The organism is Variovorax sp. F042 (assembly GCF_057814215.1).
In genome coordinates, this window is record NZ_JBVASX010000009.1 from 55,221 (window position 1) to 163,279 (window position 108,059).

General features: G+C 67.1%; 115 protein-coding genes (2 of these 115 cut by a window edge). 64 read left to right on the top strand and 51 right to left on the bottom strand.

The window, feature by feature from the left end; all coding sequences use genetic code 11:
- The 3 genes from ACZYSP_RS24260 to ACZYSP_RS24270 all read right to left on the bottom strand — a co-directional run.
- Positions 1-604, bottom strand: partial view of an efflux RND transporter permease subunit gene (locus ACZYSP_RS24260; protein ID WP_489017054.1) — the start only. The gene continues 2,672 nt to the left of window position 1, outside the view; only the first 604 of its 3,276 coding nucleotides appear in the window; its start codon is at positions 602-604; its stop codon lies off the left edge, out of view.
- A gap of 592 nt (positions 605-1,196) precedes the next feature.
- Positions 1,197-4,316, bottom strand: a complete 3,120-nt coding sequence (locus ACZYSP_RS24265; protein ID WP_093078705.1) for an efflux RND transporter permease subunit — start codon at positions 4,314-4,316, stop codon at positions 1,197-1,199.
- 37 nt (positions 4,317-4,353) lie between these two features.
- The gene (locus ACZYSP_RS24270; protein ID WP_489017057.1) at positions 4,354-5,940 is read right to left on the bottom strand and encodes an efflux RND transporter periplasmic adaptor subunit; all 1,587 of its coding nucleotides are present in this window, start codon (positions 5,938-5,940) and stop codon (positions 4,354-4,356) included.
- 268 nt (positions 5,941-6,208) lie between these two features.
- On the opposite strand from ACZYSP_RS24270, the gene ACZYSP_RS24275 reads away from it, so the two are divergent.
- From ACZYSP_RS24275 to ACZYSP_RS24295, 5 genes are read left to right on the top strand one after another with little or no spacing between them, the layout of a single operon-like run.
- The gene (locus ACZYSP_RS24275; protein ID WP_097199537.1) at positions 6,209-6,730 is read left to right on the top strand and encodes a DUF6622 family protein; all 522 of its coding nucleotides are present in this window, start codon (positions 6,209-6,211) and stop codon (positions 6,728-6,730) included.
- A 39-nt stretch (positions 6,731-6,769) separates the two neighbouring features.
- A complete protein-coding gene (locus ACZYSP_RS24280) occupies positions 6,770-7,732 on the top strand; it encodes a sterol desaturase family protein (RefSeq protein ID WP_093177771.1) in 963 nt (320 codons plus the stop codon).
- A complete protein-coding gene (locus ACZYSP_RS24285; RefSeq protein WP_093059195.1) occupies positions 7,729-8,025 on the top strand; it encodes a 2TM domain-containing protein in 297 nt (98 codons plus the stop codon). The genes ACZYSP_RS24280 and ACZYSP_RS24285 overlap by 4 nt, the downstream gene beginning before the upstream one ends.
- 53 nt (positions 8,026-8,078) lie before the next feature.
- The gene (locus tag ACZYSP_RS24290; protein WP_489017060.1) at positions 8,079-9,092 is read left to right on the top strand and encodes a sensor histidine kinase; all 1,014 of its coding nucleotides are present in this window, start codon (positions 8,079-8,081) and stop codon (positions 9,090-9,092) included.
- Positions 9,093-9,116: 24 nt separating this feature from the next.
- Positions 9,117-9,944 (top strand): LytR/AlgR family response regulator transcription factor, encoded by an 828-nt coding sequence (locus tag ACZYSP_RS24295; RefSeq protein ID WP_489017062.1) that lies wholly within the window; start codon positions 9,117-9,119, stop codon positions 9,942-9,944.
- A gap of 82 nt (positions 9,945-10,026) precedes the next feature.
- Here ACZYSP_RS24295 and ACZYSP_RS24300 read toward each other — a convergent pair whose 3' ends face one another.
- Positions 10,027-10,368: a hypothetical protein gene (locus tag ACZYSP_RS24300; RefSeq protein WP_489017063.1), complete on the bottom strand. Its 342-nt coding sequence runs from the start codon at positions 10,366-10,368 to the stop codon at positions 10,027-10,029.
- Between the two features lie 148 nt (positions 10,369-10,516).
- Here ACZYSP_RS24300 and ACZYSP_RS24305 point away from each other — a divergent pair, with 148 nt between their 5' ends.
- Complete coding sequence (locus tag ACZYSP_RS24305; protein ID WP_097199542.1) at positions 10,517-12,331, top strand: glutamine--tRNA ligase/YqeY domain fusion protein; 1,815 nt, start codon at positions 10,517-10,519, stop codon at positions 12,329-12,331.
- 19 nt (positions 12,332-12,350) lie between these two features.
- Here the strand turns inward: ACZYSP_RS24305 and ACZYSP_RS24310 are convergent, their stop codons facing one another.
- The gene (locus ACZYSP_RS24310) at positions 12,351-12,653 is read right to left on the bottom strand and encodes a hypothetical protein (protein WP_489017066.1); all 303 of its coding nucleotides are present in this window, start codon (positions 12,651-12,653) and stop codon (positions 12,351-12,353) included.
- Between the two features lie 85 nt (positions 12,654-12,738).
- On the opposite strand from ACZYSP_RS24310, the gene ACZYSP_RS24315 reads away from it, so the two are divergent.
- Both ACZYSP_RS24315 and ACZYSP_RS24320 read left to right on the top strand, forming a co-directional pair.
- On the top strand, positions 12,739-13,290 hold the full coding sequence (locus ACZYSP_RS24315; RefSeq protein WP_093059185.1) for a pseudouridine synthase: 552 nt from the start codon (positions 12,739-12,741) through the stop codon (positions 13,288-13,290).
- Positions 13,291-13,352: 62 nt separating this feature from the next.
- Positions 13,353-14,252, top strand: coding sequence for a M23 family metallopeptidase (locus ACZYSP_RS24320; RefSeq protein ID WP_093059183.1), 900 nt, complete (start codon positions 13,353-13,355; stop codon positions 14,250-14,252).
- 24 nt (positions 14,253-14,276) lie between these two features.
- Here ACZYSP_RS24320 and ACZYSP_RS24325 read toward each other — a convergent pair whose 3' ends face one another.
- From ACZYSP_RS24325 to ACZYSP_RS24335, 3 genes are all read right to left on the bottom strand, one after another.
- Positions 14,277-15,212: a M14 family metallopeptidase gene (locus ACZYSP_RS24325; RefSeq protein WP_489017069.1), complete on the bottom strand. Its 936-nt coding sequence runs from the start codon at positions 15,210-15,212 to the stop codon at positions 14,277-14,279.
- A gap of 110 nt (positions 15,213-15,322) precedes the next feature.
- Positions 15,323-16,525: an ammonium transporter gene (locus ACZYSP_RS24330; RefSeq protein WP_093059179.1), complete on the bottom strand. Its 1,203-nt coding sequence runs from the start codon at positions 16,523-16,525 to the stop codon at positions 15,323-15,325.
- Positions 16,526-16,676: 151 nt separating this feature from the next.
- Complete coding sequence (locus tag ACZYSP_RS24335; protein WP_489017071.1) at positions 16,677-17,570, bottom strand: LytTR family DNA-binding domain-containing protein; 894 nt, start codon at positions 17,568-17,570, stop codon at positions 16,677-16,679.
- A gap of 163 nt (positions 17,571-17,733) precedes the next feature.
- On the opposite strand from ACZYSP_RS24335, the gene ACZYSP_RS24340 reads away from it, so the two are divergent.
- Positions 17,734-18,954, top strand: coding sequence for an acyltransferase family protein (locus ACZYSP_RS24340; protein WP_489017073.1), 1,221 nt, complete (start codon positions 17,734-17,736; stop codon positions 18,952-18,954).
- Here the strand turns inward: ACZYSP_RS24340 and ACZYSP_RS24345 are convergent.
- Both ACZYSP_RS24345 and ACZYSP_RS24350 read right to left on the bottom strand, forming a co-directional pair.
- Positions 18,884-19,318, bottom strand: a complete 435-nt coding sequence (locus ACZYSP_RS24345) for a PaaI family thioesterase (protein WP_489017075.1) — start codon at positions 19,316-19,318, stop codon at positions 18,884-18,886. The two genes, ACZYSP_RS24340 and ACZYSP_RS24345, sit on opposite strands and share 71 nt — an antisense overlap.
- A gap of 147 nt (positions 19,319-19,465) precedes the next feature.
- A complete protein-coding gene (locus ACZYSP_RS24350; protein WP_489017077.1) occupies positions 19,466-20,560 on the bottom strand; it encodes a suppressor of fused domain protein in 1,095 nt (364 codons plus the stop codon).
- Between the two features lie 114 nt (positions 20,561-20,674).
- Between ACZYSP_RS24350 and ACZYSP_RS24355 the strand changes: the two genes are divergently transcribed.
- On the top strand, positions 20,675-21,493 hold the full coding sequence (locus ACZYSP_RS24355) for a hypothetical protein (RefSeq protein WP_426392189.1): 819 nt from the start codon (positions 20,675-20,677) through the stop codon (positions 21,491-21,493).
- A gap of 24 nt (positions 21,494-21,517) precedes the next feature.
- Here the strand turns inward: ACZYSP_RS24355 and ylqF are convergent, their stop codons facing one another.
- Entirely contained in the window at positions 21,518-22,480 is a 963-nt protein-coding gene (gene ylqF / locus ACZYSP_RS24360; RefSeq protein ID WP_093059163.1) for a ribosome biogenesis GTPase YlqF, read from the bottom strand.
- 214 nt (positions 22,481-22,694) lie between these two features.
- On the opposite strand from ylqF, the gene ACZYSP_RS24365 reads away from it, so the two are divergent.
- The 3 genes from ACZYSP_RS24365 to ACZYSP_RS24375 all read left to right on the top strand — a co-directional run bounded on the left by ACZYSP_RS24365 (position 22,695) and on the right by ACZYSP_RS24375 (position 24,360).
- On the top strand, positions 22,695-23,306 hold the full coding sequence (locus ACZYSP_RS24365; RefSeq protein WP_489017080.1) for a cell envelope protein SmpA: 612 nt from the start codon (positions 22,695-22,697) through the stop codon (positions 23,304-23,306).
- 147 nt (positions 23,307-23,453) lie between these two features.
- On the top strand, positions 23,454-23,882 hold the full coding sequence (locus tag ACZYSP_RS24370; RefSeq protein ID WP_093059159.1) for a CBS domain-containing protein: 429 nt from the start codon (positions 23,454-23,456) through the stop codon (positions 23,880-23,882).
- Between the two features lie 118 nt (positions 23,883-24,000).
- Positions 24,001-24,360, top strand: a complete 360-nt coding sequence (locus ACZYSP_RS24375; protein WP_093059157.1) for an HPF/RaiA family ribosome-associated protein — start codon at positions 24,001-24,003, stop codon at positions 24,358-24,360.
- Here the strand turns inward: ACZYSP_RS24375 and ACZYSP_RS24380 are convergent.
- From ACZYSP_RS24380 to ACZYSP_RS24400, 5 genes are all read right to left on the bottom strand, one after another.
- Positions 24,347-24,826, bottom strand: coding sequence for a MerR family transcriptional regulator (locus ACZYSP_RS24380; protein ID WP_489017083.1), 480 nt, complete (start codon positions 24,824-24,826; stop codon positions 24,347-24,349). The genes ACZYSP_RS24375 and ACZYSP_RS24380 overlap by 14 nt on opposite strands.
- Positions 24,816-25,244, bottom strand: coding sequence for a nuclear transport factor 2 family protein (locus tag ACZYSP_RS24385; RefSeq protein ID WP_426392181.1), 429 nt, complete (start codon positions 25,242-25,244; stop codon positions 24,816-24,818). The genes ACZYSP_RS24380 and ACZYSP_RS24385 overlap by 11 nt, the downstream gene beginning before the upstream one ends.
- 104 nt (positions 25,245-25,348) lie before the next feature.
- Positions 25,349-26,281, bottom strand: a complete 933-nt coding sequence (locus ACZYSP_RS24390; protein WP_093059151.1) for an SDR family NAD(P)-dependent oxidoreductase — start codon at positions 26,279-26,281, stop codon at positions 25,349-25,351.
- A gap of 123 nt (positions 26,282-26,404) precedes the next feature.
- The gene (locus ACZYSP_RS24395) at positions 26,405-26,788 is read right to left on the bottom strand and encodes a response regulator (RefSeq protein WP_093059150.1); all 384 of its coding nucleotides are present in this window, start codon (positions 26,786-26,788) and stop codon (positions 26,405-26,407) included.
- 130 nt (positions 26,789-26,918) lie between these two features.
- Complete coding sequence (locus ACZYSP_RS24400; protein WP_489017087.1) at positions 26,919-27,599, bottom strand: glutathione S-transferase family protein; 681 nt, start codon at positions 27,597-27,599, stop codon at positions 26,919-26,921.
- Positions 27,600-27,770: 171 nt separating this feature from the next.
- Between ACZYSP_RS24400 and ACZYSP_RS24405 the strand changes: the two genes are divergently transcribed.
- Together ACZYSP_RS24405 and ACZYSP_RS24410 are read left to right on the top strand one after the other, a co-directional pair.
- Positions 27,771-28,592 carry an SDR family oxidoreductase gene (locus ACZYSP_RS24405; RefSeq protein ID WP_489017089.1) on the top strand — a complete coding sequence of 274 codons (822 nt, stop codon included), beginning with the start codon at positions 27,771-27,773 and terminating at the stop codon, positions 28,590-28,592.
- Positions 28,593-28,626: 34 nt separating this feature from the next.
- Complete coding sequence (locus ACZYSP_RS24410; RefSeq protein ID WP_093078735.1) at positions 28,627-30,210, top strand: class I adenylate-forming enzyme family protein; 1,584 nt, start codon at positions 28,627-28,629, stop codon at positions 30,208-30,210.
- Between the two features lie 28 nt (positions 30,211-30,238).
- Here the strand turns inward: ACZYSP_RS24410 and gshA are convergent, their stop codons facing one another.
- The 7 genes from gshA to ACZYSP_RS24445 all read right to left on the bottom strand — a co-directional run bounded on the left by gshA (position 30,239) and on the right by ACZYSP_RS24445 (position 37,383).
- On the bottom strand, positions 30,239-31,795 hold the full coding sequence (gene gshA / locus ACZYSP_RS24415) for a glutamate--cysteine ligase (RefSeq protein ID WP_093078736.1): 1,557 nt from the start codon (positions 31,793-31,795) through the stop codon (positions 30,239-30,241).
- A 165-nt stretch (positions 31,796-31,960) separates the two neighbouring features.
- Positions 31,961-32,278 carry a putative quinol monooxygenase gene (locus ACZYSP_RS24420; RefSeq protein WP_093059133.1) on the bottom strand — a complete coding sequence of 106 codons (318 nt, stop codon included), beginning with the start codon at positions 32,276-32,278 and terminating at the stop codon, positions 31,961-31,963.
- Between the two features lie 23 nt (positions 32,279-32,301).
- On the bottom strand, positions 32,302-32,964 hold the full coding sequence (locus tag ACZYSP_RS24425) for an alpha/beta hydrolase (RefSeq protein ID WP_093177804.1): 663 nt from the start codon (positions 32,962-32,964) through the stop codon (positions 32,302-32,304).
- A gap of 151 nt (positions 32,965-33,115) precedes the next feature.
- Positions 33,116-34,111 (bottom strand): Bug family tripartite tricarboxylate transporter substrate binding protein, encoded by a 996-nt coding sequence (locus ACZYSP_RS24430; protein WP_489017093.1) that lies wholly within the window; start codon positions 34,109-34,111, stop codon positions 33,116-33,118.
- A gap of 82 nt (positions 34,112-34,193) precedes the next feature.
- A complete protein-coding gene (locus ACZYSP_RS24435) occupies positions 34,194-35,378 on the bottom strand; it encodes an FAD-dependent oxidoreductase (protein ID WP_489017095.1) in 1,185 nt (394 codons plus the stop codon).
- A 7-nt stretch (positions 35,379-35,385) separates the two neighbouring features.
- The gene (locus ACZYSP_RS24440; RefSeq protein ID WP_307617234.1) at positions 35,386-36,321 is read right to left on the bottom strand and encodes a tryptophan 2,3-dioxygenase; all 936 of its coding nucleotides are present in this window, start codon (positions 36,319-36,321) and stop codon (positions 35,386-35,388) included.
- Between the two features lie 81 nt (positions 36,322-36,402).
- Positions 36,403-37,383, bottom strand: a complete 981-nt coding sequence (locus tag ACZYSP_RS24445) for an AraC family transcriptional regulator (protein WP_489017098.1) — start codon at positions 37,381-37,383, stop codon at positions 36,403-36,405.
- Between the two features lie 128 nt (positions 37,384-37,511).
- Between ACZYSP_RS24445 and ACZYSP_RS24450 the strand changes: the two genes are divergently transcribed.
- Complete coding sequence (locus ACZYSP_RS24450; RefSeq protein ID WP_093059204.1) at positions 37,512-37,985, top strand: Fur family transcriptional regulator; 474 nt, start codon at positions 37,512-37,514, stop codon at positions 37,983-37,985.
- A 7-nt stretch (positions 37,986-37,992) separates the two neighbouring features.
- Here ACZYSP_RS24450 and zigA read toward each other — a convergent pair whose 3' ends face one another.
- The gene (gene zigA / locus ACZYSP_RS24455) at positions 37,993-39,186 is read right to left on the bottom strand and encodes a zinc metallochaperone GTPase ZigA (RefSeq protein ID WP_097199569.1); all 1,194 of its coding nucleotides are present in this window, start codon (positions 39,184-39,186) and stop codon (positions 37,993-37,995) included.
- A gap of 112 nt (positions 39,187-39,298) precedes the next feature.
- Between zigA and ACZYSP_RS24460 the strand changes: the two genes are divergently transcribed.
- Positions 39,299-39,886: a GNAT family N-acetyltransferase gene (locus ACZYSP_RS24460; RefSeq protein WP_489017101.1), complete on the top strand. Its 588-nt coding sequence runs from the start codon at positions 39,299-39,301 to the stop codon at positions 39,884-39,886.
- Positions 39,887-39,888: 2 nt separating this feature from the next.
- Here ACZYSP_RS24460 and ACZYSP_RS24465 read toward each other — a convergent pair whose 3' ends face one another.
- Together ACZYSP_RS24465 and ACZYSP_RS24470 are read right to left on the bottom strand one after the other, a co-directional pair.
- Complete coding sequence (locus ACZYSP_RS24465) at positions 39,889-40,785, bottom strand: SDR family NAD(P)-dependent oxidoreductase (protein WP_489017103.1); 897 nt, start codon at positions 40,783-40,785, stop codon at positions 39,889-39,891.
- A gap of 54 nt (positions 40,786-40,839) precedes the next feature.
- Positions 40,840-41,715, bottom strand: coding sequence for a helix-turn-helix domain-containing protein (locus ACZYSP_RS24470; RefSeq protein WP_489017105.1), 876 nt, complete (start codon positions 41,713-41,715; stop codon positions 40,840-40,842).
- A gap of 83 nt (positions 41,716-41,798) precedes the next feature.
- On the opposite strand from ACZYSP_RS24470, the gene ACZYSP_RS24475 reads away from it, so the two are divergent.
- The gene (locus ACZYSP_RS24475) at positions 41,799-42,455 is read left to right on the top strand and encodes a glutathione S-transferase (protein ID WP_489017107.1); all 657 of its coding nucleotides are present in this window, start codon (positions 41,799-41,801) and stop codon (positions 42,453-42,455) included.
- On the opposite strand, the gene ACZYSP_RS24480 is transcribed toward ACZYSP_RS24475, so the two are convergent.
- Entirely contained in the window at positions 42,456-43,358 is a 903-nt protein-coding gene (locus tag ACZYSP_RS24480; RefSeq protein ID WP_093059122.1) for a LysR family transcriptional regulator, read from the bottom strand.
- Positions 43,359-43,492: 134 nt separating this feature from the next.
- Between ACZYSP_RS24480 and ACZYSP_RS24485 the strand changes: the two genes are divergently transcribed.
- Both ACZYSP_RS24485 and ACZYSP_RS24490 read left to right on the top strand, forming a co-directional pair.
- Positions 43,493-44,827, top strand: a complete 1,335-nt coding sequence (locus ACZYSP_RS24485; protein ID WP_097199573.1) for an MFS transporter — start codon at positions 43,493-43,495, stop codon at positions 44,825-44,827.
- Between the two features lie 40 nt (positions 44,828-44,867).
- Positions 44,868-45,974 carry a M14 family metallopeptidase gene (locus ACZYSP_RS24490; RefSeq protein WP_489017110.1) on the top strand — a complete coding sequence of 369 codons (1,107 nt, stop codon included), beginning with the start codon at positions 44,868-44,870 and terminating at the stop codon, positions 45,972-45,974.
- A gap of 4 nt (positions 45,975-45,978) precedes the next feature.
- Here the strand turns inward: ACZYSP_RS24490 and ACZYSP_RS24495 are convergent, their stop codons facing one another.
- The 3 genes from ACZYSP_RS24495 to ACZYSP_RS24505 all read right to left on the bottom strand — a co-directional run bounded on the left by ACZYSP_RS24495 (position 45,979) and on the right by ACZYSP_RS24505 (position 47,568).
- Positions 45,979-46,776 carry an enoyl-CoA hydratase/isomerase family protein gene (locus ACZYSP_RS24495; protein WP_093078754.1) on the bottom strand — a complete coding sequence of 266 codons (798 nt, stop codon included), beginning with the start codon at positions 46,774-46,776 and terminating at the stop codon, positions 45,979-45,981.
- A gap of 33 nt (positions 46,777-46,809) precedes the next feature.
- On the bottom strand, positions 46,810-47,232 hold the full coding sequence (locus ACZYSP_RS24500; protein WP_489017112.1) for a hypothetical protein: 423 nt from the start codon (positions 47,230-47,232) through the stop codon (positions 46,810-46,812).
- A gap of 63 nt (positions 47,233-47,295) precedes the next feature.
- Entirely contained in the window at positions 47,296-47,568 is a 273-nt protein-coding gene (locus tag ACZYSP_RS24505) for a DUF2164 domain-containing protein (RefSeq protein ID WP_093177823.1), read from the bottom strand.
- A 104-nt stretch (positions 47,569-47,672) separates the two neighbouring features.
- Here ACZYSP_RS24505 and ACZYSP_RS24510 point away from each other — a divergent pair, with 104 nt between their 5' ends.
- The 3 genes from ACZYSP_RS24510 (at position 47,673) to ACZYSP_RS24520 (ending at position 50,674) form a co-directional block, all read left to right on the top strand.
- A complete protein-coding gene (locus ACZYSP_RS24510; RefSeq protein WP_489017115.1) occupies positions 47,673-48,869 on the top strand; it encodes a YncE family protein in 1,197 nt (398 codons plus the stop codon).
- Positions 48,870-48,958: 89 nt separating this feature from the next.
- Positions 48,959-50,434, top strand: coding sequence for a PPC domain-containing protein (locus tag ACZYSP_RS24515; protein ID WP_093059115.1), 1,476 nt, complete (start codon positions 48,959-48,961; stop codon positions 50,432-50,434).
- Between the two features lie 27 nt (positions 50,435-50,461).
- The gene (locus ACZYSP_RS24520; RefSeq protein WP_093059114.1) at positions 50,462-50,674 is read left to right on the top strand and encodes a hypothetical protein; all 213 of its coding nucleotides are present in this window, start codon (positions 50,462-50,464) and stop codon (positions 50,672-50,674) included.
- 35 nt (positions 50,675-50,709) lie between these two features.
- Here the strand turns inward: ACZYSP_RS24520 and ACZYSP_RS24525 are convergent, their stop codons facing one another.
- The 3 genes from ACZYSP_RS24525 to ACZYSP_RS24535 form a co-directional block, all read right to left on the bottom strand.
- The gene (locus tag ACZYSP_RS24525) at positions 50,710-51,618 is read right to left on the bottom strand and encodes a DUF808 domain-containing protein (protein WP_093078757.1); all 909 of its coding nucleotides are present in this window, start codon (positions 51,616-51,618) and stop codon (positions 50,710-50,712) included.
- Positions 51,619-51,693: 75 nt separating this feature from the next.
- Positions 51,694-52,377 carry a PepSY-associated TM helix domain-containing protein gene (locus ACZYSP_RS24530; protein ID WP_093078759.1) on the bottom strand — a complete coding sequence of 228 codons (684 nt, stop codon included), beginning with the start codon at positions 52,375-52,377 and terminating at the stop codon, positions 51,694-51,696.
- A 1-nt stretch (position 52,378) separates the two neighbouring features.
- Positions 52,379-52,897: a GNAT family N-acetyltransferase gene (locus ACZYSP_RS24535; RefSeq protein ID WP_093059111.1), complete on the bottom strand. Its 519-nt coding sequence runs from the start codon at positions 52,895-52,897 to the stop codon at positions 52,379-52,381.
- Between the two features lie 87 nt (positions 52,898-52,984).
- Here ACZYSP_RS24535 and ACZYSP_RS24540 point away from each other — a divergent pair, with 87 nt between their 5' ends.
- From ACZYSP_RS24540 to ACZYSP_RS24550, 3 genes are read left to right on the top strand one after another with little or no spacing between them, the layout of a single operon-like run.
- A complete protein-coding gene (locus tag ACZYSP_RS24540) occupies positions 52,985-53,134 on the top strand; it encodes a hypothetical protein (protein WP_013542593.1) in 150 nt (49 codons plus the stop codon).
- On the top strand, positions 53,131-53,442 hold the full coding sequence (locus ACZYSP_RS24545) for a VF530 family protein (RefSeq protein ID WP_093059110.1): 312 nt from the start codon (positions 53,131-53,133) through the stop codon (positions 53,440-53,442). Before ACZYSP_RS24540 ends, ACZYSP_RS24545 begins: the two co-directional genes overlap by 4 nt.
- Positions 53,439-53,726, top strand: a complete 288-nt coding sequence (locus tag ACZYSP_RS24550; protein ID WP_093059109.1) for a 2Fe-2S iron-sulfur cluster-binding protein — start codon at positions 53,439-53,441, stop codon at positions 53,724-53,726. The genes ACZYSP_RS24545 and ACZYSP_RS24550 overlap by 4 nt, the downstream gene beginning before the upstream one ends.
- Here ACZYSP_RS24550 and ACZYSP_RS24555 read toward each other — a convergent pair.
- Complete coding sequence (locus ACZYSP_RS24555; protein WP_257014892.1) at positions 53,723-55,003, bottom strand: MFS transporter; 1,281 nt, start codon at positions 55,001-55,003, stop codon at positions 53,723-53,725. The two genes, ACZYSP_RS24550 and ACZYSP_RS24555, sit on opposite strands and share 4 nt — an antisense overlap.
- A gap of 95 nt (positions 55,004-55,098) precedes the next feature.
- Between ACZYSP_RS24555 and ACZYSP_RS24560 the strand changes: the two genes are divergently transcribed.
- A complete protein-coding gene (locus ACZYSP_RS24560) occupies positions 55,099-55,761 on the top strand; it encodes an RluA family pseudouridine synthase (protein ID WP_489017121.1) in 663 nt (220 codons plus the stop codon).
- Between the two features lie 8 nt (positions 55,762-55,769).
- Here ACZYSP_RS24560 and ACZYSP_RS24565 read toward each other — a convergent pair whose 3' ends face one another.
- The 5 genes from ACZYSP_RS24565 to egtB all read right to left on the bottom strand — a co-directional run bounded on the left by ACZYSP_RS24565 (position 55,770) and on the right by egtB (position 60,303).
- Complete coding sequence (locus ACZYSP_RS24565; RefSeq protein WP_007833935.1) at positions 55,770-56,210, bottom strand: universal stress protein; 441 nt, start codon at positions 56,208-56,210, stop codon at positions 55,770-55,772.
- A gap of 128 nt (positions 56,211-56,338) precedes the next feature.
- Positions 56,339-57,094: a 2OG-Fe dioxygenase family protein gene (locus ACZYSP_RS24570; protein WP_489017124.1), complete on the bottom strand. Its 756-nt coding sequence runs from the start codon at positions 57,092-57,094 to the stop codon at positions 56,339-56,341.
- Complete coding sequence (locus ACZYSP_RS24575; protein WP_093059105.1) at positions 57,091-57,375, bottom strand: DUF427 domain-containing protein; 285 nt, start codon at positions 57,373-57,375, stop codon at positions 57,091-57,093. The genes ACZYSP_RS24570 and ACZYSP_RS24575 overlap by 4 nt, the downstream gene beginning before the upstream one ends.
- Positions 57,376-58,042: 667 nt before the next feature.
- Positions 58,043-59,047, bottom strand: a complete 1,005-nt coding sequence (egtD, locus tag ACZYSP_RS24580) for an L-histidine N(alpha)-methyltransferase (RefSeq protein WP_489017127.1) — start codon at positions 59,045-59,047, stop codon at positions 58,043-58,045.
- 2 nt (positions 59,048-59,049) lie between these two features.
- Positions 59,050-60,303, bottom strand: a complete 1,254-nt coding sequence (egtB, locus tag ACZYSP_RS24585; RefSeq protein WP_489017129.1) for an ergothioneine biosynthesis protein EgtB — start codon at positions 60,301-60,303, stop codon at positions 59,050-59,052.
- 157 nt (positions 60,304-60,460) lie between these two features.
- Between egtB and ACZYSP_RS24590 the strand changes: the two genes are divergently transcribed.
- Together ACZYSP_RS24590 and ACZYSP_RS24595 are read left to right on the top strand one after the other, a co-directional pair.
- A complete protein-coding gene (locus ACZYSP_RS24590) occupies positions 60,461-61,807 on the top strand; it encodes an NAD(P)/FAD-dependent oxidoreductase (RefSeq protein ID WP_093058314.1) in 1,347 nt (448 codons plus the stop codon).
- 18 nt (positions 61,808-61,825) lie between these two features.
- A complete protein-coding gene (locus ACZYSP_RS24595; RefSeq protein ID WP_093177838.1) occupies positions 61,826-62,074 on the top strand; it encodes a hypothetical protein in 249 nt (82 codons plus the stop codon).
- A gap of 24 nt (positions 62,075-62,098) precedes the next feature.
- On the opposite strand, the gene ACZYSP_RS24600 is transcribed toward ACZYSP_RS24595, so the two are convergent.
- Positions 62,099-64,009, bottom strand: coding sequence for a PhoX family protein (locus tag ACZYSP_RS24600; RefSeq protein WP_489017132.1), 1,911 nt, complete (start codon positions 64,007-64,009; stop codon positions 62,099-62,101).
- Positions 64,010-64,092: 83 nt separating this feature from the next.
- Positions 64,093-64,617: a thermonuclease family protein gene (locus ACZYSP_RS24605; protein ID WP_093078768.1), complete on the bottom strand. Its 525-nt coding sequence runs from the start codon at positions 64,615-64,617 to the stop codon at positions 64,093-64,095.
- 119 nt (positions 64,618-64,736) lie between these two features.
- Here ACZYSP_RS24605 and ACZYSP_RS24610 point away from each other — a divergent pair, with 119 nt between their 5' ends.
- Complete coding sequence (locus ACZYSP_RS24610; RefSeq protein ID WP_093058310.1) at positions 64,737-65,219, top strand: tetratricopeptide repeat protein; 483 nt, start codon at positions 64,737-64,739, stop codon at positions 65,217-65,219.
- 7 nt (positions 65,220-65,226) lie between these two features.
- On the opposite strand, the gene ACZYSP_RS24615 is transcribed toward ACZYSP_RS24610, so the two are convergent.
- A complete protein-coding gene (locus ACZYSP_RS24615; RefSeq protein ID WP_489017135.1) occupies positions 65,227-66,924 on the bottom strand; it encodes a long-chain fatty acid--CoA ligase in 1,698 nt (565 codons plus the stop codon).
- Positions 66,925-67,140: 216 nt separating this feature from the next.
- Here ACZYSP_RS24615 and ACZYSP_RS24620 point away from each other — a divergent pair, with 216 nt between their 5' ends.
- Together ACZYSP_RS24620 and ACZYSP_RS24625 are read left to right on the top strand one after the other, a co-directional pair.
- Positions 67,141-67,581, top strand: coding sequence for an OsmC family protein (locus tag ACZYSP_RS24620; RefSeq protein WP_093078771.1), 441 nt, complete (start codon positions 67,141-67,143; stop codon positions 67,579-67,581).
- 43 nt (positions 67,582-67,624) lie between these two features.
- Positions 67,625-68,590, top strand: coding sequence for a Bug family tripartite tricarboxylate transporter substrate binding protein (locus ACZYSP_RS24625; protein ID WP_489017137.1), 966 nt, complete (start codon positions 67,625-67,627; stop codon positions 68,588-68,590).
- Positions 68,591-68,609: 19 nt separating this feature from the next.
- On the opposite strand, the gene ACZYSP_RS24630 is transcribed toward ACZYSP_RS24625, so the two are convergent.
- Positions 68,610-69,335 carry a Crp/Fnr family transcriptional regulator gene (locus ACZYSP_RS24630; RefSeq protein ID WP_489017139.1) on the bottom strand — a complete coding sequence of 242 codons (726 nt, stop codon included), beginning with the start codon at positions 69,333-69,335 and terminating at the stop codon, positions 68,610-68,612.
- 142 nt (positions 69,336-69,477) lie between these two features.
- On the opposite strand from ACZYSP_RS24630, the gene ACZYSP_RS24635 reads away from it, so the two are divergent.
- The 22 genes from ACZYSP_RS24635 to ACZYSP_RS24740 all read left to right on the top strand — a co-directional run bounded on the left by ACZYSP_RS24635 (position 69,478) and on the right by ACZYSP_RS24740 (position 87,192).
- A complete protein-coding gene (locus ACZYSP_RS24635; RefSeq protein ID WP_093058326.1) occupies positions 69,478-69,996 on the top strand; it encodes an ester cyclase in 519 nt (172 codons plus the stop codon).
- Entirely contained in the window at positions 69,993-70,766 is a 774-nt protein-coding gene (locus tag ACZYSP_RS24640) for an SDR family NAD(P)-dependent oxidoreductase (RefSeq protein WP_489017142.1), read from the top strand. Before ACZYSP_RS24635 ends, ACZYSP_RS24640 begins: the two co-directional genes overlap by 4 nt.
- A gap of 34 nt (positions 70,767-70,800) precedes the next feature.
- Positions 70,801-71,874, top strand: coding sequence for an MBL fold metallo-hydrolase (locus ACZYSP_RS24645; RefSeq protein ID WP_489017144.1), 1,074 nt, complete (start codon positions 70,801-70,803; stop codon positions 71,872-71,874).
- A 42-nt stretch (positions 71,875-71,916) separates the two neighbouring features.
- Positions 71,917-73,254 carry an MFS transporter gene (locus tag ACZYSP_RS24650; RefSeq protein WP_489017146.1) on the top strand — a complete coding sequence of 446 codons (1,338 nt, stop codon included), beginning with the start codon at positions 71,917-71,919 and terminating at the stop codon, positions 73,252-73,254.
- A gap of 88 nt (positions 73,255-73,342) precedes the next feature.
- Positions 73,343-74,125, top strand: coding sequence for a GntR family transcriptional regulator (locus ACZYSP_RS24655; protein ID WP_093177852.1), 783 nt, complete (start codon positions 73,343-73,345; stop codon positions 74,123-74,125).
- Positions 74,122-74,922 carry a transporter substrate-binding domain-containing protein gene (locus tag ACZYSP_RS24660; RefSeq protein WP_093078781.1) on the top strand — a complete coding sequence of 267 codons (801 nt, stop codon included), beginning with the start codon at positions 74,122-74,124 and terminating at the stop codon, positions 74,920-74,922. Before ACZYSP_RS24655 ends, ACZYSP_RS24660 begins: the two co-directional genes overlap by 4 nt.
- Positions 74,923-74,937: 15 nt before the next feature.
- Positions 74,938-75,600, top strand: coding sequence for an amino acid ABC transporter permease (locus tag ACZYSP_RS24665; RefSeq protein ID WP_093058300.1), 663 nt, complete (start codon positions 74,938-74,940; stop codon positions 75,598-75,600).
- Between the two features lie 24 nt (positions 75,601-75,624).
- Positions 75,625-76,278, top strand: coding sequence for an amino acid ABC transporter permease (locus ACZYSP_RS24670; RefSeq protein WP_093058299.1), 654 nt, complete (start codon positions 75,625-75,627; stop codon positions 76,276-76,278).
- On the top strand, positions 76,262-77,041 hold the full coding sequence (locus ACZYSP_RS24675) for an amino acid ABC transporter ATP-binding protein (RefSeq protein WP_093058298.1): 780 nt from the start codon (positions 76,262-76,264) through the stop codon (positions 77,039-77,041). Before ACZYSP_RS24670 ends, ACZYSP_RS24675 begins: the two co-directional genes overlap by 17 nt.
- Before the next feature lie 54 nt (positions 77,042-77,095).
- Entirely contained in the window at positions 77,096-77,584 is a 489-nt protein-coding gene (locus ACZYSP_RS24680) for a GNAT family N-acetyltransferase (protein ID WP_489017150.1), read from the top strand.
- Positions 77,585-77,602: 18 nt separating this feature from the next.
- Positions 77,603-78,496, top strand: coding sequence for a LysR family transcriptional regulator (locus tag ACZYSP_RS24685; protein ID WP_489017152.1), 894 nt, complete (start codon positions 77,603-77,605; stop codon positions 78,494-78,496).
- 96 nt (positions 78,497-78,592) lie between these two features.
- Complete coding sequence (locus tag ACZYSP_RS24690; RefSeq protein WP_489017154.1) at positions 78,593-79,573, top strand: Bug family tripartite tricarboxylate transporter substrate binding protein; 981 nt, start codon at positions 78,593-78,595, stop codon at positions 79,571-79,573.
- A 2-nt stretch (positions 79,574-79,575) separates the two neighbouring features.
- Positions 79,576-80,544 carry a M14 family metallopeptidase gene (locus ACZYSP_RS24695; protein WP_371127407.1) on the top strand — a complete coding sequence of 323 codons (969 nt, stop codon included), beginning with the start codon at positions 79,576-79,578 and terminating at the stop codon, positions 80,542-80,544.
- Positions 80,545-80,603: 59 nt separating this feature from the next.
- Positions 80,604-81,185 carry a DUF1439 domain-containing protein gene (locus tag ACZYSP_RS24700; protein ID WP_093078789.1) on the top strand — a complete coding sequence of 194 codons (582 nt, stop codon included), beginning with the start codon at positions 80,604-80,606 and terminating at the stop codon, positions 81,183-81,185.
- Positions 81,182-82,183, top strand: a complete 1,002-nt coding sequence (locus ACZYSP_RS24705; protein ID WP_093058292.1) for a glycerophosphodiester phosphodiesterase — start codon at positions 81,182-81,184, stop codon at positions 82,181-82,183. The genes ACZYSP_RS24700 and ACZYSP_RS24705 overlap by 4 nt, the downstream gene beginning before the upstream one ends.
- The gene (locus tag ACZYSP_RS24710) at positions 82,180-82,458 is read left to right on the top strand and encodes a hypothetical protein (RefSeq protein ID WP_093058291.1); all 279 of its coding nucleotides are present in this window, start codon (positions 82,180-82,182) and stop codon (positions 82,456-82,458) included. The genes ACZYSP_RS24705 and ACZYSP_RS24710 overlap by 4 nt, the downstream gene beginning before the upstream one ends.
- A gap of 36 nt (positions 82,459-82,494) precedes the next feature.
- Complete coding sequence (locus tag ACZYSP_RS24715; protein WP_489017157.1) at positions 82,495-82,914, top strand: hypothetical protein; 420 nt, start codon at positions 82,495-82,497, stop codon at positions 82,912-82,914.
- 77 nt (positions 82,915-82,991) lie between these two features.
- Entirely contained in the window at positions 82,992-84,467 is a 1,476-nt protein-coding gene (locus tag ACZYSP_RS24720; protein ID WP_440533862.1) for a TolC family protein, read from the top strand.
- Between the two features lies 1 nt (position 84,468).
- Positions 84,469-85,860 (top strand): multicopper oxidase family protein, encoded by a 1,392-nt coding sequence (locus ACZYSP_RS24725; protein ID WP_489017159.1) that lies wholly within the window; start codon positions 84,469-84,471, stop codon positions 85,858-85,860.
- A gap of 33 nt (positions 85,861-85,893) precedes the next feature.
- On the top strand, positions 85,894-86,412 hold the full coding sequence (locus ACZYSP_RS24730; RefSeq protein ID WP_007829565.1) for a cupredoxin domain-containing protein: 519 nt from the start codon (positions 85,894-85,896) through the stop codon (positions 86,410-86,412).
- Positions 86,413-86,422: 10 nt separating this feature from the next.
- Positions 86,423-86,869, top strand: coding sequence for a DUF411 domain-containing protein (locus ACZYSP_RS24735; protein WP_489017161.1), 447 nt, complete (start codon positions 86,423-86,425; stop codon positions 86,867-86,869).
- A 32-nt stretch (positions 86,870-86,901) separates the two neighbouring features.
- Complete coding sequence (locus ACZYSP_RS24740) at positions 86,902-87,192, top strand: copper-binding protein (RefSeq protein ID WP_093058286.1); 291 nt, start codon at positions 86,902-86,904, stop codon at positions 87,190-87,192.
- On the opposite strand, the gene ACZYSP_RS24745 is transcribed toward ACZYSP_RS24740, so the two are convergent.
- The gene (locus tag ACZYSP_RS24745) at positions 87,161-88,150 is read right to left on the bottom strand and encodes an isocitrate lyase/PEP mutase family protein (RefSeq protein WP_489017163.1); all 990 of its coding nucleotides are present in this window, start codon (positions 88,148-88,150) and stop codon (positions 87,161-87,163) included. The genes ACZYSP_RS24740 and ACZYSP_RS24745 overlap by 32 nt on opposite strands.
- Before the next feature lie 12 nt (positions 88,151-88,162).
- Between ACZYSP_RS24745 and ACZYSP_RS24750 the strand changes: the two genes are divergently transcribed.
- Entirely contained in the window at positions 88,163-89,059 is an 897-nt protein-coding gene (locus ACZYSP_RS24750; protein WP_489017165.1) for a LysR family transcriptional regulator, read from the top strand.
- Here the strand turns inward: ACZYSP_RS24750 and ACZYSP_RS24755 are convergent.
- Complete coding sequence (locus ACZYSP_RS24755; RefSeq protein ID WP_489017167.1) at positions 89,056-90,357, bottom strand: NAD(P)/FAD-dependent oxidoreductase; 1,302 nt, start codon at positions 90,355-90,357, stop codon at positions 89,056-89,058. The genes ACZYSP_RS24750 and ACZYSP_RS24755 overlap by 4 nt on opposite strands.
- A 40-nt stretch (positions 90,358-90,397) precedes the next feature.
- On the opposite strand from ACZYSP_RS24755, the gene ACZYSP_RS24760 reads away from it, so the two are divergent.
- From ACZYSP_RS24760 to ACZYSP_RS24780, 5 genes are read left to right on the top strand one after another with little or no spacing between them, the layout of a single operon-like run.
- Entirely contained in the window at positions 90,398-91,426 is a 1,029-nt protein-coding gene (locus tag ACZYSP_RS24760) for a P1 family peptidase (protein WP_489017169.1), read from the top strand.
- 16 nt (positions 91,427-91,442) lie between these two features.
- A complete protein-coding gene (locus tag ACZYSP_RS24765; protein ID WP_489017170.1) occupies positions 91,443-92,849 on the top strand; it encodes a TAXI family TRAP transporter solute-binding subunit in 1,407 nt (468 codons plus the stop codon).
- Entirely contained in the window at positions 92,839-94,626 is a 1,788-nt protein-coding gene (gene pabB / locus ACZYSP_RS24770) for an aminodeoxychorismate synthase component I (RefSeq protein ID WP_489017172.1), read from the top strand. The genes ACZYSP_RS24765 and pabB overlap by 11 nt, the downstream gene beginning before the upstream one ends.
- Positions 94,627-94,677: 51 nt before the next feature.
- A complete protein-coding gene (locus ACZYSP_RS24775; protein ID WP_093058282.1) occupies positions 94,678-95,175 on the top strand; it encodes a MerR family transcriptional regulator in 498 nt (165 codons plus the stop codon).
- Positions 95,093-95,554 (top strand): carboxymuconolactone decarboxylase family protein, encoded by a 462-nt coding sequence (locus ACZYSP_RS24780; RefSeq protein ID WP_489017174.1) that lies wholly within the window; start codon positions 95,093-95,095, stop codon positions 95,552-95,554. Before ACZYSP_RS24775 ends, ACZYSP_RS24780 begins: the two co-directional genes overlap by 83 nt.
- Positions 95,555-95,557: 3 nt before the next feature.
- Here the strand turns inward: ACZYSP_RS24780 and ettA are convergent, their stop codons facing one another.
- On the bottom strand, positions 95,558-97,219 hold the full coding sequence (gene ettA, locus ACZYSP_RS24785) for an energy-dependent translational throttle protein EttA (RefSeq protein WP_093058280.1): 1,662 nt from the start codon (positions 97,217-97,219) through the stop codon (positions 95,558-95,560).
- Positions 97,220-97,507: 288 nt separating this feature from the next.
- Here ettA and ACZYSP_RS24790 point away from each other — a divergent pair, with 288 nt between their 5' ends.
- Complete coding sequence (locus ACZYSP_RS24790) at positions 97,508-99,313, top strand: DEAD/DEAH box helicase (RefSeq protein ID WP_489017176.1); 1,806 nt, start codon at positions 97,508-97,510, stop codon at positions 99,311-99,313.
- A gap of 89 nt (positions 99,314-99,402) precedes the next feature.
- Positions 99,403-100,443, top strand: coding sequence for an endonuclease/exonuclease/phosphatase family protein (locus ACZYSP_RS24795; RefSeq protein ID WP_093058278.1), 1,041 nt, complete (start codon positions 99,403-99,405; stop codon positions 100,441-100,443).
- A gap of 10 nt (positions 100,444-100,453) precedes the next feature.
- On the opposite strand, the gene ACZYSP_RS24800 is transcribed toward ACZYSP_RS24795, so the two are convergent.
- The 5 genes from ACZYSP_RS24800 to ACZYSP_RS24820 form a co-directional block, all read right to left on the bottom strand.
- Positions 100,454-101,524 (bottom strand): ABC transporter ATP-binding protein, encoded by a 1,071-nt coding sequence (locus ACZYSP_RS24800; protein WP_093058277.1) that lies wholly within the window; start codon positions 101,522-101,524, stop codon positions 100,454-100,456.
- A gap of 19 nt (positions 101,525-101,543) precedes the next feature.
- Positions 101,544-102,395, bottom strand: coding sequence for a carbohydrate ABC transporter permease (locus ACZYSP_RS24805; protein WP_093058276.1), 852 nt, complete (start codon positions 102,393-102,395; stop codon positions 101,544-101,546).
- Entirely contained in the window at positions 102,392-103,273 is an 882-nt protein-coding gene (locus ACZYSP_RS24810; RefSeq protein WP_093058275.1) for a carbohydrate ABC transporter permease, read from the bottom strand. Before ACZYSP_RS24810 ends, ACZYSP_RS24805 begins: the two co-directional genes overlap by 4 nt.
- Positions 103,274-103,316: 43 nt before the next feature.
- Positions 103,317-104,699: an ABC transporter substrate-binding protein gene (locus ACZYSP_RS24815; RefSeq protein WP_093078812.1), complete on the bottom strand. Its 1,383-nt coding sequence runs from the start codon at positions 104,697-104,699 to the stop codon at positions 103,317-103,319.
- A 111-nt stretch (positions 104,700-104,810) separates the two neighbouring features.
- On the bottom strand, positions 104,811-105,554 hold the full coding sequence (locus tag ACZYSP_RS24820; RefSeq protein ID WP_093058273.1) for a FadR/GntR family transcriptional regulator: 744 nt from the start codon (positions 105,552-105,554) through the stop codon (positions 104,811-104,813).
- A 149-nt stretch (positions 105,555-105,703) separates the two neighbouring features.
- Between ACZYSP_RS24820 and ACZYSP_RS24825 the strand changes: the two genes are divergently transcribed.
- Positions 105,704-107,440: an IlvD/Edd family dehydratase gene (locus ACZYSP_RS24825; protein ID WP_093058272.1), complete on the top strand. Its 1,737-nt coding sequence runs from the start codon at positions 105,704-105,706 to the stop codon at positions 107,438-107,440.
- 1 nt (position 107,441) lies between these two features.
- Positions 107,442-108,059, top strand: the 5' portion of a protein-coding gene (locus tag ACZYSP_RS24830; RefSeq protein WP_489017181.1) for a 2-dehydro-3-deoxygalactonokinase. 291 nt of this gene lie beyond the right edge of the window; 618 of the gene's 909 nt are visible here — the first part of the coding sequence; the start codon lies at positions 107,442-107,444; its stop codon lies beyond the right edge, outside the window.

The window sequence follows — 108,059 nt, forward strand, 5'->3', positions numbered from 1 at the left end:
CGGTGCTGATGCCGTAGCGGCTGAGCGCGAACGGCAGCAGTTCGATGCGCACGGCCGGGAGCGAGCCACCGCCGATTTCGACGTCGCCCACGCCATCTACCTGGGACAGGCGCTGGCTGACGATGTTCGAGACTGCGTCGTAGATCTGGCCCGGGGTCTTGGTCTTGGACGTGAGGGCCAGGATAATGACCGGCGAGGCGGCGGGGTTGGCCTTGCGGTAGGTCGGGTTGCTTCTCAGTGTGGCGGGCAGATCGACGCGGCTGGCGTTGATGGCGGCCTGCACTTCTCTGGCGGCGCCGTCGATGTTGCGGCTCAGGTCGAATTGCAGGGTGACTCGGGCGGAGCCTACCGAGCTGGTGGACGTCATTTCGTTGACGCCTGCGATGGTGCCCAGGTGGCGCTCCAGCGGGGTTGCTACGCTGGTTGCCATCGTTTCAGGGCTCGCGCCCGGGATCGATGCGCGTACTGAGATTACTGGGTAGTCGACCTGGGGGAGTGGCGAAACTGGCAGCACAAAGAATGCTGCAATGCCTGCCAGTGCTACACCGATGGTTAGCAGGACTGTGCCTATAGGGCGGCGGACGAAAGGCAATGAGAGATTCATCGCGGCTCTCCTTGCGGAGGGCGGAGGCCGGGTCTCGCCCCGGCGGGCGAGCTACTTTCTTTTGCTTCGCCAAAAGAAAGTAAGCAAAGAAAAGGCGACCCTGCTGTCTGCGTCCCTACGCTTCGCTTCGGGCAACCTGCGGTGCTCGACTCCGGAGGGGGTCCGCAGAACTCGCTGCACTTCGTTCCGCTCAGACAGCTGCGGCCCTGATCCCTCCTGCGTCTGCGCTCCTCGGCGCAGCCAGAAGGGATTTCGAACAGGCCATCGCTGCGCTCGGCCTCTGAGCTTCCAACAGCCAATACCAGGCCGAGCGAAGCAAAGGCCCGTGCGCTTTCCCCTCCCCTCTGGCTGCGCCGAGGAGCGCAGCGTTTCGCGGATAAGGGCTCGCCCTTGTCTGAGCGAAGCGAGTTTGGGCGAGACCCCGCGAAACGCGAGCACCGTAGGTTGCCCCTTCGCAAAGCGAAGGGGTCGCAGACAGTGGGGTCGCCTTTCTTTTGCCTACTTTTCTTTGGCGAAGCAAAGAAAAGTAGGTCGCCCGCCGGGGCGAGTCCCGGCCCCGGAACGCAATCAAGACAGCAGGAAGCAAACCGGCTCAAACCGCTTCCTCCTCAACCGCAGCCCGCCGGGAGCTCCCCCCACCCAACCGATCAAACGCAAGGTAGATAACAGGCGTAGTGAACAGGGTAAGCAGTTGGCTGACGATCAACCCCCCAAAAATCGCCAACCCCAACGGACGCCGCAATTCAGCACCTTCGCCGAAGCTCAGCATCAGGGGAACGGCCGCAAACAAGGCAGCCAGCGTAGTCATCAAGATAGGCCGAAACCGCAACAAAGCAGCCTGATGAATAGCCTCCCGAGGAGACTTCCCCTGAGTCCGCTCAGCATCGATAGCAAAGTCGATCATCATGATCGCGTTCTTCTTCACGATGCCGATCAGCAGAATGATCCCGATGATCCCGATCACCCCAAGGTCATTGCCGGTGATCATCAAGGCAAGCAAGGCCCCGACCCCGGCCGAAGGCAGCGTAGACAAGATAGTCAGCGGATGCACGTAGCTCTCGTACAGCACCCCCAGCACGATGTACACGCAAACCACCGCCGCCAGAATCAGCCACAACTGGTTAGACAGCGACTTCTCGTACGCCCCTGAAGCCCCCAGGAAGGTCATCGTCACGCTGCTGGGCAGCCCGATCTCCTTCGCAGCCGCCCTGATCGCATCGACCGAAGACCCAAGCGAAACCCCGGGCGCCGTATCGAAGTTCAGCGTGCTCGCCGGGTACTGCGCCACATGCGTGATCTGCAGCGGCGCCTGCTGCTCGGTGATGTCCGCAATCGCGGACAGCGGCGTCGCGGTGCCGGAGCCGGCGATCAGGCTCAGCTGCCCCAGCGTCTGCGGCGTATTCACCATGCCGGGACGCGCTTCGAGAATCACCCGGTACTGGTTTGTCTCGGTGAAGATCGTCGACACGATGCGCTGGCCGAAGGCGCTGTAGAGCGCGTCGTCCACCGTGCTCGCCGTGATCGACAGCCGCGCCGCGGTGTCGCGGTTCACGTTGACGAATGCAGCCAGACCTTGCGCGCCGGCATCGCTGCTCACGTTGCGCACCTTGTCCGATGTCTGCAGCTTCGCCACGAGCTTCTTCATCCACTCGGTGATCGCGGCGCTGTCCACGCCCTCCAGCGACACGCGGTACTCGGTCGGGCCGGTCTCGGCGTCGATGGTCAGGTCTTGCGTGGGCTGCAGGTACAGCGTGACGCCGGCCACCTGCCGCACGCGCTCGCGCAGCCTGTCCATCACGTCCTGCTGGTTGCCGCGGCTCTTCGTCAGGTTGATGAGCATGCTGCCGGTGTGCAGCATGGTGTTGTTGGCCGCGTCCACGCCGACGAAGGAGCTGAGGTTCTCGACCTCGGGGTCATCGAGAATGGCCTGCGCCGCCTGCAGTTGCAGCTGCGACATGCGGTCGAAGGACACGTCCTGCGCGGCCTGCACGCGGGCCTGCAGCTGGCCGGTGTCCTGCGTGGGGAACAGGCCCTTCGGGATCGTGAGATACAGCACCACCGTCAGCACCATGGTCAGCAGCGCGACCAGCAGCGTGAGCGGCTGGTGCTCGATCACCCAGTGCAGCGAGCGGTCGTAACGCTCCATCACGCCGCTGAAGAAACGCTGCGCGCGCGCGCCGAAGCCATGGCCGGCCGGGTCTTTCTTTTCTTCGTGCTTGAGCCAGCGCGCCGACATCATCGGCACCAGCGTGAGCGACACCACGGCCGAGATCAGGATGGTGATGGCCAGCGTCACCGCGAACTCACGGAACAGGCGGCCCACCACGTCACCCATGAAGAGCAGCGGAATCAGCACCGCGATGAGCGACACGGTCAGCGAGATGATGGTGAAGCCGATCTGCGTCGCGCCCTTGAACGCGGCCTGCAGCGGTTTTTCGCCCTCTTCGATGTAGCGCGCGATGTTTTCGATCATCACGATCGCGTCGTCCACCACGAAGCCGGTGGCAATGGTCAGCGCCATCAGGCTCAGGTTGTTCAGGCTGTAGCCCAGCAGGTACATCAGCCCGAAGGTGCCGATGAGCGAGATGGGCACCGCAATGCTTGCGATGACGGTGGCGCGCAGGCTCCCCAGGAAGGCGAAGATCACCAGCACCACCAGCACCACGGCCAGCACCAGTTCCATCTCGACGTGCTGGACCGACGCGCGGATGCCGGCCGTGCGATCGCTGAGCACCTCGATCTTCAGCCCTGCGGGCAAGCCGGTCTGCAGCTCGGGCAGCTGCTTCTTGATGGCATCGACGGTGGCGATCACGTTGGCGCCCGGCTGGCGCTGCACGTTCATGATGATCGCGGGCGACAGCTTGTTGGTGCCGTCGGCCTTGTTGCCGGCCCAGGCGCTCAGCTGGTTGTTCTCGGCGCTGTTGACCACCTGCGCCACGTCGACCATGCGGATCGGCGCGCCGTTCTTGTACGTGACGATGAGGTTCTTGTAGTCGTCGACCGTGAGCAGCTGGTCGTTCGAGTTGATGGTGTAGGCGCGCTTGGGACCGTCGAAGCTGCCCTTGGCGCCGTTGGAGTTGGCTGCCGAGATGGCCGTGCGCAGCGTGTCGAGCCCGATGCCGTTGGCTGCCAGCGCCTGCGTGTTGGCCTGGATGCGCACCGCCGGGCGCTGCCCGCCGCTGAGCGAGACCAGCCCCACGCCCGAGACCTGGCTGATCTTCTGCGCGAGCCGGGTGTTGACGAGGTTCTGCACCTCGGTGAGCGGCAGAGTGTCGGACGTGATCGAAAGCGTGAGCACCGGCGCGTCGGCCGGGTTGACCTTGGCGTACACGGGCGGCGCCGGCAGGTCGGCCGGCAGCAGCGAGCCGCCGGCGTTGATGGCGGCCTGCACTTCCTGCTCGGCCACGTCGAGCGTCTGGCCCAGCGAGAACTGCAGCGTGATGATCGACACGCCCGCGGCGCTGGTCGAGCTCATGCGGTCGAGCCCCGACATCTGGCCGAACTGGCGTTCCAGCGGCGCGGTGACGGTGTTGCTCATGACCTCGGGGCTGCCCCCGGGGTAGAGCGTCTGCACCTGGATGGTCGGGTAGTCGACCTGCGGCAATGCCGACAGCGGCAGGAAGCGGAACGCCACCAGGCCGGCCAGCACGATGGCGACCATCAGCAGCGAAGTCGCCACCGGCCGCAGGATGAACGGACGTGACGGGTTCACCGGACGGCCTCCGCGCTACGGCTGCAGCTGCGACCGCTCATGGGCGACGCCCGCCCTGGCCACCTTCGCCACCGCCTTCGGACATGCGCTGCCAGCGCTCCAGTGCCGCCGGGTCGCCACGGTCCAGTGCTTCAAGAAAGCGCTTGCGGCGCTCCAGTTGCTGCGGGTCGTCCTTGGCGGCGTCGAGCATGCGCTGGCGCTGCTCGGCGGTCGGGAGCTTGGCGGGTGTTGCGGGTTCCGCTGCGGGAGCGGCAGCAGCCGGGCCCGATGCACCTGACGCACCTGATGCGCCGCCCTTCGGTGCCGCCGCGCCGCCTTGACGGTGTTGTCCACGGCGCGAACCGCTCGCGGGCGCCGACGCCGCACCGGCCGGGCGTTCGACCTGGGTCTGTACGCGCGCGCCGTCCTTCAGCCGGTCGCCGCCTTCGGTCACGACCTGCTCGCCGGCCTTCAGGCCCGACATGATCGCCACGTTGTCCACACTCGATTCGCCGCGTGTCACCGGGCGCTGCGACACCGTGTTGTCTTCGTTCAGCACATACACGTAGTCGCCATTGGGGCCGTGGCGCAGCGCCGTGACCGGCACCACCACCGCGCTGGCCACGGTGCGCAGCAGCAGCCGCAGGTTGACGAACTGGTTCGGGAACAGCGCGCTGTCGGCATTGGCGAAGCGGGCCTTGGCCTTGACGGTGCCGGTGGCGGTGTCGACCAGGTTGTCGAGCGTGGAGAAGGCGCCGTTCGCAAGTTGGCGCGTGCGCGTGCGGTCGAAGGCGGTGGCGTCGAGCTTGGCGCCCTGGGCGAGGCGCTCCTGCACTTCGGGCACGCGGTCTTGCGGAATGGCGAATTCGACGTCGATGGGCGCGATCTGCGTGATGGTCGCAATGCCGTTGGTGGTGCCGGTGGAGATGTAGTTGCCCCCGTCCACCGGCCGCAGGCCGATGCGCCCGCTCACCGGCGCGGTGATGCGGCTCCAGGCCAGGTTGAGCTTGGCCGTGTTCTCGTTGGCGCGGTCGATGGCCACTGTGCCTTCGAGCTGCTTGACCAGCGCAGCCTGCGTGTCGACGTCCTGCCGGGCGATGGAGTCCTGCCCCAGCAGGGTCTGGTAGCGCTGCAGCGTGACGCGCGCCGCCGCCAGCTGCGCCTCGTCGCGCTGCCGCGCCCCGCTGGCCTGCCCCAGCGCGTTCTGGAACGGCTGCGGGTCGATGGTGGCGAGCACGTCGCCCTTCTTGACCATCTGCCCTTCCTGGAAGAGCACGGCCGTGAGCACGCCCGACACCTGCGGCTGCACGATCACGTTGGCCAGCGGCGTGACGGTGCCCAGCGCCTCGAGCTGCACCGGGATGTCGGCCTGCCTGGCCGTGGCAACGCCGACCGTGCTGGAGGCCCCGCCGCCGCCGCGCCCACCCGGGCCGCCCGGCCCACCACCCTGCCGGCCAGCGCCAGGAGCGCCACCGGGGCCGGCCGCGGGCGTCTTCGACCGCTGGATCAGATACCAGGCGCCCGCGCCCAGCGCCACGAGCAGCAGCAGGGTCAGCAGCCCGCCCACCCACCGGCGTCTGCGCACCGTCGGATGTGTTGGCGAGACGGTGGAAGGCAGAGGCTCGGGTGGTTTTTCTTGTTCCATGGGCGGTGCGTGCGAAAGATGCAGGGGGTGCGGACCGGGGTAGTACAGCGCGGAATGGTAGTCCCGCTCTTTGCTGCGCCGTAAAGCGACGGTAAAGCTGTCCGCACGGCATCCGCAATTCACGCCGCCCGGCTGCAATTCGCGCCGCATGCATGCATTCCGTCGCAAGCCGGTGGCTGGGGCGGGCGGGGGCCGGCACAGTCCACTCCATCGATTCCCTTCCGCCCTTCTTCTTCAAGATTTCTTCCACTTCCAACGGAGCGCCACCATGCTGATGCAAATCATCCTTCACACGCCCAAGTGGGTGTTTGCCGTGTTCTTCCTGCTGCTGTGGCTCGGTGCCAAGCAGCTGCTCACCAACGAAGTGAGCCTGAGCCGCGTCACGCTGATGCCGGTGGCCATGGGCGCGCTGTCGATCTACGGCGTGGTCTCCGTCTTCGGCGATTCCTTCGGCGCCCTGCTCGGCTGGGCCGCTGCCGCGGTAGTGATGCTGGCGCTGGTGCTGCAACGCCCGCTGCCCGACACCACCCGCTACGACGCAACAGAGCGCCGCTTCCACGTGGCCGGCAGCCCCGTGCCGCTGATGCTCATGATGGGCATCTTCCTGACCAAGTACGTGGTGGGCGTGGCCCTGGCCATGCACCCCGAGGTGCGCCAGCAAGCCGCCTTCGGCCTCGTGATCCCGGTGCTGTACGGCGCCTTCAGCGGTGTCTTCGCGGCCCGTGCGGTGCGCCTGTGGAAGCTGGCCATCCGCACTGACGCTATGTCGGCCACGGCCCGCGCGGCCTAAGATTCCCTCGGCCACGACTTTCACCCAGGACCCGCCACCATGAACGCGCTCTTGCTGATCCTCAAGATCTCCGTCACGGTGGTGCTCGTCGCCTCCATTGCCGAGGCGCTCGTGCTGTCCTGGCGCAACGGCTGGCGCAGCTACGACTGGAAGGCGGCCGGCGTCTCGGTGGTCGACTTTCTTGTGCGCGAGTACCCGTTGCGCTGGCTGCTGCCGCTGGCCTTCTGGACCGGCGCGATGAACTGGTTCTATGACCACCGCCTCTTCACCCTGCCGATGGACCACTGGAGCGGCTGGGCCGCCTGCTTCATCGGCCAGGAGTTCTGCTATTACTGGTACCACCGCGCGGCGCACCGGGTGCGCTGGTTCTGGTGCACCCACTCCATCCACCATTCGCCGAACCAGCTGAACCTGTCGGCCGCCTACCGCTTCGGCTGGACCGGCCGCCTCACCGGCACGCTGGCCTTCTTCATGCTGGCGCCGCTGCTGGGCATGCCGCCGCGGGTAATCCTGCTGATGCTCACGCTGAACCTGCTGTACCAGTTCTGGATTCACGCAACCTGGATCCCGCGCCTCGGGCCGCTCGAATGGGTGCTGAACACGCCCTCGGCCCACCGCGTGCACCACGCCTCGAACCTGGAATACCTGGACGGCAACTACGGCGGCGTGCTCATCGTGTTCGACCGCCTGTTCGGCACCTACATTCCGGAGCGCGCCGACCTTCCCTGCCGCTACGGGCTGGTGAACCCGATTACTTCGCACAACCTCTTCGAGATCGAGTTCAGCCAGTGGCGCGCGCTGTTGCGCGACCTGGCCTCGGCCCGCTCGGTGCGCGCCTTCGTCGGCTACCTCGTGAAGCCGCCGGGCTGGAAGCCCGACGGGCCCGGCGACACCACCGAGGAGCTGCGGCAGCGCGCGGCCTTGCAGGCGGCACCGCCGCCACAGTCGCCGCAGCCCGCCTCTTCCGATTTCATTCCTGTCCAATACAAGGAGCTGTCATGACTTCTCTTGCATCGAACTCTTCCCGCTCCGACGTCGAGCGCCTCGCACGCCGCCGCGCCGGCGCCAAGATGGGCTGGTACATCCACGCCTTCGTCTACGTGGTGGTCAACCTGGGCCTCGTCACGATCTCGGCCGCAAACGGCCGCACCTGGGCGATGTACCCGCTCATGGGCTGGGGGCTGGGCCTGCTGATCCACGGCGCCGTCGTCTGGTTCGTGGCGCCCGGCGGCGGCTTCTACGACAGGCTGGTGGAGCGCGAACGCCGCGCGCTGGACGCCGGGGACCGCGGGTGAGCCTGGACCAGGCTGCCACCAACCAAAGGTTCAGGGCTGAAAACCTGAAGTCCATGCTGCGGCATGGCCTGATCACCGCTGTCTTCTGCTGCCTCATTGCCACCGTGATGACCATCACCGGCGGCGGCAACTGGGCCGGCCACCTGGTCTATTCGCTGTCGATCGGCACCGTGAGCTGGCTGTTCATCGACGGCGGCCGGCTCCTGATCAGCGGGCACCGCGAAAACCTCTGGCCCGGATGGCCGGGGGGCTTTCTCCTGATCGCAGCGGGCGCGGCCGTCGGCTTCTTTGTCGGCAACCTCATCGGCGACGCCTTGTTCGGCGCACCCGCATTCGACTTTCTCGAATTCAAGGGCCACAAGCTGGCCACCGGCGTCACGATCACCATCATCGCGACGGTCGGCATGTGCTTCTTCTTCTACAGCCTCGGCAAGAGCAAGCACATGCAGAGCCAGATCGACCTGGCGCAGCGCAACGCCACCGAGGCCCGGCTCAAGCTGCTCGAAACGCAGCTGGAACCGCACATGCTCTTCAACACGCTGGCCAACCTGCGCGTGCTGATCACCGTCGACCCGCCGCGCGCCGTGGCCATGCTCGACCGGCTCAACAGCTACCTGCGCATGACGCTGAGCGGCTCGCGCGCGTTGTCGCATCCGCTGTCGGCCGAGTTCGAGCGGCTGGGCGACTACCTGGAACTGATGTCGGTGCGCATGGGCGAACGCCTGCACTACACGCTCGACCTGCCAGAAGACCTGCGCGATGCGCCCGTACCGCCGCTGCTGTTGCAGCCGCTGGTGGAAAACAGCATCCGCCACGGGCTGGAGCCGAAGGTGGAAGGCGGCGAGATCGTCGTACGCGCCCGCAGGGAAGCGGGCCAGCTGGTGATCGAGGTGAGCGACACCGGCGTGGGCCTTGATGCAGCGCCTCCTTCGGAAGGCAGCAGTTTCGGGCTGGAGCAGGTGCGCGACCGGCTGGCCACCATGTACGGCGACCGGGGGCACATGAAGCTGGCGCCCTCGCCCAGCGGCGGCACCAGCGCCACGCTGAGCTTCCCTACGCCTGCCTGAACACGACACAACAACCGCGACAAGATGAACCCCACCGCCCTCATCGCCGAAGACGAGCCCCTGCTCGCGCAGGCCCTCAAGGCCGAACTGGCCGCTGTCTGGCCCGAACTGCAGATCGTCGCCACCGCCGGCGACGGTCGCAGCGCCGTGCGCGAGGCGCTGCGCCTGCTGCCGCAGGTGCTGTTCTTCGACATCCGCATGCCCGGTCTCGACGGCCTCGGCGCCGCCGCCGAACTGGCCGATTGCTGGCCCACCGACGAGGCGCCAATGCCGCAGCTGGTGTTCGTGACGGCTTATGACGAATACGCCACCCGCGCCTTCGATGCGCAGGCCATCGACTACGTGCTCAAGCCCCTGCAGCCCGAGCGCCTGCGCAAGACCGTGAGCCGGCTGCAGCAGGCGCTGTCCGCGCGACAACCGGAGCCCACGCCCGCCCTGGCTGACGCGGCGCTAGAACAGACGCTCGCCCAATGGCGCCAGGTGCTGACGGCCGCCGGTGCCGGAACTGCGGCCGCCCCCGCCCCGCTGCGCATGATCGCCGCCAGCGACGCCGGCGGTAGCACCGTGCGCATGGTGCCCATCGACGAGGTGCTGTACTTCGAGGCCGCTGACAAATACCTGCGCGTGCTGACCGCCACGCACGAATACCTGATCCGCACGCCGCTCAAGCAGTTGCTGCCCCAGCTCGATGCCGACACCTTCTTGCAGGTGCACCGGGCGGTGGTGGTGCGCAGCGCAGCCATCGAATCGGTGCATCGCGACGAGGCCGGCAAGCTTCATCTGATGCTGCGCGGGCGGGCGGAGAAGATTCCGGTCAGCCGCCTGTACGCCCATCTCTTTCGCGCCATGTGAAATCGGCCAAGGCGCACCCAAAGAAAAAGCCGGCCCCTTCGGGGGCCGGCTTTTTTCATTCAGTCACGAATGCCGTGGCGTTTTAGCGCCAGTGGCCATGGCCGCGGTAGTAGCCACGACCGTAGTAGCGCGGGCCGTAATACGCCGGCGGAGCGTAGTAGACCGGGGCTGGACGGTAGTACACCGGCGGCGGCGCGTAGTAGGCGGGTGCTGGCGGGGCGTAATAGACAGGGGCCGGCGGCGCGTAGACCGGGGCCGGGTAGTAGGCCGGACCGCCCACGCCCACAGCCACGCCGGGAACGCCGACACCGATGGACCAGCTGACGTCGCTGCGGGCGCTGGCCGAAGTGGCGGCAAACAATGCACCGGCTGCCACGACGCCTGTGGCGGCCCATTTGAAGAAGGTTGAACGTGTGAGGCTCATGATTCGGACTCCTTGTTACGGTGGGCTGCGTTCGGGTGTGAACCGCCCATGTGTGTATTGAACGCGGCAATTGCAAAGGGGGTGCACCGGGCAATGTGAAGAACGTTGCCAAAGGTAACTCATAGGGGGTGACCCCTAAAATGCAACGATGACCTCCCCGACCGACAAAAACGGCGCCAAAACGACCGCTGCTCCGAGCAATTTCCTGCGCCACGTGATCGAGAACGACCTCGCACAGGGTGCCTATTCTGGCCGCAAATGGGGCGGTTCGCCCGGCAACGCCGCCCATCATGCCCAGGGCATGGTCGATCCGGCCAAGGTGCGCATGCGCTTTCCGCCCGAGCCCAACGGCTACCTGCACATCGGCCACGCCAAGAGCATCTGGCTCAATTTCGAGCTGGCCAAGGAATACGGCGGCGTGAGCCACCTGCGCTTCGACGACACCAACCCCGAGAAGGAAGACCAGGAATACGTCGACTCCATCCGCGACGCGGTGAAGTGGCTCGGCTACGAAACCTACCTGGCCGACCGTCCCAGCGCCCCCGGCACGCTGCAGCCGCACGAATACTTCGCAAGCGACTACTTCGACTTCATGTACGAGGCCGCCGAATACCTCATCGGCGCCGGCCTCGCCTACGTCGACGAGCAAACCGCCGACGAAGTGCGCGCGAACCGCGGCGACTTCAACACGCCCGGCACCGACAGCCCCTTCCGCACCCGCACGCCCGAAGAAAACCTGGCGCGCTTCCGCGCCATGCGCGACGGCCAGGTGGCCGACGGCGCCGCCATCCTGCGCGCCAGGATCGACATGGCCAGCACCAACATCAACATGCGCGACCCCGCGCTGTACCGCGTGCGCCGGGCCACCCACCACAACACCGGCGACAAGTGGTGCATCTACCCGATGTACACCTACGCGCACCCCATCGAAGATGCGCTGGAGCAGATCACCCACTCCATCTGCACCCTGGAATTCGAAGACCAGCGCCCCTTCTACGACTGGCTGCTCGACCGCCTCGCCGAAGGCGGCCTCGTCGCCAGCCCGCATCCGCGCCAGTACGAATTCGCGCGCCTCAACGTGACCCACGTGCTCACCAGCAAGCGCAAGCTGCGCCAGCTGGTCGAAGAAAAATACGTCGACGGCTGGGACGACCCGCGCATGCCCACCATTGCCGGCCTGCGCCGCCGCGGCTACACGCCCGAGGCGCTGCGCCTGTTCTGCGAGCGCAGCGGCACCACCAAGTCGGGCGGCTGGATCGACTACGCCAGCCTCGAAGCCGCGCTGCGCGACACCCTCGACCCCGTCGCCCCGCGCGCCATGGCCGTGCTCGACCCGGTCAAGCTCGTCATCACCAACTGGGGCGAGCTGATGGGCGGCGACGACGTGCTCGACGACTGCTCGGCGCCCGTGCACCCGCACCATCCCGAAATGGGCAAGCGCGACTTCAAGCTCGGCCGAGAGGTGTGGATCGAACGCACCGACTACGAAGAAGTGCAGCCCAAGGGCTTCTTCCGCCTGTTCCCCGGCAACAAGGTGCGGCTGAAGTACGGCCACGTCATCGAATGCACCGGCGGCACCAAGGATGCGAGCGGCAAGCTCGTCGAAGTGCAGGCCACGCTGGTGCCCGACACCAAGAGCGGCACGCCGGGCGCGGACGCGATCAAGGTGAAGGGCAACATCACCTGGGTGGCGGCTGCGGATGCAGTGCAGGCCGAAGTGCGGCTGTACGAGCGGCTGTTCGCGGCAGCGAACCCGGGCAGCGGCGAGCTGCTGGACGAGCTGAACAAGCAGAGCCTTGAAGTCTGCTCGGCATTCGTCGAGCCTTCGCTGGCCAAGGCCGAACCGGGCGTCGGGATCCAGTTCGAGCGGCACGGGTACTTCGTGCGCGATTCGAAGGGCGGCACGGACGGCAAGCTGGTGTTCAACCGCGCGGCCGGCATGCGGGACAGCTGGGGCAAGTAACCCGGTCGTTCCTGGCTATTTATTCGGGCCGCTTGTAGACCACGCCGATCACCGCGCTGTTCTCATCGGTGGTGCACACGGCGGAGCGGCCCTGCGGCCCGACCTTCAGGTTGATCGTGTAGACGCCGTCGCGCGGCGTCGTCCCCTTGTCCGCGACGATGCTGCCCGGCGGCACCCTGAGTTCGCGCGCAGCCGCAGCCACACAGTTCTTGACGCTCGCCTCGGGCGCGCCGCCCACGCGGATGCCTGGGCTGTTGCACGCCGCCAGCAGAAGGCCTGCAATCGCGGCGCAGGCAAGATGGATGAAGCTTCGCATCGTCATTCCAGGTTCTCCTGTGTGATGAACCGATTGGAGCCGCCAGGGCCATCGAATGTTGCAGGACAGACCCGGGCTATCCTGTCGGCCAATGAATTTTCCGAGCCCTTCTTCCCGCCTGATCCGCTTCAACAAGCCTTACGGCGTACTCAGCCAGTTCACGCCCGAGGGCCGCTGGCGTGGCCTGAAAGACTTCATCGACATCCCTGACGTCTACGTCGCCGGCCGGCTCGATGCCGACAGCGAGGGCCTGCTGCTGCTCACCGACGACGGCAAGCTCCAGGCACGCATCGCCGATCCGCGCTTCAAGATGGAGAAGATCTACTGGGTGCAGGTGGAGGGCGTGCCGACCGAAGCGGCACTCACCTCCTTGCGCAGCGGCGTGCAGCTCAACGACGGCCTCACACGCCCCGCGAGGGCACGCCTGCTCGACCCACCACCCGAAGTGTGGGAGCGACAGCCACCCATTCGCGAGCGCAAGAGCATTCCCACCGCGTGGCTGGAGCTGGCGATCAGCGAAGGCCGCAACCGCCAGGTGCGGCGCATGACGGCGGCCGTGGGGCTGCCAACGCTGCGCCTGATCCGCGCCGCCATCGGGCCTCATACGCTCGACGGACTGGCGCCGGGCACCTGGCGCGAATAGACAACCGGCGCGGCGACGCACGAACAGCCGTACAACCTTCATTCATTCTTCAAGCCTCTTCCATGCACATCCCCGATCTCGCTCCCGTCGTCCTGAACCGCCGCAGCACCCTGCTCGGCGTCATCGGCTTGCTTGCATTGCCCGCAACGCACGCCAACGCCGCAACTCCGGCCAAGACGAAGAAACAACCGGCGCAGCCCGGCGTGTGGCCACACGCGTCCCAGGTGCCGGGCGGCGTGGCCCGCTTGTCGCTCGGCCCATCGGCGAAGCGGCCTCAGGCCTTCGCGGGCGACGTGCCTCTGCTGGTGCTGGGCGACGCCATCGAATGGACCGCACTGGTCGGCATTCCGCTCGCAGCCGAACCCGGCGAGGCCAGCATCGCGATGCGCGCCGAAGGCAAGCCCGAGCGCCAGATCGCCTACACGGTGGCTCCGAAGCAATACCGCGAACAACGCCTGACGGTGGCGCCCCGCACGGTCGACCTGTCACCCGAGGACCAGGCCCGCTACGAGCGCGAACGCGACCACCAGGCCACCGTGATGGCCACGCTCACGGACATGCGGGCGGATGCGTCACTGCAGATGCGCGTGCCCGTGCCGGGCCGCCGCTCAAGTTCGTTCGGCCTGCGCCGGGTGTTCAACGGCCAGTCGCGCAATCCGCACAGCGGGATGGACATCGCGGCGGGCACAGGCACGCCGGTGCTGGCGCCGCTACCCGGCAAGGTGATCGACACGGGGGACTATTTCTTCAACGGCGGCACCGTGTGGCTCGACCATGGTGGCGGCCTGCTGACGATGTACTGCCATCTGAGCCGGGTCGATGTGAAGGTCGGCGACGTGCTGAAGACCGGCGAGCCGCTGGCCGCCGTGGGCGCGACCGGCCGGGTGACGGGGCCGCACCTGCATTGGTCTGTGATGCTGAACCGGGCGATGGTGGACCCGGCGTTGTTCATCGCGGCCTGAGGCAGACAGGAGACCGGCTCAGCCTCAAATCGGCTTGGTCAGATACACAGCCTCGCGCCCCACGATCGCGCGCTGCGCCGGCATGAAGATCGTGCAGTCGTCGCACAGCGCGCGGATTTCCTCGTCGCCGTTTGTCGCGATCAACTCGCCCTTCGCAAAGGTCTCGAAGCCGATCAGCGGCCGCACGAACGCAAAGTCCGCCGACTTGATGACATACGTCTGCAGCAGCTGAAAGCGCCGCTGCGGTTCGGGCGGCGGCGTGGCCGGGTCCTTGTCGACAAGGCCGAAGTACGCAAGGAAGTCGTAGGTGACGGCTGTGGCCAGTTCCGACGCGGAGCGCAGGAAGTGCTGGCCGCACTCGACCACCATCGCCACGCCCTTGCCGTCCGGGCCGCCGTGGCTGCCGTACTGGATCAGCGGCGTGCCCGAGCCCAGGCCGTCGGGCATCACGAGGTGCACCAACGGGCGGCCGATGGCCAGTGCGACCTTGGCATTGCGCTCGAACGCCGGGTACACCCAGAACGGCACGACGGGCTGGCTGGTCGAATGGATGTCGAGGATGTGATCGGCCGCGTCCACCACCGGACGCAGGATGCGCGCACGGCTCAGCTCGGGGCTGTCTTCGGTGCCATCGAGCCACTCGGGCGACCAGATGCGGTTGAGGTTGTGCACGAGCTGGCGGCTGTCGAAGGGCAGAGCTTCGTTGAAGGACTCGTACGCTGCCACGTTGGCAAAACTCACTGTGAGCGTGCCGATCTTCGGGCGCACGTCGTTGTCGAGCAGGTGGGTGGCGGCCGTCATGCCGCAGATCTCGTTGCCGTGCGTGAGCGCGTTGATCAGCACGTGCGGGCCGGGCTTGCCGGACTCGAAGCGGTGCACGTAGTCGACGCCGGTGTTGCCCTTGCGGTAGGCGGAGAGGTCGCGGGGGAGGACTTCGAGGGCGGGGGGAGATTGGGTCATGGGCGTCAGAAAATGGAACGAAGCGGTCCGGCAAGTTTGCTACAGGGCGCGCGTTCGTGCTGAGCGGCCCTGCGCGAAGCAAACACAGACCCGCCCTGCCGCACTGGTGACTACCAGTTGACCTCGCGCTCCGGCGTGGCCGAGATGTGGTGAATCGACAGATCGGCGCCGTCGTACTCCTCCTCCTGCGACAGCCGCAGCCCCAGCGAGGCCTTCAGCGCGCCGTACACCGCCGCGCCCGCCAGCCCCGCCCATGCCACGCCGATGACGGTGCCGATGAGCTGCGCCCACACGTTCACACCGCCGATGCCGCCCAGCGCCTGCGTGCCGAAGATGCCCGCCGCTATACCGCCCCAGGTGCCGCACAGGCCGTGCAGCGGCCACACGCCGAGCACATCGTCGATCTTCCATTTGTTCTGCGTGAGCGTGAACATCTTGACGAAGATGGCGCCCGCCACGCCGCCCACCACCAGCGCGCCCAGCGGGTGCATCAGGTCGGAGCCGGCGCACACGGCCACGAGCCCCGCGAGCGGGCCGTTGTAGACGAAGCCCGGGTCGTTCTTGCCCATGGCCAGCGCGACCAGCGTGCCGCCGACCATCGCCATCAGCGAGTTGACGGCCACCAGGCCCGAAATCTTGTCGATGCTCTGCGCGCTCATCACGTTAAAGCCGAACCAGCCTACGCACAGCACCCACGCGCCCAGCGCCAGGAACGGAATGTTCGACGGCGGATGCGCGCTCAGCGAGCCGTCGCCCCGGTAGCGGTTGCGCCGCGCGCCCAGCAGCAGCACCGCCGGCAACGCGAGCCAGCCGCCCACCGCGTGCACCACCACCGAACCCGCGAAGTCATGGAACTCATGGCCGGTGAGCGAGGCAATCCAGCCCTGGATGCCGAAGTGCTTGTTCCAGGCGATGCCCTCGTACAGCGGGTAGACGAAGCCGACGATCACCGCTGTGGCGATCAGCTGCGGCCAGAACTTGGCGCGCTCGGCAATGCCGCCCGAAATGATGGCCGGGATGGCCGCCGCGAAGGTGAGCAGGAAGAAGAACTTCACCAGCTCGTAGCCGCTTCTTGCCGACAGTTCGGTGGCGCTCACGAAGAAATGCGTGCCGTAGGCCACGCCATAGCCCACCAGGAAATACACGATGGTCGAGACCGAGAAGTCGACCAGGATCTTCACCAGCGCATTGACCTGGTTCTTCTTGCGCACTGTCCCCAGTTCGAGAAAAGCAAAACCGGCGTGCATGGCCAGGACCATGATGGCGCCGAGAAGGATGAACAGCGCGTCTGCGCCCTGTTTGAGTGCGTCCATTGGAGCTTCTTGCTGATTTTTGGCTTGAATTGGTGCGCCGCACCCGAATCACCCGAAGCGGCGGGCCAATGAAGCAAAAATGGTGCCTAAAGCTCTTCGATGGTGCGTTGCGAACCAATAGTGGGCTTTACTCAGCCCACGATGCACCGGATCAGCCCGCCCCGGCGCGCAGCGCGTCCCGATAGCGGCGGCTGCAGGGCACGGTGGTGCCGTCGTGCATGTGCAGCCGGGCGTCGCCACCGTCCAGCGGCTCGATTTCCTTGATACGCCCCAGGTTCACGGCGTGGCTGCGGTGCACGCGCACGAAGCGGGCGGGGTCGAGCTGGGTCAGGAAGTCGGTCAGCGTGGCGCGCAGCAGGTAGTCGTGGCCGTTGACGTGCAGGCCGACGTAGTTGCCCTCGGCCTGGAGCCAGTCGATGTCGGTAGCCGCGATGAGGAATTCGCGGCGCAGCTTGCGCACCAGAAAGCGCTCGGGGCGCGCAGGCTGCGGGGTTTCGGGTTCGACGGGCTCCGGCTCCGCCGGTGCTTCGGGCGCATCGAGCACCCGCGCCTCGCCCTGCAGCCGCAACATGAACAGCCGGTACGCCCAGATGCCGAAGACGATGCTCGCGTACACCCGCACGTCCTTCAGGTACTCGTAGCCCCACTGGCTGGCCCAGCCGCCGAAGTCGTAGCGCTCGCCGGCCATGGCATAGACCAGCGCCCGCAGCCCGAACATGCCCACCACGTGGATCACGCTGAAGACCACGCTCGCCACCGCATGCCAGGCCACGAAGCGCAGCACGTGGGTGCGCACCAGCGGCGACAACCGGCGCTCGACGGCAACCAGCGCCGGAACCAGCAACAACAGCACCAGGTGGCTCGAACCCTCCCAGGTCGCAACCTCCCAGTTGGCCCGCGGCACGGCGCGCGTGCGCACGTCGACGATCGCCACCATCGTGCTGAACACGGCCTGAAGCGTCATCAGAACGATCCAGAACGCCACCTCCACGTAGCGGCGGACTGGCTCGTAGCGCTCGTACAGGTTCTTGCGGGGGTCTCCCATGGCCGGGATTCTCCCGAAAACGGGCCTTGGGGCGGCGAATTTCGTCCAGTTTCGTCCCTCAGGGCCACCGCTCGTCACAAAGCGCGGGCGATCCGTCCCCCGGGCGTGCCACGCGGGGAACACGAGGCCGAGCATCGCCGCTTCCAGCTTCAAGGAGCCCCCGATGACCACACCAACTCTCCCGCCCGACCATCGCCGCCACGACATCGACGCCCTGCGCGCGCTGGCCTTCCTGTTCGTCATCCTCTATCACGTAGGCATGTACTACGTGGCCGACTGGCCGTGGCACCTCAAGAGCCCGCATGCGGCCGAATGGCTGCAGTGGCCGATGCGCATCCTGAACCTCTGGCGCATGGATCTCGTCTTCCTGGTCTCCGGCGTATCGCTCGGCTTCCTCAGCCGGGGCCAGGGCACCTGGGGCCTGCTGCGCAGCCGGGGCCTGCGGCTGATGCTGCCGCTGGCCTTCGGCATGGCGGTGATCGTGCCCTACCAGGCCTATGCGCAAGGCGTGGCCAACGGGCTGGTGGCGCCGGGCTTCGGCGCCTTCCTGCTGCGCTACCTGTCGATGGCCGAGCCGTGGCCGAAGCGGGCTTTCGATGGCGCGGAGTTCGGCATCACCTGGAACCATCTCTGGTACCTGCCCTACCTCTTTACCTACACGGCGCTGGTCGCGCTGACGCTGCCGCTGTGGAACTCCGCCGCCGGCCAGTGGCTGCGCCGCGGCTTCAACGGCCTGCGTGGCTGGAAGCTGCTGTTGCTGCCTGTGGTGCCGCTGCTCGTCTTCACGATGCTGCTGGCCTCGCGCTTTCCGGCCACGCACAACCTGGTGCGCGACTTCCACCTGCACAGCCTTTACTTCACGATGTTTCTCTACGGCTACTGGATGGGCGTGGACACCGGCGTGTGGAAAGAGCTGGAGCGGCTGCGCCGCGTGTCTCTCGCGCTGGCAGTCGCGGTGATCGCCATCTTCATCGCGCTGCGCACCGGCGCGAAGGGCCCGGCCGCCGGCCCGCTGATGGACACCCTGCGCATGCTCTACCTGTGGCTGGCCGTCGCCACCATCCTCGGCCATGGCCACCGCCACCTGAACCGCCCGTGGCCCTGGCTGCGCTGGGCCAACGAATCGGTGTACCCGTGGTACGTGCTGCACCAGACGCTGATCATCGTCGGCGTGACCGCGCTGGCTCCGCTCGCGCTCGGCCCGGTGATCGAGCCCGCGCTGCTGGTGGCGTTGACGCTTTTCGGCTGCTGGGCGCTGACGGATGGGCTGATCCGCCGCTTCAACGTGCTGCGGCCGCTGTTCGGGCTGAAGCTCAGGCGCGCGGCTTCAGCTGAAGCTCGTCCACGGGAACGAGGATTGCATTCCCCGTCGCCACGAGCTTGAGCGCATCGTCGCCCTTGCCTACGGGCTGCGCATAGAGCTCAGACGCGACAAACACCTGCTTGCGCCCGGCCTTCGCCACGCGCCCGCGCGCCACGAAGGCACTGCCCACCGCGGGCGACATGAAGTTGACCGAGAAGTGCGAAGTCATCACGCGGCCCGCCAGCGTGCCGGCCGCGTAGCCGCTCACGGTGTCGAGCAACGCGGAGATCATCCCCGCATGAAGGAAGCCGGCGAACTGCTCCATGTCTTCCGCGCGCCAGTTCATGCGCAGTTCCGCCTCGCCGTTGCCGGCCTGGGTGGCCTCGATGCCGGCCCAGCGATTGAAGGAAGCGGCCGCGTTGGTGGCCTTGACGATCTCGAGCATGGCGTGTCCTTTGCGAGTGGGTGAGAAGTGGTTCGATCCACTCTACGAACCGCTCATGGCAAACGCCGTCACACGCGTGACGAAAGGGGTCGTGTGCAGTTGCATTGGCGACAGCGGCGACAGCTGCACCATCGCGCCGACCGGCAATCAGCCGACGGTGCGCACCACATTTCCCTGCGGATCCCTGATCGTCGTCTTCTGGACCTTCCAGCGCACGGCGCCGAAACCGGGCATCTCGTACGTGCCTGCGACCGGCTTCAGCGTGCGGGCCAGTTCGCGCACGGTGGCGTCGCTCAGGTGCAATGTCAGCTTGCCGTCTTCCTCGGCCACGCGGTCGGCATCACCGTGCTCGAAGACCAGCGCGCGCTCACGGCTCGCAAAATGAAACCCGCGGCCGAAGGGCAGCCGCAACGGCAGCAGCGCGACCAGTTCGTCGACCTGGCGTGCGCCGACCGTGATCTCGGTGACCGGCGCGCGCAGCAGCCGCTTGCTCGTCTCCCAGCCGAGCACGTCGGTGAAGAGAAAACCGCTGGACGAACCGTCGCGCGCCGCGCCCTCCTCCACGCGCCGGCGCACCTCGGGGTCGTCGAGCAGCGAAGGCCGCGCGAGGTCGGTCACCCACAGCGGCATCGCGGGCAGCAGCGCATCAAGCAGCTTGCGCGTGTCCCAGCGCTTGCATGCCCGTTCCTCGTCTTCCGTCAGCCCGACGACCTGGAGAAAGCGCATGCGCCCGTTCGGCGTGTCGATGGCCGGCAGCTCAGGGTCGAACACGAAGCCCATCGAGCAGATCAGCGTCTCGCGCTCCAGCGCGATGGGGCCGTTGGCGGTCATCCAGTGGCCGTCGTCGAACACGTTGCCGCTCTTGAACACGTAGCGCGCGAGGTTCTGCAGGAAGTTGATGGCCCATGCGGGCGGCTCGGCCTCGTCGGGCTCGCAGGCCAGGCGAAAAGTCAGCTCGAAACCGTAGCCGCTGGTGTCGGCATCGCCCGATTCCTTGGCGTACAGCTCGCTGAGCCCATAGCTGAGGTAGTGCCAGTGCGGCACCGGCTCCATGCGCTTCCACACGCTCACGCCGTCGAGCGGATCGGGCCCGCCGAACATCCACTTGAGGACGGTGGCGTAGTGCTTCGGCTCCTGGCCTGGATAGAGGCGCTCCAGTGCGGCGGTGATGGCGTCCCAGCCCGGCGAGAGGTTTTCGTCGTCGCCAGCGTTGTCGTCCTGGCCCTGCGCTGCTTGCGTCATGTCGCTCCTTGCGATGTCGATGACCGGCAAGCCTACACCGGGCCATCCTCAGGCCCGTGTCAGGCCGGCGTGGCATCCTCGGGCGTCGAATTGCTTTTTTCGGGAGACAGCAACGTGAGATGGATCCATCGGCGGGATGCATTGGCCCTGTCGGCCGCCTGCGCCGCGTCCGCCCTGCTCGCCGCAACGGGCTGCGAGCAGAAAAACGTGCCCGCCGCCTCCGCACCGACCCAGCCTTCGCCCGGCAGCATCGAAATCACGCAGGCAGACATCGACTGGTTCCGCCGCAGCCGGGCCGAGTGGATCGACTGCGAATCGGGCGCGCCGGGCATGGTGCCGCCCGACATGTCGCTCGAACAGTACGAAGACCTGCTCGACGGCGGCAGCTCGCCGGCCTTCGACCGGTTCGTGAACGTGACCAGCGCCTTCTTCCTGCATGCGAGCTTCGTCGCCGGGCACTACACCTTCGAGCCGCCCTTCGCGCAGCGCACGGCCTTCGACGTGACCGACGAGCACATCCGCCTGCTGCGGCGCGCGAACTGGCTCAGCTTCCTCATCGACTGCAAGCGCCCCTACGGCGACTTCACGCATTTCGAGATCGACATGGCCGACATCCTCGGCCTGCCGGTGACGAAGGACGCAAAGGGCTACGCGCAGATCGGCAAGGAGGCGGAAAAGCGCATGGACGCGCTGCATGCCGACATGCTCCCCACGCTGCAGGCGTACATCCGCTTCGCGCGGCTCAACCCCGGTCGCTACGTGGTGCCCGGGCGCGGCGTGGCGCAAACGGCGGGGCGGCCGCTATGCCGGCCGGTGTCAGCCACGCGCCTTGCGATGTATCAGCGCGCGCTGGCGGCCGCCGGCCCGCGCTCCGATTCGCACCGCGTCGCCGCGCTCGACGAGGCCGCCAGGGCGCTGTTTGCGCTGGACTGAGCTGCTGCCGTTGCCGTAGCGGCCTCAGGCGTCCTGTTCGGGCGCAGTCTCGGGCTTCGGCTTGCCCTTTTGCTTGCGCGCCGCCTTCTTTGCAGCACGCTCGGCGTCGGCACGCTGGCCATCGGCCAGCCACAGCGCGAACTCGTCGGGCGTTTCGAGCGTGACGCGCCCGAGGTTGCCTGCGCGGAACTCGTGCATCACGATCTCCGCCGCCTTCTGCAGGTTGACCTTGCCCTTGCCCAGCAGCGCGCCGCGCTTGCGGCCGATGGTGTCGAGCAGCGACTCGTCCTTCATGCTGGCCATGGTCTCGGCGTCGAGCTCCACGAGCTTGAAGCGCGCGGCCACGCCGGCGGCGTAGTGCATCTTGAGATAGTTGAGCAGTTCCAGCGCCACCTCTTCCTCGTCGAAGGCGTTGCGCCCCACCGCACCGCTGGCCGCGAGGTTGTAGCCGCTCTTGGGCACGATGATGCGCGGCCACAGCATGCCGGGCGTGTCCCAAAGATAGAAGTCGTCGGCCAGCGTGATGCGCTGTTCGAGCTTGGTGATGCCGGCCTCGTCGCCGGTCTTGGCCTTGCGCCCGCCGGTGAGCGTGTTGATGAGGGTGGACTTGCCCACGTTGGGAATGCCGCAGATCAGCACGCGCATCGGCTTGGCCATGCCGCCGCGGTTGGGCGACAGCTCGTGGCAGGCCTTCACGAGCTGTTGCGCGGGCGTGGTCTGGCTCGCGTCCAGGCCGATGGCGCGCGTGGCGGGCAGCGCGTTGTAGTGCGCCAGCCAGAGCACGGTGCGCGCGGGGTCGGCCAGGTCCTGCTTGTTGAGCACCTTGAGCGTGGGCCGGCCGGCCGTGAGTTCGGCCAGCATCGGGTTGGCGCTGGAGCCGGGCAGGCGCGCGTCGAGCAGCTCGATGACCACGTCGATGTCCTTCACCCGTTCGGTGATGGCCTTCTGGGTCGAATACATGTGACCGGGGAACCACTGGATCGCCATCGATGGGCTCTTTCTTTCGCGCTGTCTGGCTGTCTGGGAATGGGGGGCCGCCGAGGGGGCCGGGTGCGCATTGTGAACCGGGAACCTGAACGGGAGCTTGTTGCTACGCTTTCGATAGCTGCAACCGGGCATTGTGCCTTCGCCTTCGGCCTGTTCGACCCTAGAATCCGCGCGCTGCCCCCCGCAGCAATACCAACAACTCCGAGGGAAATCCATGTTCAAGCGCCTTGCCGCTGCCGCCCTGCTGGCAGCCACCGTCGTGCCCGTGTCCGTCGTCCATGCCCAGCGGCCCTCCCCGCCGCCCGGCCCTCTGGTCAGCGGCTTCCTGTGCTGCAACATGCGCACCTACGGCGACTCGATCAGCGACATCAACTACGACGAGCAGGGCACGCGCATCGTCGCGGTGGGCACGCCGGCGCGCATCACGGCCTACGACTTCCGCTGGTTCAGCCTGGACCTCGCCGGCAAGCCGCAGCGCATCAAGAACGACTACAGCCGCAACATCCCGCTGCCCGCGTTCGCGCAGCGCTACGTGGTGACCGAAGACCCGAAGCAGAAGATGGCGGCCTTCCCGCCCGCAGTCCGCGACGCCATCCTCGCCGGCAAGGTGATGCCCGGCATGACGCGCGAGCAGGTGCTGATGGCCATCGCCTACCCGGTGGCCAGCGAGAACCCGAGCCTCGATGCACCCGTGTGGCGCTACTGGCGCGACAGCTGGTCTGAGTTCCAGGTGCAGTTCGACGAGAAGGGCCTCGTGAAGGCGGTGGTGGGCGACCCTGTGGCGTTGAGCCGCGTGCTGGCGGCAGCGCCTGCGCAACAACCTTAAGTTCTCTCGCATTGCGCGTGCCTTGCACACACGCGCAATCCCTTAGAGGGTTTTGCATCGCAGGGGCAGTTATCGCCCCTATGATTTGACCGAGTGCGGCGCCCGAGCGTCGGTCGAATCGAAAACCCTTTGATGGAGTTACCCGCGATGAAACCCGTCTCCGAACTGCTCAAGCGCCATGATTCCGCAGCATGGCGCACCTCCCCCGACACCAGCGTGTTCGACGCGCTGGCCACCTTGGCCCGCTTCGAGGTGGGCGCGCTGATGGTGATGGAAGGCGAGAAGCTGGTGGGCTTTCTCTCCGAACGCGACTACACCCGCAAGGTTGCGCTGCAGGGCAAGAACTCGAAGGAAGTGAAGGTGCGCGAGATCATGACGCCCGACGTGATGACCGTCACCCCGCAGACCCGCACGCGCGCCTGCATGACGCTGATGAGCCAGCGCAAGTTTCGCCACCTGCCGGTGGTCGACGGCGACAAGGTGGTCGGCATGATCTCCATCCAAGACCTGATGGACGACATCATCTCGGACCACGAGGCCACCATCGAGCAGCTGACCACGTACATCCAGAGCTGACCCGGCTCGCCGCATTGCGGACCCTGCCCGGCACATGGGTAGGGAACAGACCTACGTGCACCGCGGCGCTTCGGCGCGCAAAGTGGGCTTTCGTTCATCCATCCAGCAGGGACATTGCATGCAGATTCAGGTCAACACGAGCAACGGCATCACCAACAAGGACGCGCTGGAGCGTTGGGCCGACACCGAGATCAAGCAGCACCTGAGCCGTTTCGTCGAGGACGTGACGCGCGTCGAGGTGCATCTGAGCGACGAGAACCACGACAAGACCGGCGGCGGCGACAAGTGCTGCGTGATGGAAGCGCGCCTGGCACACCACCAGCCGCTGGCGGTAACACAGCACGCGGCCAGCCTCGACGAGGCCTTCCGCGGCGCGGCCGACAAGCTCAAGCGTTTGCTGGACAACACGCTGGGCCGCCTTCACAACCACCGCGACCGCGGCTCGATCCGCACCGACCCGAGCTTTATCGCGGAGTAGCCGCAGCAGCAGCAGCAGCGCTGCGCCTGCCGCGTTTCGGCAGCTTCAGGCTGGGCGTCTCGGCAGGAACGAGCGGCGGGCGGTGGCCGCTGGCCATCCACTCGTCGTAGAAGTCGATCTTGCGGTCGACCAGCGACAGCGCCCGCTTCCACTCGGCGATGGTCTCGGTCACGCGCTCGCGGTGGGCCGCGAGCATGTCGCGCCGCTGGCGCAGCGTGACCTTGCCCTGCACCGCCAGCGCGGTGTATTCGCGCATCTCGGCAATCGACATGCCGGTGCGGCGCAAGCGCTCCATCAGGTCGAGCCAGCCGACGTGCAGCTCGACGTACAGGCGCCGGCCGCCCTCGTCGCGCGCCACGCCGGGCACGAGGCCCTGCGTTTCGTACCAGCGGATGGCGTGCACCGTGCGGCCGGTGCGCGTGGCCAGCTCGCCGATGTGAAAAGGCGTGCCCGTGTCAGCCGGCATGGGCGGCCGCCGTGGCCGAAGGCGCCTGCAGCGCCTCCTGGACCAGTGCGGTGTCGAAGTACTCGGTCAGCTCTTTCACCTTGCCTCCTTCGAGTCGGTAGACGTAGCAGTAGCGGTTGTTGTAGCGCTTGCCGGCCTTGGTGGGCACGTCGCCGCTGAACAGCACCACCACCCGGTCGCCCTCGGCAATGATGCGCTCGGTCTTGCTCACGTAGGGCCCCGCGAACTGCGCGAAGAGCGGGTTCAGCAGCTCTTCGCGAATCGCCTTCTTGCCCCGGTAGGTGCGCGACCACGCGGTGGAGCCTTCGAGCTTCCAGCTGGCGTCGTCGGCAAGGCTGTCGACGAAGACCTGGCCGTTGCCCTTGTCCAGCTCGTCGTGGATGCGCTGGACCAGGGCCTTGTTGTCGATCGTGTTCATGGCTTCATTTCCTTGTCTTCGATGAATGAACCGGACATCCGGTGAATTCATTGGAAATGCTCGAGTGCACTCGAGGTCAAGCGCGCCATGAACACGCGGGCCGGTCAGCCCCTCTTCGCGTTCGCCATGCCCTTGGCGACTTCGTTCGCGCCCTGCGCCGCGCCGCTTTGCGGCACGGCCTCGCCTTCGCGCTCGGTCACTTCCGACAGGCGCGCCGCCAGCTGCTCGGGCGTGTCGGCGGCAATGCCCAGCCAGGCGCCCTGCGTCAGCGTGATGTGCGCGGCCTCGAAGGTGCCTGCGCCGGCGCAGAGGATGGTGCGGTTGGGCGCGTCCTGCGCGGCCAGCACCAGCATCGCGGGCACCACGGCCTCGGGGCGGAAGGCTTCGAGCATTTCCTTGGGGAACAGGTCCTCCGTCATGCGGGTGGCAGCGGTGGGCGCCAGGCAGTTCACGCGGATGTCGTTCTTCGCGCCTTCGATGCTCAGCGTTTGCATGAGGCCCACCAGCGCGAGCTTGGCCGCGCCGTAATTGCTCTGGCCGAAATTGCCGTACAGGCCGGTGGACGAGGTGGTCATCACGATGCGGCCGTACTTCTGCTCGTTCATGAGCGCCCAGACGGCCTTGGTGCAGTTCACGGCGCCCATCAGGTGCACGTCGACCACCAGCTTGAAGTCGGCCAGTTCCATCTTGGCGAAGCTCTTGTCGCGCAGGATGCCGGCGTTGTTGACGAGGATGTCGACGCGGCCCCAGGCATCGACTGCCTGCTTGACCATGGCCTGCACCGCCTCGAAGTCGGTGACGGATGCGCCGTTGGCAATGGCCTCGCCGCCAGCCGCCTTGATCTCGTCGACCACCGCCTGCGCGGCGCTTACCGAGCCACCGGAGCCGTCGCGCGCGCCGCCCAGGTCGTTGACCACCACCTTGGCGCCGCGCGCCGCAAGTGCCAGCGCATGCTGGCGGCCCAGGCCGCCGCCCGCGCCGGTCACGATGGCCACGCGGCCCTTGAAGTCGATGTTGCTGCTGTTGCTGTTGCTCATGTCTCTCTGTCGCTTTCCTGGGGAGTTGCCGTTGTCCGGTTGCCGCTAAAGCGGCAGCGTGGCGTTTTACCCCAGAAAGGCGCGCGACCCAGTCATGCGCGCGTCAGCCGGCGTCACCCTGCATCAGCCGGGAAGGGACGCGCGCACCTGCGCACAAAAGTCCACCAGCTGGTCGAGCTCGGCCGACTTGTCGAAGAAGGCATCGGCGCCCAGCTGTCGCGAACGCTCGCGCATGGCGGCGTTGGCGTAGTTGCTCAGCACGATCACCTTCTGGTGCGGCGCCCGGTGGCGGCAGGCGCGGATCACGCCCAGCCCGTTGCCGCGCCGCAGGAACAGGTCGACGATGGTCAGGTCCCAGTCGCCGGTGTGCTGGTGCAGCCAGGCCACGGCCTCCTCCTCGGTACTGGCGGAGGCCACCACCTTGGCGTCAGTTACGTCTTCCAGGAATCCGACGAGGTTCTCGCGAATCACGGGGCTGTCCTCGACTAGATAGGCCTTGAAAGTCATGGGGAGGTCGCGAGGTCGGTGCTTGCGCGGTGCATGGAGGCATCCTCGCAGCCCAACGGCCGCGCGCGGTGAGCCATGCAGGCCAATGCCTGTAGGCCATCGGCCAGCGCCGCTGTCGGTCATCCCGTGCCTATGGGCGTCTGCCGAGCCCTGTTCCGGGCGTCGGCAACTGCTGAATGCCCTGCCGGGCGGCCTCAGCGTCCTGCACCGCCATCGCGCGCCCAAAGCCTGCGCGCGAGCTCAGGCGCTTCCAATACTGCTGTACCGCGGGGCCGAAGCGCTCGTGATGGCCCAGCACCCTGGCCAGCAGCAGCGCGTAGCCGATCGAGATGTCAGCCGCCGTGAACCGGCCGGCGCATGCGAAGTCTTGCGCCTCCAGCAACCTCTCGAGCGCCCGCAGGCGCACGAAAAAGAACTGGGCGTAGTCCTCCGCGGCCTGGGGCTGGCGGCGGTCCTCCGGCTCCAGCAGCGTGTAGCGAAGCACCAGGGTCTGCGGAAAGGTCAGCGAGGCCTCGCCAAAGTGAAGCCAGTTCAGATAGTCCCCATAGCCGGCCTCCTCGCGCTCCACATTCAGCGAGGTGGGGGCGTTGACGCTGGCCAGGTACTGGCAGATGGCCGCCGACTCGGTCATGCGCGTTTCGCCATCGACCAGCAGAGGCACCGTGCCTTGCGGGTTGATCTTGAGGTACTCGCGGTGCAGCACCCGCGGCGGAAACGGCAGCATCTCCAGCCGGTAGGGAGCGCCGAGCTCTTCCAGCATCCAGAGAACGCGGAACGAACGTGCATTCGCGCAGTGGTAGAGCGTGATCATCGGATGGAGGGCTCGACGCCGGAAGTTGCCGCGCCGATGGTCGCACGCACATTCCGCGGCGCCTTGCGTCGATTGGCTGCGGCGCGCGCAGCCAGTCAGCGCAAGTTTTCTTCCGCGCCGGCGAATAGCCTGCGGACTCTTGCGATAGCCGATCGCGATTGCGGAGTGTCCATGCCGTCCCTGAAATCGAAAACCCTCTTCATCACCGGTGCCAGCCGTGGCATCGGCAAGGCCATTGCCCTGAGGGCCGCGCGCGATGGCGCCAACATCGTGGTTGCGGCCAAGACGGCAACGGCCGACCCCCGCCTGCCCGGCACGATCCACAGCGCAGCCGAAGAAATCGTCGCCGCCGGCGGACAGGCCCTCGCGGTGGTGGTCGACGTGCGTGACGAAGCCCAGGTCCGCAGCGCCGTCGACGCCGCGGTGGAGCGCTTCGGCGGCATCGACATCCTGGTCAACAACGCCAGCGCGATCCACCTCGAAACCGTCGAGCGCACGCCGATGAAACGCTACGACCTGATGTTCGAGATCAACGCACGGGGCAGCTACCTGTGCGCGCAGGCCTGCCTGCCGCATCTCGAGAAGGCGGCCAATCCGCACATCCTGACCCTGTCGCCGCCGCTGGACATGAACCCCAAGTGGTTCGCGCGCCATGCGGCCTACACCACGTCGAAGTACGCAATGAGCATGCTCAGCCGAGGCCTGGCCGAAGAGTTGCGCGGGCGCGGCATCGCGAGCAACTCGCTGTGGCCGCGCACCGTCATCGCCACCAGCGCCCTGCGCATCGCGGCGCCCGACGTGGCGGGACAGGCCCGCCTGCCGACCATCATGGCGGACGCCGCGTGGCACATCCTGACCCGGCCGAGCCGCGAGCTCACCGGCCAGCTGCTGATCGACGAACAGGTGCTGCGCGATACCGGCGTCACCGACTTCGAGCCCTACCTGGTAACGCCGGGTGTCGAGCCGCTGATCGACTTTTTCGTGGAACCGTGACCAGGCCGCCGTGCCGCCCCAAGGAGACCAACGCATGCAAGCAGCCGACGCCGAACGCGCAAGCATCGCCCGTATTTCGCTCGCAGACGTCGTGCGGCGCAGCGCGAGGCGAGATCCGGACAAGATCGCAGTCATCCAGGGTGATCGACGGGTCACGTTTGCAGCGCTCGATGCCGCGAGCGAGCGCGTGGGCGAGGCACTGCGCGACCATGAACTCGCCGATCGCCGCATCGCGACGATGTGCGTCAATTCGATCGAGCACCTCGCGGCCATCCAGGCCATCCACAAGTCGGGCAACGTCTGGGTGCCGGTCAATGTGCAGCTCGATGCGGCCTCCATCGAGCATGTGCTGAGCCACGCCGAAGCCAGCGCGGTTTTCATCGATGCAGCGCTGTTCGAAGTGCCAGCGCTGCGCACGCTGGTCGAGCGCCTGGGCCTGCTGACGGTGGTGATCGGCGCACAACACCAGGCCACCGCCGGCACGCTGCATTTCGACGCGCTGGCATCGCGCCCGCCGGCGCAGCCGCTGGCCACTGCGCGTGGCGACGATGACCTCGCACTCATCATGTACACCAGCGGCACCACGGGAAAGCAGAAGGGCGTGATGCATTCCCATCGCTCGGTCCATGGCGCGCTGCTGAGCTGCGCGCAAAGCTTCGAGGCCACCGAGCGCGATGTCGTCGTCTCGGTGCTGCCGCTGTTCCATTGCGCCCAGCACGCCATCAGCACCGGCGCATTGATGGTCGGCGCAACGCTGTGGCTCGCCAACGGCTTCGATCCCGCGGCCATGCTGGCGGCGATCGGGCGCGAACGCATCACCTGGCTGTCGTGCCTGCCGATGATGTTCGATGCGCTGATGAAGCACCCCCAGCGCCAGCAAACCGACTTCTCGTCGCTGCGCCTGTGCATGTACGGCCTGGCGCCGATGCCGAAGAACCTGCTCGCGGACATCCGGCGCGACATGTGCCCCGACGTGCGCCTGGGCACCGGCCAGACCGAGATGTACCCGCCGACCATGGTCTACCGCGCGAGCGACCACCCGGACAAGGACGGCAACTGCTGGGGTGTGTCGGTGGCGGGTGTCGAGACCGCCGTCATGGACGACGACGGCCGGCTGCTCGGGCCGGGCCAGGTCGGCGAGATCGTCCATCGCGGGCCCAACGTCTTTCTCGGCTACCTCAAGGACCCGGAGGCCACCGCCGCGGCGCGCCGCTTCGGGTGGCACCACACCGGCGACATCGGCATGCTCGACGCCGACGGGCACATGCTGTTTCTCGACCGCAAGAAGGACATGATCAAGACCGGCGGGGAGAACGTTTCCAGCGTCAAGCTGGAGGCCGTGCTGCTCGCCCACCCCGCCGTCGGCGCCGCGGCCGTGGTGGGCCTGCCGCATCCACACTGGGGCGAGGCGGTCGCCGCGTTCGTGGTCTTGCGCCGCAATGACGGCTCGTGCGGTGAAGATGAACTGCTGGCGTTCTGCAAGGAGCGCCTCGGCCGGTTCGAGGTACCCAAGTCGATCCGCTTCGTCGACGGGATGCCGATGACGCCGACGGGCAAGATCCAGAAATTTCAGCTGCGCAGCGCCCACCTGGCGCTCTTCGAGTCCGCGCAAGGATAGGCGCGGTGCGCAGCGGGTTCAGGACCCGCTAGGCAGCGACCGCCATGCGGCCGCGCGCCATGCCCAGCCGCGCGGGCGAGACGTACTGCTCGCGGTAGATCTCGAAGGGCATGGTGTCGGCCGCCTCGATGCGCTTCTGCTCCTGGATCGACTCGGCAGTCATCTGCTCGAACTCGGCCTGTCGCGCGGCCGAGAACGGCAGGCCCAGCAGCGCGGCGCGGGTCTGCTCGGACTGGGCACGCACGAAGCCGATGAAGGAGTTGCCGTGGTCTTTCTCGATGGCCGCGAGCACGCGGGCCGAGGGCAGGCTGTCGGGGTTCTGCAGCGCGGCCCTGGCGGCGCGCACTGCGTCGGCATGCGCCGTGCCGCCCTGCGCCGCATCGAGAGCGGCAGCAATGGGCAGGCACTGCTCGACCAGTTCCAGGCCCCAGTCGGCCAGCGCTACTTCGCGTCCGTCGCGCTGCAGCTTCAGGCCCGGCTCGCGGCCGCGCGCGGCCGTGAGGTGCTGGTTGTGCGCGAGGTCGGCTATTTCCTGCGGCGTGTCGTCGGGGCTGTCGCTCAGCAGGCAGTGCAGCAGGAACACGTCGATGAAGCGCATGGTCTGCGCGTTGATGCCGACGGTCTCGAAGGGGTCGAGGTCCATCAGGCGCACTTCGACGTACTCCACGCCGCGCTCGCGCAGCGCATGCAGCGGACGCTCGCCTGGGTTGATCACGCGCTTGGGGCGGATGGTGCCGTAGAACTCGTTCTCGATCTGCAGCAGGCTGGTGCCCAGCTGGTTGTAGTCGCCGCCGAGGTTGCGGATGCCGATGGATTCGTAGGCCGGCCACGGGCGCGTGAGCGCGTCCTGCAGCGAAGCGCCGTAGCCGTCGAGGCTGTTGTAGCTCACGGCCAGCGAGGCCTGCGCGTCGCTCTGGTAGCCCAGGCGACCCATGCGCAGCGAGGTGCCGTGCGGCATGAACATGCTGCCGTCGCCCAGCGGCTGCAGCTCGTGCGGGCGGCCCGCCACAAAGCTCGAACACAGGGCCGGCGAGGCGCCGAACAGGTACAGCAGCAGGAAGGCCTGGCGGCGGAAATTGCGGATCAGCGCGAAATACTGTTCGCTCGACACGTCGGGCAGCGACCAGTTGTAGTGAATGCCCGAGATGGTCTGCATGCGGCGGCCATAGCGGTGGCTCAGGCCCATGCGGTAAACGCTCTTGGCGCGGCCCACGTTCGACGAGCCATAGCGGCCGATCGGAATGGTCTCGTCGGTCGGCAGGCCGCAGGGCATGCTCGACACCCACAGGCGCTCGTCGCCCAGGCCGTCGAGCACGCGGTAGGTGAACTGGTGCACCCGCGTGAGCTCTTCGAGCGCCGATTCGACGTTCGCGTGCACGCCCGTGATGAGTTCGAGCTGCGATTCGCTGAAGTCGGTCGTGATGTGCGGATGCGTGAGCGCGGAGCCCAGGGCCACGGGATGCGGCGTCAGCGCGAGCTTGCCGTCCGGCAGAGCGCGCAGGCTTTCCTTCTCGATGCCACGTCGCATGCCCTGGAGGCGTGCGGCTGAAAGTGCACCCAACCTCTCCAGCAATCTGTTGCTCATATTGTTATGACCCATCAATCTTCTGAGGGGCTGGAAGGTAGCACGGGCACGCGGGCATTGCTCGTGCAGGGAATCCCGAGGCAGGCTACCCTGTGGTTCGCTATGTTTTTGATAGCTTTCTGCATAGACGACACGCCAGTGAACGGCCCCGATGGCTGGTGAATTTCAGGCCTTGGCGCGGCCCGCCGACAGGTCGATCTCGTCCGACTGGTAGACATGTATCTCCGGCGTGCCGTCGGCCATGGCCGCCAGCGCCTTGCCGAAGGCACGCGAGGCGTCCACGCGAAAGTGCGTCTGCAGCGCGGCCATGTCGCTCCAGCGCTCCACGAAGGTCAGTCGCAGCGGGTCCTGCACGTCGGTCGTGACTTCATGCGAAATGCAGCCGGCTTCGGTGCGCGAGCGCAGCACGTGCTCGGTGCTGATGGCGAGCATGGCCTGCAGGGTGTCGGGCTTTGCCAGGGCGTGTCCGATGACCAGGATCATTTTCTTGTCTCCTTCGACGAAGTTCAGCCGAGCACCCGCAGCAGGAAGCGGTTGAGGTCGGCGATTTCCTCCATGCACACCGAGTGCGCCATCGTGTATTCGTGCCACTCGACGGTATAGCCCAAGGCGGCCAGCGCGTCGCGCGAGCGCATCGCCGCGGCAAGGGGCACCACGGGGTCTTGCCGGCCATGGGCGAGGAACACGGGCGTTTCGTGGTTGGCCGCGTGGCGTTCGGCCGCAGTGGTGGCCGCGATCGGCAGGTAGCCGGAGAGGCCGACGATGCCGGCCAGCCGCTCGGTGTGGCGCAGGCCGGTCATGAGCGCCATCGCGCAGCCCTGCGAGAAGCCGGCCACCACGATGCGGCTGGCGGCGATGCCGCGGGCCTTTTCACTGGCGATGATCGCCTCGATGGTCGCCTGCGAGCGGCGCAGGCCGGCCTCGTCTTCCTGCGCAGCCAGGTCGGGCAAGGCGATGTCGTACCAGGCCGGCATCTGGTAGCCGCCGTTGATGGTCACGGGCATGACCGGCGCATTGGGGAACACGAAGCGCACCGGGCCCACGGCAGAGAGCTCGAGCTCGTTGGCAATGGGCACGAAGTCGTTGCCGTCGGCGCCGAGGCCGTGCATCACGATCACCGTGGCGGTGGGGTTGGGGGCGGTTTCGATCTCGATGGGAGGACGGGACATGGTCGGGCAAAGGTATTCAGGAACGCGGATGACCGCACCTTAGCGCATCCGGGGCCCGCCCAAGGCACGGAAACGGCCGGTTGGCTGACTTGCACATCGTTGCGATGTGCCGCCGTGCGGTTGCCCGGGCAGGCGACTGTCTGACTGTCTGTTACTCGGCCTTGATGCCCACGGCCTTCACGATCTGCGCATAGCGCTCGTATTCGGCCGCCACCTGCGTCTGGAACTGCCGTTGCGGATGGCCCGTGGCCTCGATGCCCTGCACCGCGAGTTCTGCACGGGCGGCCGGAGCCTGCACGATGCGCCCCGCCTCCGCCGCGATGGCGTCCAGTACCGGCTGCGGCGTTCGCGCCGGCGCGAACAGCCCGAACCATGTGCCCGAGCGGTAGCCCGCATAGCTTTCGCCCACGGTCGGCACTTCGGGCAGCAGCGCATGGCGCCTCTCGCCGCTGGTGCCCAGCGCCACCAGCCGGCCGCTGCGGATGTGCGGCAGCGCGGGGCCGACCGCGATGAACATCACGTCGACCTGCCCCGCGATCACGTCCTGCATGCCCAGCGGGCCGCCACGGTACGGGATGTGCGTGACGTAGATGCCGGCCTTCTGCTTCAGCAGCTCCATGCTCAACTGCTGCGGGCTGCCGTTGCCGGCCGAGGCGTAGTTGATGTGCCCAGGATGGGCTTTGGCCGCGCGAACGAAGTCGGCCACCGTGTGGAAGCCGGTCTTCGGGTTGGCGACCAGCACGAAGTCGATCTGCCCGAGCGACACCACGGGCACCAGGTCGCGCCGGGCGTCATAGGGCAATCCGGCCTGGATGTTGGGGAGGATGGTGATAGGCCCGTCCGCGCCCACCAGCAGCGAGTAGCCGTCGGGCTGCGCCTTGGCCAGCCCATCGGCGGCCAGGATGCCGGCCGCGCCCGCGCGGTTGTCGACCACCACCGGCTGCTTCCATTGCTCCGACAGGCGCTGCGCCAGGTAGCGCGCCAGCACGTCGGGCGAACTGCCGGGCGTATTCGCGACCGTGATGTGCACGGGCTTCGACGGGTAGGCGGCAGCCGCCGGTTGCGCCTGCGCGGCCGCGGTCAACGAAGCGCAGGCCCACAGGGCAAGGACCGGCTTGAGCAGCTTCGACAGGAAATGGGCACGCATGGCGAACTTTCGGTTGCAGGAGGCAAAGCGCGCGATTCTGTCGCGCCCTCGCCCGCAAACGAACGACCCATTTGTCAGATGCTTAGGCTGGTTCCGGCATATGCAGCGAGCCGAACTCTCCCAGCTGCCGGTAGAAGGCATCGACCTGCTGCTGTGCCCCCTCGCGCATCGCCGCATTGCGCCGCGCGCAGCTCTCGGCATCTTCCATCGCCCCCGCCTCGCCCACCTTGCGCGAGGCGTCTTGCACGAAGCGGCACATCGGGTAGCGGCGTTCGCCGAAGGCGCGCAGCGTGGCGTCGGCGATGCCGTGCCGCGCGAGCATGTCGGCCAGCACCACCGCGTCTTCCACCGCCATCGCCCCGCCCTGCCCCATGAAGGGCGTCGAGGCATGCGCCGCGTCGCCGATCAGCAGCACGCGGCCCGCGTGCCAGGGCAGCGGCGTGTGCACCTCCTCGACGGCCGTGTAGAGCACTTCGGAATCCGCGCCTAACTGGTCCAGAAACTGCCGCGCCGGGCCGCCGAACTCGGCGAAGCGCTCGCGCATCTGCCCTGGCCAGGTCTCCTTCGGATACCAGCGGCCAGCCGGCTCGGCGACCGTGCCGAAGATGTAGAGCCTGTCGTCGCTGATCGGCATGATGCCCAACCGCTTGCCGACGCCCATCATCATGATCTTGGCGTCCAGCGCACGCGGCCGCTCGTGCACGCTGCGCCAGACGCCGAAGCCGGTGTAGCGCGGTGCGACGGGGCCGGCGACGGCCTCACGCACCTGCGAGCGGATGCCGTCTGCGCCAATGACGAGGTCGAAGCGCTGTGCCGTGCCGTCCGAAAACATGACCTCCGCGCGATCGCTGCCGCCGGGCGAATCGATCTCCGCGACCGTCGTCGCCAGCCGTATCTCCACGCCCAACGCATCGAGCCGCGCGGCCAGGATACGGTGCATCTCCGCGCGCCTGATGCCCACGATAGGCGCCGAGCCGCCGCTGGAGCGCGGATAGAACACATCGACGATGGGCTCGCCGTGGTGGTCGAGGTAGACATTGCGGCCGTCCTCGATGGCGAAGCCCGCTTCGAGGATGCCGGGCAGAACACCGACCTTGCGCAGCGCCTCGAGCCCGTTGCCGTAGATGAAGATGCCCGAGCTCTGGAAGCGCCACTCGGCCTGCTTCTCGACCAGCGTGACGCGAAAGCCCTTGCCGGCCAACGAGATGGCGGCCGAGCAGCCCGCGATGCCCGCGCCGACGATCAATACCCTTGCTGCCTGTGTCATGCCGTGCTCACAGCTGCGTCCGCACGGACCACAGCTCGGGAAAGAATCGGTGATCGACCACGCTGCGCAGCCACCCCACGCCAGCCGAGCCGCCCGTGCCCGGCTTGAAGCCCAGGATGCGCTCGACCGACACGAAATGCCGCCAGCGGTACTGCGAGAACACATCGGCGATGTCCATCAGCGCCTCGCCCAGCCTGTACAGGTCGTTCTCGGGCGTCGGATCGCCGTACACCCACAGCCACGCCGCCTCGACGCCCGGGTTCGGCACATAGGGCTCTGACCAGTCGCGCGCCAGCGCCCCGGGCGGCACGGCGATGTCGCGGCGGTGCAGCAGCGCCAGCACGTCGTCGTACAGGCTCGGTGAATTCAGCGCGCGCTCCATGTAGGGCCACACGTCGGGGTTGTTCGCATGCGCGCGCGCCAGCGGAATCGACTTGTTGCCGAGGATGAATTCAACGTGCCGGTACATGTACGACTGCTGCCCCGAGGCAATGCCCAGCGTGTTGCGGAACTGGTTGAACTCGTGCGGCGTGATGGTCGAGAGCACGTCCCAGGTCTTGCCAAGGAATTCGAGCAGCGTGCGCACGCGCGGCACCAGTTGCAGCGCACCGGCCACGTCGTCGCCCCGGATGCGCACCTGCATGTTGGCCAGCTCGTAGTGGATGGCCTTGAAGCTCAGCTCCTTGCAGTGCGTGATGCACATGAAGACCATCTCGTCGTGGCCTTCGCTGCGCATGTGCTGCAGGCTCAGCAGCAGGTCGTTGCGCTGGTGCTCCAGGTAGGGGTTGCTGCTGCCTTCGAAGGCCACCAGTGGCTCACCATCGGTGTTTTGCACGGTGGCCGCGCGCTGCTGGTTGTCGCCGGTGGCGATGGGCTTCACCAGCGACAGCTCGAGCGCGGGGTTGCGCACTTCGGGAATGACTCTTTTGCGTGGGGTTGCCATGCGCCGATTGTTCGACCCGCACGCCGCCGCCTCAACCTCCGGCAGGCCGGATTTGGGCACCGACCGTCCGGGACGGCAGATTCAGTCGGATTCGGGTCCGCCCTGCTGGCGGGCGTACGCGCTCGGGGTCATGCCCGTCCAGCGCTGGAAGGCGCGCGAGAACGCCTTCTCCGACGCATAGCCGACCGCCTCGGCCACCTGGTGCAGGCTCAGCTGCCGGTTCTTGAGTTTCTCGGCCGCCAGCGTCATGCGGTACGAGCCCAGGTAATGCATGGGCGTGACGCCCACGAGCGCGCGAAAGCGCTCGCTGAAGATGGTGCGCGACAGGTAGCTGGCCTGCGCCAGCGTGGCAACCGACCACGGATGCTCGGGCCGCTCGTGCATCAGCGACATCGCACGGGCAATGCTTTCGTCGTCCAGCCCGCGCAGCCTGCCGACCTGCCCCGTCTGGCTCTGCGCCTGCGGCTGGGCATAGAGGTGCTCGCACAGGATGTGCACCAGCAGCAGGTCGGCCATGCGCGCCGCCGACAGCTGCCAGCCCGGGCGCTGGGCCACGGTTTCGTTCACCAGCGATTCCATGGCCTGCGCCAGCGAGGCGGTGGTGGGAATCTGCGCCTGCCGAAGCACGATCAGCGACGGCAGGCTGCCGATGATCGAGCCCAGGCCCTGTGCGGGCATCCACAGGTGCAACGAGAACAGCTCGGTGACCGGGCCGCCGCCGCCATGCGAGAACACGATGGGGTGGTCGCCGTGCCGGCCGATCGAATGCGCCTCGATCAGCTCGCGGAAAGGCATCGCATCGAGCCCCGGCACGGACGACACGGTGTGCGCCCCGCCCTGCGGCAGCATCGCGATGTCGTGCGGCGCCACCTGCACCGGCTCGGCGCCGCCCACTGCAATCCAGTAGGGTGCGCCGGTGCACATGCGGATCAGCGGACCGGCCACGCCGGTCGAATGCAGCGCCCAGGGAGCAGAGAGCGAAAACCGCGCAGTCACCGCCCTTTCTGACTTGTACGTCGCAAGCACATGGCTGAGTACGTCGCCGCCCCGCTCTGTGTCCATGCTGTTCGTGCCGCCCGGTGGTGTGTCTCGATGGCGGCGATTATCTGGCATGCCAGGCGGGCGATTGCGCCCCGCGCTACCCAAGGCGCCCCGGGATGCAACACAATGGCGTTTCGCAAGAAGACCGCATGAAGACAACGACCTCGCACCCGAAGCCCCCTCGCGCCGCCCCGTTCGACAGCGAAACGCTGCTTCGCGACAACGGCCTGCGCGTCACGCGCGCCGCGCAGACCGTGCTCGAACTGATCGAGCACAGCTCGCAACCCCTGACGCACGAAGAAGTGGCCTCGGCCTACACCACCGCCACCGGCGAAACGCCCGACCGCGTGACGGTCTACCGCGTGCTCGACCGGCTGGTCGAGGCCGGCCTGTGCGACCGCCGCGTGGGCCCCGACCGCGTCAACCGCTTCTCGCGCCATGTGGAGGCAGAGTCGGGCAACACCTTCGAGTGCGACCAGTGCCACAAGGTGCTGGCGCTGCCTTCGGACCCGGAGCTGCCGAAGGTGATGGGCCGTCTTGGCCGTGCGCTGCGCAAGCAGGGCATCGACACCCGCCACACTGCGCTGACCCTCCACGGCACCTGCGGCGACTGCGCCCGCTAGGCTTTTCTCACACGTTCCACGAGGGGAACGGATCCGGAAAGTTCTGCCACCACGAGGCGCCGAAGCGCATCTCGTTTTCCGTGAGCAGGCACTCGTCGAGCCGGGCGCGCAACGCGTCTTCATCCATGCCGATGCCGATCAGCACCAGCTCCTGCCGCGCGTCACCCGTGGCCGGGTCCCAGTTCTTGTGGATCAGTTCCAGCGCATCCGGCTCGGTCGGCCAGTGCTCGCGCGGCACCGCCGCCCACCAGAAACCCGCCGCGCCATAGCGGCAGGCGCCGCCGGCCTGCGACCACGAGCCCGCACGCGTGGCGCGACTTGCAAGCCAGAAGAAGCCCTTGGAGCGCACCACTCCTTCCCATTCGCTTTGCACCAGCTTCCAGAACCGCATCGGGTGAAACGGAATGCGCGAACGGTAGACAAAGCTGCGAATGCCGTATTCCTCCGACTCGGGCACGTGCTCGCCGCGCAGCTCGGCCAGCCAGCCGGGTGCCTGCTCGGCCTGCTCGAAGTCGAACAGGCCGGTGTCGAGCACGCGGTCGAGCGCCACGCGGCCGAACTCCGACACCTCGATGCGGGCGCGCGGGTTCAGGCTGCGCAAGATGGCCATGAGCCGTTCGCGCTCCTCGGGCGTGACGAGGTCGGTCTTGTTGACCACCAGCACGTCGCAGAACTCGATCTGCTCGATCAGCAGGTCGACCACCGTGCGCGTGTCCTCATCGCCGAGCGACTGGCCGCGCTGGCCGAGGCTGTCGGGCGAGCCGTAGTCGCGCAGGAAGTTGAAGGCGTCGACCACCGTCACCATGGTGTCGAGCCGGGCCACGTCGGCCAGGCTCTTGCCGTCTTCGCCAGCGAAGGTGAAGGTTTCGGCCACAGGCAGCGGCTCGGAGATGCCGGTGGACTCGATCACCAGCTGGTCGAAGCGCCCTTCCTTCGCGAGCCGGTTGACCTCGATCAGCAGGTCTTCGCGCAGCGTGCAGCAGATGCAGCCGTTGCTCATCTCGACCAGCTTCTCGTCGGTGCGAGAAAGCTCGGCGCCGCCGTCGCGCACGAGCGCAGCGTCGATGTTGACCTCGCTCATGTCGTTGACGATGACTGCCACGCGGCGGCCCTCGCGGTTGTGCAGGATGTGGTTCAACAGCGTGGTCTTGCCGGCGCCGAGAAAGCCGGAGAGAACGGTAACGGGGAGGCGGTCAGCCATGGGGGCAGGCTCCATATATGCAACAGGATTGCATTATATGGATCAACGCAACCTTGTTGCGTTTTACTACCGAGCCCCGGTCGCCATCGACCCTTCGCCTACCATCCGGAAAATGACCTCCGAACCCCGCACGCCCTTGCAACTCGTCTGGCCTTCGCACGAACACCTCGCCGGCTACATCGCCGCGCTGGAACGCGGCTGGTCGCCCAACAACCTGCGGCCCGAAGCCGGCCAGGAAGAACTGGCGCAGATCCACGCCGACCCCGAACGCTTTCTGGCCAGCCTCGTCGACCCCGAAGCCAAGGGCCCGCCAGTCGCGCTGCCCGGCGGAGGCACCGTGCCCCGCCTGCCAGGCTACCGGCGCTGGATGTGGGACGGCGAGTTCTGCGGCAGCATTCAGCTACGCTGGCAGACTGGCACCAACGCCCTGCCCATCTACTGCCTTGGCCACATCGGCTACGGCGTGGTCCCGTGGAAGGGCAACCGAGGCTACGCCAAGGCTGCGCTGCGCGCGCTGCTGCCCGAGGCGCGCACCAGGGGCCTCGATCACGTCGACATCACGACCAGCCCCGAAAACCTCGCCTCGCAGCAGGTGATCCGCGCCAACGGTGGCGTGCTGGTGGAAGAGTTCGTCAAGCTACCCGAGCTCGGCGGCACGCCTGAACTGCGCTTTCGCATCGACGTGCGGGAGCTCCGGTAGCGCTACATCTCGAAGGCCTCGACCTGCCTGCCGTCGATGTCGGTAAAGCCGTATTCGCGCGCCAGGTCGGCCACGCGCAGCACCTCGCCGCTCTTGTCCATCACCCGCGCATCGCCGGCCAGCGCCGCGATCGCCCGTCCCAGGTAGCGCGGCGACTCGGTGCGCGCCAGCGCGGGCCGCTCATGCCAGTGCGCCTCATCGGTCTTGTGGCCGGCCAGCACGAACTCCGTGCGCATCCAGCCGGGCGACACGGCAATGGAGGCGACGTTGTGCGGCCGCAGGTCTTGCGCCATGCCGAATGCCAGCCGGGTCATCGAAGCCTTCGCGAGGTCGTAGAAGAGGCTGCCGCGCAGATAGTGGTCGCGGTCCCAGAAGGTGGTGGTGAGGATCAGCCCCTTTTTCTGTCGCACCATCAGCGGCGCGGCACAGCGGCTGGCCACGAGGTGGTTGCGCACGCCGCGGTCGAACATTGAATCCCAGTTCGACAGCGGGTGCTCCCAGAAAGGTGCTTCGAACACGCCATTAAAGGTCTCGTGGCCGCCCCAGGCGTTGTTCACCAGCAGGTCGATACGGCCTGCCTCGCGCTCCACGCGGGCGATGAGCGCCGCCACTTCTTCTTCGCGGGTGTGGTCGCACTGCACGGCGATGCCGTGTCCGCCCATGCGGGTGAGTTCGTCTGCGGTGTCGTCGATGCTGCCGGGCACGGCCTGCATATCAGACAGGGCCAGCAACTGGCCGTAGGTTTGCGCGGGCCGTTCGCGCGTGCTGCGCCCGGTGACGTACACCGTGGCTCCGGCGGCGCCCAGTTCCAGCGCGATGCCGCGCCCTGCTCCTCGACTCGCGCCAGTCACCACTGCCACGCAATCCTTCAACGGGCGACGGGTGTTTTCGTTCTGCATGTTCGGTTGCTCCTTCGATCTGCCTGTGCAAGAGCGGACGAAGATAGTGCGCGCTCAACGCGCCGTCTTGGAAGAACCCGAAACGGCGTGCCCCATGAACTCCGTCGGCGTGACGCCGCAGAGCGCGCGGAACTCGTTGACCAGGTGCGACTGGTCGTAGAAGCCGCTCTCCAGCGCTACGTCAGCCCACGCGGGCGACGACTGCAGCCGCAGCGCGCGCAGACAACCATGCATGCGCGCGAGCCGGCTCCAGGCGCGCGGCGAAAGGCCCACGTGGGCATGAAAGAGCTGCTGCAGTCGCCGTTCGCCAACGCCGACGGTCGTTGCCACCTCGCGCAAGGAGCGACGCCCATCGGATGCGGCGATGAGCTGCGCGGCATGCATGGCAGCGGCTGTGTTGCCTGCGGCGGCGCTGCTGTCGCGAAGCCGGCGTTGCAGAACGGCGTGCAGCAGCGTCACTCGCGCCGCATCGTCCGGCGCCTCGGCCATGCGCCCCAGCAGCTCGGTGCCTTCACCCTGCCACAGCGCATCGAGGTGCACGGCGCTGCCGCCGATCTCGCCCACTGGCAACCCCAGCAGCGCAGCGGCGGCACCAGGGCGCAGGGTGACGGAGAGCCCCTCCACCTTGCGCCGCATGCGCACCACCACAGGCGCGGCCGAAGCGCCAATGGCTTCCACCGCCAGCCCCTCGCCTTCACCGGCGGACGGTGCATCGCCGAGGTTGAACACCAGCCGCACCGCGCCGTCTGGCAGCACGCGTTCGCGCACCTCGTGCCCTTCGGCGAAGGTCTCGCTGTACAGCATGATGTGCGAGACGTGGCCGCGCAGCGCAGCCCCAACCGGGAACGCGCGCAACGTACCCGCAGGCACGCCAGATTCCGGCCCGTGCAAGGGGTCGTCGTCGAGGCGAAGGAAGAGGCGTTCGGCCATGGCAGTCCATTGTGATGAAAACCCCGCCCGGGTGCGAGCCAGCCGCAGTCGCCGAAAATCGACCGCTTCGCCCGCGCACACGAATGCCCGCCACCGCCCTCCCCGTCCTCTATTCATTCCGCCGTTGCCCCTATGCGATGCGGGCCCGGCTCGCGCTGATTGCGAGCGGCCAGCGCTGCGAGCTGCGCGAGGTGGTGCTGAAGAACAAGCCGGCCGAGATGCTCGCGGCTTCGCCCAAGGGCACGGTGCCCGTGCTGTTGACTGAAGACGGCGCGGTGCTGGAGCAGAGCCTCGACGTGATGCTGTGGGCCCTGCGGCGCAACGATCCGCTGCGCTGGCTGCAGCCCGGAACCGGCACGCTGCAGGACATGCTCGCGCTGGTCGCCGCCTGCGACGACGGCTTCAAGCCCCAGCTCGACCGCTACAAGTACCCCGACCGGCATGCGGATGGCGGCGAACCCGCGCGCGAGCGCGGCGCTCAGTTCCTGCGCGACCTCGAAACCCGGCTGTCGACTTCGCCCCACCTGGCCGGCGCGCACGCCACGCTGGCCGATGCCGCCGTCATGCCCTTCGTGCGCCAGTTCGCAATGGTCGAGCCCGCGTGGTTCGATGCACAGCCTTGGCCCCGCCTGCAAGCGTGGCTGTCCGGCTGGACCGCCTCGGACCTGTTCGCACGCGCCATGCACAAGTACGCGCCCTGGAAGACCGGCGACGCCGGCGTCAGCTTTCCGCCGCTCTAGCTAGCCGCCCATCGCCACCGCCGAGGCCCGCTGGATGCATTCGACGAAATGCTGCGCGGCCGGCGTCAGCAGTTGCCCACGGCGCTTGATGACGCTGACGCTCAGCATGGGCAGCTCTTCCTCGATCTCCACTCGCCGGATGCCGTGGCGCTTGAAGGTCAGCGTTGCCAGCGGCTCCACGAACAGGCCGACCAGGTCCATCTGCCCGACCAGCGCCAGCGCCACCGTGACCGATTGCCCCTGGATTACCCGCGCCGGCGGCGGCAGGCCCAGTGGCAGCAGCGGCGACACGGCCTCGCGGCCGCTGAAATGGTCGTCGCCCGGAAGAATCCACTCGGCCTTGTAGAGCTCGCGGATCGAGCGGCTCGCGCGCAGCGGATGACGCTCGCGCAGTCCCACCACCAGCCTCACCGGAAAGAGCTCCATCGCCTCGAACTGCGGATCGAGCCGGCCCGGCACCACATGCGCCACCGCAAAGTCGAGCGAGCCCTCGCGCAGGCGCCCCAGCATCCAGGGCAGCACCGTTTCGCTGAACTGCACGTCGACTGCCGGCAGCCGCGCGTGGAAATCCTTGAACGCAGCCGGCAGCACCGTGAGCGCGAACGAAGTGCTGACGGCCAGCGAGACCTTGCCCGTGAGCCCGTCGCGGATCTGCGCGATCTCGTCGCGTGCGCGCTGCATGTCGGCCAGCAGCAGCCGGGCGCGCGGCGCAAAGGCCTTGCCGAACTCGGTGAGCCGCACGCCCTTGACGCTGCGCTCCACCAGCGGCGCCCCGACTTCGCGCTCCAGCTCGCGCACGATCTTCGTCACGGCCGGCTGGGAAATGCCCAGCACGCGGGCTGCGGCGCGGATGCTCATCTGCTCGACCACCGCCACGAAGGCGTGCAACTGATTGGGTTTCATGACAACCAAAAGTTATCTTTGACGCCCAATTATTGTCTTTTCATGACAGCAGCGAGTCTCTAGCATCCGGCGCGGTCAGTGCGTAGATACCTTCGACCGACATCCTCGAAAAGCAAAGCCAACACTGGAGAGCCATGAGCAACCCAAGCAAGCAGCCCGCGCCGTCCTCATCCCCCGCTCGCCCCGCGCGCAGGCGCCAGACCATCGTGGCCACCACCATCGGCAACGGGCTGGAGTTCTTCGACTTCACCGTCTACGGCTTCCTGGCACTGGTGATCGGCAAACTGTTTTTCCCGACCTTCAATTCGTACGGACAGCTGCTGCTGACGGTGGCCAGCTTCGGCGTGGGCTTCATCATGCGGCCGCTGGGCGGCATCGTGATCGGCGCGTACGCCGACCGCGCGGGCCGCAAGAAGGCCATGACGCTCACCATTTTCCTGATGGCGCTGGGCTGCGCGCTGATTGCCTTCACGCCCACGTACGCGGCCATCGGCGTGGCGGCGCCCGTCGTCATCGTGCTGGCGCGGCTCATCCAGGGCTTCTCGGCCGGCGGCGAAGTCGGCGCCTCGACCACGCTGCTGGTCGAGCACGCCACGCCGTCCAACCGCGGCTACATGGCGAGCTGGCAGTTCGCGAGCCAGGGCCTGGGCGTGATGCTCGGCGCTGTCGTGGTGGGCCTGCTGACCTTCACGCTGTCGACGGAATCAATGCAGAGCTGGGGCTGGCGCGTGCCCTTCATCATCGGCATGCTGATCGCGCCGGTGGGCATGTACATCCGCCGCCATCTCGAAGAGTCGCTGCACATCTCGCCGGAAGAGGCCGCCGCGCCGCGCGAGAGCAGCCTGAAGATCGTCTGCACGCAGCACGGCAAGACGGTGCTGGCAGCGATTCTTTCGCTGGTGGGCGGCACCACGGCTGCCTATGTCGTCACGTTCTACATGCCGACGTACGCCGTGCGCGAGCTCGGCTTCACGCCGTCGGTGGCGCTGTTCGGCGCCGCGCTCACCGGGCTGATCTCGTTCGCCTTCGCGCCCTTCGTCGGCAAGCTGTCGGACGTGGTGGGCCGCAAGCCGCTCATCGTCTGGAGCCGCATCGCGCTGGCGATCCTGATCTACCCGGGCTTCCTGTGGCTCAACGCCTCGCCCACGCCGACGGTGCTGTTCGTCGTGCTCGGCGTGTTCAGCTTCGGCCTGGTGGTGCAGACGGTGCCCGGCATCACGATGCTGCCGGAGATGTTTCCGAAGGCGGTGCGCGCCAGCGGCATGTCGCTGGTGTACAGCGTGGGCGTGGCGCTGTTCGGCGGCTTCGCGCCCTTCATCAGCACCTGGCTGCTCAACGCCACGGGCAGCAAGCTCGCGCCTGCCTGGTACCTTGTGGCGATGACGGTGGTTTCGCTGCTCGGCCTGCTCTGGCTGCGCGACCATACGGGCCGCGACATCGATGCCGCGGGCGCCCACGCAACGGCCTGACGACTTTCTTCACCATTCCACGCACAGGAGTCCCCACCTCATGCCAACAACACAACGCTCCGCCGCCACGCGTTATTTCTCGGGCACGTACGTCGAAGCCCGCGCCAAGTTTCTCGAGGCCGCAGCGCAGCGCGGCGCGGCTGTCGAGTCGTTCGTGCTCGAAGCGCACCGCGGCGCGCTCGGCGAAGAGCTCGCCACCGACGTGGCGTTGATCGGCGCGATCGACGCGAACAAGCTGCTGCTCGTGACCTCGGGCACGCACGGCCCTGAAGGCTTCTGCGGCTCGGGCACGCAGATCGCCACGCTCAACGATGCCGACCTGCTTTCGCGGCTGGAGAAGGCCGGCGTCGCGCTGCTGCTGGTGCATGCGGTCAACCCGCACGGCTTTTCGCACCTGCACCGCACGAACGAAGACAACATCGACCTGAACCGCAACCACATCGACTTCAATGCGCCCCTGCCGGTGAACGCCGAGTACGCGGATGTCGAATCGCTGGTGCTGCCCGCGACCTGGCCACCGACACCCGCCGACGAAGCGGCCGTGGCCGCCTACGTCCAGCAGCACGGCATGACCGCCTTCCGCGCGGCGGTGACCAAGGGCCAGTACACCTCGCCCGACGGCCTGTTCTACGGCGGCACCGCACCCTCGTGGAGCAACGGAACCATCCGCAAGATCCTGCGCAAGTACGCTGCATCGGCCACCCACATCGGCTGGATCGACGTGCACACCGGTCTCGGCCCCTATGGCCATGGCGAGAAGATCTACCCAGGCCGCAACACGCCCGAAGACCTTGCGATGGCCCACGCCTGGTGGGGCGCGGACGTGTTCGCGCCGTTCGCGGGCGACTCGGCCTCGGCCGACGTGTCGGGCCCGGTGATCTCGACCGCGTACGACGAATGCCCGAACGCGAAGATCGCGCCGATGGGCCTGGAGTTCGGTACCCTGCCCGACCTCGAAGTGCTGACCCGCCTGCGCGCCGACACCTGGCTGCGCCGCCACCCCGAGGCACCGGAAGCGCAGAAGCGCGAGATCCGCGCAGAACTGCGCGACGCGTTCTACTGCGACAACGAGGAGTGGAAGGGAATGATCCTCGGGCAGGCCCGCGTCGTGCTGCTGCAGACGCTGCAGGGCCTTCGCAAGGCCTGATCGATCAGCTGAAGTTCGGCGCGCGCCGTTCGCGCAGCGAAGCAATGCCCTCGCGCACGTCGGCGCCTGCAAAGCCCATGAATTCGAGCGCCAGCGAGGCGTCGAAGGTCGGGCCGGCCTGGCGCAGCCAGTTGTTCAGCGCGTACTTGGTGAGGCGAATGGCGCTCTGGCTGCCGGCCGCGAGCCGGTCGGCCACCTCGTAGGCACGCGGCAGCAGGTCGGCCTCTTCCACCGCGAGCGACACGAGGCCGATGCGCTCGGCCTCCTCGCCGCTCACCGGCTCGCACAGCAGCAGGTGGTACTTGGCCTTGGCCATGCCGCACAACAGCGGCCAGACAATGGCCGCGTGGTCGCCCGCAGCCACGCCCAGTCGCGTATGGCCGTCGACGATCTTCGCGTTCTTCGTGGCAATGGAGATGTCGGCCAGCAGCCCCGCCACCAGCCCCGCGCCCACGGCCGGGCCGTGCATGGCGCTGACGATGGGCTTGTCGCAGTTGATGATGTTGTAGACGAGGTCGCGCGCCTCGCGCCACACGCGCTGGCGCACCGCGTCGTCGGTGGTCATGTCCTGCACCATCGCGAGGTCGCCGCCGCCCGAGAAGCCCTGGCCTTCGCCCCGCAGCACGGCGCAGCGCACCGTGTCGTCGGCGGACACGTCGCGCCAGATTTCGGCGAGTTCGCGGTGGCCGTCATGGCCCGCCGTGGGCAGCTTGCCGTTGGCCGCCCGCATCTGGATGTCGAGCACCGCGCCATTCGCACCACGGCGCGCGATGGCGAGGGTCTGGTAGCGGGCGTAGTCCATGGCGGGTGTCTCTTTCTGTGGCTTGTCTGCCGTCTATTTTTTTGCGGCCACTTCGCGGCAGCGCTGCACGTTGGTGTCGAAACGCGAGGCCAGTCCGGGCTCGCACTCGTCAGACGGCGTGAGCTTGCACATGCCGACGACCACGTAGTCCATGACCGCCGACGTGCACATCGGGTAGGCCGCCAGATCGGGGTTGGCCTTGACCTTGAAGCCCCAGCGTTCGGAGAACTGCACCGTGCGGATCATCGCGCCATGGAAGAAGCTGCGGTCCTTGGCGGCGATGGCGGCTTCCATGCGGGGCAGTTCCTCGTTCAGATAGCCGACCGAATCCAGCGGGAAGCCGGACGGGTCCTGCTGCGCGGTGGCCATCGATGCGGCGACGACCATTGGCAAGGCAGCCAGGAGGCGCAGGACGGGAGAAAGCGAGGGGCGAAGGGGCGTGCGTGGAAGGTGCATGGCTTCGAATTCTGCAACGTTTTGAAGCACTTTTGAAATTGCCGCGGTGCGCCCGCGCCACACCTACTTGCCCTTCTTCTGCTTGTCGAACTTGCGCCAGTACTGGAATTCGTCCTCGTGCACCTCGAGATCGACCTCCGAAATGCGCGACTGCAGGCGCTCCTGCACCTCGGCCACGGCCTTGTTGTAGACCAGCGGGCCGATCTCTTCCAGGAAGAAACCGAGCAGCGCCCCCGCCGCGATGTTGCCGATCGGCTCTTCCATGTTCTCGCGGAAATAGCGTTCGATGGACGTGATGGCCTGCTGGCGTGCTTCCTTCGGTATCTCGATGGTCATGGCGGGGTTTCAGGGGTTGGGTCGATCGATTGTGCCGGGCACGAGGCCTGGCGACGAAGCTGCCGCTACCATGCGCGCACACAACTACACCGGAGACACACACCATGCAGTTCCGCCCCGCCGCACTCGCGGCCCTGGCCCTGGCAGCCCTTGCCGCTCTCCCCGGCTGCACGAACCTGACCCCCACCGTGCCGCAGCGCCAGCTGATGCTGGTCGCCAACGACGAGAAGCAGTCGTGGAACGACGCCGGCGTCGTGAGCCTCGGCCCGATGGGGCGCGACACCGTGCAGGTGCTCGACATCGGCACCGACCCGCTGGCGCCCAAGGTGGTCAGCACGCTGCAGCTGGACAACACCATCGCCGGCCCGCCGACCAACCTCGCGATCACGCCCGGCGAAACGCTGGCGCTGGTTGCCAATTCGCTCAACGTGGTCGAGGAGAACGGCGCGCGCAAGCAAGTGCCCGACAACCGCCTCTTCGTGATCGACCTGACGACCACGCCGCCCAAGCTGCTCGACACCCTGCAGGTCGGCAAGCAGCCCTCGGGCCTGTCGATCAACCGCACGGGCGACCTCGCGCTGGTGGCCAACCGCGCCGACAACTCGGTGAGCGTGCTGCGCATCTCGGGCAAGAAGGTGACGCTGATCGACACCGTGGCCATGGGCGATTCGGTGGCGCACGTGCGCTTCACGCCCGACGGCAAGCGCGCATTGGCGGCCAAGTTTCCGAGCCACAAGATCGCGCTGCTCGACGTGAACGGAGAGAAGGTCAGCTACAACAAGGTCGACCTCGCGGCGGGCCTGTGGCCCTACAACGTCGACGTGACGCCAGACGGCAAGCTCGCGCTCACGGCCGACAACGGCAACTCGGGCGCGTCCGACGGCCAGGTCGACACCGTGAGCGTGATAGACCTCGAGGCCACGCCGCCGCGCGTGGTCGACAAGGTGGTGGTCGGCGACGGCCCCGAGGGCCTGGCGGTGAGCCCGACCGGCAGGCACGCGGTGGCTGTGATCCTGCGCGGCAGCAATTCTTCGAAGAGCGCCTACTTCTACAACCGCAACGGCTCGGTGGTGCTGCTGAAGATCGACGGCAAGAAGGTCACGCGCGCCAACGAGGTGGTGGTGCGCGGCCTGCCTGAAGGCGCGGTGTGGAGCGCTGATGGCAAGTACCTGTACGTGGGCAACTTCATCGACCAGGATGTCACGATCCTGCGGCTCGATGGCGATACGCTGGTGCCGACGGGCAAGTCGCTCCCGCTGCAAGGGCATCCGGCTGCCATGCGAGGCGCCATGACGCACTGAAGAGGTAGGGACTGCCCCGCACAGATGAATCGGCTTTTCTTCGAGCCGTCAATCGAAGACTAAAAACGAAACTGAGGAAGAGGGAATTCATGTTGCTTGATTCATTGAAGCGTCTTTTGACAGCGTTCGGCAGCCTTTTACTTTTTGGCATTGCGGTTTCCGGTCACGCGGGGCCTCTCGGCAATCCGATCGTGGTCAACACCAATACAGCGGGCACGCAGGAACTCTCGGGCCAATTCGCGCTAACCGCAGGAGGAAATGGGGAAAAGCTGGTCATGTGGCGGGACTCGCCCACGAACATGACTTATGTTCAGCGGATCAACTCCTCGGGTGTGCTTTCTCCCATCAAATTTCCAGTCGCCAACGGGAACTGCATCTCGACAGATCGCATTGGAAATTTCGCGATCATCGGCAGCCTTGCGGCGATCACTCTCTACGACCGAAACGGGAACATCAGGACGAATGCGTTCCGCCCAAATCCAGGCGCTGAAGGTGGCTGCGTCAGCCTTGATACGGATGGCAATCTCTCGGCCTTCTACTCTGTCTATTCCGGTGGCAACCGCTCGCTTGCGCTGAGGCGGTTCACCGTCGCCGGAGTGGCGCTGGGCAACGAGATCCAGATTACCCCTCCGTCTACAGCCGTCGTGGTTGCCAACAGCATCGCCTCCGACGCGTCAGGAAACATCACTGTTGCCTGGACGATCAACAACCCCACGACCGCCGGCGATGTATGGATGCAGCGCTTCAACAGCGCCGGGGTTCCGCTCATCGGAGCAACACCAGTGGTCACGGCGCCTTCCACCCAGGACGGCGCATCGCTTGCCGTCAGCCCGCTTGGCAACTTCCTGATTGCATGGAATTCGTACGAGACCAACAACCTCCAGAATGCGTACGTTCAACGGTTCAACTCGGCGGGAGCGGCAATCGGATCACCGATTCGGATCACGAAAACTGCGTCTTCGGTCTTCTCCCTGCTGAACGTGAGCATGATGGAAAACGGCAGCTTCTTCGCCGCCTGGAACATCGACAACCCGACGCCCGGGACATGGCCTCTCGTCGTGGCGCAGCAATTCGCCAGCGATGGTGCGCCCATCGGCAGCGAGTTCCAGGTCGATCTGCCAGGCGTCGCCGGTCGCTATGCCAATATCGCGAGCGATCTCGCCGGCAACTTCACCGTCGCCTGGAATGCCTACGACCCCGTGTCCGGCTTCGATGTGAAGATCCGTTCGTACAGGATCGATACGCAGCCCGCGATCACCACTCTCAATAGCGGCCAACCGGCACAAGGCCTGACCGGCGCCGCAGGAAGCTGGAAGTACTTCAAGGTCACGGTGCCCGCCGGCACCACTCAAATGAACGTCAGCATGGCTGGACCGGCCGGCGGCGACGGTGACATGTACATCCGCTTTGGCGGCCTGCCGAGCGCAACTGCCTGGGACATTCGTCCCTACGTCAATGGCAGCAACGAAGTGGCGAACATCAGCAACCCTCCACCTGGCGACTTCTACATCGCAATCTACGGGTACATCGCCTATTCGGGGGTCAGCCTGAACGTCAGCTATTGACGCTCCGCCCGGTACACTCCCGCTCCCATGACACGACCATCCCGCCCTCTCCGCACGCTCGAACGCGGCATCCTCTGCCTCGTGATCGGGGCCGCCGTTCTGCTGGGGCCGCGCTTTCTACAGGGCACGCGCTGGTTCGAGATGGTCGCCGGTGCCTATCTGGTCGGCTGGTTCGCGCTGGTGCTGGGCGTGGCGCTGATCGTGGTCGAGCTGGTGAAGCGCGGCAAGACGCGCCAATAAAAAAACCCGCCTTGCGGCGGGTTTCAGCAACAAGCTCAGGCCTTCTTGCCGCGCAACTTTCCGACCAGCTCCACCACGACCAGCACGATGGCGCCGGCCACGATGCCCACGCCGGCATTCACGCCCATCGAGCCCAACGTACCGAACACACCGCCCGTAGCCGCGGCCCAGCCCTCGACCGCATGCCCCAGCGCCGGCACGCCGTGCACCAGGATGCCGCCGCCCACGAGGAACATCGCGGCCGTGCCGGCCACCGACAGCGCCTTCATGAGCCACGGCGCCGTGGCCAGAATGCCGCGGCCCAGGGCCCGCGCGCCTGCGCTGGCGCGCTGGCTCAGGTAGAGGCCCGCGTCGTCGAGCTTCACGATGCCGGCCACGAGGCCGTACACGCCGATGGTCATGATCAGCGCGATGCCGACCAGCACGCTCAGCTGCGTCGTGAAAGGCTGGCCCTGCACGGTGCCCAGCGTGATGGCAATGATTTCGGCCGAGAGGATGAAGTCGGTGCGCACGGCGCCCTTGATCTTGTCCTTCTCCATGGCAACCACGTCGACCGATTCGTCGGCCACGGCCTTCTCGTGGCGCTCGGTGTCGGCGTCGTGCTCTTTCTTGTGCAGGAACTTGTGCGCGAGTTTCTCGGCGCCTTCGAAGCAGAGAAAAGCGCCGCCGACCATCAGCAGCGGCGTCACCAGCCAGGGCAGCCAGGTGCCGATGGCCAGCGCCGCTGGCACGAGGATGGCCTTGTTGACGAACGAGCCCTTGCACACGGCCCACACCACCGGGATCTCGCGATCGGCCTTGACGCCGGACACCTGCTGCGCATTGAGGGCAAGGTCGTCGCCCAGCACGCCGGCCGTCTTCTTGGCGGCCACTTTGGTGAGGATCGACACGTCGTCGAGAACGGTCGCGATGTCGTCGAGCAGCAGGAGCAGGCTGGTGGCCATGGGCAGGATTCGGGCTGAAAAAGAAGCGGCGAGCTTATCCGCTGCCGCCAACCGCCCTTGCAATAACCGTACGAATCACAGAGCGCTGAGCGCAATGGCCAGCACCGCGGCGAGCGACGCGCCGAACAGCGCCAGCCCCACGCGGCGGCGGCGGTGCGTGAGCATCCACAGCGCCATGCCCGACATCGACAGGAAGATCAGGCTGCCGGCCAGCGTGTCGACCAGCAGGATCCACGGCAGTGGCATGCCGCCACCCTTGTGCATGCTGGTGAGCGTGGCGACAAAGCCGTTGTGCGTGGTGGTGACGCCGACCGAGCGGTTGCCCTGCCAGTACTCGACCTGCACGATCTCGTTGGGGCCGCCGAAGTTGAACACCCAGCGCGCGGGCTGCGTAAGCACGGGGTCGCTCTTGTCGCTCTTGTCGGCCCAGGCGACGGGCTTGGCGGGCTCGATGCGGCGGGAGTTGGGCGGGCCGCTCATGCGCAGCGCACCCTGCAGCCACTGGCTCATGGCCTCGGGCGTTTCCGGCGCAGGGTCGGGCAGTACCAGCTGGGCGCGCGTGCGCTCCTGGGCCTGCGGCAGCTTCAGCACGTCGCGGTGGTTGAGCCAGATACCGCTGAAACCGAACAGCAGCCCCAGCACCGCGCCCCAAAGGCCGAACCAGCCGTGGGTGCGGCGGATCCACTGCACGGCGGTCGTGCGGCGCTGGTGCGCGCGCACGCGCGCAGCGTGGCCGAGGGCGGTGCTGCCGGAGTCCATGTCAGGAAACGTCGCGCTTCAGGCGGATTTCCTCGACGCGCACGGTGCCGAAGGCGGTGGTCTTGGCGGTCTTCATCTCGCGCTTGAAACCCGCGAGTTCGTGGAAGCGCATGGCGCGGTCGTTGCGGATCGGCACCCAGATGGTGACCGTGGTGCAGCCCTCTTCTTCCAGGCCTTCGCGCGCGGCGTCCCAGAGGGCCACGCCCACGCCCTTGTCCCAGTGCTCGGGCTTGACGTAGATGGCCCAGATTTCGCCGGTGGTGGGCGGGGTCTTGGGGTCGCGCGAGCGGTCGAAGCCGACGAAGCCGACGATTTCGCTGCCCAGCACGGCCACACGCACCTGCGGCTCGCTGTATTCGATGGCTTCGCGCCACTTGGCTTCGCGGGTGGCCGGGGCCAGGGCGCGCAGCTCTTCCTCGGGAAGGATGCCTTCGTAGGCGGCCTTGGCGGCGAGGGAATGGATTTCGGCGACGGCCTTGGCGTCGCGCAGGGTGGCGGGGCGAACTTCGTAATCTGACATGAATGCGGGGAAATCAATGGAACCGCGTATTGTCGCCGCACCGCTAAACTGCTTGCCGCATCCGTCGTAACAACAGGAGAAATCGACATGGCCAAGAGTCAGCAACGCAGCACCAAGGAAGCGAAGAAACCGAAGAAGGACACCTCGCCGCCCAAGCCTGTGGGCACTGGCGGCATCGAGCCCGTTCGCACGATCACGACGGCGGTCATTCCCCGCGGCAAGCTCAAGAACAAGTGACGAACGACGCTCCAGCACCTGCCCCAGCGGCCCCCGCGGCCGCAAAGGCCCAGCCGCGCAACCCGCTGCATGGGGTCACGCTGGAGGCCATCGTCACCGCGCTGGTCGACTACTACGGGTGGGAGCACCTGAGCGAACTCGTTCCCATCCGTTGCTTCACGCTCGACCCGAGCGTGAGCTCGAGCCTCAAGTTCCTGCGCAAGACGCCGTGGGCGCGCGAGAAGGTCGAGAGCCTTTACCTCTTCATGCTGCGCGAGCAACGCCGCGAACAGCAGCAACAACAGCAAAGCCAGCCGCCGCAGCCATGAAGGTCCGACTCGAGCCCTCGGGCCTCGACTTCGAGACCGATGCCGGCACCACGCTCCTGAAAGCCGCCGAGGCCGCCGGCATCGAGCTGCCGAGCTCGTGCCGCAACGGCACCTGCCGCACCTGCATCTGCCAGCGGCTGTCCGGCGAAACCCGCCACATCATCGAATGGCCCGGCCTGAGCGCCGAGGAAAAAGCCGAAGGCTGGATCCTGCCCTGCGTGGCGCAGGCGCTGGGTGACATCACGCTCGACGCGCCGGGCGCGCGCGCCCTGTTCGCAGACTAGGACTTGACCGGCGGCCTGACCGAAGGCGCCGCCACCACCAGCCGGTCCCGCTGGGCCAGCGACGGGAAAAGCCTGAACCAGGTCAGCGCGACCAGCATCGTCCCCACGCCGCCCACCACCACCGAGCCGACCGGCCCCAGCAGCGCCGCCGTGGCGCCCGACTCGAACTCGCCGAGCTGGTTGCTCGCACCGATGAAGATCGAATTGACCGCACTCACCCGCCCGCGCATGGCATCGGGCGTTTCGAGCTGCACCAGCGTCTGGCGGATCACCACGTTGACCATGTCGGCGCCGCCCGAGACCGCCAGCGCGATCAGCGAGACGACAAAGCTCTTCGAAATGCCGAACACCACCATGCACAGCCCGAAGAGCCCGATGGCCAGCAGCAGCGTGCGCCCCACGCGGCGCTCGACCGGCCGGCGCGTGAGCAGGATCGACATCACCAGCGCCCCCACCGCCGGCGCGCCGCGCAGCAGGCCGAGCCCCCAGGGCCCGGTGTGCAGGATGTCCTTGGCGTAAATCGGCAGCAGCGCCACCGCGCCGCCCAGCAGCACCGCGAACAGATCGAGCGAGACTGCGCCGAGCACGGGCTTGCGCTTCCAGATGAAATCGACGCCCGCGAACACGGTGGCCAGCGTCACCGGCTCGCGCGCGGCCGGCGTGTAGGCGTAGCGAAGCCGCAGCACCAGCGCGCAGGCGACGACAAAGAAGGCCACGCTGGCGCCGTAGACCACCGCCATGCCCGCCACGAACAGCAGCCCGCCGAGGGCCGGCCCGCCGATGATCGCGCCCTGCATGCCCGCCGAGCTGAAGGCCATCGCACGCGACAGCATGCTGGGCGGCACCAGCAGCGGCGTCAGCGCCTGCTGCGCCGGCATCTGGAAGGCCCGCACGGCGCCCAGCACCAGGGACAGGCCCAGCAGCAGGCCGCGCGAGTCGTGCTTTTCCAGCACCGCCAGCAGCAGCACGAGCGCCACCAGCCCCTGTACCGCGAAACAGGCCGCCACGATGCGGCCCCGGTGGTGGCGGTCGACGACGTGGCCAGCCAGCAGCGCCAGCAGCAGCGCGGGCACGAACTGGTAGAGGCCGACGAGGCCCAGGTCCCAGGCGCTGCTGGTGAGCTCGTACATGTGCCAGCCAATGGCCACCAGCAACATCTGCGAGGCGGCGGTGCCGAACAGGCGCGCCGTCCACATCTGCATGAACGGGCGTTCGCGCGTCAGGTCGGAAAAGCTGGGGGGAGAAGAGGAAACGGAGGCTGGGGCGGGGCCGGACATCCGCTCAAGGATAGCCGAGGCCGGATGAGCGGGGCATGAGGGGCCGGGAACGCGGGAACGGGCCGCCATCGTGCTCTCTACACTCTGCGGCATCCATGACGACCGCGCCGCCGCTCCTGCAACCCGTTCACGAAGACCCGCACCTGCTGGTGCTCGGCAAGCCCGCCGGCCTGCTCTGCGTGCCCGGCCGTGGCGAGGACAAGCAGGATTGCCTGAGCGCACGCGCCATGCGGCAGTGGCCCGACGCGCTGATCGTGCACCGGCTCGACATGGCCACGAGCGGGCTGGTGGTGATGGCACGCGGCATCGAAATGCAGCGTGCGCTGAGCGCGGCCTTTGCCGAGCGCCGGGTACACAAGCGCTATGAAGCCATCGTCGATGGCGCGATGCCGCTGCTGGAAGACTGGTCGCTGATCGATGCACCGCTGATGGCCGACTGGCCGCGCAGGCCGCTGCAGAAGACCGACCCGGCGGGCAAGCCCAGCGTCACGCGATGGAAGGCGATTTCATTGCTGCCTGGCGAGCCTGCCGCGACCCATGTGCTGCTGGAGCCGCTGACGGGCCGTTCGCATCAGCTGCGCGTGCACCTGCTGTCGATCGGGCATCCGATTCTTGGCGATGCGCTATACGGCGATGCCGCCCTGCAGGCACGCGCGCCGCGCCTGCTGTTGCATGCGAGCGAGCTGGGGTTCGTGCACCCAGTGACGCAGCAGGAGCTTTACTTCAAACGGCCGCCCGATTTCGCCGTCGTTTCCTGACCAATCAGTCAGCCTCCCTTGACGACCAGCACGGGCATGTTGGCGTCCTGCAGCACGCGCTGCGTCACGCTGCCTAGCAGCAGTTTCTCGATGCCGCTGCGGCCGTGCGAGCCCATCACGATCAGGTCGGCCGCGATGGCGATGGCCGTGTCGACGATGCCTTCGTGCACCACGTGGCCGTCGATCACGCGCTGGTCGCTGTGCAGGCCTTCGGCCGCCAGGGCAGCCACGCCGCGTGCGAGCGCCGCGTTGGCGCTGGCCGTGGCTGCTGCGAGGTATTCGTTCTGGCCGAGCGCATAGTCCGCGCCCACGCCGATGAAGGGGTAGTTGTCGATCACGTGAATGAGCGTGATGCGGCTACCGAAAGCCAGCGCGAGGCCGCTGGCCTTGCTGACGGCGAGCATGGAAGTTTCGGAGCCGTCGATCGGAACCAGGATGTGATTGAACATGGCGGGACCTCGCTTTCGTTCGCAGACAGACACGGCCCACATGGAGCCGGGCCCCGAATTTAACCGCTGTTCCGCGGACGGACTGTAGGACTCGTGCCAGCGACGGCGCACAGCGCCGCCGTGCGGCTTCAGTCCCCCTGGAAACCCTTGGCGCGGCAGGTGATCACGAGCGTGTCGCGCCAGCCTTCGCCGCCCTCTTCCAGCGGCTGGATCGGCGTCGATTCGTGGATCACGCGCGCATCGTCGAGCACCAGCAGGGTCCAAGGCTCGGTCATGGTGAAGCGCTCGCCGCGGCGGCCGTTGGCTTCGAACACACGCGTCTCGCCGCCCTTGATGCCGTGCCGGCCGACCAGTGCCACGGCCACGAGATCCACACCATCGCGGTGCGCGCCCTCGGGCGTCGGGCGGCCGATGCCACCGGCGGTGTCGATGCGGAACTGGTGCGCTTCCACGTACCAGCGCTGCGGCGCACCACGCATGTTGCTGCTGGCCTTGCCGAGCTGCTGCAGCAGCCGCTGCCACACGGGTTGCGCCACGGTGGCCTCGAGCATAGGCGCGAACCAGCGCTGCATGCCCCCGTGCAAGGCGTTGTATTCGACCGGCTGCCAGTGCGCGCGATGCGGCACCTGTGCCAGCGTGGCATGGTCGTCGGCTTCGACGGTGAAGCAGGCATGGCGCCGCGTGCGGTAGCGGCCGCCGTCCTTCAGGTATTCGTCGGGCGGGAGATCGTTCCAGTCCGCGTGCAGCGCATTCAGCTGCGCGAGCGGAACGCCGAGCCATTCGCTGACGCCCTGCGGACTGAGCACTGCATAGCCTTGATCGCGCAATGCGGCAGGCAGCTCGGCGGGGGCGATGAACGGGGGAGTGAAAGCGGCCGTGGTCACTGCGCGCTGACCTTCACGTCCTTCCAGAACGCGACGCGGTCGCGGATCTCTTCGGCTTCGGGCTTCGGGTCGGCGTAGTACCAGGCGGCGTCGGTGTTGAGTTCGCCGTTGACCAGCAGCGAGTAGTAGCTTGCGGTGCCCTTCCAGGGGCAGGTGGTCTTGTGGTTGCTGAAGGTGACTGCGTCGCGATTGAGCGAACTCATCGGGAAATAGTGGTTGCCTTCGACGAGCACGGTGTCGTCGCTTTCGGCGATGGTGACGCCGTTCCAGGTTGCTTTCATGGTCTTGGTCTCCAGGGGGAGGGTTGCGGGCGCTGGCCGTTGCGCTGCCGCACGGGGTTTGGGTATTGTGCCGTTGCTTGGCTTGCCCGCTTTCTTCGGGGCGATATGGGCACTATTGCTTTGTTTGTTTTCCGGGGCCGGGTCTCGGCCCGGCGGCCGACTCACTTTCTTTTGCTTCGCCAAAAGAAAGTAAGCAAAGAAAAGGCGACCCTGCTGTCTGCGTCCCTTCGCTTCGCTACGGGCAACCTGCGGTGCTCGACGTAGACGGGGGTCCGCAGAACTCGCTTCGCTCAAACAGCTGCGGCCCTGATCCCGTCTACGTCTGCGCTCCTCGGCGCAGCCAGAAGGGATTGGGGAGCCCAACAGGCCTTCGCTGCGCTCGGCCTCTGAACAGCCGATACCAAGCCGAGCGAAGCAAAGGCCCGAGTTGTCTCCAACCCCCTCTGGCTGCGCCGAGGAGCGCAGCGTTTCGCGGATCAGGGCTCGCCCTTGTCTGAGCGAAGCGAGTTTGGGCGAGACCCCGCGAAACGCGAGCACCGCAGGTTGCCCCTTCGCACAGCAAAGGGGTCGCAGACAGTGGGGTCGCCTTTCTTTTGCCTACTTTTCTTTGGCGAAGCAAAGAAAAGTAGGTCGCCCGCCGGGGCGAGTCCCGGCCCCGGAACAAAAACTAGGCAGCCAACCAGTGAACGCTAAAGAGCTTCTCAGGATCCGTCCAAACCGCACCAGGCCGAAACCCAGCCCGAGCAGCCAAAGCCCGAAGCCCTTCAACAGTGAACTTATGCGAGTACTCAGTATGAATAGTCTCGCCCTCCTCAAACCCAAACCGCTCCCCATTCAACGAAACGCTCTGAGCCCGCCGGCTAACAAGATGCATCTCGATCCGCTGCCGAGGCGCGTTGTAGAACGCCGCATGCGCAAACCCATCGACATCGAAGTCCGCATCCAGCTCGGCATTCGCCCGACGCAGCAGATTGAGATTGAACTCCCCCGTAACCCCTTGCGCATCGTTGTAGGCCGCATGCAAGCGCCCCGGATCCTTCACCAGATCCACCCCAATCAGCAGCCCACCTCCACGCAACATCCGAGCAGCCAGCTGCAAAAAGGCCAGCGCCTCCTCAGGCTCGAAGTTCCCAATAGTCGACCCCGGAAAAAACCCGACTCGCCGCCCCGAACCAGCCATAGGCGCAGGCAGCACCAGAGGCATCGTGTAGTCCGCAGCAATGGGCTGCACCACCAGCTTCGGATAGTCCGCTTTCAACCGCTCGGCCGCAGCCTCCAGATGCTCCCCTGAGATATCGATGGGCAGATAGCGCTTCGGCGCCTGCAGCGCATCGAGCAGCAGCCGCACCTTCGTGAGCGACCCGGCCCCGAACTCCACGATCTCCGCGTTCGGCCCGATCTGTTCGGCGATCTCCCCGGCGCATTCGCCAAGAATGCGCAGCTCGGTGCGCGTCGGGTAGTACTCCGGCAGCTCGCAGATGCGGTCGAACAGCTGCGACCCTGCTGCGTCGTAGAAAAACTTCGGCGAGATGCTGCGTGGCGAGCGCGCAAGCCCGGCTTGCATCTCCCGCCCGAACTCCGACAACGGCGTGGCGACCGCTGGAGAAGAAGAAACACGCGGCTTCGCAGCAGGCGCGAACGACAGCGACGAGGAAGAAGTTGGATTGCGCATGATCAAAGGTCTTTCGCGAGCCGCAGCCCCGAGAACTGCCAGCGCGCCGCCGGCGGAAAGAAGTTGCGATAGCTGGGCCGCGTGTGCCCTGCCGGCGTGGCCACGCTGCCGCCGCGCAACACCAGTTGCCCCACCATGAACTTGCCGTTGTATTCGGCCGCGATACCGGGCATCGGACGGAAGCCGGGATACGGGTCGTACGACGAACGCGTCCACTGCCAGACATGCCCCGTCATCTGCGAGATGCCCGGCGCATCGAACGCGGCTTCCCATTCGAATTCGGTCGGCAGTCGCGCGCCGGCCCATTCGGCGTACGCGGCGGCTTCATAGAAACTGAGCTGCGATACGGGTGCATCGGCCTCCATCGGCCGCACGCCGTGCAGGCCGAACACCTGCCAGCCTGCATTGCCCTGCTGCTGCGCGCCAAGCCCAAGGCGTGGATCGTCCGGCTCGAGCCAGTACGCCGGATGTCTCCAACCGTTCGCCTGCACGGCGGCCCAGCCATCGGACAGCCAGAGCTCGGCCCGTTGATAGCCGCCGTCCGCGATGAACTGCGCGTAGTCGCCGCAGTTCACCAGCCGGTCGGCAATCGCATAGGGCTGCAGCAGGGCCTTGTGGCGCGGCGTCTCGTTGTCGAAGGAAAAGCCCGGCCCCGCGAACCCCACTTCAAGTACGCCGCCGGCTTGCTCGATCCAGCGCACGGCGGGCGGCACGGCAGCCAGCCGCAGCGCGGGCCCGCTCGCGGGCTTGTAGGCGGGCAGCAGCGGGTTGCACGACAGCGCGTGCAGGATGTCGGTGAGCAGCAGTTCCTGGTGCTGCTGCTCGTGGTTCAGCCCGAGCGTGACGATGGGCTCGACAGTGGCCCAGTCGAGCCCGCCCTCTTCGAGCAGCGCGACCACCGCCTCGTCAACGTGGCGGCGGTAGGCATGCACCTCGTCTACCGAGGGCCGCGTCAGCAGTCCGCGCTGCGGCCTCGGATGCCGCGGCCCGAGCGCCTCGTAGTACGAGTTGAAGAGGTAATGAAAACGCGCGTCGAAGGGCTGGTAGCCGCTGGAATGCGGCTGCAGCAGCACGGTCTCGAAGAACCACGTGGTGTGCGCGAGGTGCCACTTGGTCGGGCTCGCGTCGGGCATCGACTGGATGCACTGGTCTTCGGCGGAAAGCGGAGCGGCAAGCGCCAGGCTCGTGGCGCGCACCTCGCGAAACCTGTCGCGCAGTGTGCTCGCCGCCTGTGTGATCGGCCGGGAAAGCGTCATGGGGTCTCCAGTCGGGTCAGCCGCAAGTTTTAGCCCATCCGGGCTGCGGCGGCGCGTAGGACAAAACGCCGCCGCCCTGCCGCCGGCACTTCGGCAAAGGGCAGCCACTGTGGCACAAGATTCGAGGCCTTGCAGGCGGCTGCGTATCATCCGTGCGATGCAAACGACCAACCCCTCAGGCAGGCCCAAAGTCGTCATCGTCGGCTGCGGATTCGGCGGACTCGAAGCGGCACGCAAGCTGCAGAGCGCCGACGTGGACGTGACGGTGATCGACAAGACCAACCACCACCTGTTCCAGCCGCTGCTGTACCAGGTGGCAACCGCCGGGCTCGCCGCGCCGTCGATTGCGGCGCCGGTGCGCGCGCTGTTCCGCAAGCAGCCGAACATCACGACGCTGCTGGGCGAGGTGGGCGGCATCGATCCGGCCACGCGATCGGTGCAACTGGCCAATGGGGACCGCGTGCCGTACGACCACCTGATCGTCGCGGCCGGTGCCACGCACAGCTATTTCGGGCACGACGAATGGGCGCCCATGGCCCCGGGCCTGAAGACGCTGGCCGATGCCTTCGAGATCCGCCGCCGCGTGCTGCTGTCGTTCGAGAGCGCCGAGGTCGCGGCCGACCTGGAGCGCCGCCGCGCCCTGCTCACCTTCGTGGTGATTGGTGCCGGCCCCACGGGCGTCGAGATGGCCGGAACGCTGGCCGAGATCGCCAAGCACACGCTGTCGGGCGAGTTCCGCCACATCGACCCCGCCAGCGCGCAGGTGCTGCTGGTCGAAGGCGGCCCGCGCGTGCTGCAGGCCATGCCCGAGTCGCTGAGCCAGAAGGCGCTCGAACAGCTGGAGAAACTGGGGGTCGAAGTGCGGCTCAACGCGCGCGTGACGTCCATCGATGCCACCGGGCTCGAAGTGCAGACCGGTGGTGGCGCAGACGGTGCACCGGTCGCCAGCTACCGAATCGATAGCAGCTGCGTGGTGTGGGCGGCGGGTGTGGCGGCCTCGCCGCTGGGCCGCATGCTGGGCACGGCCACCGGCGTCGAATGCGACCGCGCGGGCCGCATCAAGGTCGAGCCCGACCTGAGCCTGGCAGGCCATCCCGAGATCAGCGTGGTCGGTGACCTCGCCGCCGCCATGAGCCATGCGCCCGGCAAACCGCCCAAGCCCGTGCCCGGCGTGTCGCCCGGCGCCAAGCAGATGGGACGCGCGGCGGCCGCCAATATCCTGCGCCGCATTGCGGGCCAGCCGACGGTGCCGTTCCGCTATGCGGACTACGGCAACCTCGCGACCATCGGCCGCAATTCGGCGGTGGTCGACCTGGGCACGCCCTTCGGCCCGCTGCGTTTCAGTGGCCGGCTCGCGTGGCTGTTCTGGCTGTTCGCGCACGCGTACTTCCTGATCGGCTTTCGCAACCGCATCGTCGTGATGATGGACTGGGCCGGCGCCTACTGGAGCTTCCAGCGCAACGCGCGCGTGGTGGCGGATGTGCAGGGCAAGAGCGAGTCCTGAACAAGGAGATCACGCGAAATGTCGCTGGCCTTGTGGATCGCGGTGCATGCCGCCGAAGCGCTCTTCTGCCTCTGGGTGCTGCGCTGGGGCGGTGCCGAACGGCTCGAAGGCAGTTTCGCCTCGGGCCTTATCAGCAACTTCGCGCCGCGCTGGAGCGCCGAGGGGCTGCGCATGGCGGCGCTGATCCTGCTGGTCTTCTGCGCCATCACTTTCGTCGTGGGCCTGTTCGTGCCCTCGCTGCGCTGCTGGGTCGGCGGCTCCTGCTGAGCACCGCCAACCCACCCTTCCCCATCAGGTCCCGATCACGCCGCCGTCGTTCTTGGTGATGGCGATGGTTGCCGAGCGCGGACGGCCCCCGCCGTCGGGCCACTTCGACACGGCGAGCGGACGATCCGGGTCGCTGCGCTCGTTGGCCGGCTCGCCCGGGTGCTGGATGTTGATGAACAGCGTGCGCAAATCTGGCGTGGCCGTGAGCCCGGTGATCTCGCAGCCGGCCGGGCCGAGCAGGAAGCGGCGGATTTCGCCCTTGGTCGGGTCGCAGGCCAGCATCTGGTTGTTGGGCAGGTTGCTGTACTCGCCCTTGCCCAGCGTGGAAGTCGACACGTCGGTCTCGATCCACAGCACGCCGCGCGCATCGACCATCAGGCCGTCGGGGCTGCCGAAGGTGTCGCCCTTGATGTTGCCCTGTGCTTCATAGCGCGTCTGCTTCGGGTCGCCCGCAAGCACGAGGTGGTTCCAGGCGAACTTGGTCGCGTCGAGGTCGCCGGTTTCCTTCCAGCGGATGATCTGGCCCATCGTGTTGTTGGAGCGCGGATTGGCCGCGTCCATGAAGGGCTGGCCGGCGCCGCCGCGGTTGCTGTTGTTGGTCAGCGTGCAGTAGACCTCCTTGGTGAGCGGGTCTACGGTGGTCCACTCGGGGCGGTCCATCTTGGTGGCGCCAAGCAGGTCGCTGGCCTGGCGTGCCTTGATGAGCACGTCGCCTTGCGTGGTGAAGCCCTTGTCGGCCACCAGGCCGTTCTTGCCCTGCACCAGTGGCAGCCATTCGCCGGTGCCGTCCACGTCGAAGCGGCCGACGTACAGCGTGCCGTGGTCGAGCAGGTCGCGGTTGGCCGTGGCGCCGCCGGGCTTGACGCTGTCGCGGCTCACGAACTTGTAGATGTATTCGAAGCGCGAGTCTTCGCCCATGTAGATGACGGCGCGGCCGTCGTTGGTGAGCGCGGTGGCGGCGCCTTCGTGGGCGGCGCGGCCGAGCGCGGTGCACTTGCGCGGCGTCGAGGTGGGGTCTTGCGGATCGATCTCGACCACCCAGCCGTAGCGGTTCGATTCGTTAGGGTTCTTCGACACGTCGAAGCGCGCTTCATGCTCGTGCCAGCGGTACTTCGCGCCATTGCCCTTCCTGATGCCCCAGCGCTTCTGGTGGGCGTCGGGCGTGTCGGTGCCTTCGAAGTAGTCGGCGAAGTTTTCTTCGCAGGTCAGGTACGTGCCCCACGGCGTGTGGCCGTTCGAGCAGTTGTTGAAGGTGCCCAGCACCTGCGTGCCCGACGGGTCGGCGGCGGTGCGCAGCATGGCGTGGCCGGCTGCGGGGCCGGTGAGCGTCATCGGCGTCAGGGCGGTGATGCGGCGCGCGAAGCGCGAGGGTGCAAGCTGCGTCCACTTGCCGCCGTCGCGCTGCAGCTCGATGACCGACACGCCGTGCGCATTCATCGACTTGCGCACCTTCTCGGGCGTCCATGTCTTCATGCCGTCGGTGTGCAGCAGGCCGTCGTCGACGTATTCGTGGTTCAGCACCAGCAGGCCGCGGTTGGAGCCATCGATCGGAAAGAAGGCCATGCCGTCGTGGTGCATGCCGGCCTGCAGCGCCTGCTCTTCAGCGGTGTTGGAGCCGTCGGTCTTGAAGGCGGGCATGGCGCCCGCGATGCCGGTGGCGTCGCCCCAGCGGTAGAGCACCTGGGTGCTGTAGCCCTCGGGCACGACCACGGTGTCGACGGCAGCCATCGGCACGCTCCTGAAACCGATGGCACGGCCCAGCGAACCCGCCGAGCCGCCTGTTGCCGCACACCCGGCCAGCGGGCCGAACAGCCCCGCAATCGCGGCAGCGAGGCCGCCTTGCACGAGCATGCGCCGCTTCGGGTCGGACACTTCGTGGATCGTGGGGTTGGCGGACGGGTTGGAGTCCTCCATGCGGGCGAAGTCTTTGGCCATGCTCTTGTCGTCGTGGGGTTACGGAGCCGGGCATAGTGTCGCCGCCTCGTGAATTCCGCATGACACGGGCCTGTAACAGGAACTCAGAAGAAGCCGCCCCAATGCGGCTGCTCGCCGCGCTGGCGCTTGCGCCAGTCCCAGGGCGGCGTCGGCTTCGAGTCGGCCCACAGGCCGGCGTGCCGGGCACGCGCGCTGTCCTGCAGCTTGAACAGCCCGCCGCCGCGTTTGGTGGCCAGGTGGTTGTAGTCGTACACCCAGGCCCAGCCTTCGGACACCATGCGGCTGCCGGCGTCCTCGCCGTTGCAGCGCACGTCGGCCACCGTGCGGCCATAGCGGTCGGTGTCGATCTCGGTGATGAGCGCCTGCTCGCGAAAGCAGATGTTGCTCAGCGCCTGCTTGCTGCGCTGGCCGTAGGGCTGGGCTTTTTCGGGCGCGTCGATGGCGGCGATGCGCACCTTCACGCGCTCGTAGGCGCCGATGCGGCCGCAGCGGGCGGTGAGCGTGTCGCCGTCGCTGATACCCACGACGAGGCAGGTGCGGGGAGCGGCTTGGCTCAGGAAGGGAGAAAAGGCAAGAAGGCAGGAAAGCAGCAGCGCGCGTGAATGCATGAAGAAGCGGGGAGATAGGCAGAATGGCAGGACCGATCGAGGCTAAGTGATCCCCCGGCGGAACCGATCGGTACACAGACTTTTTCTTTTGAACCACGCTTCGAAGGAGAGCACGCACCATGCAAGAACCTACCCAGGACGACTGGTTCCTCGCGGCCAACGACGCATGGGACGCTGGCGCGCACAAGAAGGCCCTCTCGCTGTTCCTCAAGGCCGCGGCCGCGGGCGAGACCCACGCGCTCAACAGCGTCGGCTATTTCCTCGACCATGGCATCGGCGTGAAGAAGAACCCCGCGGCCGCGCGCGACTGGTACCGCAAGGCCGCCAAGGCGGGCGACGTGGCGGGGTGCGCCAACCTCGCCATCTGCTACCGCGACGAGGGCAATTTCCGCTGGGCGCGCTTCTGGTTCGAGAAGGCCTATGCGCAGGGCGACGGCGATGCAGCGCTGGAGCTGGGACGGCTCTTCCTTTGGGAAGGGCCGAACCAGAATCGGCACAAGGTGGTGGACTACCTGGGCAAGGCGGTGGCCTCGCAGTCCATCACTCCGAACGGACGCACGGAGGCGGGGGCGCTGCTGAAGTCGCTGGGCCTCATCAAGTGAAGCGCGCTCACTTCGCCGCGTTCTCGTCCTCCTGCAGCAACCGCCACATCACCTTCCCGCTGCCGCTCTTCGGCAGCGCATCGACGAACTGCACCTTGCGCGGAATCTTGTAGACAGCCATGTTCTCGCGGCACCAGTCGATGATCTGCTGCTCGGTCGTGTCCTTGTGCGTGGCGCGCAGCACCACGACGGCCTTGACCGACTCGCCGCGGTAGTCGTCCTTGGTCGAGATGACGCAGGCCTCCTGGATCGCGGGGTGGCGGAACATCAGCAACTCGACCTCGGCCGGCCACACCTTGAAGCCGCTCGCATTGATCATTCGCTTGAGACGGTCGGTGATGAAGAAGTAGCCGTCCTCGTCCATGCGGCCCATGTCGCCCGAACGGAAGAAGCGCTTGCCCTCGAATTCGACAAAGGCAGCGGCCGTGGCATCGGGGCGCTTCCAGTAGCCCTGGAACACCTCGGGGCCGTGGATGATGATCTCGCCTGATTCGCCGATGGGCATCTCCTTCAGCGTGTCGGGGTCCACCACGCGCGCGTCGGTGCTCATGAACGGAATGCCCAGGCACTGCTGCTTGGGATGGTCCGACGGGTTCGTGTGCGAGGGCGCGGCGGTTTCAGTGAGGCCGTAGCCCTCCTGGTACTTCAACCCGTACTGCTCGAGCAGGCGCTGCGCCACGGCCTGCGGCATCGCCGCGCCACCACCGCCGATGTAGGTCATGCTCGACAGGTCATAGCTCGCGAAGTTGGGGCTGGCCATGAGGTCGATGACCATGGTCGGGATGTTGGTCCAGGCCGTTACCTTCCAGCGCGAGATCAGCCGGCCGGCCACGTCGCGGTCCCAGCGCGGCATGATGATCAGCGTGGCCGCGGCGAGGATGGCCGTGTGCATCATGCTCACCACGCCGGTGATGTGGAACATGGGCACCACGGCCAGCACCACCGTCTCCGAGGTCGACCCGCCCCACATCTGGCCGGAGACCGCGTTGTGCATCAGGCTCGAATGGTGATGGATGCAGCCCTTGGGCAGGCCGGTGGTGCCGCTGGTGTAGGGCAGCAGCGCCATGTCGTCGGCGCCCACCACGTGCTCGGGCGGCGGATGGCCGGCCTCGAGCGCGTCGGTCCAGGCGATGACCTTGCCCCCGTCCAGCGCGGGCAGCGGATGGCGGGTGGTGAGCCAGTCCTTCCAGGCGGGCGCCGGGGCGTCGTCGCCCGACGCGTCGGCGTCGAAGGCGTCGGTGAACTGGGTCACGATCATGTGGGCGAGCCGATGCTCGGGTGGCAGCGCATTGCTGGCCTTGGCCAATTCGGGCGCCAGGTCGCCGGTGATGATGGCCACCTTGGCGTCGGGATCGGTGATGTAGTGCTTGAGCTCCTCGGCCCGGTTCATCGGGTTGACCGGCACCACCACCGCATTGGCGCGCAGGATCGCGAAATGCGCGATCACCAGCTGCGGGCAGTTCTGCATGTCCAGGATCACGCGGTCGCCGCGCTTCACGCCCAGCGCATGCAGCGTGCCAGCCAGGCGCTCGGCCTGGGCGGCGAACTCGCGGTAGCTGATCACGCGGCCGAAGAACACGAGCGCGGGCTTGTCGGGATAGCGTGCGGCCGAGGTGGCCAGGTTGTGCCAGAGGGAGGTGGCGGGGACGGTAATCGAATGCGGGAGGCGTTTGGGCCAGAACTTGTAATGCGGGCGTTGTTGCATGGTGAGTACAGGCGGAACAAAGAAAAGCGCGACAGCCCGCCAGCCTAAGCCGCCAAGGCCGCCGCTCCCATCGGGGAAGCCCCCGGAGCGTCGCCTAGGTGACGCCATTTCTTCTCACATGCGCAACCTTCTGCTCTCGCGCCTTGCGACTACAGACACGGGCCGCCTTCCGCGCGATACCTGTCAGCCCCCCACCCACCGAATGAAGGAACTCACATGGCAGCAGAAAAGCACGCAAGCGTTCACTGGGAAGGTGCCGGCAAGACCGGCAAGGGCCAGGTCAGCACCGAGACCGGCGCCCTGAAAGACTACCCCTACGGCTTCGCCAGCCGCTTCGAGGACGACAAGCGCGGCACCAACCCCGAGGAAATCGTCGGCGCGGCGCATGCCGCCTGCTTCACGATGGCCTTCGCCTTCGCGCTCGAAAGAGAAGGCCTGGCCGCCACGAAGATCGACACCAGGGCCGCCGTGCGGCTGGCCAAGGACGGCGATGGCTTCAAGATCGACCGTATTGCGCTCGAACTCGACGCCTCCGTGCCGAACCTCGACGAAGCCAGGTTCCAGCAGATCGCGGCCGCCGCCAAGGCCGGCTGCCCGCTGTCGAAGGCGCTGGCGAGCGTGCCCGAGATCACGCTGAAGGCCACGCTGGCCAGCTGAGTGCGCTGCTTATGATCGTCTCCCAATAAAAAGGAGACGGATCATGAACAAGCCTGCCCGGACCGCGCTCGCGGTCCTTTCTTTCGCCCTCGGCACGGCCGCGATGGCGGCCTACCCCGACAAGCCGATCAAGGTCGTCATCGGCTTTCCGGCCGGCGGCCCGCTCGACCAGCACGCGCGCCTGCTCACCGACAAGCTGCAGGCCGTGCTCGGCCAGCCGCTGATCGTCGACTACAAGCCCGGCGCGGGCGGCTCGGTCGGCGCCGACGCAGTCGCCAAGAGCCCGGCCGACGGCTACACGCTGATGCTGGCCAACACCGGCGTGGCCGTCATCAACGGCGCGCTCTACAGCAAGCTGCCCTACAACACGCAGCGCGACTTCGTGCCCATCGCGCGCACCGCCATGCAGCCGCTGGCGCTGCTGGTCACGCCCAAGCTGCCGGTGCAGAACCTCAAGCAGTTCGTCGACTACGCCAAGGCGCGGCCGGGCCAGGTCAACTACGGCTCGGCCGGCAACGGCGGCATCAGCCACCTGGTGCCCGAGATGTTCAAGACCGCGACGGGCATCTTCATGGTGCACATCCCCTACCGCGGCAGTGCGCCGGCCTTCACCGACCTGATGGGCGGGCAGGTGCAGTTCGTGGCCGAGTCGATTCCGCAAGCTGCCAACTATCACAAGCAGGGCAAGGTGCGCGCACTGGCCGTGACCAGCCGCGAGCGCAACCCCGCCCTGCCCGACGTACCGACCGTGATCGAGTCGGGCGTCAAGGGCTTCGAGGTAGTGGGCTTCTATGGCTTCTTCGCGCCGAAGGACACGCCGAAAGACGTGGTCGCCAAACTCAGCGACGCATTCAGGCAGGTGCTGAACAACCCCGAGGTGCGCGACCGCATGGTGAGCCAGGGCGCAGACCCGGCCTTCCTGGGCAGCGAGGATTTCGGGCGCTTCCTGGCGACGGAAACGCCGCGTTGGGAGAAGGCGGTGAAGGCGTCGGGCGCTCGGATGGACTGACCGACCTGCCCGTTGGAGTTCAGCGCGAAGTGGCCGCATGCCGCTCCAGCTGCGCACGGTCCAGAAGCTCGATGCTGCGGTAGCGCACGCGCAGCGTGCCGTCTTCTTCCCACAGCTTCAATTGCCGGTTCACGCTCTGGCGCGACACGCCGAGCATGAACGACAGGTCTTCCTGCGACACGCCCAGCAGCGTGCCGCCGCCCTCGCCCGGGCTTTGGGCGCGCGCGTCCAGCGTGAGCAGCCGGTGCGCGAGCCGCACCTGCAGCGGCATCAGAATCACGTCGTCGATCCACGCCAGCGCCTGGCGTAGCCTCAGGCAGACCAGCCGGGTGAAGGCCATGTGCACGTCGGGATGTTCGGCCACCAGCCGGTGGAAGTCGGCCGCCGCGACCACCGCCATCTCGGTCGTGTCGGCCGCGCAGGTGTCGTAGACGCGCTCGCGCCCGACCAGCAGCGACACCTCGCCGAACCAGTGGCCGGGTTCGAGCATCGCGATCACCGCCTCGCGCCCGCCCGGCGCGACCACGCTCACGCGCAACGAACCGCTGACCACGCCGAACAGCGCATCGGGCGACGACCCCTTGTGAAAGAGCGACTCGCCGCGCGCCAGCATGCGCCGGTGCGCCACGGCGAGCAGCCGCTGCTGCACGTCCCCGGCCAGCCGCATGTCGCTGTTGTGCACCGGTGACGGCTGCGCGTCCGGCGCGGCGCTGGTGGCGTTGGATGAAGGGAGCGTGCGTGGCATCGCGGGTTTGTCCCGAGCGGCGATTGCCAACACCGGACAGTCTTGTTGCGGGAGCGTGCCGATAGTAAGCAGCGAGCCCGGACCTGCGCATTCGCAGCAACCCGATGTCACCTGTCATCCCTGTCACATGGAGCACACCCCGATGAACGACAACAACACCCCACGCACCGAACTTCAAGCCCGCCGCGAGCGCCTCGTGCTCGACCACTTCGCCGACGAGACCCGGCAGGACTTCGACGCCGTGCTCGGCACCTTCCCGCATCCGCACTACGAGCTGATTCCCAGCGGCGAAGTGCATGACGGCATTGCCGACGTGCGCCAGTACTACGCCGACACGCGCCGCGCCTTTCCCGACCAGCGGCACGAGATCATCCAGCTGCGGCACGCCGACGACTCGGTGGTCGTCGAGTTCTGGCTGCTGGGCACGCACCGCGGTCCGCTCAAAGGCCTGCCGCCGACAGGCAACAGCTTTCGCTGCCGCATGAACGCGTTCTTCATCTTCGAAGGCGACCGGCTGGTGTGCGAGCGCGTGTACTTCGACACGCTGACGATGCTTCGGCAGCTGCTGGCCGGTGTGCCCGCGGAGCATGTCGCCGCGCTGGTAGGCGGGTTGCTGGGGCAGCCAGCCGCAACTCGCGCACCCGAGGCGGCGGCTGCATGACTGCGCTGCGCAACGATGCGCTCGCAGGCCGCCACGCCATCGTGACGGGCGGCGCGCGCGGCATCGGCCTTGCAATAGCGCGGCGCTATCTGGCAGCCGGCGCCAGCGTCGCGCTGTGGGACCTCGATGCGTCAGTACTGGCAAATGCGCTGCGAACGCTCGCGCCGCTCGGCACCGCCACCTTGGCAGTCGTCGACGTGCGCGACGAAGATCAGGTCGCCCGTGCTGCCGCCCAGTCGCAGGAGCGCTTCGGCGGCATTGACATCCTCGTGAACAACGCCGGAGTGCTCGGGCCGACCGTGCCTGCCTGGGAGCACACGCCCGCGCAGTGGCGCAATGTGCTCGACATCAACCTGACGGGCGCATGGCTGTGCTGCCGCGCGGTCGCACCGGTGATGCTCGCCCGCCGGCGTGGCCGCATCGTCAACATCGCCTCGGTTGCCGGCAAGGAGGGCAACGGCTTCAACGCCGCCTACTCGGCCTCCAAGGCCGGGCTCATTTCGCTGACCAAGTCGCTCGGCAAGGAGCTGGCTGCATCGGGCGTGCTGGTGAACTGCATCACGCCCTCGGCGGCCGACACCGAAGTGTTCGCGGCTGTGCCCGCCGAGCACCGCGAACAGCTGCGCACCGCCCTGCTCTCGCGCGTGCCCATGGGGCGCTTCGTCGAGGTCGACGAGGTGGCTGCGATGGCGGCATGGCTGGCGTCGGACGACTGCTCTTTCAGCACCGGCGCGGTGTTCGACATTTCGGGCGGCCGCTCGATGTACTGAGAGCCTGCGCGCCAAAAGCCAAGGAGAACTTCCCATGACCCGAGACCCCGACCCAACCGGCTTCGCACACCTGGCGGATTTCGACGGCACCCGCGGCGCCGCCATGCCGCAAGACCGCCTGCACGCCATCCGCCGCTCAGCCGAAGGCTTGCGCGAACGCCTGCTCGATGCGCCGCCGGTGCGCTTCGCGCGCAGCTTCAACCTGCTGCGCATTCCGTACCCCGCATGGTTCGCCTTCACCGGCGTGTATTCGCAGCAGCTGCTCAAGCCGCACATGGTCCACCTGCTGGCGCGCACCGTGCTGATCCAGTACGACGACTTCGAGGGCCGCCTGCGCACACTGCTGTTCACGCCGGCCGACTTCGAGGCCGGCAACGAAACGCCCTACTTCAAGCGCCTGGGCGAGCAAACGCCGAAATTTCTGCACAAGGCCATCGCACCGGTCTACCAGACTGTCCTGCAGGCGCTGGCAAGCTGCGGCGTCGCGCCGGAGCAAGTCGACTTCATCACCTACGACCACCTGCACACGCAGGACGTGCGCCGCTGGCTCGGCAGCGCCGCCATGCCGGGCCTGCTGCCGAACGCCAGGCTGCTGGTGCACCGCCAGGAACTCGCCAGCGTGCAAGGCTTGCTGCCGGTGCAGGCCGAGTGGTACTGCCCGCACGGGCTCGAAGGCGTGCCGGCCGAGCGCATCGTGCCCTTCGACGGCAGCATCCAGCTGGGCCGCGGCCTTGCGCTGGTGCATACGCCGGGCCACACAGAGGGCAACCATTCGCTGGTCTACCGCATCGCCGACGGCCTGCGCGTGAGCAGCGAGAACGGCGTGGCGGCCGACAGCTGGGCGCCGCTGCAGTCGCGGCACAACGGCATCCGCCGCTACGCGCAGGCTACCGGCGCGGAGGTGATCCTCAACGGCAACACGCAGGAAAGCAGCAACGACCAGTACCTGTCGATGGTGCTGGAGAAGACTCTCGCCGGCACCTCGTCCTCGCACGGGTTCAGCAACGTGGTGCCGTCGGCCGAATGCTCGCCGCACTGGCTGTTTCCGGGCGCGCCGGCCAGCCACCTGTGGGGCGAGACCTGCTTCGGCACGCCCACCGTCGCCTGAAACGCCGCCGCCGCAGGAACAACACAGAAGGAGACACAGACGATGAACACCGCCACCCTCGATGCCGCGGACGCACGCATGCCGGCCGAGACCACCGACGCCGCGCTCTTCCGCAAGATCACCTGGCGCCTGATGCCGCTGCTGTGCGCCTGCTACGTGCTGAACTATCTCGACCGCACCAATGTCGGCTATGCACAGCTGCAGATGAAGGACCAGCTGGGCTTCAGCGACGCGGTGTTCGGCCTGGGTGCGGGCATCTTCTTCATCGGCTATGCGGTGTTCGAGATTCCGAGCAACCTGATGCTCGCGAAGATCGGCGTGCGCGCAACGCTGCTGCGCATCATGGGCCTGTGGGGGCTGGCATCCGCGGCGATGATGTTCGCAACCACGCCCATGCAGTTCTACGTGCTGCGCTTTCTCATCGGCGTGTTCGAGGCCGGCTTCGCGCCGGGCGTGCTGTTCTACCTGACGCTGTGGTTCCCGTCGCACCGCCGCGCACAGGCCACCGCGCTGTTCTTCATGGCTTTCGGCGCGGCGCCCATCGTGGCAGGGCCGATCGCCGGGCTCACCATGACCTACCTGGACGGCGTGCTGTCGCTGCGCGGCTGGCAGTGGCTGTTCCTGCTCGAAGGCATTCCGAGCGTGCTGCTGGGCGTGGCGGCGTTCCGCTGGCTGTCGAACAGTCCGTCGCAGGCGGCTTGGCTGTCCGCAGCCGAGAAGCAGCGCGTGGCGCGCCTGCTGGCCGAAGACCAGGCCGCGAACGGCGCCACCGGGCGCCACACCTTCGGCGCGGCCATGCGCGACGCCCGGGTCTGGCTGATCGGCTTCATGTCGTTCCTGATCATCCTGGGCATCTACGCCATGTCGTTCTGGCAGCCCACGATCCTGAAGTCGATGGGGCTCAGCGTGCTGCAGATCGGCTTCTATTCGGTCATTCCTGCAGTAGCGGGCATTGCGGCCAACATCGTCGTGGGGCGGCATTCGGACCGGTGCAAGGAGCGCCGCTGGCACTTTGCGCTGAGCGCAGTGGTAGGCGCGGCCGGGCTGGCGCTGACCACGCTCTTCATGCACAACGCCTTTGCCGCCGTGCTGTGCCTGGCGCTGGCGGCCATGGGCATTTCCGCCGCGTTCACAGTGCTCTGGTCGGTGCCCGGCAATTTCATGTCGAAAAGCGCCGCGGCTGCGGGCATCGCGCTCATCAGCACCATCGGCGGGAGCGCAGGGCTGGTGGCGCCGATGATGGTCGGCGCGCTGAAGACGCTGACGGGCGGCTTCACCCTCAGCCTCTACGTGCTGAGCGGGGCCCTGGTGCTGTCGGCATTGCTCATGCTTGTGGCCCTGCCGGCGAGCGCACTGGGCCGGGGACAAGCCCGGCGCTGAGCCCACGCGCCCCTTTCGGGGTCATGTTCCATTTAGGTGCACAGATCTTGCATACCAGTTGGCACAGAAGCTGCTGGTATGCAGGCCTATGGCCATCTCCGCATCCGAAATCAGTGCACGCATCGTCGAAGCGGTGATGGCGCAGAAGCTCGCGCCGGGTTCGCGCCTGGGCGAGCAGCAGCTGGCGATGCTGTTCGACTGCAGCCGCACCATCGTGCGCGAGGCCCTCACGCGGCTGGCGGCGCGCGGCATCGTCACGGTGAGCGCGCGGCGCGGCTGGTTCGTCATCGAGCCCTCGCAGGACGAGGCGCGCGAGGCCTTCGAGGCGCGGCGCGTCATTGAGCTGGGCCTCATCCGCAGTGCGGGCAGCACCGGAAAGATCGAGAAGACCGCTCTGCGCCAATTGAAGGCGCACCTCCAGCGTGAAAAGGCCGCACTGAAAGAAAGCGACGTCGGCAACCGCAGCTTCCTGCTGGGCGACTTCCATGTGTGCCTGGCCGAATGCCTGGGCAACACGCTGCTGGCCGACACGCTGCGCGACTACACGGCGCGCACCACGCTGATCGCCATGCTCTACCAGTCCACGCACGACGCGGTGCAGTCGTGCGAAGACCACGTGCAGATCGTCGCGGCGCTGGAGCGCGGCGACCACGCCGCCGCCGAAGCATTGATGGCCGCACACATCGGCACGGTGCAGTCGGCACTGCGCGTGCAGGCGCCCACCGATCCGCTCGCGCAACTGCGCGATGCGCTGGCGCCGCTGCACAACACCAATGCCGCCCCGGCGCCCAAGGCCAAAAAGCGCCGCAAGGCTGCCGACGCCGCATCCCCCGATTCAGATTCTTCGACTTACCTAGGAGCCTTGCTATGACCTTCTCTGCATCCAAACGCCACCTCGCCCTTGCGCTTGCTTCAGTCGCCATGCTGGCTTCGGCCGGCGGCGCGTACGCCCAGAACGCACTCGACAACGTGCTCAAGGCCAAGACCATCAAGATCGCCGTGCCCACCGACTACCCGCCCTACGGCTCGGTCGACAAGAACATGAAGCCGCAGGGCCTCGACGTTGAAATGGCCGAGCTCATCGCCGCCAAGCTCGGCGTGAAGGTCGAGCTGGTGCCCGTGACCAGCGCCAACCGCATTCCGTACCTGCAGACCAGGAAGGCCGACCTGGTGATCTCCACGCTCGGCAAGAACCCGGAGCGCGAGAAGGTGATCGAATTCACGTCGGCTTATGCGCCCTTCTTCCAGGCCGTGTACGCCGCCAAGAGCATGAAGCTCACCAGCTTCGCCGACATGGCCGGCAAGACCGTCGCCGTGACGCGCGGCGCGATGGAAGACCAGGAGCTGAACAAGGTGGCGCCGCCGAACGTCGACTACCGCCGCTTCGAGGACAACAACGCGACGATCGCCGCCTTCGTGGCCGGCCAGACGCAAACCCTCGCGACCAGCGCGGCGGTTGCTGGCGACATGCTCGCCAAGAATCCGAAGGTGAGCGCCGAGTTCAAGCTGCTGCTGAAAGACAGCCCCTGCTTCGTCGGCGTTGCCAAGGGCGAAACCGCGTTGAAGACCAAGGTCAACGAAATCATTGCCGCCGCCAAGAAAGACGGCACGCTGGACGCCATGTCGAAGAAGTGGCTCGGCAAGGCAGCCGGCGACCTGCCCGTCTGATCGAACTGCGCGGCCATGAACATCGAGTTTGACTTTGGCGCGGTGCTCGCCGAATGGCCGCTGCTGCTGCGCGGCGTGGCGTGGACCGTCGGCCTCACCGCCGTGGGCACCGTGCTGGGCATGATCGTCGGCACCTTCTGCGCATGGGCGCGCTCGGGTGGCCCGAAGTGGCTGCGCGCCATCGTGGGCACCTATGTGGAGCTGATCCGCAACACGCCCTTCATCGTGCAGCTGTTCTTCATCTTCTTCGGGCTGCCGGCGGCGGGCGTCAAGCTTTCGCCGGAGGTGGCTTCGGTGATCGCGATGGTGATGAACCTGGGCGCGTATTCCACCGAGATCATCCGCGCCGGCATCGAGGCCACGCCCAAGGGGCAGATCGAGGCGGCCGTGAGCCTGGCGCTGAGCAAATCGCAGGTATTCCTGCGCGTGGTGCTGCCGCCGGCGCTGAAGAAGGTGTGGCCCGCGATGGTGAGCCAGATCGTCATCGTGATGCTGGGCTCCGCCGTGTGCGGGCAGATCTCGACCGAGGAGCTGAGCTACGCGGCCAACCTGATCCAGAGCCGCAACTTCCGCGCCTTCGAGGCTTTCATCATCGCCACACTAATTTACCTGGCGCTGTCGGTGGCGCTGCGGCGGCTGCTCGACTGGGCGGGGCCGAAGTTCTTCTTCGGCCGCTGACCGAATACCGAGGCCTTTTTCACCATGGCTGATTTTTCTCTCTGGGACATCCTGCGCAACCTGCTGATGGCATTGCGCTGGACCGTCGTGCTGTCGCTCATCGCCTTCATCGGCGGTGGCCTCGTGGGCGCGCTGCTGCTGTTTTTGCGGATGCGCGGCGGCAAGGCGATCGGCAGGGCCGTGAGCCTGTACGTGCAGCTCTTCCAGGGCACGCCGCTGCTGATGCAGCTGTTCCTGGCCTACTTCGGCATTGCGTTGTTCGGCATCGACGTGTCTGCGTGGACGGCCGCGAGCGTGGCGCTCACGCTCTACACCAGTGCGTTTCTCACCGAGATCTGGCGCGGCTGCGTGGCCTCGATCCCGAAGGGCCAGTGGGAAGCCTCGGGCAGCCTGGCCTTGAGCTTCGGCGAGCAGATGCGCCACGTGATCCTGCCGCAGGCCGTGAAGATCGCCATTGCGCCAACGGTCGGCTTTCTGGTGCAAGTCATCAAGGGCACGGCGCTGGCGTCGGTGATCGGCTTTGTCGAACTCACCAAGGCCGGCAGCATGATTTCGAACGCCACCTTCAAGCCCTTCGTGGTGTTCAGCTGCGTGGCCCTGCTTTATTTCGTGCTGTGCTTCCCCGTGAGCCTGTACGCCAAGAATCTCGAGAGGAAAACCCATGGCCGCCGTGCTTGAACCGCAACAACCCGCCACCTCGGTGGGCGCTCCCATCGTGCGCATCACCGCGCTGCGCAAGTCGTACGGCACCAACGAAGTCCTGAAGGGCATCGACCTCGACGTGAAGCGCGGCGAGGTGATCGCCATCATCGGCAAGAGCGGCTCGGGCAAGAGCACGCTGCTGCGCTGCATCAACGGACTCGAAGTGTTCCAGGAAGGCTCGCTCACGGTCGACGGCAAGCCCCTGCTGCACGAAAGCGCCATGGCCATGCGCGAACTGCGCCAGCGCGTGGGCATGATCTTCCAGAGCTTCAACCTGTTCCCGCACCTCACGGTCGGCAAGAACGTGATGCTCGCGCCCACGCTGGTGAAGAAGCGCGGCAGCCTGGAAGCGGCCTCGCAGGCGCGCAAGCTGCTCACGCGCGTGGGCCTGGCCGAAAAATTCGACGCCATGCCCGACCAGCTCTCTGGCGGCCAGCAGCAGCGGGTGGCCATCGCCCGCGCGCTGGCGATGGAACCGGCCGTGCTGCTGTGCGACGAAATCACATCGGCGCTCGACCCCGAACTGGTGGGCGAGGTGCTGCGCGTGGTGGAGTCGCTGGCCGACGAAGGCATGACGCTGCTGATGGTCACGCACGAGATGAGCTTCGCGCGCAAGGTCAGCGACCGCGTGATCTTCATGCACCAGGGCCGCGTGCACGAGATGGGGCCACCGGCGGATCTGTTCGGGAATCCGCAGACGGCGGAGCTCAAGCAGTTCCTGTCGTCGCTGCATGACTGAGTGATTGAGGCCGAGAGGGGTCTTGCGGTCGGTCGGCTATCCTCCGCCACCGCGATGTACATAGAACAAGCAACACCCTCCGAAGCGGCCACAGTTGCCGCCGTTCTGAACGAAGCCGCCCAATGGCTCGCCGCCGATGGCCGGCCGCTGTGGTCGGCCGCCGACGTCGGCCTCGAGCGCGTGCAGCGCGACACCGATGCCGGGCGCTACTTCATCGCACGCGAGAACGGCGACGTGGCCGGCGTGATGCGGCTCGACATGGAAGACCCCTTCTTCTGGCCCGAGATCGAACCGGGCAGCTCGGCGTTCGTGCACAAGCTGGCAGTTCGCCGGGCATGGGCGCGGCGAGGCGTATCGACGGCATTGCTGGCCTTTGCACGCGAGCGCGCCTTCGGGCTCGGGCGCAAGCATCTTCGGCTCGATTGTGTGGCGGACAGGGCGGCCCTGCGAAGCCTCTACGAACGCTTCGGGTTCCTGCTGCACAGCGAGATTCAAAAAGGCACTTCGTCTTTTGCCCGCTACGAACTCCCCTTGGGCAACTAGCCAGCCTCGCTCCGCACCATGCAATTCAAATGGATGGAGGACTTCATCGCGCTGGCGCAGACGCGCAGCTTCACGCGCGCGGCCGAGCTTCGCCACGTCACGCACCCGGCCTTCGGGCGGCGCATCCGCGCACTCGAGTCGTGGGCCGGCGCGACGCTGATCGAACGCGGCAGCTCGCCAGTCGTGCTGACGGCGGCAGGCGAGAGCTTCCTGGACAACGCAAGCCAGGTGGTGCGCAGCGTCGAGGGCTCGCGTGAAGAGGTGCACAACGTGGCCGGCCGGCAGGCCCGCACTGTGACGCTGGTCACGGGCCGCACGCTGGCACGCACGGTGATGGCCGACTGGCTGGTGCGGCTGCAACCCGTGCTGCGCGATGGCGAGGTGCGCGTGCTGACGGGTGCGCTGGCGGAAACGGTGCGGATGCTGGAACACAACGAGGTGGATTTCTCGCTGATCTTTCATCACGCCGCGCTCACTTTCCGGCTCGATGGGCGGCAGTTTTCCCATGTGACGGTGGCGTCTGACAAGCTTGTGCCCGTGTCGCGCACCGATTCGCAAGGCCTTGCCAGGCACAGCTTCGACGGCAACGGCCAGGTGCCGTTTCTGTCTTATGTCCGCACGCTCGCCATGGGCCGCATGGTGGAAGACCTGCTTGCCAACAATCCGCAGGCGCCGCGCCTCCAGCGTCGCATCGAATGCGATTCGGCCGATGCGCTCTACGAGTACGTGCTGAGAGGGCTGGGCGTGGCATGGCTGCCCTGGTCGATGGTGCAGGGCGATTGCAAGGCCGGCCGGCTGGTGCCCGTGGGCGGCCGGCGCATGGAGGTGCGCTTCGAGGTTCGGCTCTATCGGCCGAAGCGCCGGCTGGGTCCGCTGGCCGAGGATGTGTGGCGGGCAATGACGCCGCGCTAGCCCAATCCAATCAGCACGACTTCGTGCCAGCACGGCACCATGCAAGAACAATCTGCCCCGCAGAATCCTCAGGATTACTACAACTCCGAGGCAACGATGCGTCTTCCCCGTGCTTTCTCCTCCTGTGTCGCCGTGGCCCTGTGCGGCCTTGCCTGGGCCGCCTCCGGCCCGGCCAATGCCCAGGCCTACCCGAACAAGCCCATCACGCTGGTGGTGGCCTACCCGCCGGGCGGCTCGACCGATCTCACAGGGCGTGCGCTCGGCGTCGAGTTGTCCCATCGCCTCGGCGTACCGGTGATCATCGACAACGTGGGCGGCGCCGGTGGCGCCATCGGCGCGCAGAAAGTCGCCAATGCCGCGCCCGATGGCTACACGCTGCTCGCCGGCGCCAGCAACGAAGTGGCAATCAACAGGCTGGTGAACAGCAACGTGAAGTACGAGCCGAAGGACTTCACCCCCATCGGCCTGATTGCCTCGCAGCCGCTGGTTCTGGTGGCCGCCCCTGGCGCCGGCGTGAAGAACACCGGCGAATTCCTCGCGCTGCTGAAGAAGAACCCCGGCAAGTACAGCTACGGCAGCTCCGGCGTCGGAACCTCGCTGCACCTGGCCGGAGAAATGCTCAAGCAGCAGGGCGGCGTGTTCATGACGCACGTGCCCTACCGCGGCGTGGCGCCGCTCACCAATGACCTGCTGGGCGGCAACATCGACTTCGGCGTGTTCGTCCTCTCTAGCGCCCTGCCCTACATCCGCAGCGGCAAGATGGTGGCGCTGGGCACCACCGAGGCCAGGCGCTCGGCCATCACGCCCGACCTGCCGGCGCTCAGCGAGAGCCCGAGCCTCAAGGGCCTGGACATCGGCGTCTGGTTCGCGCTGCTGGGGCCGGCGAAGCTGCCGGAGCCGGTGCTGGCCCGGCTGAAGACGGCACTGAACGAGACGCTGCAGTCGCCCGACTTCCGCAAGAAGATGGAAGCCGCCAGCTCGGTCGTCCCGACGTCGAACGTGGACATCGACAAATTCCTGGTCACCGAGACCGCCAAGTACAAGACCATCGTCAAATTCGCCAACATCAAGGAATGAGCTTGTCCACGCTGTTTCAACTCCCCGCCCCCGACCTCTCCGCCTGGCGCGCCGGCAACACCGGCGTCGAAGGCGTCTGGCACTTCGAAGCCGAAGCGCCCGGCCGGCACGTGATGATCAGCGCACTCGTGCACGGCAACGAAGTGTGCGGCGCCTGGGCGCTCAAGGGCCTGCTGGAGGCCGGCGTGCGCCCGCAGCGCGGCACGCTCACGCTGGCGTTCTGCAACCTGGAAGCCTTCGACACCTTCGACGTGGCCGACCACGATGCCTCGCGCTTTGTCGACGAAGACCTCAACCGCCAGTGGCTGCCCGATCGCATCGAGGCCGGTGGCACGCGGGAGAGGCGTCGTGCCGCGGCGCTGCTGCCCTATGTGACTCAGGCCGACTGGCTGCTCGACCTGCACTCGATGCACGAGCCCTCGGCGCCGCTGACGCTCACCGGCATCCAGCCGCGCAATCTGCGGCTGGCGCAGGCAATGCGCAGCCCGGAGCACGTGGTCATCGACGCGGGCCACAAGGACGGCGTGCGCATGCGCGACTTCGGCCGGTTCGGCGCGCCCGATGCCGACGCGCAAAGCGACGCCCTCGCACTGCTGGTCGAATGCGGATTCCATGGCGACCCGGCCAGCCGCACGGTGGCGCAAGACCAGTGCGCGCGCTTCCTGCGGGCGGCCGGCACCCTGGACGATGCCGCCATCGCGCAGCAACTGCCCGGCTGGCTGCAGCCCGACGCACCCCGGCAGTGGGCGCTGGACGTGACCGGCCCGGTGGTGGCGCGCGGCGAGGACTTCCGCTTTGCGCAGCCCTTCACCGGCCTGGAGGTGATCGAACGCGCGGGCACCGTGATCGGCTGGAACGAGGGCGAGCCCGTGGTCACGCCCTACGACGACTGCGTGCTCGTCATGCCCTCGACGCGCCAGGCCAAGCCCGGTGTGACGGTGGTGCGTTACGCCCGTCGCCGGCTGCTCTGAGGCACCGCCCGAGGGGCGGCTGGCGGGAACCTTTGCGGCTGTGGCAAGCTCGGGCCGGTATGAACCTCCGCACCCCGTCCCCCACCTCCCGTCGCCGGGTGCTGCGCGCGCTGCTGGGCGCCGCGGCCCTGCAGGCGCCCTTCGCGGCGCTGGCCGGCTTCAATTTCTTCACCAGCGAATACACCGCCACCCGCGACGAGCTGCAGACGCAGATCGCCAAGCGCTTTCCGGTGGCCGAGCGCTACGCCGAGATCTTCATGGTCGGGCTGCGCGATCCGCAGTTGGGCCTGGACGCACGCGGCAACCGCGCGGCCATCACGGCCACGCTGACCATCGCCAGCCCGCTGCTGGCGGCCTCGCCGGTGCAGGGCCTGGTGTCGGTCAGCAGTGCGCTGAGGTACGACCCGGCCACGCGCGCGCTGCGGCTCGACCAGCCCAAGGCCGAGCGCCTCGAGCTGCAGGGCGTCGAAGGCCGCGACGCCGAGCGGCTGCAGAAGATCGGCGCGGTGGTCGCGCAGGAACTGCTGCAGGGCCAGGTGCTGCGCAGCTTCACGGCCGACGAACTCACGGTCGGGCGCAAGACCTACGAGATCGGCGACATCACGGTGCAAGACAACGGGATCAAAGTGCAGCTCAAATGAAATACGCCCTTCTCTCTGCTGCCCTTTCCGCCCTGCTCATGGCAGGCTGCGCCGCCGTCCTGCCCACGGCCAAGCAGCACTTCGACCTCGAAGCCCACCGCGGCGGACGCGGGCTGGCACCCGAGAACACGCTGGCCGCGTTCTCCAATGCCGTCGACCTTGGCGTGACCACGCTCGAACTCGACATCGGGCTCACGGCCGACGGCGTGGTCGTGATCTCGCACGACACCTCGCTCAACCCCGACCACACGCGCGATGCGAGCGGCGCATGGCTGGCGCCGAACACCGGCGCGGCCATCCGCTCGCTCACGCTGGCCCAGCTGCAGACCTACGACGTGGGCCGCCTCAACCCGACGAGCAACTACGGCAAGCAGTTCGCGCTGCAGCAGCCGCGCGACGGCGAGCGCATTCCCACTCTGGCCGCGCTGTTCGCGCAGGTGCAGGCACGCGGCGCCGACGCGGCCACGGTGCGTTTCAACATCGAGACCAAGATCGACCCGACCAAGCCTGAGGAAACCGCCGCGCCCGAGCCGATGGTGCGCGCGCTGCTCGCCGAGATCGACAAGGCGAAGATGGCCGACCGTGTGACGATCCAGAGCTTCGACTGGCGCACGCTGGCGCTGGTCGGCAAGCTCGCGCCGCAATTGCCGCGCGCCTACCTCACAACGCCCCGCACGCTGAAGGACAGCCGCTGGACCGCCGGAATCGATGCAGCCGGCTTCGCCTCGGTGCCGCAAATGGTCAGGGCCGCTTCGGCCAACGCACCGGGCCCGGTGATCTGGTCGCCGGCCTTTGCCGACCTCACGCCTACCGTCATCAAGGAAGGGCAGAAGCTGGGCCTGAAGGTGCTGCCCTGGACCGTGAACCAGCGCGCCGACATGCAGCGGCTGATGGACTGGGGGGCGGACGGGATCATCACGGACTACCCGGACATCCTGCGCGACCTGATGCGCGAGCGCGGGCTGTCGCTGCCTCCGCCCGGAAAGAACAAGCAATGAGCGCCGTACAGCAACTCGATGCCATCGCCGCGCGCATCGCGGCCCTGCGCACCGACGGCGGCGGCTCCGTCACCACGCTGTCGAACGAAGCCCGCGCCAGCACCGAGCTGCTCGGCGCCCTGCCACCGCGCTACGGCGAGGTACTGCTGAGCCTGCTCGATCGGCTGGAGTCGAGCGCGCTCTTCAGCGAGGAAAGCTGCTCCTTCAGCCAGAAAGACCTGCTCGACAACCTGCAGGTGTGGGTTGACAAGGCCCGGGGCCAGCTGGTGTCTTGAACTGATGTCTTAGGACGCAGGTTTATCATCCCGCCCATGCGCACCCTGCTGCTCGCCCTCATGATCGCCCTGCTGCCCATCCGCGGCTGGCTCGGCGATGCCATGGCGGTCGAGATGGTGCGGCATTCGCTGCCGGCGGCTGAGGCGGCCGTGTCCATGGCGACAACGGCCACCGAAGCCCACTGCCACGAGGCGATGGATGCCGGCAGCAGCATGGACATGCAGATGGACATGGCGGACCACGCCGGTTCGCATGACAACCACAGCAGCAACGACGGCGCCGGCCATCAAGGCTGCGGCACCTGCACCGCCTGCCAAGTCTGCCACACGGTGGCCCTCGGCGGCATGCCCCTCGTCGACATAGTGCACAGCGCGCCCCAGGCGCCGCCCGCGGCACACGCGGCCCGCTTCGCCAGCGCAGAGCCCGCACAGGGCCTGAAGCCGCCCATTTCCTGATCTCCCTGCCCGTAGTCCGTCCGCAGTGAGCCCTTTCCGGCTCGCAGCGTCCGTCGTATTGCTCATGGAGATCGAGCGTGAACCCCATTGTTCGCCGGCAGCTTGCCGGCCCCCCTTGCTATCGAAGAAGTAGCGCGCTGCTCAAACGCGCCACTGCACTCGCGAGCGTCCTGATACTGGCCGGCTGCGCCAGCCTCTCGCCCGACGGCGGCACCGCCGACGTGCAGGCGCTGGTCAACGGCAACCCGCTGATGGCGGGCACCGCAGCCCAGCGCACGCCCGACGAAGCCTCGCAAAAGAGCGTCGATGCCCTGCTTGCCAGGCCGCTGGACGTCGAAGCCGCGGTACGCATCGCACTCATCAACGGCCCGCGCGTGCAAGACGCCTTCGCCACCCTGCAACTGAGCGATGCCGACCGTGTGCAGGCCGCGAGCCTGCCGAATCCGGTGCTTTCCTTCAGCCGGCTGGCGCAGGGCAGCGAGCGCGAGTTCGAGCGGATGCTCAGCTTCAACGTGGTAGGCCTGGTCACGCTGCCATGGCAGGCCCGATGGGCCGGCCAGCGGCACGAGGCGGCCAAGCTGCAGGCTGCGCAGAGCGTGCTGATGCTCGCCGCTGACACTCGCCGCGCCTGGGTGCGCGCAGTGGCGGCGCAGCAGAGCGTGGTCTACCTGCGCGACGCGAAGGAGGCCGCGGAAGCCGGCGCCGAACTCGCGCATCGCATGGCCCAGGTCGGCAACTGGAGCGCGTTGCAGCGCACCCGCGAACAACTGCTGCTGGCCGACGCGGCCGCGCAGCTCGCGCGTGCCGAACAGGCGGCTGTCGCCAGCCGCGAGCAGCTCACGCGCCTGATGGGCCTGAGCGGCGCTCGCGCCGGCTACACCCTGCCCGACCGCCTGCCACCGTTGCCGCAAGCCGCGCCCGAACTGGGCGACGTGCAGGCGCTGGCGCTGCGCGACCGCCTCGATGTGCGTTCGGCGCAAGCGCAGAACACCGCCGTGGCCGGCTCGCTGGGCCTGACGCATGCCACCAGCGTGATCAACGCGATGGAGCTCGGCGTAGTGCGCAACACCACCTTCGACAACGACGCCGACCGCACGAAAAAGACCAAGCGCGGCTTCGAACTCGACCTGCCCATTCCGATCTTCGACTGGGGACAGGCCCGCAATGGCCGCGCCGAGGCGCAATACCTGCAGTCGGCCGCTCGCGTGCGCGACGTGGGCGTGCTGGCCGCGAGCGAGGCGCGCGAAGCATGGCAGGGCTGGAATACCGCCTACGCCATCGCCCGCCGCTACCGTGACGAGGTGCTGCCGCTGCGCAAGAAGGTCAACGAGGAGATGGTCCTTCGCTACAACGGCATGCTCGCGAGCGTGTGGGAGCTGCTTGGCGAAACGCGCGCCAGCATGCTCGCCGTGAACGCCGGCATCGAGGCGCAGCGCGATTTCTGGCTGGCGGACACCGATCTGCAGCTGGTGCTCACGGGCAGCTCGCCCGGTGGAATGACTGCTGCGCAGACCGCGTCGGCCGGTGATGCCCCCGCAACGGGAGGCCATTGAAATGAATCGTCGCAACTTCTTCGCAGGCGCAGCCACCGCTGTTGCCGCAACCACCGTCAGCCGTGTGTCCATGGCAGCGCTGCCCGAACCTGTGTCGCAAGGCTCCACCGCCACTGCGCCGCCGCTCGTTCCGCCGAACGGCCGTCCCTACAACCCCGTCGTCACGCTCAACGGCTGGACGCTGCCCTGGCGCATGAACGCTGGCGTCAAGGAATTCCACCTCGTCGCGGAGCCCGTGGTGCGCGAGATGGCGCCAGGCTTCAAGGTCAACATGTGGGGCTACAACGGCCAGTCGCCCGGCCCGACCATCGAGGTGGTCGAGGGCGACCGCCTGCGCATCTTCGTGACCAACCGGCTGCCCGAGCACACCACCGTGCACTGGCACGGCCAGCGCCTGCCCAACGGCATGGACGGCGTGGGCGGCATCACGCAGCCGCACATTCCGCCGGGCAAGACCTTCGTCTACGAGTTCACCGCGCGCCGGCCCGGCACCTTCATGTACCACCCGCACGCCGACGAGATGGTGCAGATGGCGATGGGGATGATGGGCTTCTGGGTCACGCACCCGAAGGAGAGCCATCCGCTGATCGAGCCCGTGAAGCGCGACTTCTGCTTTCTGCTCGGCAGCTTCGACGTGGAGCCCGGCAGCGCCACGCCCAAGGTCAACACCATGACCGACTTCAACATCTGGAGCTTCAACAGCCGCGTGTTCCCGGCCATCGACACGCTGAACGTGCGCAAGGGCGACCGCGTGCGCATCCGCGTGGGCAACCTCACGATGACCAACCACCCCATTCACATCCACGGCCACGAGTTCGAGGTGACTGGCACCGACGGCGGCCCCGTGCCGCGCACCGCGCGCTGGCCCGAGGTGTCGGTTGACATCGCGGTGGGCCAGATGCGGCAGATGGAATTCATAGCCGACGAGGAAGGCGACTGGTCGCTGCACTGCCACAAGGCGCACCACACCATGGGGCCGATGGGCCACGACGTGCCGACCATGATCGGCGTGGACCACAAGGGCGTGGCCGAGAAGATCCGCAAGCTCGTGCCCGACTACATGGTGATGGGAGACAAGGGCATGGCGGACATGGGCGAAATGGAAATGCCCATTCCCGACAACACCGTGCCGATGATGACCGGCACCGGCCCCTTCGGATCGGCCGAGATGGGCGGCATGTTCACGCTGCTGAAGGTGCGGCGCGACCAGAAGCCCGGCGACTACCGCGATCCGGGTTGGTTCAAGCACCCGGCCGGCACGGTCGCACGCGAAGTGCCGAACGCGAACGTGCCGCCGGCCACGCGCAAGGAAACGCCCACACCGTCGATGAAGAACGCCACCCCCGATGCAACCGTGCGCAAGCCCTCCGGGTCTGGCGCACACAACCACTGATTCCTTTACCCCTTCCTCTCTGGAGCTCAAATCATGAACAAGACACTCATCAAGTCCATCGCCGCGGGCCTCGTGCTCGCGGCTGCCACTACTGCTTCGTTGGCCCACGAGGCCCACAACGGCCCCAAGCCCAAAGGCGCTGCCACGCTCGCGCCCGAGCAGAAGGCCTGGGGCATCGCAGGCAAGGCCAATGCAGTGAAGCGAACCATCGACATCGCGATGGCCGACGACATGACCTTCACGCCCTCGGTCATCGAAGTGCGCGAAGGCGACACCATCCGCCTGCGCCTGAAGAACCGCGGCAAGGAACTGCACGAACTCGTGCTCGGCACCACCGCCGAGATCGAGGCTCACGCGGCCATGATGAAGAAATTCCCGGACATGGAACACGACGATCCGTGGATGGTGCATGTGCCCGCCGGCAAGACCGGCGACATGGTCTGGACCTTCAACCGCGCCGGCGATTTCGACTTCGCCTGCCTCGTGAAGGACCACTACGAACTCGGCATGGCCGGCCGCATCCGCGTGCTGGCTGCCGCTGGCAAATCCTGAAGGAGAAACCATGCAACGAAGAAACCTGCTGCTGGCACTGGCTTCCACTGCCGTGCCTTTCACAGCGATGGCCGCGGCACCGATGGTCGAGATCTGGAAAGACCCGAACTGCGGCTGCTGCCAGGACTGGGTCAAGCATCTCAACAAGAGCGGCTTTGCCACGCGCGTGCACGACGAAGGCAACGCAGCCGCGCGCACCCGCCTTGGCGTGCCCGCCAAGCTGGGCTCGTGCCACACGGGCCTCGTCGGCGGCTACGCCATCGAAGGCCACGTGCCCGCACGCGAAGTGCAAAGGCTGCTCAAGGAAAAGCCCAAGGCCGTCGGCCTCGCCGTGCCCGGCATGCCGATCGGCTCGCCGGGCATGGATGGCCCCGCCTACGGCGACCAGCGCGATCCCTACGACGTGCTGCTGGTGCTGGCCGATGGCAGCACGCGCATCTATCAAAGCTATCGCTGAATCAACCGACAACCGAGGAAAGCAAACTCATCATGAAGAAACTGTTCACCGCACTCTGTGCCGCCCTGCTCGCCGCAGCCGCCTTCGCGCAAGCTGCATTGCCGTCCGTCGAAGGCGAGGTCCGCAAGATCGACACCGACGCGAAGAAGATCACGCTGAAGCACGGCGACATTCCCAACCTCGATATGACGGGCATGACGATGGTCTTCCGCGTGAGCGATCCCGCGCTGCTCACGAAGGTGAAGCCCGGCGACAAGGTGCAGTTCACGGCCGACAAGGTCGACGGCGCGCTCACTGTGCTGTCGATAGCTCCGGCAAACTGAGCTTCGCCCGCAGTGCCCCTTCGAACAGGGCATTGAGTTCGTGCTGGGGAATCTGGCTGCCCGCGTAGGAAACTGTTCCGTGCGCGTGCAGTTCCCGCGCGCTGCGCCTCACGAGCGCCATGACCGAGCGTGCGATCGATCCTCCTACGCTGATCCGCGCAGCCCCGGCATCGATCAGTTCGAAAGCGCTGGCGGACGCCTCGTTCAACCCCACCACGATGTTGAGGGGGCCCGCGATTTCGCGCGCCAGCGTCGCGACCCGGGACAGGTCAGTAACCCCGGGCACGAACACGCAGTGCGCCCCCGCCTCCATGAAGTGGTTGGTGCGCCGGATCGCGACGTTCAGTGCATCGTCGCCGGGAAGCAGGAACGCATCGGTGCGTGCGTTCAGCACGAAGCCGCCGCCTGCGGCATCGATGGCGGCACGGGCGGCGGCGATGCGGGCGACGGCCAGCCCCTCGTCGAACAGGCACCCATGCTCGGCATCGGTGTCCTCGATGTTGCCGCCCGCCGCACCCGCGTCGATGGCCATGCGAACGGTTTCGGCGACGTGCTCCGGCGCATCACCGTAGCCGGCTTCCAGGTCGGCACTCACGGGAATGGCCACCGCCTCGGCGATCTTCCTGACCACGGCGAGCATCTCCTCGCGGCTGACTGAGAGGCGGGCATCCCTGACGTTGTAGTCCGGCTTTCCCAGCGAGAACGCGATGCCGGCGCTGGTGGTGCCGATTGCCTTGAAGCCCTCTGATGCGAGCAGCACCGCGCTGCCCGGATCCCAGGCGTTGGGCATGATGAATCCGCGCTTCGCCCGATGCAGTTCGAGGAAGGTGCGGCCGCGCGCAATGCGTGTCTCCTGGTCCATTTCAACTCCGCCGTGATGGATGAAGGCGCGATGGTGATGTGGAGGTAGATGCGCGTCAAACGCATAATATTTCTTTGATCTATCGATCTCTTGCATGGATGGCGTCACATGGATTCAGAAGCTCTTGCCACGTTCCTGACGGTGCATCGGCGAGGCGGCGTGTCTGCAGCTGCGTCTGCGCTTGCACGCACGCAATCGGCAATCAGTCGCCGCATCGCGCTTCTGGAGGAGGAGTTGGGCGCGCCGCTGTTCGAGCGCATCGGTCGCGGGCTCCGGCTGAGCCAGGCGGGCCAGGCCTTGCTGCCCCACGCCGAGAAGGTTGCCGCTGCGCTCGGCGACGCTGCCGCCGCAGTGGAGGCCGCGAAGTCCGGCGCGGCAGGCACGGTGCACGTCGCGGCTGTCGGCACGCTCGCAAGCTCCGGCCTCGCTGCCGTACTAGCCAGGCTCAAGACCTCGCTTCCCGACCTCGACATCCGCCTGCAGACGGCAACCAGCGCCGAAGTCAGCGAGAAGGTCCGTGCCGGCGATGCGGCCGTGGGGTTGCGCTACTACGAAGATCCGTCGCCGGACCTCCTGTGCAAGATCATTCACCACGAGCGACTTGTGATCGCATGCGCGCCGGCCCATCCGCTCGCGGGCAAGCGGTTGAAGTCGCTCGTCCGTCTTTCGGGGGAACGGTGGCTGGCTTTTCCGCAGCAGCCGCGGCGCGCAGAGCCCTACGCGGAGGCGATCTTTTCGCAGTTCCTCGTGCGGGGCGTGGAGCGGATCGACTGGACCGCCATCGACAGCCTGACCGCTCAGAAGCGCCTGGTCGAAGCGGGATTCGGCCTGGCGCTCCTCCAGGAAAGCGCCATTGCCGAGGAAGTCGGACAAGGCAATCTCGCGCTGGTCCGAGTCGCGGATCTCGATGTGAGCGTTCCCGTAGCTTGCGTCGTGCGCCGGTCGGCATTTCTCAGCCGCGCGACGCGCGCACTACTCACGGAGCTGGAACGCGGCGAACTCTAGGACTTGAAGCGCCCCGGGTCGAAAGGCGCCAACGGTATCTCCGCAGCAACGCCCGCGAGCAACTGCGCCGCCAGCCGCCCCGTGCGCGCCGAGCCGCACAGGCCGACGTGGCCATGCCCGAAGGCCAGCACGATGTCGGCGCTGCCGCCTGACGGGCCGATGCAGGGCAGCCCGTCGGGCAGGCTCGGGCGGTGTCCGAGCCAGTGCTTCACTGAAGGCGCGCCGGGCGCGGGTCGTGCAAGCGACGGAAACATCGATTGCAGATGCTCGTGCAGGATTTCGGCGCGGCGCCAGTCGGGCGCCGCTTCGAGGCCCGCGATCTCGACCTGCCCTGCCGCGCGCAGGCCGCCGTCCATCCAGTGCGCGATGAGCTTGCCGTCGGCCACCATGGTCGGCGTGCGCGGGCCGGCCGTGGCGTCTTCGACGACCACGTGGTAGCCGCGCTCCGACTCCAGCGGCACCGCGGAGCCGGCGGCTGCGGCCAGCGGGCCTGAGCGGGCACCGGCGCAGATGGCGGCGCCGTCGCAGGCGATTTCGCCAGCCTCTGTGCGCACGGCGCGCAGACGGCCGCCCTCGATGCGAAAGCCCGTCGCGCGGGCGGCGACACGTTCGGCGCCCACATCGAGTGCATGCTGCGCCAGGGCCGCCACGTAGGCGCCCGGATTGCGGCAGTGGCCGGCTTCGGGCACGAAGATGCCGAGCGTGTAGCGCGCCGCCAGATCGGGCTCGCGGCGGCGCAGTTCGTCTTCCGGCCATTCCTCCCACTGGACGCCGACGCGCTGGCGCACGCGCCAGCCCAGCGCATCGCCGTCGAACTCGGTGCGCGAACGGTAGGCGTGCAGCAGCCCGCGCCGCTCGATGAGCTGCGGCACGCCGGCCTCGGCGGCCAATTGCGCATGCAGCGCGGGCGCGTCGGCCAGCAGCGTGCGCAGGGCATCGGCCGTGCGCTGCACGCGCGCCTCGGTCCAGCCCGAGGCCAGGTAACGCAGCAGCCACGGCAGGGCCCTCGGTAGGTAGCGCCAGCGCAGGGCGAGCGGCCCGAGCGGGTCGGCCAGCCAGCCCGGCACCTTGCGCCAGGCACCCGGCAGCGCGGGCGGCACCACGGAGTGCGACGACAGCCAGCCGGCATTGCCGTAGCTCGTGGCCTGCGGACCACCCGGTTCGCCGGGCTCCACCACCGTCACGCGCAGGCCCGCGCGCAGGGCTTCGATGGCGGTGGCGCTGCCCACCGCGCCCGCGCCGATCACCACGACATGACGGCGGCCGCCGTCTGGGGAGAAACTTCTTGCAACTGTCATGGTGGGGATCGTAGAGGGTGCGGTCTCATAATCGGCCGCCATGTCTGCCCCGTCTTCCACCCCCACTCATTCCGCCGGTTCCATCACCGACGTCGCCGGCATCGAGGTCGGTCACTTCTCCGACACCCGCCGCCCCACCGGCTGCACCGTCGTCATGGCGCGCGACGGCGCCGTGGGCGGCGTGGACGTGCGCGGCGCCGCACCCGGCACGCGCGAGACCGACCTGCTCGCACCCGGCAACCTCGTGCAGCAGGTACACGCCGTGATGCTCGCGGGCGGCAGCGCCTGGGGCCTGGCAGCCGCCGACGGCGCGATGCGCTGGATGGAAGAACGCAGCATCGGCATGGACGTGCGCTTCGGCACCCTGCCCATCGTGCCGGCCGCCGTGCTGTTCGACCTGCCCATGGGCGACGCGCGCATCCGCCCCGATGCCGCGGCCGGCTATGCCGCCTGCGAGGCCGCGAGCACCGCTGCCCCCGCCGAAGGCAATGTGGGCGCCGGCACCGGAGCGCTGGTGGGCAAGCTCTTCGGCGTGCAGCGCGCGATGAAGGGCGGCATCGGCACCGCATCGGTCACGGTCGGCGGCGTCACGGTGGGTGCGCTGATCGCGGTGAACTCGCTGGGCGACGTGATCGATCACAACACCGGCCAGCCCGTGGCCGGCGCGCGCACCGAAGACGGCAAGGCGCTGCTCGACACCCGCCGCGCCCTGCTGCGCGGCGACAGCCCCAAGCCCCTGTTGGCGGGCACCAACACCACCATCGGCGTGATCGCCACCGACGCGGTGCTGACCAAGGTACAGGCCAACCGGCTCGCCATGGTCGCGCACGACGGGCTGGCGCGCTCCATCAACCCGGTGCACACCATGAGCGACGGCGACACGCTGTTCGTGCTGGCCACCGGCCGCGTGCCGCTGGAAGGCAACGCTCCCGGCATGACGGTGCTCAGCACCATGGCCGCCGAGGCGGTGGCCATCGCCACGCTGCGCGCGGTGCATGCGGCGCGCACGGTGACGGTGGGCGAGCTGCACATTCCCTGCGCGGCGGATCTCGCTGCAGCGCGCGGCTGAACACGAGAAGACCACCATGGCGTTCCCCAGAACCCTGAAGCTGATCCTGCTGTCGATCCGCGACCTCATCGCCTCGGCGGGGCCGATCATTTTCATCGTCATCGGCCTGCTGATCGCCGCCTACTGGTGGCTGCAGCCGCAGCCGCCCAAGCACGTGACGCTGGCCACCGGCCCCACGGGCAGCGCCTATGCGCAGTTCGGCAAGCGCTATGCCGAAGCGCTCAAGCACAGCGGCATCGAAGTGGAGCTCAAGCCCACCTCGGGCTCGACCGAGAACCTGCAGCTGCTGCGCACCGGCGGGGCCGACGTGGCCTTCGTGCGCGGCGGCAGCGCCGACCCGGTAGCCGACGAAGAGGCCGGCCTCACTTCGCTCGGCAGCCTGTTCTACGAGCCGATCTGGCTCTTCTACCGTGCCGACTCGGCCCAGAAGATCGATCGCAAGACCGGCACGCTGACCACGCTCGCCCAATTGCGCGGCCTGCGCGTGAACATCGACCTTCCGGGCAGCGGGCTTCCGGACATCATGGAGCGCCTGCTCAAGGCCAACAGGCTGGGCCCCGAAGACCTGCTGCTGTCGAACCTCGAACAGGCGTCGGCCGCCGAGGCGCTGCAGGCCGGCCTTCTCGATGCCATCGTGCTGTCTTCCGCGCCGCAATCGCCGCAGGTGCAACGGCTGCTGCGTTCGGACGACATCAAGCTCATGGACTTCGGCCAGGCCGACGCCTACTCGCGGCGCTTTCCGTTCCTCTCGGCGGTGACGCTGCCGCGCGGCGTGGTCGACCTGTCGAAAGACCTGCCGCCGCACGACGTGGCGCTGCTCGCAGCCACCACCTCGCTGCTGTCGCGTGACGAAACCCACCCCGCGCTGCGCCAGCTGTTCGCGCAGGCGGCGCAATCGGTGCACAGCGGCGCCGGCTGGTTCAACCGGGCGCGCGACTTTCCCAACACCCGCACCAGCGAACTGCCGGTGAGCCCCGAGGGCGACCGCGCCATCAACGGCACGCCGCCGATCTGGCAGCGCTACCTGCCCTTCTGGGCCAGCAACCTGGTCGAGCGCATGTGGCTGGTGCTGGGCGGCCTGCTGGTGCTGATGCTGCCGCTGAGCCGCGTGGTGCCGCCGCTGTACCAGTTCCGCGTGCGCCGGCGCGTGTTCCGCTGGTATGCGCGGCTACGCGACATCGAGGCGAAGGTTGATGCAAAAACGGAAGTGAAAGAGGCCGAACAGAAGTCCCTGCTCGAAGACCTCGACCAGCTCGACCGTACGGTCAACAAGGTGGCGGTGCCGCTGTCGTATGCCGACGAGCTCTATGCGCTGCGCAACAACATCTATGCGGTGCGCAAGCGGGTGCTGGCCCGTGCGCCGCAAGGCAGCAGTGCGAGCGGTGGGGCAGGACCGACGACCGCGGCGAACGATGCCGCCTGATGGCGCCCTGCATTCGACCTTGCGCACGCTGATCGATTTCGCACAGCCGCGCGGCGATGGTGCAAGTCGGCTGCGCCTGTCTTTCGGTGCGCCGTCGCGCGTGCTGGTGGCGCGGACGGCCGCAGAGGTGCTGCCTGTGCTCGAAACCGTCGAGGCGATGGCGCGTGAGGGGCGCTGGTGCGTGGGGTATCTGCGCTACGAGGCTGCAGCGGCTTTCGACCCCGCGTTCGCGGTGCATGCGGCGGACGGGCCGTTGGCCTGGTTCGGCGTGCACGACGAAGCCCTGCCATGGCCGGAAGTCCAGAACAACGTTTCGCCGGTGCCCACTGTCGATTGGCAAGACAGCCTCTCGCGCGCCGACTTCGACCAGCGCATGCAGGCCATCCACCGCGCGATTGCGAACGGCGAGCTCTACCAGCTCAACTACACCGCCCCATTGCATACCGGCTTTCACGGCGATGCGCGCGACTGGTTCCTGGCGCTACGAGAAGCGCAGCCCGACGGCTACACCGCCTTCATCGACACCGGCGAAGAGCAGGTGCTGTCGGTGTCACCCGAACTCTTCTTCGACTGGCATGGCGAGCGCATCCTCACGCGTCCCATGAAGGGCACAGCCCCGCGCGGCGCCACGCCCGCCGAAGACGAAGCGCTGGCGCAGCGGCTGCGCACTGTGCCGAAGGAGCGGGCCGAGAACGTCATGATCGTGGACCTGATCCGCAACGACCTCTCGCGCGTGGCCCGGCCTTTCTCGGTGCGTGTGCCGCGGCTCTTTCACACCGAGGCGCTGCCGACCGTGTGGCAGATGACGTCGGATGTCGAGGCACTGGTGCGCGAAGGCACCACACTGGTCGATGTGTTCGGTGCGCTGTTTCCGTGCGGCTCGATCACCGGAGCGCCCAAGGTCAGCGCGATGCGCATGATCCGCGAACTGGAGCCCGAGGCGCGCGGTGTGTATTGCGGCGCCGTGGGCGTGGTGCAGCCCGGCGGGCATGCGACTTTCAATGTGCCGATCCGTACCGTGACGCTGCGCGGCAGCGAGGCACGCTGCGGCATCGGAAGCGGGATCACGGCCGATGCGCAAGCCGACGCCGAGTGGGAAGAGTGGCGGCACAAGCGTGCCTTCCTGTCGCACGCAAAGCGGCCCGTGAATCCGCCTTTCGAGCTGCTCGAAACACTGGCGCTGGCAGCCGGCGAATTGCGCGATGCACCGGCGCACCTGGCGCGCATGGCAAACGCCGCCCGGCATTTCGGCTACGCGTGGAACGAAGCGCTCGCCGCCGCCTGCCTGCATCGTCTTCAGGCACAGCACACGGCCGGCATGTGGCGCGTGCGCCTGCTGCTCGATGCGCAAGGCACGCCCCGCGCCGAGGCGTTCGCGATGGAATCGCCGCCCTCACGCGTGCAACTGCAGCTCGCGGACCGCGCATTCGACGAGGCCCATAGCGACTTCACCCGCTTCAAGACCACCCGCCGCGCCCACTACGAAGCCTTCGCGCCCACCGCTGCGGGCGTGTTCGACACCCTGCTGTGGAACCGCGACGGCGAGGTCACCGAATGCACGCGCGGCAACATTGCCCTGCTGCTCGACGGCCGCTGGGTCACGCCGCCCTTGCGCTGTGGTTTGCTGAACGGCATCGGCCGCGCCAACCGCGTGCGCAGCGGCCAGCTTGCCGAAGCGGTCGTGCGGGTGGACGATCTGCCCCGGGTGCAGGCGCTGGCCTTCGTGAACAGCCTGCGCGGCTGGCTGGATGCCGATCTGAACGTCCCGCAAAAATAGTTCGACAAAGCGCTTGACTTAGAGCGCGCTCTAATTTCGAGAATCAACGCCATGGAAACCAGTCTGACCATTGCGGAAGTCGCAGAGCGAACCGGCCTGACGGCCTACACGCTGCGCTACTACGAACGCATCGGGCTGATTGCCGCGGTGCCGCGTGCACCGGGCGGTCAGCGGCGCTACGCGAGCGCCGACATGGACTTGCTGGATTTCCTGTTGCGCCTGCGCGAGACCGGCATGTCCATCCAGGGCATGCAGGCCTTCGTCAGGCTTCGAAGCCAGGGGGACGCCAGCGTCGGCGAACGGCGCGAGATGCTCGAACAGCACCTTGCCGAAGTTCAGGCCCGGGTGGCGACGCTGCAGCAATCCATGCAGGCGCTGTCGCTCAAGATCGACCACTACCGCGAGGTCGAGAAGACGAAGAAGCGTCCTCCTCTATCGGGCAAAGCCCGGGAAGGAAAGACGAGCAATGACGAACACACAGAACCAGGGCCACAACGACAACCTGCGCTACACGCGTGGCCTGGCCAAGCTCCACGAGATCGACGGTGAAGGCGGCGTCAAGGTGGTCGAGAGCCTGGCCGACATCGCGCCCGACTTTGGCCGTCTGGTGATCGAGTTTCCGTTCGGCGACATCTACTCGCGCCCCGGCCTCGACCTGCGCTCCCGCGAGATCGCGACCGTGGCCGCGCTCACCGCCATGGGCAATGCCGCGCCGCAGTTGAAGGTGCACATCCACGCTGCGCTCAACGTCGGCGTGACGCGCGACGAGGTGGTCGAGGTCATCATGCAGATGGCGGTATACGCAGGCTTTCCGGCGGCATTGAACGGACTCTTCGCCGCACGCGATGTGTTTGCGGCGGACGATGAAAAAAGCGCGCGGCCCCTTGCGGAACCGCGCGCTCTTGCTGAAGCGGCCGAAGCCGCCTGAGCCTTATTTCAGCGCCTTGTAACGCATGCGCTTGGGCTTGGCGCCTTCTTCGCCGAGGCGCTTCTTCTTGTCTGCTTCGTACTCCTGGTAGTTGCCGTCGAAGAAGGTCCACTGGCTGTCGCCTTCGGCGGCCAGGATGTGCGTGGCGATACGGTCGAGGAACCAGCGGTCATGGCTGATCACCATGACCGTGCCCGCGAATTCGAGCAGCGCGTCTTCGAGCGCGCGCAGCGTTTCCACGTCGAGGTCGTTCGAGGGTTCGTCAAGCAGCAGCACGTTGCCGCCCGCGATCAGCGTCTTGGCCAGGTGCAGGCGGCCGCGTTCACCGCCCGAGAGCGTGCCGACCTTCTTCTGCTGGTCGGCGCCGTTGAAGTTGAAGCGGCCCGCATACGCGCGGCTGGCCATCTGGAACTTGCCGACGTTGATGATGTCGAGGCCGTTCGAGATGTCTTCCCACACGGTCTTCTGGTTGGCCAATTCGTCGCGATGCTGGTCGACGAAAGCCATCTTCACGGTCTGGCCGATGACGACCTCGCCCGAATCCGGCTTTTCCTTGCCCGCGAGCAGCTTGAACAGCGTCGACTTGCCGGCGCCGTTCGGGCCGATGATGCCGACGATGGCGCCTGGCGGCACGGTGAAGCTCAGGTTGTCGATCAGCATGCGGTCGCCGAAGGACTTGCTGACGCCGTGGAATTCGAACACCTGCTGGCCCAGCCGCTCCGCCACCGGAATGAAGATTTCCTGCGTCTCGTTGCGCTTCTGGTATTCCATGTCGCTCAGCTCTTCGAAGCGGGCCAGGCGGGATTTGCTCTTGGCCTGGCGTGCCTTCGGGTTCTGGCGCGACCACTCCAGCTCCTTCTTCAGCGCCTTGGCGTGGGCTTCTTCGCTCTTTTGCTCCTGCGCCAGGCGTTCGCCCTTCTGCTCGAGCCAGGTGCTGTAGTTGCCCTTCCAGGGAATGCCGCGACCACGGTCCATTTCCAGGATCCACTCGGCCGCGTTGTCGAGGAAGTAGCGATCGTGGGTGATGGCCACCACGGTGCCCGTGAAGCGCTGCAGGAACACTTCGAGCCATTCGACAGATTCGGCGTCCAGGTGGTTGGTCGGTTCGTCGAGCAGCAGCATGTCGGGCTTGCTCAGCAGCAGGCGACACAGCGCCACGCGGCGCTTTTCACCGCCCGACAGCACGCCGATCTTGGCGTCCCAGGCCGGCAGGCGCAGGGCGTCGGCGGCAATTTCGAGCTGGTGTTCGGAATCGGTGCCGGCGGTGGCGATGATGGCTTCGAGCTGGGCCTGCTCGGCCGCCAGCGCGTCGAAGTCGGCGTCTTCGGCACCATAGGCGATGTACACCTCTTCGAGGCGCGCCTTGGCCGCAAACACCGCGCCCATGGACTCTTCGACCGACTCGCGCACCGTGTGCTCGGTGTTGAGCTTGGGCTCCTGCTCCAGATAGCCGATCGTCATCCCCGGCATGGGCAGCGCCTCGCCCTCGAATTCCTTGTCCACACCCGCCATGATCTTAAGCAGCGTGGACTTGCCCGAGCCGTTCAGGCCGAGCACGCCGATCTTGGCGCCGGGGAAGAAAGAGAGCGAAATGTCTTTCAAGAGCTGCCGCTTGGGCGGCACGGTCTTGCTGACACGGTTCATCGAATAGACGTATTGAGCCATGTGTGGGTAGTTACCTTGGGTAGCGGGGATTCAGGGAAAGCGCGGCGGCCGGAATGCGGGCATTCAGGCGCGGCAAACCACCGATTATCGACTCATGCGACAATAGGCTCCGTTGCCGGGTCCAGTTGCCCGCAACACCGGCTCTCTGCCGGGGACGAAGAAAGCCCTTTATCACGACGGGTTTTTCGGCTCCCACCCCTGACCTTCATCTGCCTTGACTGGCTCGGCGTCAACAAGACGCCTGGCGGGCCGATGCCACTGCGCCGTGTATGGCGCTTATTGTTTCCAATGAATTTTGACGAACTGAAGCTGGCCCCCGCCATCTTGAAGGCTGTGCACGAGCACGGCTACGACACCCCCACCCCCATCCAGGCGCAAGCCATTCCCGCGGTTCTCGAAGGCCATGACCTGCTGGGCGGCGCCCAGACCGGCACCGGCAAGACGGCCGCCTTCACGCTGCCGATGCTGCACAAGCTCAGCATGAGCCGCAGCGCCACCAACAAGTTCGGCGGCACCGGTATCCGCGCCCTCGTGCTGACCCCCACGCGCGAACTCGCGGCCCAGGTCGAAGAGTCGGTGCGCACCTACGGCAAGTACCTGCAGCTCGACTCCACCGTGATCTTCGGCGGTGTCGGCATGAACCCGCAGATCAGCAAGCTCAAGAAGGGCGTCGACATCCTCGTGGCCACCCCCGGCCGCCTGCTCGACCTGCAGCAGCAAGGCATGCTCGACCTGAGCCAGGTCCAGATGCTGATCCTGGACGAAGCCGACCGCATGCTGGACATGGGCTTCATCCATGACGTGAAGAAGATCCTGGCCCTGGTGCCCAGGGAAAAGCAGAGCCTGCTGTTCTCGGCCACCTTCAGCGACGAGATCCGCGACCTCGCGGCCACGCTGCTGAAGAATCCGCAAAGCATCCAGGTCACGCCGCGCAACACCACCGTGCAGCGCATCACCCAGGTGATCCACCCCGTGGGCCGCGGCAAGAAGAAGGCGCTGCTCGCGCACATCATCAACGAGAACAAGTGGAGCCAGGTGCTCGTGTTCACGCGCACCAAGTTCGGCGCCAACAGCGTGGCCGAATTCCTCACCAAGAACGGCATCGAGGCGATGGCGCTGCACGGCAACAAGAGCCAGAGCGCACGCACGCAGGCGCTGGCCGGCTTCAAGAGCGGCGACATCCGCGCGCTGGTGGCCACCGACATCGCGGCCCGCGGTATCGACATCGACGAGTTGCCGCACGTCGTGAACTACGAGATTCCGAACGTCAGCGAAGACTACGTTCACCGCATCGGCCGCACCGGCCGTGCCGGTTCGAGCGGCGAGGCCGTGAGCTTCGTGTGCCTGGACGAAGAAGGCTTCATGCAGGAAATCGAACGCTTCACCAAGCAGACGATTCCCGTGCAGATCGTCGACGGCTTCGGTCCTGAAGAAGGCGAACGCGCCGAGCCCATCGCCATGGGCCGCCAGACCATCTGGGGCGGCGCTGGTCGTCCCCCGAGCCGCGACGTGATGCAGGCAGCCGCCAAGGCTGCCCGCACCGAGATGCTGCAGCGCATCCGCGAGAACAAGGCCGGCCAGGGTGCTGGCGGTGGTGGCGGCAATGGCGGCGGTCAGCGCCGCGGTGGCGGCCAGGGCGGTGGCGGCCAAGGCCGCAACGCCAACAACGGCGGCGGACAAGGCCAAGGCCAGGGTCCGCGCGGCCAGGGCGCTCGCCCGCCGCAAGGCCGCGGCCCGCAAGGTCCGGCACGCACGCCGCACCATGCCCCGCAGCACCAACAAGGCCATCTGCCGCATGACGAGCGCCAACCGCGCCATCACGGCAACAGCCACAGCCCGACGCAAGCCAACCAGGTCGCGCACCTGCGCGCCGAAGCGGTCGCAGGCGGCGCCGGCCAGCCGGATCCGTTGCGCACGAGCGTCGACCACATGGGTGGCGGCCGCGGACGCGGTCGCCCGGGTGGCGGCGGCGGTGGCTACGGCGGCAATCGTTCGGGCGGCGGTGGCCGTTCGGGTGGTGGTGGCGGCTACGGTGGCGGCGGTGGTGGCAACCGCTCGGGTGGCGGTGGCGGCGGACGTTCGTTCGGTCGCTGATATCCACGGGCAGAGCACCTGCCCCGGAACATGAAGAAAGGGCACCTCGGTGCCCTTTTTCTTTGGTGCATCGGCACAATCGTTCCGCCATGCAATACATCCCACCCAACTACGCCACCCTCTTCGTAGCCACCTGCAACCTCCTCAATCTCGCGGCCCCGAACCGCGTGTACTACGAGAACCAGGACGCCTACACCGAGCGCGAGTACGAGCGAAAGATCGACTGGACCGGCGAGCGCTTTCACGCGCTCAACGCCGACGTGCTGGCGGTGCAGGAGGTGTGGGACGAATCGGCATTGAAGGCGGCCATCGCGCGCAGCGGCCTGCGCTACGACTTTGTCTCGGTGCCCGGCGCCGAAAACACACCACCGCCCGGCAGCCCCGAGGGCACGCCTGCGAGAACTGGCGCACAAGGCACGCCGCGCGTAGGCATCGTCACGCGCCTGATGGTGGACGAGGTCCGCTCCTTCGTCGACTTTCCGCCGGGCTTCGGCGTCGATGTGCCCGGCCTCGGTCCACACACACGCTTCGAGCGGCCTCCCCTGCTGGTCACGGTGCGCATGAAGCACGGCCAGCAGGTGCATGTGCTCACGGTGCATCTGAAATCCAAGCGCCCGAAGTTCCTGCAGGACGCGCAGGGCAACCACCTCGAGGACCGCGACGACCGCAAGATCGGCGTGATGGCGTCGCTGCGCTCGCTGCTGATGCGCGGCGCGGAGGCCGCGGCCCTGCGTTGCATCGTCATCGACCTGCTGCAGGGCACGAACGTACCGCTCGTGGTGATGGGCGACTTCAACGACAACCCGCACAGCGTGACGACGCAGCTCGTGGCGGCTACCTCCGAAGTGGCCTACGACAAGGCCGCGCGCGACGTGGCCTTGTTCAACGCCTACGAGATGCAGGGTGAGTCGGCGCTCAAGAAGGACGTGGCGTACTCGCACATCCACCAGGGCTTTCCGGATGTGCTCGACCAGATTCTCGTGAGCGAGGAGTTCGTCGCCAGCAGCCGGCACAGCCTTGGCGACGTGCGGCGTGTCGACTACTTCAACGACCACCTGCACGAAGGGCGCGACCGCTCGCGCTCCGACCACGGCTTCGTGCGCGCCCTGCTGCGGCTGCGCACGGCCTGACCCAGGCGACTCAGCCCATGCGCCGGCCGGTCTGCCGGTCGAACATGTGCACGCTCTCGGCCTCGATGGCCAGCCGAACCGTGTCGTCGGGTCCGGCATCGACACGGCCATGCACCGCAAGCACCAGCTTGGCTTCGCCGACCTGCACCAGCAGTTCGGTCTCCGCGCCCGTGGGCTCGACCACGATCACCCTGGCCTCCACGCCGTGCGAGCCGCCGCCGAGCGTCATGTCGCCGGGCCGGATGCCGTAGTGCACAGGCTGGCCGTCTGGCGCCGAGGTGCCGATGGGAACCGGCCAGCGCGCACCCTGCGACTCGACCCAGCAGTCGCCGCCCGAACGCCGCACCGTGCCTTCGATGACGTTCATCGACGGCGAGCCGATGAACTGCGCGACGAACAGGTTGTCGGGCCGGTCGTACAAATCCAGCGGGGTGCCGATCTGCTCGACGATGCCGTCGTGCATCACGACGATGCGGTCGGCCATGGTCATGGCCTCGATCTGGTCGTGCGTCACATAGACGGTGGTGGTCTTCAGCCGCTGGTGCAGCGCCTTGATCTCGGCGCGCATTGCCACACGCAGCTTGGCGTCGAGGTTCGACAGCGGCTCGTCGAACAGGAAAACCTTCGGGTCGCGCACGATGGCGCGGCCCATGGCCACACGCTGGCGCTGGCCGCCCGAGAGCTCGCGCGGGTAGCGGCCCAGCAACGCGTCGAGGTTGAGAATTTTTGCGGCCCTGGCCACGCGCTCGTCGGTCACCGACTTCTCGGCGTTGCGCAGCCGCAGGCTGAAGCCCATGTTCTCGCCCACCGTCATGTGCGGGTACAGCGCGTAGCTCTGGAACACCATCGCGATGTCGCGGTCCTTCGACTCGAGGTCGTTGACCACGCGGCCGTCGATGACGATCTCGCCGCCGCTGATGTCTTCCAGGCCCGCGAGCATGCGCAGCAGCGTCGACTTGCCGCAGCCCGAAGGGCCGACCAGCACGACGAACTCGCCGTCGGTGATGTCGAAGCCCAGGCCCTTGATGATCTGGACCTTGCCGAAGGATTTCTCGATATTGCGAAAGGATACGGATGCCATGTGTTGTCCCTGAAATCGTTCAGCTCTTGACGGCGCCGGCAGTCAGGCCGCCGACCATGTAGCGCTTGAATGCGTAATAGATCGCCGCAGGCGGCAGTGCGTAGATGAGGCCAGTGGCCATCAGCAGTTCCCACGGCGAATCGTCGGCCGACAGGAAGTTGCCCAGCGCCACCGCCAGCGTCACGCTCTTGTCGTTCGACAGCAGCAGGAAGGCATAGAGGTACTCGTTCCAGGCCAGCAGCAGCGAATACGTGCCCACGGCCACCAGGGACGGCACCATCAGCGGCAGGTACACGAGGCGGAACAGCTGCAGCGGCGAGGCGCCGTCCATGCGCGCGGCTTCGTCGAGCTCGTAGGGCAGCTTATCCGACGCCTGCTTCAGCACCCAGATGCAGTACGGCGAGGCGATGGTCACCATCGCCAGGATGAGTGCCCACTGGCTGTTGAGCAGCCCGTAGTTGCCCATGGTCTTGTACATGGGCACGGCCAGGAACGCCGCCGGAATGAAGTACGTGAACAGCGCCAGGTTCATCACCGTGCGCCCGCCGCGCACACGCAGCCGGCTGATCGCGAAGGCTGCCGTGGTTGCCACGAAGAGCGTGATCGCACCTACCGACACCGCGATCAGCAGCGAGTTCCACAGCTGCAGCCAGAAGTGGTCGAGGTAGAAGTGCTTCTGCTGGAACACGATGCGGAAGTTGTCCAGCGTCGGGTTCTTGGGCCACAGGTGGCCCGAGGTCGCGGAGTCTTTCGACGAGATCGCGAACAGCACCATGTGATAGACCGGGATCAGCGTCCACAGCAGCACCGGAATGCCGATGAGCAGCAGCTTGGCCTCGGTCGCCACGGCCTTGGGGGTCCAGCGCTTCATTTCGAGAGCCTCTTCATCATGAAGTACACGAGCGGCAGCACGAGTGGCAAGGCCACCACGATGGATGCCATCGACAGGTCGACCTGGTCGAGCCGCAGGTAGCGGATGCCCAGCGTGGCGAGCACGTGCGTCAGGTCGGCGGGGCCACCACCGGTGAGCAGATAGACGCTGTTGAAGTCGCCCAGCGTCCAGATCATCGAGAGGATCAGCGATGTGATGTAGAGCGTCTTGAGCGCAGGCCAGCTCACGAAGCGGAACTTCTGCCACGACGAGGCTCCGTCGACCGAAGCCGCTTCATATTGCTCGGTGGGAATGGCCAGCCGCCCGGCCACGAGGATGAGCGTCCAGAACGGCAGCGACTTCCACACATGCACCACCATCGCGAAGCTCAGCGCCAGCGCAGGGTCGTTGAGCCAGTTGGGACCATCAGCGCCGGTCAGGCGAAAGATGGTGCTGTTGATCACGCCCCACTCCGGGTTCAGCATGAAGCGGATCGACAGGATGGTCGGAATCGAGGGCATCGCCCACGGGAGGATGAAGATCGCCGAAATGATCTTGATCCACCAGCGAGACGTTACGAAGAAGCCCGAGAGCACCAGCGCCACGAGCATCTTGAGGTTGATCGCCACGACCAGGAAGATGGCCGTGTTGATCACGGAGCGGAAGAAGATCGGGTCTTCGACCAGCTTCACGTAGCTTTGCGGGTGGCGGGCGAGCCAAAGCCCGTAGCCCACTGGGTACAGCACGAACACCACGAACACCAGCAGGTAGGGCACGACCATGACCGCGCCCCAGAACTGCCAGCGCGCATGCCGCGCCCCGAGATTGACGACAGGCGCCGGTGTGGTCGACGCGGCGGCGGTGGCAGTAGCGCTCATGGCATGCAGCTGCTGTTGTTGACGGGTGCCGTGCGTGCGCGGCTTACTGCCCCGCCACCGTCTTGATGCGCGCGATCATCTCGTCCACGGCCTTGTCCACCGGCACCTTGTCGGTCACGACGCGGCTCATGGCCTTGGCCCAGACGTTCTCGTTGTTCAGCACGGTGAACTTGTAGTTCTTGGTGAATTCGAAGGTCACGGTGCCGGCGGCGTACTGGTTGTAGACCGACAGGCGGTGCGGGTCGGCCTTCCAGAAGTCACGCTGCTGCGCGGTCTTGGTCACGGGGAACCAGCGGCCCAGCGAACCCTCGACGTACGGCGTCAGGTTTTCTTCCTGCAGCAGGAAGGTGACGAACTCCTTGGCACGGGCCTTGTTCTTCGCGTCCTTGAACACCACGCCGGTCTTCACGGCCGTGCGGTAGACCATCTTGCTGCCGTCGGGCTTGCTCGGAAAGCCTGCCGTGCGGATGCGCTCGGTGTAGTTCTTGCGCGCTTCTTCACGCTGCTCGGGCGTGAGCGAGGCGTTGTTCGAATCGTCGAGCCACTTGGCGGCAATGGAGATGGTCGCGTTGTGCGTCATCACGGTCGTCTTGTTGTGGAAGGCGACGTTGTTGTCCGGGTCCTTCCAGCTGGTGGAAGAAGGCGGCGTGCAGCCCTTGGTGTAGGGCGTGGTGTAGTCGGTCATGGCGCCGATCAGGCCGGTGCGCACCTTCGGGTCGTCGACCAGCAGCTTGCCGTTGTCGTCCACCAGCTTGACGTTGTAGGCGTCCATGAAGGTCAGGAACGAATAGAAGGCGTCGCTCGAATCAACGCCCATCGGCATGCCGATGCCGAAGTTGCGCTTGCCGCTTTCCTTGCGGCTGGCGGGCTGCACCTTGTCGCACCAGAACGACCAATACTCCTTCCAGGTGGTCGGGATGTCCGACTCCTTGAAGCCCGCCTCGGCCAGCATGTCGCGCCAGTACTCGATGTGCATCGTCTGCTGCTTGATCGGGAAGGCGTAGTAGGCCTTGGTCTTGGTCTGGTCGTTGTAGAGGTAGGTGGTCTCCAGCGTGTTGGGCGCGAAGCGGTCCTTCATGGGCGTGAGCACGCTGCTGATGTCTTCGAGCTTGCCGTCGTAGGCCCACTTGCCGGTGACCTGGAAGTCGTACACGTCGGCGTACGCCACATCAGGAGGGCTGCCCGAGTCGAGCGCGGACACGGTCTTGGGGATCATGTCCTGGATCGGGTACTGCGACAGTTCGATCTTCACGTTCTTGTTCTTCTCCTCGAACTTCTTGATGGCGGCGAACAGCGCGTCGTCCTCCGCCTTGTAGAAGCCCTTGACCCACCATACGGTGAGTTTTTCCTGCGCGGCAGCGTGGCCTGCCGACAGCAGGCCCAGCGCGACCAGCGTCGGCGCAATCAGCGACTTGACGAGTTTCATGGTTGGTGTCTCCTTCTTCTCTTGGGTGGAATTTGCTCGGGGCGCGAGCGTAGGGTGAAAGAACCGGATGCGAACTGCGGACAAACGTGTAGACGGCGCCGATGCGACCAGCTAACTGGCCTTGAGCCTGGGCGGTGGTCTGCTCAGGCGCGGCAATCGCCGGCGCGAACCCAGCACGTCCTCGATGTCCTGGCGCGCGCCGTCGATGAGACGGATGATCGCGAGCTCCGCCCTGGCCGGGTCGTGCGCGATCACCGCGTCGAGCACCGCGCGGTGCAGCGGCAGCGAAAGCGTGGGGCCGTCGGGCTTGGTGGTCGAAATCTCGAAACTGGTGCGCAGCAGCGCGTTGAGCACCTTGCTCATCTGCGACAACATGCGGTTGCCCGCGGCACTCAGCAGGCCGTTGTGAAAGCGCAGGTCGAAGGTGACGTAGTCGCCGCCGTTCTCCACGGCTTCCTTCATGCCTGCGAAGGCGCTTTCTATTTCCTCGATGTCGGTGGCCGTGGCCCGCTCGGCCGCGAGCCTTACTGCCGCCGGCTCCACCACGCGGCGCAAGTCCTGCAGGTCGCGCAGGAACTCGGGCGTGAGCCCCGCGCGCGCCTGCCAGGTAATGACGTCGGGATCGAACCAGTTCCACTTGTCCTTGGGCAGCACGCGCGTGCCGACCTTCGGCCCCGTGACGATCAGGCCCTTGGCCGCCAGCGACTTGATGGCCTCGCGCACCACGGTCCGGCTCACGCCGAGTTCCTCGCCGAGCACGGGCTCGGAGGGGATCGACGCGCCGATCGCATAGCGCCCCGCCACCACGGCTTCACCGAGGAGTTCGAGCGTGCGACCGTGGATGTTCTTGATCATGTGCGATGTGAAATCTGGTATCTCGCCGCTCGAAAACACTAAGGCTCCGGCGCATTGTTCACGCTTATCATATGATGATTGAAACGCTGGATCGGCAGGACAAACCCTGAGGGTCGAGCCCACGCATCGACAACAAAGAGAGACATTTCATGAGCACCGCCCCAAAGAAAAAACCCGGTGAACTTCGCAGCCAGCAATGGTTCGGCCGTCATGACCGCGACGGCTTCATCTACCGCAGCTGGATGAAGGGCAAGGGTGTGCCGCACGACCAGTTCGACGGTCGCCCGGTCATCGGCATCTGCAACACCTTCAGCGAACTCACGCCTTGCAATTCGCACTTCCGCACGCTCGCGGAGCAGGTGAAGATCGGCGTGTACGAAGCGGGCGGCTTCCCGCTCGAATTTCCCGTGATGTCGCTCGGCGAAACGCTGCTGCGCCCCACCGCCATGCTGTATCGCAACCTCGCGAGCATGGACGTGGAAGAAAGCATTCGCGGCAATCCGCTCGACGGCGTGGTGCTGCTCATGGGCTGCGACAAGACCACGCCCGCGCTCATGATGGGCGCGGCCAGCGTCGACCTGCCGACCATCGGCGTGTCGGGCGGCCCGATGCTCTCGGGCAAGTGGCGCGGGCAAGAGCTCGGCTCGGGCACCGGCGTATGGCAGATGAGCGAGCAGGTGCGCGCCGGCACGCTCAAGCTGCAGGAATTCTTCGAGGCCGAGAGCTGCATGCATCGCAGCCACGGCCACTGCATGACGATGGGCACCGCGAGCACCATGGCCAGCATGGTCGAGTCGCTGGGCATCGGCCTTCCGGGCAACGCGGCCTACCCCGCCGTGGACGGCCGCCGCAACGTGCTGGCACGCCAGGCGGGCAGGCGCATCGTCGACATGGTGCATGAAGACATGAACATGTCGAAGATCCTCACGCGCCAGGCCATCGAGAACGCGATCAAGGTCAACGCGGCCATCGGCGGCTCGACCAACCTCGTGATCCACCTGCTGGCCATTGCGGGCCGCATCGGTGTCGACCTCTCGCTCGACGACTTCGACCGTCTCGCCTCCGATCTGCCCTGCCTCGTGAACCTGCAACCCTCGGGCCAGTACCTGATGGAAGACTTCTGCTACGCAGGCGGCCTGCCGGTAGTCATCAAGGAAATCGCCGAGCACCTGCACAAGGACATCCTCACCGTCACCGGCCAGAGCCTGTGGGAGAACGTGAAGGACGCCGAGAACTACGGCCCGCAAGTCATCCGCACACTGGCGGAGCCCTTCAAGGAGAAGGCCGGCATCTGCGTGCTGCGCGGCAACCTCGCGCCCAACGGCGCCATCATCAAGCCCAGCGCGGCCACGCCCGAGCTGCTGGTACACAAGGGCCGCGCGGTGGTGTTCGAAAGCGCCGAAGACCTGCACAAGCGCATCGACGACGAGAACCTCGACATCGACGAGCACTGCATCATGGTGCTCAAGAACTGCGGCCCCAAGGGCTACCCCGGCATGGCCGAAGCGGGCAACATGCCGCTGCCGCCGAAGGTGCTGCGCAAGGGCATCACCGACATGGTCCGCATCAGCGACGCGCGCATGAGCGGCACGGCCTACGGCACAGTGGTACTGCACACCGCGCCCGAAGCAGCCGCGGGCGGCCCGCTGGCGCTGGTGCAGGACGGCGACATCGTCGAGCTCGACGTGCCGAACCGCAAATTGCATCTGCATGTGAGCGACGAAGAACTGGCCGAGCGCCGTGCGAAGTGGGTGGCACCGAAGGCGCCGCTCGATTCCGGTTACTGGAAGTTGTACGTCGATACAGTTTTGCAGGCTGACCAAGGGGCTGACCTGGCCTTCCTGCGTGGTCGCCGCGGGGCATTCGTGCCGCGCGACAATCACTGAGATGACAAGACTGGTAGCAATCGACTGGGGCACGAGTTCACTGCGCGGCGCACTGCTGGATGCCGGCGGCAAGGTGCTGGAAGAGCGCAGCGATGCGCGCGGCATCCTCACGGTGCCCGAGGGCGGTTTCCCCGCCGTCTTCGAGACGCTGTTCGGCGACTGGATGCGCCTTGAGGGCACGCGCTGCCTGATCTCCGGCATGGCCGGCAGCAAGCAGGGCTGGGTGGAAGCGCCCTACTGCGCCTGCCCTGCGGGCCGTGTCGAAGTGGGCCGCAGGATCATCGACATCGATGCCATTCCCGGAGCCCGCATCGCGATCGTGCCGGGCCTGAGCGACGAGCACGCCGGCGTGCCCGAAGTGATGCGCGGCGAAGAGGTGCAGATCTTCGGCGCGATGGAGCTCACCGGCCTGAGCGAAGGCGTCTTCGTGCTGCCCGGAACCCACAACAAATGGGCCACGGTAAAAAAGGGCCGTGTCGCGGGCTTCCGCACCTACATGACGGGCGAGTTCTATGCGCTGCTGAGCCAGCACTCGATCCTGGCGCGCACGCTCGATGCCTCGGCGCCGCTCGACGAAGCCTCGTTCCTCGAGGGCGTGACCCGCTCCGAAAACGGACAC

What these genes read in the sequence shown, in the direction of transcription:
- ACZYSP_RS24270 (WP_489017057.1), bottom strand. Translation starts at nt 5,940, where the DNA reads ATGGAACAAGAAAAACCACCCGAGCCTCTGCCTTCCACCGTCTCGCCA.
- ACZYSP_RS24275 (WP_097199537.1), top strand. Translation starts at nt 6,209, where the DNA reads ATGCTGATGCAAATCATCCTTCACACGCCCAAGTGGGTGTTTGCCGTG.
- ACZYSP_RS24280 (WP_093177771.1), top strand. Translation starts at nt 6,770, where the DNA reads ATGAACGCGCTCTTGCTGATCCTCAAGATCTCCGTCACGGTGGTGCTC.
- ACZYSP_RS24285 (WP_093059195.1), top strand. Translation starts at nt 7,729, where the DNA reads ATGACTTCTCTTGCATCGAACTCTTCCCGCTCCGACGTCGAGCGCCTC.
- ACZYSP_RS24290 (WP_489017060.1), top strand. Translation starts at nt 8,079, where the DNA reads ATGCTGCGGCATGGCCTGATCACCGCTGTCTTCTGCTGCCTCATTGCC.
- ACZYSP_RS24295 (WP_489017062.1), top strand. Translation starts at nt 9,117, where the DNA reads ATGAACCCCACCGCCCTCATCGCCGAAGACGAGCCCCTGCTCGCGCAG.
- ACZYSP_RS24300 (WP_489017063.1), bottom strand. Translation starts at nt 10,368, where the DNA reads ATGAGCCTCACACGTTCAACCTTCTTCAAATGGGCCGCCACAGGCGTC.
- ACZYSP_RS24305 (WP_097199542.1), top strand. Translation starts at nt 10,517, where the DNA reads ATGACCTCCCCGACCGACAAAAACGGCGCCAAAACGACCGCTGCTCCG.
- ACZYSP_RS24310 (WP_489017066.1), bottom strand. Translation starts at nt 12,653, where the DNA reads ATGACGATGCGAAGCTTCATCCATCTTGCCTGCGCCGCGATTGCAGGC.
- ACZYSP_RS24315 (WP_093059185.1), top strand. Translation starts at nt 12,739, where the DNA reads ATGAATTTTCCGAGCCCTTCTTCCCGCCTGATCCGCTTCAACAAGCCT.
- ACZYSP_RS24320 (WP_093059183.1), top strand. Translation starts at nt 13,353, where the DNA reads ATGCACATCCCCGATCTCGCTCCCGTCGTCCTGAACCGCCGCAGCACC.
- ACZYSP_RS24325 (WP_489017069.1), bottom strand. Translation starts at nt 15,212, where the DNA reads ATGACCCAATCTCCCCCCGCCCTCGAAGTCCTCCCCCGCGACCTCTCC.
- ACZYSP_RS24330 (WP_093059179.1), bottom strand. Translation starts at nt 16,525, where the DNA reads ATGGACGCACTCAAACAGGGCGCAGACGCGCTGTTCATCCTTCTCGGC.
- ACZYSP_RS24335 (WP_489017071.1), bottom strand. Translation starts at nt 17,570, where the DNA reads ATGGGAGACCCCCGCAAGAACCTGTACGAGCGCTACGAGCCAGTCCGC.
- ACZYSP_RS24340 (WP_489017073.1), top strand. Translation starts at nt 17,734, where the DNA reads ATGACCACACCAACTCTCCCGCCCGACCATCGCCGCCACGACATCGAC.
- ACZYSP_RS24345 (WP_489017075.1), bottom strand. Translation starts at nt 19,318, where the DNA reads ATGCTCGAGATCGTCAAGGCCACCAACGCGGCCGCTTCCTTCAATCGC.
- ACZYSP_RS24350 (WP_489017077.1), bottom strand. Translation starts at nt 20,560, where the DNA reads ATGACGCAAGCAGCGCAGGGCCAGGACGACAACGCTGGCGACGACGAA.
- ylqF (WP_093059163.1), bottom strand. Translation starts at nt 22,480, where the DNA reads ATGGCGATCCAGTGGTTCCCCGGTCACATGTATTCGACCCAGAAGGCC.
- ACZYSP_RS24365 (WP_489017080.1), top strand. Translation starts at nt 22,695, where the DNA reads ATGTTCAAGCGCCTTGCCGCTGCCGCCCTGCTGGCAGCCACCGTCGTG.
- ACZYSP_RS24370 (WP_093059159.1), top strand. Translation starts at nt 23,454, where the DNA reads ATGAAACCCGTCTCCGAACTGCTCAAGCGCCATGATTCCGCAGCATGG.
- ACZYSP_RS24375 (WP_093059157.1), top strand. Translation starts at nt 24,001, where the DNA reads ATGCAGATTCAGGTCAACACGAGCAACGGCATCACCAACAAGGACGCG.
- ACZYSP_RS24380 (WP_489017083.1), bottom strand. Translation starts at nt 24,826, where the DNA reads ATGCCGGCTGACACGGGCACGCCTTTTCACATCGGCGAGCTGGCCACG.
- ACZYSP_RS24385 (WP_426392181.1), bottom strand. Translation starts at nt 25,244, where the DNA reads ATGAACACGATCGACAACAAGGCCCTGGTCCAGCGCATCCACGACGAG.
- ACZYSP_RS24390 (WP_093059151.1), bottom strand. Translation starts at nt 26,281, where the DNA reads ATGAGCAACAGCAACAGCAGCAACATCGACTTCAAGGGCCGCGTGGCC.
- ACZYSP_RS24395 (WP_093059150.1), bottom strand. Translation starts at nt 26,788, where the DNA reads ATGACTTTCAAGGCCTATCTAGTCGAGGACAGCCCCGTGATTCGCGAG.
- ACZYSP_RS24400 (WP_489017087.1), bottom strand. Translation starts at nt 27,599, where the DNA reads ATGATCACGCTCTACCACTGCGCGAATGCACGTTCGTTCCGCGTTCTC.
- ACZYSP_RS24405 (WP_489017089.1), top strand. Translation starts at nt 27,771, where the DNA reads ATGCCGTCCCTGAAATCGAAAACCCTCTTCATCACCGGTGCCAGCCGT.
- ACZYSP_RS24410 (WP_093078735.1), top strand. Translation starts at nt 28,627, where the DNA reads ATGCAAGCAGCCGACGCCGAACGCGCAAGCATCGCCCGTATTTCGCTC.
- gshA (WP_093078736.1), bottom strand. Translation starts at nt 31,795, where the DNA reads ATGAGCAACAGATTGCTGGAGAGGTTGGGTGCACTTTCAGCCGCACGC.
- ACZYSP_RS24420 (WP_093059133.1), bottom strand. Translation starts at nt 32,278, where the DNA reads ATGATCCTGGTCATCGGACACGCCCTGGCAAAGCCCGACACCCTGCAG.
- ACZYSP_RS24425 (WP_093177804.1), bottom strand. Translation starts at nt 32,964, where the DNA reads ATGTCCCGTCCTCCCATCGAGATCGAAACCGCCCCCAACCCCACCGCC.
- ACZYSP_RS24430 (WP_489017093.1), bottom strand. Translation starts at nt 34,111, where the DNA reads ATGCGTGCCCATTTCCTGTCGAAGCTGCTCAAGCCGGTCCTTGCCCTG.
- ACZYSP_RS24435 (WP_489017095.1), bottom strand. Translation starts at nt 35,378, where the DNA reads ATGACACAGGCAGCAAGGGTATTGATCGTCGGCGCGGGCATCGCGGGC.
- ACZYSP_RS24440 (WP_307617234.1), bottom strand. Translation starts at nt 36,321, where the DNA reads ATGGCAACCCCACGCAAAAGAGTCATTCCCGAAGTGCGCAACCCCGCG.
- ACZYSP_RS24445 (WP_489017098.1), bottom strand. Translation starts at nt 37,383, where the DNA reads ATGGACACAGAGCGGGGCGGCGACGTACTCAGCCATGTGCTTGCGACG.
- ACZYSP_RS24450 (WP_093059204.1), top strand. Translation starts at nt 37,512, where the DNA reads ATGAAGACAACGACCTCGCACCCGAAGCCCCCTCGCGCCGCCCCGTTC.
- zigA (WP_097199569.1), bottom strand. Translation starts at nt 39,186, where the DNA reads ATGGCTGACCGCCTCCCCGTTACCGTTCTCTCCGGCTTTCTCGGCGCC.
- ACZYSP_RS24460 (WP_489017101.1), top strand. Translation starts at nt 39,299, where the DNA reads ATGACCTCCGAACCCCGCACGCCCTTGCAACTCGTCTGGCCTTCGCAC.
- ACZYSP_RS24465 (WP_489017103.1), bottom strand. Translation starts at nt 40,785, where the DNA reads ATGCAGAACGAAAACACCCGTCGCCCGTTGAAGGATTGCGTGGCAGTG.
- ACZYSP_RS24470 (WP_489017105.1), bottom strand. Translation starts at nt 41,715, where the DNA reads ATGGCCGAACGCCTCTTCCTTCGCCTCGACGACGACCCCTTGCACGGG.
- ACZYSP_RS24475 (WP_489017107.1), top strand. Translation starts at nt 41,799, where the DNA reads ATGCCCGCCACCGCCCTCCCCGTCCTCTATTCATTCCGCCGTTGCCCC.
- ACZYSP_RS24480 (WP_093059122.1), bottom strand. Translation starts at nt 43,358, where the DNA reads ATGAAACCCAATCAGTTGCACGCCTTCGTGGCGGTGGTCGAGCAGATG.
- ACZYSP_RS24485 (WP_097199573.1), top strand. Translation starts at nt 43,493, where the DNA reads ATGAGCAACCCAAGCAAGCAGCCCGCGCCGTCCTCATCCCCCGCTCGC.
- ACZYSP_RS24490 (WP_489017110.1), top strand. Translation starts at nt 44,868, where the DNA reads ATGCCAACAACACAACGCTCCGCCGCCACGCGTTATTTCTCGGGCACG.
- ACZYSP_RS24495 (WP_093078754.1), bottom strand. Translation starts at nt 46,776, where the DNA reads ATGGACTACGCCCGCTACCAGACCCTCGCCATCGCGCGCCGTGGTGCG.
- ACZYSP_RS24500 (WP_489017112.1), bottom strand. Translation starts at nt 47,232, where the DNA reads ATGCACCTTCCACGCACGCCCCTTCGCCCCTCGCTTTCTCCCGTCCTG.
- ACZYSP_RS24505 (WP_093177823.1), bottom strand. Translation starts at nt 47,568, where the DNA reads ATGACCATCGAGATACCGAAGGAAGCACGCCAGCAGGCCATCACGTCC.
- ACZYSP_RS24510 (WP_489017115.1), top strand. Translation starts at nt 47,673, where the DNA reads ATGCAGTTCCGCCCCGCCGCACTCGCGGCCCTGGCCCTGGCAGCCCTT.
- ACZYSP_RS24515 (WP_093059115.1), top strand. Translation starts at nt 48,959, where the DNA reads ATGTTGCTTGATTCATTGAAGCGTCTTTTGACAGCGTTCGGCAGCCTT.
- ACZYSP_RS24520 (WP_093059114.1), top strand. Translation starts at nt 50,462, where the DNA reads ATGACACGACCATCCCGCCCTCTCCGCACGCTCGAACGCGGCATCCTC.
- ACZYSP_RS24525 (WP_093078757.1), bottom strand. Translation starts at nt 51,618, where the DNA reads ATGGCCACCAGCCTGCTCCTGCTGCTCGACGACATCGCGACCGTTCTC.
- ACZYSP_RS24530 (WP_093078759.1), bottom strand. Translation starts at nt 52,377, where the DNA reads ATGGACTCCGGCAGCACCGCCCTCGGCCACGCTGCGCGCGTGCGCGCG.
- ACZYSP_RS24535 (WP_093059111.1), bottom strand. Translation starts at nt 52,897, where the DNA reads ATGTCAGATTACGAAGTTCGCCCCGCCACCCTGCGCGACGCCAAGGCC.
- ACZYSP_RS24540 (WP_013542593.1), top strand. Translation starts at nt 52,985, where the DNA reads ATGGCCAAGAGTCAGCAACGCAGCACCAAGGAAGCGAAGAAACCGAAG.
- ACZYSP_RS24550 (WP_093059109.1), top strand. Translation starts at nt 53,439, where the DNA reads ATGAAGGTCCGACTCGAGCCCTCGGGCCTCGACTTCGAGACCGATGCC.
- ACZYSP_RS24555 (WP_257014892.1), bottom strand. Translation starts at nt 55,003, where the DNA reads ATGTCCGGCCCCGCCCCAGCCTCCGTTTCCTCTTCTCCCCCCAGCTTT.
- ACZYSP_RS24560 (WP_489017121.1), top strand. Translation starts at nt 55,099, where the DNA reads ATGACGACCGCGCCGCCGCTCCTGCAACCCGTTCACGAAGACCCGCAC.
- ACZYSP_RS24565 (WP_007833935.1), bottom strand. Translation starts at nt 56,210, where the DNA reads ATGTTCAATCACATCCTGGTTCCGATCGACGGCTCCGAAACTTCCATG.
- ACZYSP_RS24575 (WP_093059105.1), bottom strand. Translation starts at nt 57,375, where the DNA reads ATGAAAGCAACCTGGAACGGCGTCACCATCGCCGAAAGCGACGACACC.
- egtD (WP_489017127.1), bottom strand. Translation starts at nt 59,047, where the DNA reads ATGCGCAATCCAACTTCTTCCTCGTCGCTGTCGTTCGCGCCTGCTGCG.
- egtB (WP_489017129.1), bottom strand. Translation starts at nt 60,303, where the DNA reads ATGACGCTTTCCCGGCCGATCACACAGGCGGCGAGCACACTGCGCGAC.
- ACZYSP_RS24590 (WP_093058314.1), top strand. Translation starts at nt 60,461, where the DNA reads ATGCAAACGACCAACCCCTCAGGCAGGCCCAAAGTCGTCATCGTCGGC.
- ACZYSP_RS24595 (WP_093177838.1), top strand. Translation starts at nt 61,826, where the DNA reads ATGTCGCTGGCCTTGTGGATCGCGGTGCATGCCGCCGAAGCGCTCTTC.
- ACZYSP_RS24600 (WP_489017132.1), bottom strand. Translation starts at nt 64,009, where the DNA reads ATGGCCAAAGACTTCGCCCGCATGGAGGACTCCAACCCGTCCGCCAAC.
- ACZYSP_RS24605 (WP_093078768.1), bottom strand. Translation starts at nt 64,617, where the DNA reads ATGCATTCACGCGCGCTGCTGCTTTCCTGCCTTCTTGCCTTTTCTCCC.
- ACZYSP_RS24610 (WP_093058310.1), top strand. Translation starts at nt 64,737, where the DNA reads ATGCAAGAACCTACCCAGGACGACTGGTTCCTCGCGGCCAACGACGCA.
- ACZYSP_RS24615 (WP_489017135.1), bottom strand. Translation starts at nt 66,924, where the DNA reads ATGCAACAACGCCCGCATTACAAGTTCTGGCCCAAACGCCTCCCGCAT.
- ACZYSP_RS24620 (WP_093078771.1), top strand. Translation starts at nt 67,141, where the DNA reads ATGGCAGCAGAAAAGCACGCAAGCGTTCACTGGGAAGGTGCCGGCAAG.
- ACZYSP_RS24625 (WP_489017137.1), top strand. Translation starts at nt 67,625, where the DNA reads ATGAACAAGCCTGCCCGGACCGCGCTCGCGGTCCTTTCTTTCGCCCTC.
- ACZYSP_RS24630 (WP_489017139.1), bottom strand. Translation starts at nt 69,335, where the DNA reads ATGCCACGCACGCTCCCTTCATCCAACGCCACCAGCGCCGCGCCGGAC.
- ACZYSP_RS24635 (WP_093058326.1), top strand. Translation starts at nt 69,478, where the DNA reads ATGAACGACAACAACACCCCACGCACCGAACTTCAAGCCCGCCGCGAG.
- ACZYSP_RS24640 (WP_489017142.1), top strand. Translation starts at nt 69,993, where the DNA reads ATGACTGCGCTGCGCAACGATGCGCTCGCAGGCCGCCACGCCATCGTG.
- ACZYSP_RS24645 (WP_489017144.1), top strand. Translation starts at nt 70,801, where the DNA reads ATGACCCGAGACCCCGACCCAACCGGCTTCGCACACCTGGCGGATTTC.
- ACZYSP_RS24650 (WP_489017146.1), top strand. Translation starts at nt 71,917, where the DNA reads ATGAACACCGCCACCCTCGATGCCGCGGACGCACGCATGCCGGCCGAG.
- ACZYSP_RS24655 (WP_093177852.1), top strand. Translation starts at nt 73,343, where the DNA reads ATGGCCATCTCCGCATCCGAAATCAGTGCACGCATCGTCGAAGCGGTG.
- ACZYSP_RS24660 (WP_093078781.1), top strand. Translation starts at nt 74,122, where the DNA reads ATGACCTTCTCTGCATCCAAACGCCACCTCGCCCTTGCGCTTGCTTCA.
- ACZYSP_RS24665 (WP_093058300.1), top strand. Translation starts at nt 74,938, where the DNA reads ATGAACATCGAGTTTGACTTTGGCGCGGTGCTCGCCGAATGGCCGCTG.
- ACZYSP_RS24670 (WP_093058299.1), top strand. Translation starts at nt 75,625, where the DNA reads ATGGCTGATTTTTCTCTCTGGGACATCCTGCGCAACCTGCTGATGGCA.
- ACZYSP_RS24675 (WP_093058298.1), top strand. Translation starts at nt 76,262, where the DNA reads ATGGCCGCCGTGCTTGAACCGCAACAACCCGCCACCTCGGTGGGCGCT.
- ACZYSP_RS24680 (WP_489017150.1), top strand. Translation starts at nt 77,096, where the DNA reads ATGTACATAGAACAAGCAACACCCTCCGAAGCGGCCACAGTTGCCGCC.
- ACZYSP_RS24685 (WP_489017152.1), top strand. Translation starts at nt 77,603, where the DNA reads ATGCAATTCAAATGGATGGAGGACTTCATCGCGCTGGCGCAGACGCGC.
- ACZYSP_RS24690 (WP_489017154.1), top strand. Translation starts at nt 78,593, where the DNA reads ATGCGTCTTCCCCGTGCTTTCTCCTCCTGTGTCGCCGTGGCCCTGTGC.
- ACZYSP_RS24700 (WP_093078789.1), top strand. Translation starts at nt 80,604, where the DNA reads ATGAACCTCCGCACCCCGTCCCCCACCTCCCGTCGCCGGGTGCTGCGC.
- ACZYSP_RS24705 (WP_093058292.1), top strand. Translation starts at nt 81,182, where the DNA reads ATGAAATACGCCCTTCTCTCTGCTGCCCTTTCCGCCCTGCTCATGGCA.
- ACZYSP_RS24710 (WP_093058291.1), top strand. Translation starts at nt 82,180, where the DNA reads ATGAGCGCCGTACAGCAACTCGATGCCATCGCCGCGCGCATCGCGGCC.
- ACZYSP_RS24715 (WP_489017157.1), top strand. Translation starts at nt 82,495, where the DNA reads ATGCGCACCCTGCTGCTCGCCCTCATGATCGCCCTGCTGCCCATCCGC.
- ACZYSP_RS24725 (WP_489017159.1), top strand. Translation starts at nt 84,469, where the DNA reads ATGAATCGTCGCAACTTCTTCGCAGGCGCAGCCACCGCTGTTGCCGCA.
- ACZYSP_RS24730 (WP_007829565.1), top strand. Translation starts at nt 85,894, where the DNA reads ATGAACAAGACACTCATCAAGTCCATCGCCGCGGGCCTCGTGCTCGCG.
- ACZYSP_RS24735 (WP_489017161.1), top strand. Translation starts at nt 86,423, where the DNA reads ATGCAACGAAGAAACCTGCTGCTGGCACTGGCTTCCACTGCCGTGCCT.
- ACZYSP_RS24740 (WP_093058286.1), top strand. Translation starts at nt 86,902, where the DNA reads ATGAAGAAACTGTTCACCGCACTCTGTGCCGCCCTGCTCGCCGCAGCC.
- ACZYSP_RS24745 (WP_489017163.1), bottom strand. Translation starts at nt 88,150, where the DNA reads ATGCAAGAGATCGATAGATCAAAGAAATATTATGCGTTTGACGCGCAT.
- ACZYSP_RS24750 (WP_489017165.1), top strand. Translation starts at nt 88,163, where the DNA reads ATGGATTCAGAAGCTCTTGCCACGTTCCTGACGGTGCATCGGCGAGGC.
- ACZYSP_RS24755 (WP_489017167.1), bottom strand. Translation starts at nt 90,357, where the DNA reads ATGACAGTTGCAAGAAGTTTCTCCCCAGACGGCGGCCGCCGTCATGTC.
- ACZYSP_RS24760 (WP_489017169.1), top strand. Translation starts at nt 90,398, where the DNA reads ATGTCTGCCCCGTCTTCCACCCCCACTCATTCCGCCGGTTCCATCACC.
- ACZYSP_RS24765 (WP_489017170.1), top strand. Translation starts at nt 91,443, where the DNA reads ATGGCGTTCCCCAGAACCCTGAAGCTGATCCTGCTGTCGATCCGCGAC.
- pabB (WP_489017172.1), top strand. Translation starts at nt 92,839, where the DNA reads ATGCCGCCTGATGGCGCCCTGCATTCGACCTTGCGCACGCTGATCGAT.
- ACZYSP_RS24775 (WP_093058282.1), top strand. Translation starts at nt 94,678, where the DNA reads ATGGAAACCAGTCTGACCATTGCGGAAGTCGCAGAGCGAACCGGCCTG.
- ACZYSP_RS24780 (WP_489017174.1), top strand. Translation starts at nt 95,093, where the DNA reads ATGACGAACACACAGAACCAGGGCCACAACGACAACCTGCGCTACACG.
- ettA (WP_093058280.1), bottom strand. Translation starts at nt 97,219, where the DNA reads ATGGCTCAATACGTCTATTCGATGAACCGTGTCAGCAAGACCGTGCCG.
- ACZYSP_RS24790 (WP_489017176.1), top strand. Translation starts at nt 97,508, where the DNA reads ATGAATTTTGACGAACTGAAGCTGGCCCCCGCCATCTTGAAGGCTGTG.
- ACZYSP_RS24795 (WP_093058278.1), top strand. Translation starts at nt 99,403, where the DNA reads ATGCAATACATCCCACCCAACTACGCCACCCTCTTCGTAGCCACCTGC.
- ACZYSP_RS24800 (WP_093058277.1), bottom strand. Translation starts at nt 101,524, where the DNA reads ATGGCATCCGTATCCTTTCGCAATATCGAGAAATCCTTCGGCAAGGTC.
- ACZYSP_RS24805 (WP_093058276.1), bottom strand. Translation starts at nt 102,395, where the DNA reads ATGAAGCGCTGGACCCCCAAGGCCGTGGCGACCGAGGCCAAGCTGCTG.
- ACZYSP_RS24810 (WP_093058275.1), bottom strand. Translation starts at nt 103,273, where the DNA reads ATGAGCGCTACTGCCACCGCCGCCGCGTCGACCACACCGGCGCCTGTC.
- ACZYSP_RS24815 (WP_093078812.1), bottom strand. Translation starts at nt 104,699, where the DNA reads ATGAAACTCGTCAAGTCGCTGATTGCGCCGACGCTGGTCGCGCTGGGC.
- ACZYSP_RS24820 (WP_093058273.1), bottom strand. Translation starts at nt 105,554, where the DNA reads ATGATCAAGAACATCCACGGTCGCACGCTCGAACTCCTCGGTGAAGCC.
- ACZYSP_RS24825 (WP_093058272.1), top strand. Translation starts at nt 105,704, where the DNA reads ATGAGCACCGCCCCAAAGAAAAAACCCGGTGAACTTCGCAGCCAGCAA.